The sequence below is a fragment of the Mammaliicoccus sp. K-M42 genome, from assembly GCF_022386375.1.
Lineage (GTDB): Bacteria > Bacillota > Bacilli > Staphylococcales > Staphylococcaceae > Mammaliicoccus > Mammaliicoccus fleurettii.
On the sequence record NZ_JAJNIS010000002.1, the window covers coordinates 1 to 115343 of the forward strand.

Below are 115343 nucleotides of genomic sequence, written 5' to 3' on the forward strand. Positions count from 1 at the left end.
TTCGATAAAGATGGCAATAAGATTGGTGAAGGTATCGCAAATGATCAAGGCGTAGCTGAAATCACACCAACAAAACCATTACCTGAAGGTAATATCACTGCTAAAGCGACAGATAATGCTGAAACGCCGAATACATCTGATGCTTCTGAACCTGTCAAATCGAAAGATACAACACCGCCAACTAAACCTGTGATTCAAACAGACTTAACAGGTAAAGGTGGTACGAAAGATCCAATCGTTGTAAAAGCTGACCCTGGAACTAAAGTTGAAATCTTCGATAAAGATGGCAACAAGATTGGTGAAGGCGTCGCTAATAATCAAGGTATCGCTAAAATCACACCAACAAAACCATTACCTGAAGGTAATATCACGGCTAAAGCGACAGATAATGCTGAAACGCCAAATACGTCTGACGCTTCTGAACCAGTCAAATCGAAAGATACAACGCCGCCTACTAAACCTGTGATTCAAACAGATTTAACTGGTAAAGCTGGTACGAAAGATCCAATCGTTGTAAAAGCTGATCCAGGATCTAAAATAGGATTATTCGATAAAGATGGTAATAAGATTGGTGAAGGCATCGCTAATGATCAAGGCGTAGCTGAAATTACACCAACAAAACCATTACCTGAAGGTAATATCTCAGCCAAAGCAACGGATAACGCTGAAACACCGAATACGTCTGATGCTTCTGAACCAGTCAAATCGAAAGATACAACACAATCAACTAAACCTGATACTCAAACAGACTTAACGGGTAAAGCTAGTACAAAAGATCCAATTATAATAATATCTAAACCAGGATATAAAGTAGAAATTTTCGATAAAGATGGTAACAAGGTTGGAGAAGGGATCGCTAATGATCAAGGTATTGTTGAAATTATACCAATAGCACCATTACCTGAAAACAAATATACAGCCAAAGTAACGGGTAAAGCAGAATCACCGATTGCTTCAGATAATTCAAAACTTAAGTTACAATCAAATCCTACTGATATGATTAATAACAAAGTTAAAGATGTAGATAAAAACAAGCCTGGATATGGTGATAATCCGATAAATATTTCACCTGATAAAAGTATTACCGTTCCACAAATTGGTGATGGAAAACTGCCTAAAAACACAAAATTCGAAATACCTGGAGCAACAGTATCAAGTAAGTGGAATATAAAAATAAATTCTAAAACTGGTGCGTTATCAGTTACACCTCCAGCAAATGTAATTTCAGGTACTAAGCAAACTATTCCTGTTAAAGTTACTTATCCAGATGGTTCTACAGAAATAGTAAATGTTAAAATAATTGTTAATTCAAAAGAAAGTGGACATGACATGTCAAATTCTAGAAAGACAGAAAATAAAGATTCTGTTCAAACAATTAAATCTCATGAACTTATAGAACCTCATAATCAAAACAAATTGTCTAATAATAAACTAGAAAGTGCTTTAAAAGACACTTCAATAGGCAATGAACAAAATAAAATCACTAAAAATAAAGAAATGAATAATGAAAATGTTTCAAAAATAGAAGTTCTACCTAATACTGGTGAACAACCAATTGAAAACACAACTTTATTCGGTACTTTATTTGCAAGTGTGGGCGCATTATTATTATTTGGTCGTCGTAAAGATAAAAAAGAAGAGAATTAATAATATATAATGTGTTAAAAAAATCTCCCATTCCTAAAATAATTTTAAGGATTGGGAGATTTTTTCAGTATTAAAAGTTATAATACTTATCTGTTTTAATCATTAATTTTGCCTTTTCTATACATTGACTTTGCAATGTAACCGAATGGTACATTTGATATTGTTGTAAGTAGTTTTAAGAAATATGTTGTAATAAAGATTTCAAATACTACACTATTTGGTAGGTTGCCATAAAATGCAATTAACACAAATATTGCTGTATCAATTATAGAACTGACAATAGTACTACCATATGCTCTTATATAGAATGTTTTATCTGATGAGAACTTATTCTTAATTAAATTAAATAAAAGTACATCTAAATGTTGTCCAATAACATAAGCGATTATTGAACCTAATGCAATTCTAGGTACAATATTAAAAATAGTTTCCAGCGCTTTTTGTGAAACATCATCTTGAGCTGGTATGAATGTTAGCGAACATTGAAGTAAAATAACCATGACGATAACTGATGAAAATCCAAGCCAAACTGCTTTTTTAGCTTGTTTTCTACCATATATATCATTTAATATATCTGTTGCAAGATAAATTGATGCGAACATTACATTTCCAAGTGTTGCACTAACTGAAAATAGTTCTACTGTTTTAATAACCTGTATATTTGCTATAATAGTACCTATAGCAACCCAAACAAACAGGCCAGTTTTTCCAAAGAAACGGTATAGGACTAACATCAATATAAATGTGATGAAGAATGTACCGATTCCTATTAATTCATTATACATAACTTTGTTCCTCCTAAATTTTGATATTGCGGGTGTTTAGAAACCGCGATAATCGAACTTATTTATTATACGGCTCAAAGTTATAAAAATCAACAAGCTTTATCGTAAACAATTCGTATTATGAATGGTATAATAACGGTCTAGTAAGGGAGTGACACTTATTTTAGCTCAAGAAGAAAAAGTAGCAATCAAACAAATAGATCATTTAATGGAAACATACTGCAAAGGGTGTTTACTTAAAACGCATTATAGAGAAACTCAAGGAAAACACCAAGCACATCAATATTGTATATCTGAATGTTCTGTAGGTATACGAATTAAACAACTAGGCAACAAATTGCAATAAGGAGGATATTATGGAAATTGTTAGAGTTGAACCAACACCAAGTCCTAACACTATGAAAATCGTTTTATCATTTAAAAAGGAAGACAGATCTTCAAACACTTATACAGAAGTTAATGATCATAATCCTGAATTCATTAACCGTATATTAAATTTAGAAGGGATTAAATCTGTATTCCATGTAATGGATTTTATTGCCGTGGATAAACGTCCTAAAGAAAATTGGGATACTTTACTAAAAGATGTAACAACTGCTATATCTGGATCAGATCAGGATTTAGACTCAAATAACAATCAAGTAAATGAACATTTTGGTGAAGTAAAAGCAGAAGTCTTAAAGTTTAAAGGAATTCCTTACCAAATTAAATTAACAACTCAAGAACAAGAAAAGAGAAAACAATTACCAGAGATTTATATCGATAGTATGTTGAAAGCTACTAAAGACACTGATAATGTTGTATTTTTGAGAAAATGGGAAGATTTAGGCGTTCGTTATGGAGAAGTTGAAGAAGTTCTTGAAACAGTACAAGAAGAATTACTAGCATTATATCCTAAAGTAATTTTAGATGAGCTAGTTGAAGAAGCTTTAACAAGTGATATTACAATTCCTGAAAAACAATTTGTTCATGTCGATAAAGAAACTTTTGAACAAGAGCAAGATTGGAAAGTAAAATTAAGAATGTTAAACGATTTTCCAACTCCTACTGAAGAGGATTATCCATTATTGGAAGTAGCATTACATGATGAGAAACCTCAAGTACGAAGAATGGCGATCGTTTTATTAGGAATGATAGAGCAAAAAGAAACATTACCTTATCTATATGAAGGTATGAAAGATAAAGTTGTTTCTGTAAGAAGAACTGCTGGAGATTGTTTAAGTGACTTAGGTTATAAAGAAGCTTTACCCGTTATGATCGAAGCACTTGAAGATCCTCAAAAAATTGTAAGATGGCGTGCAGCTATGTTTATTTTTGATGAAGGCAATGAAACAGCTTTAGAAGCTTTAAAAAACAGACAAGATGATCCAGCATTTGACGTTAAACTACAAGTTCAAATGGCAATTGAAAGAATTGAAAATGGTGAAGCTGCTTTAGGATCTGTGTGGAAACAAATGGCGAATAGAAAGAGAGAGGAATAATATTATGAATGCATACGAACAATATATGAAAGAATTAGCTCAACCGATGAGAACAGAATTAACTGGACAAGGTTTCGAAAGTTTAGAAACACCTGATGCAGTTAAAGATTTTATGGATAATGTAGATCAAAATGAAACAACGTTTATTGTAGTTAACTCAGTATGTGGTTGTGCGGCAGGTTTAGCTCGTCCGGCAGCTGTCACAGTAGCTCAGCAAAATGATAAGAAACCTGCTAGAACAGCTACTGTATTTGCTGGTCAAGATAAAGAAGCAACAGAAACGATGAGAGCATATATTGCTCAAGTACCATCAAGTCCATCTATGGCTTTATTTAAAGGTAAAGAGCTTAAATACTTTATGCCACGTGAACATATTGAAGGAAGAGATATCCAAGAGATTTGCATGGATATTAAAGACGCTTTTGATGAATACTGTGACTAACGTTAGATTAACAACTGCAGTTAAAGTTAATGCATCTCTCTACAATCAAGTAGAAGATGCATTTGCTATATTATCTAAATTAGAATTTGTGAATGAAGTTAAAACTATCAAACGAAATAAACTAACAATTAAGCAATTATTTCAAAATGATACTACACCGGTCATAGTTTTAGAAAGTAATGGGCCAAAATTATATTTTTCACCGGATACTCCTATTTATTTTCATTTAGATACTGTAAAAGTTAAATTACACATGTTGAAACAAAAGAAACAACCTATACTTATAGAAATGCTGAATGATATAACAAGTAATTTATCAACTTTTAATTTCATAGATGGAACAATGGGTTTTGGAAGAGATAGTTACATGACATTGAAGATTTTTAAGCAAGCAAATATATATGCAATAGAGCAAAATCCTCTTATATATTTCGTTATTTCAGAAGGCATGAAAAATTATCTAGAACCAGAAGAATATGAACGCATTCATTTTATAAATGATGATTACAACAATTGGGTTAAGCAAAACACTAAATTAGTAGATGTACTTTATTTAGATCACATGTTTGAACAAACGTTAGTCGAAAACGATAGAATGGGTGAATTGTCTCGAATGACAGATGTAATTCAAAATATAAAACCTATTGAAGATTATAAATATTTAATAGTAAAGGCACATTATAAAAGTCATATCTTTAAAAAATTAAAAGTCACACAATGTTTACGAAAAAGTTCTAAAACACATTATGGACTAAGTACAAAATCAAAATAAAAAATAAAAATTCACCCAATCCGAAAATAAGTCTAACGGATTGGGTGATTTTAGTTAAGAAAGGGATTTAAGTCCCAAGTTCTTTTGCCCCTTTTAAGTACTATTCAGTAATGCACATACTAATCATATAGCTTAATAATAAGAATAACCCTATAACAGCGAATATTTCATTCATTGAAATAGCCTCCTTTGAATTGTGATCTCTTCGTTAATTTAATTCTATTATACATAATTTCAGTGAAAGATTCTATCTTTTATCGATATCATTTTCTATTATATCAGTAGTAAAATATAACGTTTTTCGTTAATATAGATAAGGAAGAATAAAGAAAAAGAGGTGCTCAAATGAATAACTTTGATAAAGCGTATCATGATTTATGTAACAAAGTATTAAACGAAGGTAAAAGTAAAGACGATAGAACTGGTACGGGTACTATTTCTATATTTGGCCACCAAATGAGATTTGACTTGTCTGAAGGATTCCCTCTATTAACAACAAAGAAGGTATCTTTTAAATTAATCGCTACCGAACTTTTATGGTTTATTAAAGGTGATACTAATATAAGATACTTATTGCAATATAAAAATAACATTTGGAATGAATGGGCTTTCAAAAAATGGATTGAAAGTGAAGAATATAATGGCCCTGATATGAATGATTTTGGTCGTCGTGCTTTAGTTGATGACAAGTTTAACGATCAATATAAAGAACAATTAGCTATTTTTAAAAATAAAATACTTAACGACGATAATTTTATGCAAAAATATGGTGACTTAGGTAACGTTTACGGTAAACAATGGAGAGATTGGAAAGATCAAGATGGTCAACGCTTTGATCAACTTAAGACATTAATTGAAAATATTAAGCAAAATCCAAATTCTCGTAGACATATTATTTCTGCATGGAATCCAACTGAAATTGATACAATGGCTTTACCACCGTGTCACACGTTATTCCAATTTTATGTTAAAGATGGAAAATTAAGCTGTCAGTTATATCAAAGAAGTGCGGATATCTTTTTAGGAGTACCATTCAATATTGCTAGTTATAGTTTATTAACACATTTAATTGCTAAAGAATGTAAACTAGAAGTAGGTGAGTTTGTTCATACTTTTGGAGATGCTCACATCTATAAAAATCATATCGAAGCAATTGAAGAGCAACTTTCTAGAGATTCATATTCTGCACCTAAACTTAAAATTAATACTGATAAGTCATTATTCGATATTGAATATGAAGATTTAGAAATAGTAGATTATCAATCACATCCAAGTATTAAAGCACCAATTGCAGTTTAAGAAGGAGTAAATACAATGAAATCAATTATAGTATGTCATGATCAAAACAGAGTAATAGGTTTAGATAATAAAATGCCATGGCATTTACCAAATGATTTAAAAAGAGTAAAGGCATTAACAACGGGTAATACTATTGTGATGGGAAGAAAAACATTTGAATCATTAGCTAGACCACTACCAAATAGAAGAAATGTCGTATTAACTTCAAATCGATCTTTTGAACATGAAGGCGTAGATGTCATTCATTCCTTAGATGAAATTGATCATTTAGATGGACATATATTTATATTTGGAGGACAAGGTCTATACGAGCAAATGATGGATCGCGTCGACGATATGTATATAACTGTTATTGAAGATAAATTCCAAGGTGATGCCTTTTTCCCACCATACGAATTTAAAGATTGGACAGTTATTTCATCTGAAGCAGGTACATTAGATGAAAAAAACACATTACCTCACACATATATGCATTTGGAAAGGAAATAATAGTATGTTAAGAACAGCTAAAACATTTGGCTATATCATTGGATATGCAGCGCTAGTTACGTCACAGTTAAATAAAGTTAAGAAGAAAAAAGTGCTAGTTGATGATATACAAACTCAAGATGAAATGGTTTATTTATATGCTAGAAAATGGGCAACAAGAATTTTGAAATCAGCAGGCGTTCAAACTCATATTACTGGTAACACAAATTCACTAGACGAACCCGTGTTATATATTTCAAATCACGAAGGAAACTTTGATATTCCAGTATTAATTAATCATTTACCACAACCATTTGGTTTTATTTCAAAAAAAGAAGTAGAAAATATTCCATTTTTAAAACCATGGATGGAAGAGATGAATTGTATTTATTTAGATCGCTCAAATAGAAGAGCAAGTTTACAAATGATTAAAGATGGTATAAATAAATTAAAAGAACAACATTCACTGCTAATTTTTCCAGAAGGAAGTCGAAGTAAAGGTGGAGAAATGCAAGAATTTAAAGCAGGATCATTTAAATTGGCGAAATCTGCAAAAGTTAAAATTGTGCCAATCGCAATATATGGAACATCTAATATAATGGAAGCACAAGACTCAAAGAAAATCGTTCCCGGAGATGTTTACGTGCATATTTTAGACCCGATTGATCCTTCAATCTTTGAAGACAAAACAATGCAAGAAGTCAGCCAATATGTTCAAGGGGAAATTAGTAATACTGTTCAATCATTAAAGGAGAATCATTATGTCAAAAATTAAAATCGTCGTTGATTCAACAACTGACTTATCAGCAGATTATCTTAAGGAAAACAATATAACAGTTGTGCCATTAAATATACTTATCGATGGCGTTACTTATGAAGATCAAACTGAAATGAGTTCAACAGAATTCCTTGAAAAAATGAGAGAAGCTAAAAAACTACCGAAAACGAGTCAACCTGCAATTGGTAAAATAGTAGAGACATATGACGAATTAGGTAAAGATGGTTCGGACATTATTAGTATTCATATGACTTCAGAGTTATCTGGAACATTCAGTGCAGCACAGCAAGCAGCACAAATGACTGATAGCAAAGTTACAGTTATTGATAGTAAATTCATTTCTTTAGCTTATGGCTTCCAAATTGAAGAAGTAGTTAAAATGATTAATGAAGGAAAAAATATTGAAGAAATTGTTGAACAACTTGAAGTTATTAAAAATAATTTAAGGTTATTTGTTGTTATAGGTAATATTGACAACCTAATTAAAGGTGGCAGAATTGGGAAAGCTAAAGGGCTTATTGGTTCACTTATGAATATTAAACCAATTGGTGAAGTAATTAACGGAAAAATAGAAATGATGCATAATGCTAGAACTCAAAATGCTGTCATTAAATACCTTATGAAAGAACTTGATGTATTTTTAGAAAAGAAAGAAATCATTAAAATAGGTATAGCAGATGCAAATGCAGAACAACTAGTGAATAAACTTATGAAATCAATTAAAGAAAAGAAAAATATTCAAAAGTTTGATACTGCAGTAACAACACCTGTCGTTTCAACACATACAGGTGAAGGCGCTATAGGCGTGTTCTTTTATGGAAAATAAAAATTGGATGAATCATCGGGCATGGTTTTTTGCTTTTGTTATTCTTATTATTTTAATACTTACAGCCACGGTATATATATTCGTATCTATATCAGATGATAGTAACCATCCAAATAATAATTCTGAAAAAATCGACAAAGATTTCACGATTTCTTTTAGTAATTCTGAACTTGAATCATTAATGAATGCTTCAATTAAAAAGTATAATATTCAATCGAAAATCACAAAAAAATCTTTGTCATTTGATACAAGTACTAAAATATTGGGAAAAGACATTGATATCACCCTTAAAACAAAACCAGTAAAGTTAAATAATGAAACTATAAAATTTGAAATAAAAGCTATTGATATAGGTAAACTGAACATTTCAAACCCATTTGTACTATCACAAATAAAAAAACATAGCGACCTTCCACCATATATTCAAGTAAATCCTAAAGATGAGTCTGTCTATCTCTCTTTAGATCAATTAGATATTGATAACGTTGAATCTATACAAATTCAAACATTAGATATTTCAGCTAAAAAATGGTATTTTGATATTAAGCTAAAGTAATTAATCATCAAAGGAGGTACAACTATGGCATATGCAACATTAGCTGGGGGATGTTTTTGGTGTTTAGTGAAACCATTCAATGAATTTCCTGGCATTATAGAAGTTACTTCTGGTTATAGTGGGGGACATACCGAGAATCCTACTTATGAAGAAGTTTGTACAAATCAAACTGGACATGTAGAAGCAGTTCAAATTGAATATGATGAAGAAGATACAGATTTTGAATCTATTCTTAATATATACTTTAAAACATTTGATCCAACTGATAATAGAGGTCAGTTTTTCGATAGAGGAGAAAGCTACGAACCAGTTATTTTCTATCATGATGAAGATCAAAAAGAAACTGCAATAAATAAAATCAATCAATTAAATGAACAACAAATTTTTGATAAACCCGTCATTACACCAGTTAAACCTTATAAGAATTTTTATCCGGCGGAAGAGCATCATCAAGATTATTATTTAAAAAACCCTGCACATTACCAAGGATATCAACAAGGTTCTGGACGTAAAGCATTTATAGAAAAATATTGGGGGCGTTAAAATGCTAAAAAAAAATAAAGATGAATTAAATGAAATGGAATTTTTAGTTACACAACAAAATGGAACTGAACCACCTTTTCAAAATGAATATTGGAACCACTTTGATAAAGGTATTTATATTGATAAATTATCAGGTAAACCTTTATTTACTTCAGAAGAGAAATTTGAATCTGATTGCGGTTGGCCAAGTTTCTCAAAAGCATTAGATGATCAAGAAGTTATAGAACTTGTAGATAAAACTCATGGTATGATAAGAACTGAAGTACGCTCTGAAGATTCTGATAGCCATTTAGGGCATGTCTTTAATGATGGTCCAAAAGAAACAGGTGGTTTAAGATATTGTATTAATTCAGCTGCTGTACAATTTATACCATACGATAAGTTAGAAGAATTAGGGTATGGAGAATTAGTAAATCATTTTAATAACTAGAGGAGAAGATACTTATGTTTAAAAAATTATTTGGCGGTAACAAATCTAAAGATACAAATGTTGAAGTATATGCACCAATCACAGGAGAATATGTAGCTATAGAAGACATTCCAGATCCTGTTTTTGCTCAAAAAATGATGGGTGAAGGTTTTGGTATTAAACCTTCAGAAGGTGTTGTAGTAGCACCTTTCGACGGCGAAATTGTTAATGTATTTAAACCTTCAAATCATGCAGTAGGTATTAAAGCTTCTAATGGTTTAGAAGTTCTCATACACGTTGGTCTAGAAACTGTACAATTAGGTGGAGAAGGCTTCGAAGCACTTGTAAACACTGGCGACGTAGTAAGTAAAGGTGATGAATTGTTGAAATTTGACATCGAAACGATTGAAGCTAAAGTTAAATCTGTTATTAGTCCTGTTATCATTACAAATACTGATGATGCAGAAAATATTAACATTGAATCATTAGAAAGTTTAGTTAAAGGTGAAACTAAAGCTATTGATGTGAAAATGAAATAAATGAAACAATATTCATTCTATCAATATGCTCTAACGAAACGTAATGAAAATAGTGAAATCGGAAAATTAGCTGATTTAATTTTCCAAGATTTATCATTCCCAAAGTTTACAAATGATTATCATACACTTTCTGACTATTTAGAAACAGAAGCTATGTTTACTCAGCCAATGAGTGTTTTCGATGATTTATTTGATTCATATGAAGAATGGTTGAAATTTTAAATGTTTAACACTTTGGTGTCGAGTGCACCAAAGTGTTTTTCTTTGTATGAATTAACTGTTAAAATAAATTATATTTGACAAGAAAGTTGTGAGTAAATGAAACCATTTAAAAATAAGCAAAAGCAAGAAATTACAATGCCACTATATAAATTACTAATTATATTATTTGTTACTGTACTATTAACATCTGTAGTGACATTCGCCTCTTATAAATTCGGATTAAATTTTGGTAATGACAAACAAAAAAGTCTTAATAAAATTGAAGAAGCATATGAACAAATCGATGAAGACTATTATAAAGACATTGATGATGATAAATTAACACAAGGTGCCATCGATGGTATGATTAAATCGCTTGATGATCCTTATAGTGAATACATATCTGCTAAAGAAACGACATCTTACAACGAAGAAATCTCAGGTGATTTTGTTGGTATAGGAGCAGAAATGGAAGTACATAAAGGTTTTGTAAGAATTACAAGTCCAATGAAAGGTTCACCTGCAGAAAAAGCAGGTATACAACCACTAGATATCGTAACAAAAGTTGACCATAAATCTATCAAAAATAAGTCATTAAATGAAATTGTTGAAAAAGTACGTGGTAAAAAAGGCACAACTGTCACATTAACAATTAAAAGAGAAGGAAAAGAACCTTTTGATGTAGATATTAAACGAGATAAAATTCATGTTACTAGTGTTGACTATACTAAAAAGAAAGATACTGGCGTAATTGCCATTTCTAAGTTCCAAAATAAAACAACTAAAGAATTAAAATCAGCCCTAAAACAAGCTAAAAAAGATAACGTAAAACACATTGTACTAGATTTAAGAAATAATCCAGGCGGGTTATTAGATGAAGTTGTTACAAGTGTTAATTTATTTGTAGATAAAGGTAAACCAGTTATTTATTTAGAAACTAAAGGTGACAAACCTCAAGCAGTGGAAACTGAAAATAAAAAAATGTCAGGAATTGACGATATGGATTACTCTGTATTAGTGAATAAAGGATCCGCAAGCGCTGCAGAAATATTCGCAGGAGCTTTACAAGATTACAAAATTGCAGACGTCCTAGGCACTACAACTTTTGGTAAAGGGATTGGACAAGTCCATAAGGAATTTAACGATTCAAGTATACTTAAATATACGAACATGAGATGGTTAACACCTAATAAATCATATATCCATAAAAAAGGGATTAAACCTGATAAAAAAATCTCTGCACCAAAATATGAAGAGATAGAAATCATCGATCCAAGTAAAACTTATCAAAAAGGTGATAATTCAAAAGAGATTAAATCAATTAAGATTGGTTTGAAAGCATTAGGGTATAATATTAGCAATGAAAATGGAAAATTCGATAATGAACTAGAAAGTAACGTAAAAGCATTCCAAAATGATCATAAATTAGAATCAAATGGTATCTTTACAGACGACACTACTAAGAAATTCATAGAATTATTACGTAAAAAAATACGTAGTGAAGATAAACAATTAGATGAAGCTATTCAATACATTCATAAGTAGATGGAGGTAAGTAAAAATGAGAACAGCAACACGAGCAGATATACTTCACATAAATAAACTTACAGAGATGGCTAAATCTATTATGTTAGCTGATCAAAATCCACAATGGGATCATCGATATCCTATAGAAAAAGATTTCTATGACGATATTGATAAAGGGCATCTTTATTTACATGAAGTGAATGATGAAATAGTAGGTTACATTTGCATTAATCAAGTACAAGCAGAATGGTATCAACAATTTGATTGGCCAGTAAGTACTGAAAATGCACTTGTTATACACAGAATGGCAACGAATCCTGAGTATAATGGAATTGCACAAATAATGATGCAATTCGCTCTTGATTATGCTTCACAAAATGAGCTATCAATCGTGTTAACAGACACTTTTTCACTAAATAAAAGAGCACAAAAATTGTTTCATAAATTTGATTTTATAAAAATGGGTGAATATGAAACAGATGAATTTCCATTTGATAAAAATGCACCATTTTATGCTTATTATAAATTGATAGAAAATGAGGAGAAATAAATAATGAAGAAAATAGCTTTTACCGGTGGCGGTACGATTGGACATGTAGCTGTAAACTTAGCACTTATACCTGAAGCAAAAAAACGTAACATTGAAACGATCTATATAGGTTCCAAAAATGGTATAGAAAGAGAAATGATTGCGAATTCTGCAAAAGACACTAAATATATTGCTATATCAAGCGGTAAACTTCGAAGATATTTATCTTTTGAAAATTTAAAAGATGTTTTTAAAGTTATAAAAGGTGTATTAGATGCTCGAAAGGTTTTAAAAAAAGAAAAACCTGATCTCGTTTTTTCAAAAGGTGGTTTCGTAAGTGTACCAGTCATTATGGCTGCAAAATCATTGAAAATACCAACAATTATTCATGAATCTGATGTTACACCAGGCTTAGCTAATAAAATTGCTATGAAATTTGCAACAAGAATGTATACAACATTTGAAGAAACATTAAAATATGTCCCTTCTGATAAATCTGATTATATCGGTGCCATTATTAGAGAAGATTTAAGAGATGGCTCTACAGAAGAAGGCTATAAATTAACAGGATTTGATTCGAAACTTCCCGTTCTCTTAATTATGGGTGGTAGTTTAGGTTCAAAAGCACTTAATAAAGCAATTAGAGAAAATCTTGAATATTTAACTAAAAAATATCAAATTATACATTTAACAGGTAAAGGTCATCTTGATGAAACAATCAATAATGAAAATTATGTTCAATATGAATTTGTTTCCAATGAACTGATGCACTTTTATGCTATTACAGATACTGTTATTAGTAGAGCAGGAGCAAATGCAATTTATGAATTCGCAACTTTAAAATTACCAATGTTATTAATACCCCTTGGATTAGATCAATCTCGAGGTGACCAAATTGATAACGCTAAGATTTTCGAGAAAAAAGGCTATGCTAAAGTATTACAAGAAAAAGATGTTAATCAATCAAATTTAGTAAGGCAATTAGACAAATTAGAAAACGAAAGAGATGACATTATTGACAAAATGTCTCATTTCAAAGAAAGTTATACTAAAGAAACATTATTTAATAAAATAGAAGAAGACTTAAAGTAAGGGGGATATCGAATGAGCCAAGCTAATCGTACATTATTAATACTTATTTTCAGTTTGATTTTTGGTGTTATAGCTTTCTTTCATGAATCAAGACTAGGTAAGTGGATTGATAATGAAGTTTATAATTTTATATATTCAACAGAAAGTTTTATCACAACTTCTATTATGCTTGGTTTTACAAAATTAGGGGAAGTTTGGGCAATGATAGCTCTATCCTTGATAGTAATTTGCTACTTGAAATTAAAAAAATATAACATAGAGACATTATTTTTTGCAATTACAATGATATTATCAGGTACTTTAAACCCACTTCTTAAAAATATATTCGATAGAGAAAGACCAACTTTATTGAGACTTATAGATATTTCTGGATTTAGCTTTCCAAGCGGACATGCCATGGGATCTACCGCCTTTTTTGGATCATTGATTTATGTTCTATATAGAATATCCAACAAAACAATGAAACCCTATTTAATAGGATTGTGCCTCGTATGTATAGCAATGATCTCTTCATCTCGTGTATATTTAGGCGTACATTATCCAACTGACATCATTGCAGGTATAATTGGTGGCGTTATTTGTATTCTATTAACTCAAAGCATGTTAAGAACTAAGTTATAAAATAGTCTTGAAGATTGAACCACATAAGAAAAAAACACCCAAGTGATTTGGACAGAATCACTTGGGTGTTTTACTTTTATGGGCATAAAAGGGGGTTATAGAAAATGTTCAATCCATACTTAGAGGGGGAACTCTTTTAGTTGATTGATAATCATTTTCAATTACTATTATAACTAAATGAGAATGAATGTCAATTAGTTATTTGAAATTTATACTATTTTAAATGATAAAATAGTTCTGCTCATATATAATGAACTTATTAAACATGAAAATGTTACCTTCTAAATAGAGGGGGAACTCTTTTAGATGATTGATAATCATTTTCAATTACTATTATAATCAATTGAGAATGATTGTCAATTAAATAGAAAGATTTTTATAAATTATTACGAGGTGCAGTTATGAAAAAAATACTCATCATAGAAGATGAACAAAATTTAGCTAGATTTATCGAATTAGAACTTAAGCATGAAGATTATGAAGTAGAAATATGTAATGATGGAGAAAGTGGTCTTAAGCAAGCTTTATCTGAAGATTATAATTGTATTCTTCTTGATCTCATGTTGCCAAAAATGAATGGATTAGAAGTATGCAGACGTGTTCGTCGTGAAAAAGAAACACCTATTATTATGATTACGGCAAAAGGTGACACTTACGATAAAGTTATCGGGCTTGATTATGGAGCGGATGACTATATTGTTAAACCTTTTGATATAGAAGAATTATTAGCAAGAATTCGTGTGATTATTAGAAGAAATGTAACTACAGAAAATGTGAGTCACACAATAACAGTAAATGATTTAACTATTGATAAAAATGCATTTTCAGTTTCAATTCAAGGTGAAAATGTGGATTTAACAAAAACTGAATACGAATTATTATTATTACTTGCTCAAAATCAAAATTTCGTTCTACAGAGAGAACAAATATTAAATCACGTTTGGGGTTATGAATCTGAAGTTGAAACGAATGTCGTGGATGTGTATATTCGTTATTTACGAAATAAACTTAAACCGTACAAAAAAGAAAACATCATCGAAACGGTTAGAGGAGTGGGATATGTGATTAGATCATGAAACAGCAATCATTAAAAACAAAATGGATGATGCTCACCACGACAATAACCTTTATAATATTCGCTTTATTTAGTATGTTCATTATTTATTTCATAAGCTTATATTTAAAAGATCAAGAAACTAGTGTAGCTACAAGAAGTGCATATGACACAGTTAATTTATTGAAGACTAAAACATTAGGTCAAATAACTTCAAATGATATAAACGCTACAATTACTGATAATCAAAAAATAGTACTTTATGATAAATTTGGCAAACCTATTTTCGAAGAAACACATAATAACAATTTAGACTATACACCGAAATTCGAAAAAGTAAGCCACCATAAACTTTATGAAACGAGCAAAGATAATAGATCTTATATTGTCATTTATACGCCAGTAAACACAAGCTATTTCAGTGGCTATGAAGCTATAATTCATCCACTCGATAATTACAATGCTATTATTAAATTCATGATTATTTTGGCTACAATATTTGGATTTATTGCTTTATTGTTAATTGCGATTATTAGTTATATATTCTCGACACAAATCACTAAACCAATCACGATTTTATCCGATAAAATGAAGCAAATACGTCGTGATGGCTTCCAAGAAAAACTAGAAGTTCCAACTAACTACGAAGAAACTGATGATATGATTCATACTTTTAACAATATGATGGAACAACTTGAAGTTTCTTTTAATCAGCAAAAGCAATTTGTTGAAGATGCATCTCATGAATTGAGAACACCACTTCAAATTATTCAAGGACATTTAAATCTTATTCAAAGATGGGGTAAGAATAATCCTGAAGTATTAGAAGAGTCTTTAGATATTTCGATTGAAGAAATGACGCGTATTACAAAACTAGTAGAAGAATTACTTTTATTATCAAAAGATGCCCGTTCTAGTACGGGTGATGAAATAGATATTGTAGATATAAATTATGAAATTCGCTCAAGAATTAAATCATTAAAAACATTACATCCAGACTATACATTTAACTTTGAGTCAAATTTCAAAGCAATTAGGATGAATATTAATCGATTTCATTTTGAACAGATGTTATTGATATTTATAGATAACGCTATGAAATATGACACAAAAAATAAAAACATCGAGATTAACACAAATCTTAAAAATAGAAATATCACAATTGATATAATTGACCACGGAATGGGTATACCTAAAAAGGACCTAGATTTTATATTTGATCGGTTTTATCGAGTTGATAAATCACGTTCACGAAAAGAAGGTGGGAATGGCTTAGGACTATCAATTGCTAAGAAATTAGTCAATTTTTATGATGGTACTGTGAAAGTAGATAGTGTCGTAAATGAATACACTAAAATCTCAGTTGTATTTAAAGAATCTTTTATAAATAAATAAGTGTGTTTAATGTCAAATTAGCCTTTAACTCAATACTGTTAAGTGCTAAAATGGAAATGTAAACGGTTTATAATTTTCTTGGAGGGTGGAACATGAAGAATGATAATCATGTCGAAGCACCTGTAAGATTTGGAACTAACTTAGGGTTAATGTTAGAAATGTATGATAATTACGTTAATGATCCAGAGTCAGTACCAGAAGACTTGCAAGTGTTATTCGATGAATTAACTAGTAACAACACAGGCGCTGGCCTACAATCAAGTACTGGGGTGGACAACTCAAGTGTGAAACGTGTAATGCGTTTAATTGATAATATCAGACAGTATGGACATTTAACTGCCGATATTTATCCAGTATACCGTCCAGAAAGAAAAAACGTACCTAAATTAACACATCAAGACTTTGGACTATCAAAAGAAACGCTTGAAAAACTTCCATCTGTAATCGTATCAGATCATTTTGATGGTGAATTTAATAATGCATATGAAGCAATTGAATATATGACTTCATGTTACCAAGGTCCTATAGCTTTTGAATATACACATATCAATAATAATGAAGAACGTGTATGGCTAAAAAGATATATAGAATCAACTAAAACTATTGAAATTACTAAAGAAGAAAAACTTGAATTATTAAAAAGCTTAGCCGAAGTAGAAGGCTTTGAAAAATATATCCATAAAAATTTCGTAGGTGCAAAACGCTTTTCTATTGAAGGCGTGGACACATTAGTACCTATGTTACAACGTGTTTTAAAACGTACAAATGCTGCAAACATACCAAATATCCAAATTGGTATGGCTCATAGAGGTAGATTAAATGTATTAACACATGTGTTAGAGAAACCATATGAAATGATGATTTCTGAATTTATGCATAAAAATCCTTTAATCTTCTTACCTAAAGATGGTTCATTAGAAATTACTGCTGGTTGGACTGGGGATGTTAAGTATCACCTTGGTGGTACTAAAACAACAAGCAAGTATGGAATAGAACAATCTATTACGTTAGCAAACAACCCAAGTCATCTTGAAATCGTTTCTCCAGTTGTACTTGGTAAAGCTAGAGCAAACCAAGATACTACAATCGATGCTGGTAGACCTAGTCAAGATGTAAATAAATCACTAGCTGTATTAATACATGGTGATGCTGCTTTCCCTGGTCAAGGTATTAATTTCGAATCAATGAACTTAAGTAATTTAGATGGATATACAACAGGTGGTTCATTACACATTATCACTAATAATAGAATTGGTTTTACGACTGAAGCAACTGATGGTCGTTCAACTACTTATTCTACTGATGTGGCTAAAGGTTATGATTTACCGATTATCCATGTAAATGCTGATGATGTTGAAGCAACTGTTAAAGCTATTGAAATGGCTATGGACTTCAGAGAAAAATTCAACAAAGATTTTGTAATCGACTTAGTTGGATACAGAAGATATGGCCATAATGAAATGGATGAACCATCCATCACGAATCCAATGATGTATAAAGCAATTAAAGAACATCCTTCTATTGAGTTGTTATATGGAAGAAAACTTGTCGAAGATGGTATCATTTCTGAAGATGAAATGAATCAAATATTTGATGATGTTTCTAAGAGACTAAGAACTGCACACGATAAAATAGATAAAGATGCACAAATGGATAATCCGGAAATGACTTTACCTGACAAAATTAGTGAAGGTCAAGACTATAAGCTTCAAAATGCTACTTTTGAAGAATTAAAAGCTATCAATGAAGCTATGTTTGATTATCCAGAAGATTTCACAGTGTTCAAAAAATTAAATAAAGTATTAGATAGACGCCGTGAACCTTTCGAAAAAGATGGCTTAGTAGATTGGGCACATGCTGAACAATTAGCGTTTGCAACAATTTTACAAAATGGAACACCAATTCGTTTAACGGGTCAAGACTCTGAACGTGGTACATTTGCTCAAAGACATGCAGTGTTACATGATGAAAATGACGGAAAATTATTTATACCACTTCATCACGTGCCAAACGGTCAAGCATCATTTGATATCCATAACTCTCCATTATCAGAAGCAGCAGTCGTAGGTTTCGAATATGGTTATAACGTAGATCATCCACAATCATTTAATATTTGGGAAGCTCAATACGGAGACTTTGCAAATATGGCACAAATGATTTTCGATAACTTTATGGCTAATAGTAATGCTAAGTGGGGTGAGAAGAGTGGTTTAGCGCTATTCTTGCCACATAGTAATGAAGGACAAGGACCTGAGCACTCATCAGCAAGATTAGAAAGATTCTTACAACTAGCTGGTGAGAACAACATGACAATTGCTAACTTAACGAGTGCTTCAAACTATTATCATTTATTAAGAAGACACGCTAAATATTTAAATACTGACAAAATGAGACCATTAGTTTTAATGTCACCTAAGAGCTTGTTACGTAATAAAATTGTTTCAAGACCAATTGAAGAATTTACTAAAGGACAATTTGAGCCTATTTTAGTAGAACCTTTCAAAAAAACTAAAGTTAAAAAAGTTATAATCTCATCAGGTAAAATGTTTATTGACTTAAAAACAGAATTGCAAAAAAATCCTAACGATGAACTTTGTTTAATTGCTTTAGAACAACTTTATCCTTTTCCGAAAGAAGAGATAACAAATGTTCTATCAGAATTTAGAAATCTAGAAACTGTTAGATGGGTTCAAGAAGAAGCGAAGAACCAAGGCGCTTGGTCATTTGTAAGCTTAAAACTACAAAGTATTCTAGAAAATCGTAAAGTAGAACTTGAATATCATGGACGTAAAGTTCGTTCTTCAACTGCAGAAGGCGATGGCGAAATTTATAAAATTCTACAAAGCAAAGTAATCGAAGAAGCTTTAAAACATAATTAGGGGGAAAAGAATAATGTCAGAGGTAAAAGTACCAGAATTAGCAGAATCAATTACAGAAGGAACAATTGCAGAGTGGCTTAAATCAGTTGGTGACCAAGTTGAAAAAGGTGAAAACATTGTTGAACTTGAAACTGACAAAGTAAACGTAGAAGTCATTTCAGAAGTTGCAGGAGTACTTTCTGAAATAAAAGCTGAAGAAGGCGAAACTGTTGAAGTTGGATCTGTAATTGCAGTCGTTTCAGATGGAGAAGCACAACCTGCATCTAATGATTCTAAAGAAACTGAAAAACAGGAAGAATCACCTAAAGAAGATGCTGCTAAAACAGTAGCACCATCTAACAAACAAGAAGTTAAAGAAGAAGAAACTGCTTCATCAAATGATAGAGTTCAAGCAACTCCTTCAGCACGTAAATTAGCACGTGAAAAAGGTATTGATTTAAGTAAAGTTAAAACACAAGCTGGAGATGTAATTAGACCAGAAGATGTTGAAAACGCATCAAAACCTGCTCAACCTAAACAAGCTGAGAAAAGTCAACCTGCACAAGCTAAATCAAATGACAATCCTTCTAAACCAGTTGTCCGTGAAAAATTATCACGTAGACGTCAAACAATTGCTAAAAAGTTATTAGAAGTATCTAATAATACAGCTATGTTAACAACATTTAATGAAGTAGATATGACTAACGTTATGGAATTACGTAAACGTAAAAAAGAAAAATTCCAAGAAGATCATAATGGTACTCGTTTAGGCTTTATGTCATTCTTCACTAAAGCATCAGTAGCTGCATTGAAAAAATATCCAGATGTAAATGCTGAAATTGATGGTACTGATTTAATCTTAAAACAATTCTATGATATTGGTGTTGCTGTTTCTACTGAAGAAGGATTAGTTGTTCCAATCGTAAAAAATTGTGACAAGAAAAACTTCGCAGAAATCGAGCAAGACATTGTAGACTTAGCAGTTAAAGCTAAAGACAAAAAATTAGGATTAGATGATATGATGGGGGGATCATTTACTATTACAAATGGTGGAGTATTTGGTTCATTAATGTCTACACCAATCATCAATGGTACTCAAGCTGCAATTCTTGGCATGCATTCAATCGTAACAAGACCAGTTGCTATCGATAAAGAACGCATGGAAAATAGACCAATGATGTATATCGCTTTAAGTTATGACCATAGAATTATCGATGGTAAACAAGCAGTTGGTTTCCTAAAAACAATCAAAGACTTAATCGAAAATCCAGAAGATTTATTATTAGAAAGTTAATTATAGATAAGGTTGGGGCATAAACCCTAACTCAAAACAAATAAGCATATCACTTAACTGATTTTTAAAGTTTACAGTGATATGCTTATTTTTTATAAAATATTATGATTTTGTACGTGCATTTGCCAGAGGGTATGGTTCGAGCCTGTAGTCTCTCACGCATACTATTCCCTCAGGCGTCCGCACTTACAAAATCGTTATAATTATCAAATAAAAAGTATAAGTACAATTCTAAAGTGTCGTCCGATGTATAAGATTGGTAAGTCATTAATTACTCGGCTCAATCAGAATTTACAAATTGTATCGTAATTATAATTTGATTGATTTGTCATTGTTTCAATATATTTGGTATAATTTACTAGACTTCATAAATGGGAGAGAGATATTCATGAATGGACTTAGAAGTGTGACTTTATCGACTTATAATTTAAACGAAACAGAATCATTCTATAAAAATATTTTAGGGCTTAATACTTTAATCAACAATGAAACAAATATTTTACATGTTGGAGATGCAAATCTTGCACCAGGGACAAGACTTATTTTTAAGCAATACCAAGGTGACCAAGAAAAAATAGATACTCATTTTCATAGTATCGCTTTACGAGTGCCGACTGATTTAGCTTTGTACGAATATAAGCAACAGTTTGATAAACATGAAGTTAATTATGAATCTGTTCAACAACTCAATGGTAAACACTTATTTAAGTTTTATGATAATAATGGACATGCTTTTCATATTATCTCAGACGAACTAAATGCGGGTGTACCACTTGGTACTGCATACGATGATGGTCCTATAAGTCCAATTCATCAAATTCAAGGGATTGGTCCAGTTATGATTAAATCACCTGAAACACAAGCTACTGGCTCACTTTTAAAAAATATTTTTGAGTTGCAATTATTTGCAGAATACAAGACAATAGATGATGAGTCAGCTTTAGTCTTTAAAGTAGGTGCAGGTGGAAATGGTGGGGAACTACATTTAATAGATTATCCAAATGCTATTGAATCTTTAAATCCACCTATTGAAAGAGTTGCAGTCTCTATAGATGATATAGATCATTTTGAAAAAATAGTGAATCACGTTAAAGAAATCGAAATTGAACATCACATCATTCAACATGAAGCAGGTTTAATTTCATTATTTGTACGAGATTTAACAGGTATTATTATTACAATTACATTTGATACAGTGAATTAAAGGAGCGTTTAAAATATGTTACATGAAACTTGGAAAGATAATCACGTTATAAAGAGAGTAGAAGTTACACATACTGATGCAGAAAAGTTCAAAGTTTCTGATATGTTAACTACAGGAAAAACATACGACGTAGTAAATGAAACAGAAGAGTATTATCAAATTATTGATAATTCTGGTCATGTTGGTGGTTATTATAAAACATACTTTAAAGAAGTATAATTTTTAAAATATTAAACTAGAGAAAAGCTCTATAGTAATTATAGAACTTTTCTCTTTTTAGGTTTACTTATAGTAGATTAAAGGAGAACATTATGACAAATTTTAATAAATATTTAAATAACGATGAAACAATATACAATGATGCATTATCAATGATTCAACTTAATAAAAATATCCTTCTAAAAGGACCAACTGGATCAGGAAAGACAAAATTAGTCGAAACACTTGCAAGAGATTTAAATAAACCTATGCATTCTGTAAACTGTTCAGTAGATTTAGACGCTGAAAGTTTGTTAGGTTTTAAAACTATCGAAACAAATGAACACGGTCATCAAGAAATTGTCTTTATAGATGGCCCAGTTATTAAAGCTATGAAAAATGGTGACATATTATATATAGATGAAATAAACATGGCAAAACCTGAAACATTACCAATTTTGAATGGTGTATTAGACTTTAGAAGAGCTTTAACAAACCCATTTACTGGTGAAGTTGTCCAAGCTAAAGAAGGATTTTCTGTAGTCGCAGCAATCAATGTTGGCTATATTGGTACGCTCCCGATGAACGAAGCATTAAAAAATAGATTCGTTGTCTTAGATATAGATTATATTGATGGTGAAACTTTAAAAATGATTATAAAAGAACAGAGTAAATTAAAAGATGATGAAATTATTGATTCCATTATTCAATTTAATAAAGATTTACGCATTATGTCTAGTCAAGGTCAAATTTCTGAAGAATCAGCAAGTATAAGAGCACTAATCGACCTTGCAGATTTAACTACTGTTATACCAGTTAGACGTGCAATAAAACGCGCAATTATCGATAAAATAGACGATGAAAGAGAACAACAAGCTATACAAAATGCCATTGAATTAATTTTCGAGTAAGGAGAATATCATGAGTGATCGTTTTATATTATTTAATGATGAACAAATCGATACACAGCAAATTATGATGTTAACAGATCTAGCAAAATTATTACTTGAAGATCCTAATGTTAAAGTATCGTTTCAAAAGTTCCAGCATTACGATCCAATACAAAATACATGTAATGTCAGTTTCACTTGGTTACATCGTCCTGAACATGTAACAAGAGCAGGACTAAAATCTGATATCATGCTAGATACGATTGGCTTTAAACACATAGATCCTTCAATTTATAAGGAAGTATTAGATGAATCATTCGATCATATGAACTTTTTTAAGCAGTTGTTTATGCTCATTGAAGAATATAGATTGTCTAATATTATCATGCAAAAAAGACCTGTAACAAAAAATATATTTAAACATAGATTAGCAGTAAAAGTTAAACAAAATAATAGTCAAATCCATGTATATCAAACAAAAACAACTTATACTGATTTACTATTTTTAGCTATAGAACATGCTATTTTGAACGAAAATTTTATAAATAATATTGCTATACACGAAAATTTTGATGATGCTCTTGTGCAAGTTTTTAATAGATTAACTCAAATTTTTAATTTATATACGTCTGAAGATAGTTATGATTTAGCTGTTAGCATTATGATACTTGTTGATTATTTATTAAAAGAAGATATGTTAAATCAGTACTATCATATCCCAGAACGAATATACAAAAGTTATGAAGAAGAGTGGTCACTTGAAGATTTAAGTAGACAAGATGCTGCTCAAACTGATCAAAGTAATGAAAAAGAGCACGACCAAGACGAAATTACGACAGAAGAAGCTAAAACAAAAACGGCAGATAGTAAAGCTGATAGTGATTCATATTTAGAAATGGAATTACATGAAGGTGAAAATAGCGATGTACTTTCTGATAACGAACGTGAAGGTGATGCATCTGATGATATGACAGATATGATGGAGAAAAAGGGCAAAGGATCAAATGATACGATTGACGATGAAGAAGGCGGAGCACAGGGACTAAACAATCATTATAATTTAAAAGGTGTAAACCAAAATGTTTCATTATCCTTTAATAAACCTGAAATCACACCATCTGATGTTGTTGCTTATAAAGAAGCAGTTGATAGTGTACAGTTTGAAATTAAAGACTTAACGAGCATAATTCAAAAATCTATGAATCATCAATATAGTGATTTAAGAGAAAACTTGACTAAAGGTAGACTACAAAAGAACTTATTAAACTGGTTTATTGATGATCAGTATAAATTATTCTTTAAAAAAGATGCTTTTAGTAGAAAACTAGATGCTACATTTACGTTATTAGTCGATGCTTCAGCAAGTATGCATGACAAAATGGAAGAAACTAAAAAGGGTGTTGTGTTATTTCATGAAACGCTTAAAAATCTTGATATAAAACATGAAATACTTGGTTTCAGTGAAGATGCGTTTGATTCTGATAAGCAAAATCAACCTAATACGATAGAAGAATTAATTTTATATAACGAATCTACACTAAAACAAAATGACGCTAGAATTATGACACTCGAACCTCAAGATGATAATCGTGATGGCGTAGCGTTAAGAGTTGCTACACAACATTTACTACAAAGATCTGAGGCACAAAAATTCTTGATCGTGTTCTCTGATGGAGAACCGTCAGCCTTTGATTATGCAGAAGATGGTATTATTGATACACATGAAGCAGTCATTGAAGCTGACAAACAAGGGATTTACGTGTTCAATGTTTTTCTTAATCAAGATGTAATTGATGAAAGTATCAAACGGACTGTTCATAATATTTATGGTAGGCAAAGCCTATTTGTAGAAGGTGTTGAGAATTTACCATATCAACTGGCTCCGTTACTGAAAAAATTATTGTTACAATCTATATAAATGAATTTGAAAATATTTACATTCTTTTTTTAATTTTCAGAAATTTCATATGGACGAAAACTTTCTCCAATGATAAAATATAGATTATTGTAAGACGTAAAAGGAGTAAACTATATGAATAAGAATATTTTTGTAGTAGGATTTATGTTATTTGCGATTTTCTTTGGGGCAGGGAATTTAATTTTTCCACCTGCACTAGGATTATCGAGCGGCAATTTCTTTTGGCCAGCAATATTTGGGTTTGTTATAACGGGAATAGGTTTGCCTTTAATTGGTGTAATCACAGGATCAATTGAAGAGAAAGGGTACAGAGTAGCGTTAGGGAAGATACATCCTGTATTTGCAGTTGTGTTATTAGTTGCTATTTCTTTAACAATTGGACCGCTATTTGCTATACCACGTACGGCAGCAACATCATTTGAGATGGGAATAACTCCGATATTTGAAACAACGAGTTCAATGTCTTTACTTATTTTCACACTCATTTACTTTATTATTGTATTTTACTTAAGTTTTAACTCAAGTAAAATGGTAGATAAAGTTGGGTCAATTTTAACTCCTTTACTGCTAATATCAATCACAGCTTTGATTGTTAAAGCATTCATTACTTTAAGTGGTGAATCTACTGTATCAGGAGATCCTGCTGTATATAGTAGTAGTGGAACTAGCTTTGGTAAAGGTTTTGTAGAAGGTTACTTAACAATGGATGCAATTGCTGCCATTGCTTTCTCTATGATTGTTATTACTGCAATTAAGAGTAAAGGTGTAACAAAAGAAACTGGATTATTTAAACAAACTATTTTTGCAGGAATTATTGCTGCAATAGCTTTAGGTTTCATTTATATTTCATTAGGCTGGATCGGAAATCATATGAATGTTTCAGCTGAAACGATTAAAGAACTGAATGCTAACGGTCAAAATATCGGAACATACTTACTAACATCTGCAGCAAATTTAGCATTTGGTGAATTTGGTAAATATTTAATCGGTATAATCGTAGCATTAGCTTGTTTAACAACAGCTACAGGCTTGATTGTTTCTGTAAGTGAATTCTTTAATGAATTATTACCTAAAATTTCTTACAAATGGTTTGTAGCAATCTTTACTTTAATTAGTTTTATCCTTTCAAATCAAGGTTTAACAACTGTAATTAAAGGTTCTTTACCAGTATTACTTGTGCTATACCCAATTGCAATTACTGCAGTGTTATTAATTTTATTAGCTAAATATGTTAAAACACCACCAATTGCACAACAATTGGCTGTAGCATTCGTTACAATCATTTCATTTATATCAGTATTTAATCAAATGGAGTGGGCAACAATTGGATTTATTAGTAAATTACCTTTAGCTCAATATCAAATGGAATGGATACCATTTGCAATTGTAGGATTTATTATTGGATTCATCATAGGTAAAGTGAAAAACCAAGCACCAATAGAATATAGCTAAATTATACGAGGCTGAGACAAATTAATTGTCTCAGCCTCTATTCATAATATTTTAAGTAAAAATAAAGGGGCTGATTTAATGTATTTAAATGCAATCATCAATAAGGATGAAACATGGCTTTTATGGGCTATATTAGTTAGTATTGCTGCACTCAGTATTTTCTTAGAACAAAGATATGCCTTTGCATCTAAAATTACTGGTGCCATTATAGCGTTAATTGGTGCTATGTTATTATCTAATCTTAATATCATCCCAATAGCATCTCCAGTTTACGATCAAGTTTGGAACTATGTTATACCTTTAGCAATACCATTACTGTTATTTAGATCTAACATCTTTAAAATATGGAAAGAAAGTAGACGTTTGTTATTTATTTTCTTAATTAGTTCAGTAGGAACAGTAGTAGGTGTTACAATCGCATTTTTATTATTGCATCAATTTATACCTGAATTAGATAAAATAGGTGCTATGATGACAGGTAGCTACATAGGAGGCGGCGTGAATTTCGCAGCACTTAGCACTAAATTTGAAACGCCTGGTGAGCTCGTTTCCGCCACAGTCGTAGCAGATAATAGTGTAATGGCATTTTATTTTATAGTACTCATTACTTTACCTAATCTAAAATTTGTTAAAAAATATTTTAATAGATTGAGCACTGATAATAAAGATACAGAGGGAAATAATGCAGAAACATATTGGAAAAGAAATGAAATTAGTTTAAAAGATATTGCTAATTCTTTAGCAATTGCATTCGTTTTAGTTGCTATAAGTTTTAAAATCTCAGAAATTATCAATGCAATTGTACCTAAAAGTAATCCTTTTTTAGAGATTTTAGTAAGTATTATAGGAGATCAATTTTTACTATTAACAACATTGACACTTATTGCAGTAGCAGTCTTTAGTAAATTCTTTGAAAATTTAAATGCTTCAGATGAGCTTGGTACATTTTTAATATATATTTTCTTTGTGGTAATAGGGGTGCCAGCTTCAATTCCAATTATCATAAAAACTGCACCATTATTATTTATATTCGTAGCAATTATTTTAATATTCAACTTAGCAATTACACTTTCATTCGGAAAATTGTTTAAGTTCAATATTGAAGAAATGATTCTAGCTAGTAATGCTAATGCAGGAGGACCTACTACAGCAGCTGCCTTAGCAATTTCAAAAGGTTGGCATAGTCTCGTTGGTCCAATATTAATTATAGGTACACTAGGTTATGTCATTGGAAATTATATAGGCACAATGATGGGGTATTTCTTAAGTCAATTTATGTAATCTATAGAAAAAAAGGAACTTCGTTAACGAAGTTCCTTTTTATGATTTAAACGAATTTCTCAATTGATGTTGTTCATCTTTGAGTTGTAAAAGTTTTGTCTTTAAATCTTCTTCAAGTGTTTGTAATTCTTGCTCTGCTTGTTGACGTTTTCTTGTACCATCTTCTTGTATACGAAGTGTTTCTTGAATTGTATCTACTATATTCGTTTGCGTTGTCTTCAAAGTTTCAATATCTACAATACCACGTTCATTTTCTTCAGCCGTTCTGATTGCATTTTGTTTTAGCATTTCAGAATTTTTTAAGAGTAATTCGTTTGTTGTATCTGTAACTTTCTTTTGTGCTTCAGAAGCACCTTGTTGTCTTAACAATGTTAAAGCGATAGCCATTTGATTTTTCCACAATGGAATACTTGTCAAAATAGAACTTTGAATTTTTTCTGCCAATGTCTGGTTAATATTTTGTATCATTCGAATTTGTGGGGCTGATTGCAACGTAATTTGTCGTGATAGTTGTAAATCATAGATTCTTTTTTCAAGACGATTTATATATTGCTGTAAATCTGCTAATTCTTGTACATCCATTTGATTATTAGATGATTTAACTTTATTCTCTAGCGCTACTAGTTCGTTTCGTTTTAATTCATCTCGTTTTTTCTCAGCTGCTGCAATATAAATGTTTAATGCATCGAAATAGGCTTTGTTTTCTTCGTATAGTTGATCCAGCAATCCAACATCTTTCATTAGCATATTTTGAGATTTTTGTAATTCAACTGATATACGGTCAACTTGAGCACCAACTGATTGATATTTACTGAACATTTCATTTACAGAACGTTCAGCTCTTCTAAATATTCTTTTTAGTCTAGATTTATTTTGTTTCTGTAATTCATCAGGATTTACTTCTTTTAATTTGTTCATTAAATTTCTTAATGAAGAACCAATTGGACCGACATCTTTAGATTGCACTTGAGTCAACATTTGATGAGAGAACTGTGATAATTTATTTTGAGCTTGCTGTCCATACAATAGTAAGCCATCATTATCTAATGGTTTAATTTGTTTAGCAATTTCGTCAATTTTACGCTGATCTTCATCAGAAAACGATTTTTCATATGTTGATGTCACATCAGTTTGTCCTTGTTGTTCTGAAACTTCTGCTTTTTGTGGTGTTAATTCATTTGATGAATCTTTAAATGGATCATCAATAAGGTCGTCAAATAGGTTTTTATTTGTTTCAGTCATCGTTACGCTCCATTTCATATTCGTATTTTTTTGCCTTTTTTCTTAAATTCACTTTTTCTTTTGTCGATTCAGGAATAGCTTGCGTATAATTATTTCTATCTTTAGCTATATCAGCAAGTTCCATTTCAATATCTAATTGATGATAGCTAGATTCGTTTAGCTGTTTCAAATCTGCTACTAAAGTTCTTTTGTTTTCATCAATAGTTAGTTTCGTTTGTTTCAATTTAGCTTTTTCTTCTTTAGACTTATTAGGCATGCGTTGTAGCATTGTATAATTTTCAATTAAATTCACCGTATTGTCTAAATGAGAATAGAAGAAACTCTCAACTGTGTAAAATTTTTCAGGCGATTGTTTGACTGCATTATAAATTGTACGCGCCAATTTAGCGACTTCATTTAAATTCTTAAATTCGCTATATGATCTTACACGCATATAGTTCTTATAAAGACGCTTCAGTTTTGGTTGAGCATCGTTTAATTGTTTTCTTATAAAATGAAATTCACGTCGCGTTAAGCCCATCTCTTTTAAATATTTTCTTGAGCTATACCATTGAATAGGTAAAAAGCTTAATACATATGAACCAGCAAATACTGTCATATCAATAATAAAATTTAAATCCAATTGAAAAATACTAAATAAAAATGCGATAAATGATATAGGTACAGCTAGTAGTGCACCTAATACATATGATAAATTATATTTCATTGTCATCTTCCTAATTTATAACGTTTTGAAGTGCTTTGTTTTCTCATCTAATGTCGTATCATCAATTGTATAATTTTCAACAACTGAAGCTGGTGCTGCTCCCTGAATAACACCATTTATAAATTGTTCTAAGTTATCATCATTGCCACTAGCATATATCTCTACATAGTCGCTAACATTTTCAACGCTACCAACAATTTTATACTTTTTAGCAAGTTGTGCTGTAAAAAATCTAAAACCAACACCTTGTACTCGTCCAAATACTTTAATATGTTTTCCGTTCATTTTTATCACCTCATATATCTATTATAAAGGGTTATGTATAAAAAAACTAATAATTAGAAACATGCACACAAGCTATTTTCTTGATTTAATTGGTAATAAGATTTAAATTTATTTTAGGGCAATTTTCTAAATAGGGGAGTTTTTTAGATGTATAAAATCGTAACAATCCGAGCAGATTATGAGGGATGGTGGCTGTTTGACGATTGGAAAGATAATATTATTAAAGAAATAGAATGTGTTGATTATGATGAAATGATTACGCAATATAAAAACTTACTTGAAAAATACCAAATTAAATTTACTAATGAACTCGTAGGCAAGCATAATATACATGCATTTTATAATAATTGTGATTTGTCATATTGTGAAGACTGTGAAGAAGACTTACAAATTTTTTATAGTATACTTGTATTAAATGACAATTCTATTTATACACCTTTACCAAATTAATAAAATCTGAAAATATCTCAAATGGTATTGCATTTGAATATTTAGTGACGTATAATAAGTAATAGCAATATCGTTATTCCATATTGCAAATGACATATTTATATTAATTGTGTTTTTTGTAATATGCGAATATCGCATATTGAATTTTAGTCTTGGAGGTTTCACATTATGAAACAAGGTACAGTAAAATGGTTTAACGCAGAAAAAGGATTTGGCTTCATCGAAATTGAAGGAGAAAATGACGTATTCGTACATTTCTCAGCAATTAACCAAGAAGGTTACAAATCTTTAGAAGAAGGTCAAGCAGTAGAATTCGAAGTAGTTGAAGGCGACCGTGGCCCACAAGCTGCAAACGTTGTAAAACTATAATATATATGAATTTGAAAGACTAGAAAGAAACCCTAACAATGTTAGGGTTTCTTTCTGCTTTAAGATAATATTTAATGGCAGTATTATTTGAGACATGTTATAACTTTTATATATAAAGCAGCTCGTTAATTTTATTTTTATTGTAATTAATTAAATTATACGAAAGTGCTTTATTTTTTTGTATACAACTTGATATTGTTAACGATTTTGTAAAGTGCTGACGCCTGTGGGAATAGTATGCGTGAGAGACTACAGGCTCGAGCCATACCCTAGGCAAGCATGCACTTTACAAAATCGTAAGATAAAAAACAAGCATATCACTGTAAAACTGAAACGATCAGTTGAGTAATATGCTTATTTATTTTGAGTTAAGATATATGATCCAAGCTATTTTAGTTTATTTCACGTCATTCAAAATTAATTGTTTCAACGTTTGTCTTTTTATTACTTCTCTTGCTTTACCATCTTTAACAAAAAGCACAGATGGTTTTAACATTTGGTTATAATTAGAACTCATAGAGTAGTGATATGCTCCAGTAGAAAGTACTGCTATATAATCACCAATTTTCGTCGATTTAGGTAATTTCATGTCTCTTCCGATTAAATCTCCAGATTCACACAATTTACCAGCAATTGTTACTTCGTGCGTATCCTCATCATTTCTGTTTACAAGCAATGCTTCATACTGTGCATCATACAAAGCTGTTCTTATATGATCACTCATGCCACCATCAATTGAAACATAAGTATTCACATTCGGTATTTCTTTAATTGTACCAACTTGATATAGCGTAATTCCCGCTTCACCAACTATTGAACGACCTGGTTCTATAGATATTTCTGGTATAGCCATTTCATATTTCTTACTATTTTCTTTGATAGCATCAGTTATAAGTTTAATACCTTCTTCTATAGGATAACTTTTATCCGCTTCTGTATATTGAATACTAAAGCCACCACCTAAATTCAAGATATCAATTTGTATATCATTCGCCTTTAACCATTCAAACACGATTTGTATAGTATTAATCGTTCCATCTGCTTCAAATATTTGTGATCCAATATGAAAATGTATACCTTTAAAATCTATTTTTTCAGATGTTTGTAAAGCACGCACACCTTCTATTGCAGTACCATGTTTAATTGACAAGCCAAATTTACTATCTTCTTGGCCAGTTTGAATAAATTCGTGTGTATGTGCTTCAACACCTGGATTAACTCTTAAAACAGCTTTAATTGGCTTAGAGGCAACACGATTAATACGGTCGATTTCATCTAAAGAATCTATTACAAAGTATTCAACACCACTTTCAATAGCATACTCGATTTCTTCATTTGTTTTATTGTTACCATGGAAGTGTATTTTACTCGGATTGAAGCCACTCGCTAATGCTGTATATAATTCGCCTTCAGAAACAACATCTAAGCCCATTTGTTCTTCATCCATTAATTTAAATAACTGTATACTGCTAAAAGCTTTAGATGCATAAGAAATATTATAAGACAATTCACTTTCTTTAAAAGCTTCATGAAATCTTCTACATTGATTTCTAATTTGTTCTTCATCGTATACGATAGTAGGGGTACCAAAGCTTGCAGCTATTGTTTTTAATGAAACATTACCCATTGTTAGAACACCTTGTTCATTATATTTTACTGTCATGATATAATCTCCTTTATTAATGAATGATGATTCAAAGCACTAATTTGTTCGGAATTAGCACCGACACCTTTAAACGTAAATTCATCTATTCTTATTTTATCACTATACATCGTTACTGTATCGCCGCTTTGTACAGATTCATCTACTTCAATAAACATATGACTCATCATTAAACCACGTATTGGATAGCGCTTTTGATTTATAAGTGCATCATGATTAGCTCTTGTCTTCAGTATTCCGTCCCCATATCCAATATCCACTACAGCAATGTTACAATCCTTTTCAGCAGTAAATTGAAAGCTATATCCGCATGTTTCTCCTTTTTTAATAGGGCGAACTTGTATTACATTTGCTGTTACAGAAAAATTTTGTTTAGTTACTGTAGTAGGTAAGGTACTATACGGTCTTGATCCATATAAAATAATCCCTAATCGGGCATGTGTATGTTGATCTAGTAAACGATCTTCACGAACATAGCTTGCACTATTTTGTGAATGGATAAATTCAAATGTATAACCTTCGTTAAGAATATGCATTAAACATTTTTTCCAAGCGTCTCTTTCAGTTTCGTATTCATTACCATCAAATTCATCAGCATAACCAAAATGCGTCCAAATGCCTTCGATAAGTGATTGATTATCTTTAGAGAGACTTGCATTGTGTTCTAATACTTGTATCATTTCATATTGATCTTTTAATCCAGAACGATGTAATAAATTTTCAAATTCTAAATGTAATTTAATGCCTGATAAAGATTCTAAATGTTCATGATAGAATTTTAAAGAGGGCAATGTCATCGCTATATCATATTGTTTCAATTTTTCAAATTCTATGGACGGATTCATCAAAAAGATATTTACATGTGGATCTATTTTACGTATTCTTACTGCTTCATATAAAGAAGTAGTACTAAAAGTACGAATACCTGCTTTCATAAATGACTCTACAGCAAATTCTAGACCGAAATGATAAGCATCGTTCTTAACGACTGCCATAACGTCATTATCTTGAATGACGTGTTTCACATTGTTTATAAAATTTTGTTCTTCAAATGTTATACGCGCTACCATTAATCGATCTCTCCTTGAGTTAATAATGCCGTATAATAATCAGCGACACTTATTAATACTTCTTCATCAAAATTTAATTTATTTGTATGAAGTCCATATATATAATCTTTTTGTATGTTTCGTGTACCAAAAAATACAAAATAACTTGGTGCTATATTGCGATAAAAGCTAAAGTCTTCACCAAACAAATATGGTTTTTCTAATTCATGTTGTGTTAGGTTTAGTTTAGTTAGAGCTTCTTTTACGTTTTTATAAAGCGTAACATCATTTGTAGTAGGTGGATAACCTTCAGCAAATTTAACAGAACAAGTTACACTAAATAATAATTCTACGCTTTCTGCTATTTTATGCATTTGATCTTTAACAATTTGAAGATCATTTGTATCATATGTTCTAATCGTACCTTCTAAATAACCATTTTGTGGAACAGTATTTATTGCTTCTCCCACATTAAATTGTCCAATATGTACGATATTACGGTTTAAACCATTTAAATGAAATTGCTGTATTTGTGAAACTTGCGACAATATATGCATCATTGCTTCTGAAGCTGCTTTGCCTTCTTCTTTACTTGCCACATGACTAGATAGACCATTTAAATAAAATCTATATTCAGTAGCACTAGCTGTGATTTCGTCATTTTTAAACGCTACAGTTCCAACATCTTCAAAAGGCATGATATGTATGCCGTATATTTTATCTATATTGTATTTATCGAATACTTTAGATTGAATCAATTGATTCGCACCAGCTTCTGTTTCTTCAGAAGGTTGATAAATAAATACAACATTATGAGGTAATTGTCCTTTGTCATATAGTGCTTTACAACGTTTTGTAAAAAGCATTAATGCTGTTGTATGACCATCATGTCCACAAGCATGCATTACATTATCTACTATACTTTTATAAGAAATTTCATTCACTTCTTGAATTGGTAATGCATCTATATCTGCTCTATAAGCAATCGTTTGATTTGAATTGCCCTTTAAATATCCTATAACACCTGTTGAAATAGGGCGTTCATATGGAATATCTAGTTCATTTAAAAATGATTCAATATATGCCGTTGTTTCATATTCTTGCATACTTAATTCAGGATGTTGATGCAAGTATCTTCTTGTATTTTTAACAAATTCTAATTCAGACATTAAACTCAGTCCCTTTATAGTATGTATAGAAAACGCCAATCAGTTTGATTGGCGCATTCATTTTATATTGTGTATATATTTATTGATTTAAATTACGTAATGCCGATACAATTTCTTTTTTGCCATCTTGAACATCTGCTGATTGTTTAATTACTTTAGCAGGTGTACCAGCAACGACTGCACCTTCAGGAACATCTTTCGTTACAATAGCACCAGCTGCTACAATTGCACCTTTACCAACTCTAACACCTTCAAGAATGACAGCATTTGCACCAATTAGTACATCATCTTCAATGATAACAGGAGATGCACTTGGTGGTTCTATTACACCAGCTAATACTGATCCTGCACCAACATGAACATTTTTACCTGTTGTAGCACGTCCACCTAAAGTAGCATTCATATCTATCATTGTTCCCTCTCCAACAACTGCACCAATATTTATTGTTGCTCCCATCATAACCACTGCGCCGTCTTCAATAACAGCATGTTCTCTTATGAAAGCACCTGGCTCTATACGTGCATTTGTATTTGTTAAATCTTTTAATGGAATTGCAGAGTTACGACGATCATGTTCAATTTCTAAATCAGTAAATGCTGATTTGTTTTCTTCATAGAAACGAGTCCAATCTTTAGCATCACAAAAAATTGTTTTTGATGACTCTGAACCGAATACTTTAAATGACTCTGGAAATTCAACATTATCAAATTGCCCGTTTACATAAACTTTTAATGGCGTAACTTTCTCCGCCTCACTAATATATTGAATAATTTCTTCTGCTGTAAAATCTTTAACCATGTTAATTTCTCTCCTCATTTAAGTTATTGTATGTGTAATATCCATTTTCTTTATTTACTAGTACTTCAGCTACATTAATAGCACCATTTGCAAAGATATCTTTTGATTGAGCACGGTGTGTAATTTCTATTGTCTCATCATGCCCTGCAAACAATACTTGATGCTCTCCAACAATTGTACCACCACGTTGAGAGCTAATACCAATTTCTGCTGCATCTCGTTTAGACGATGACTCATGTCTATCATAAATTGGCACTGATTGCGCTCTTTTTTCTTTAATTGCATCATATAATTGTACAAGTGTTCCACTTGGTGCATCCACTTTCTTGTTATGATGCTTTTCGATCATTTCAATATCGAAGTCTTCTAAAAGTGGTACTGCATATTGAATAATTTCTTTAAGTATATGAACACCATAACTCATATTAGCACTAAAGAATACTGGCATATTTGCCGATTTTACTTTTAGTTGTTCAATTATTTTTTCCTTGTCACCAGTTGTTGCAATAACTAAAGGTAATTTGAAATCTTCTTCTAATAAAGGTAATAATAATTCTGGATTCGAAAAATCAATCGCAACATCCGCTTCTGGAGCTTTAGATATAGAATTGAAAGCAGGGTAGGGGTATTGTTTGGATGGATCCTTGACAACAACGCCTACAATCTCATTATCTCTTTCTGTTGCTAATCTTGCGACGCGCTCATTCATTGCGCCATAACCAATTAATAATATTTTCATTGTTTTACACCATCTTTGAAAGTATTAAATGCTTCGCTTAAAACTTTTCTTTCTTCTTCATCTAACGTCACAAGTGGCAATCTTACTTCATAATTTCCAAAGCCTAATTCCGAAGTTAATAACTTAATTGGAATTGGATTGACATCAACACTTAAATGATTTAATAAAGTTACAATATCCTCATTTAAAGTAGTAGCTTTATCAAGTTGATCATTTGAAACATAATCATATAATTGTTGAGTTTCATTTGGAATGACATTGGCAACTACTGAAATCAAACCTTCGCCATCTAAGCGGTAATAATCAAACATATTGTCATCATTACCACTATATAAAGCAAAGTCACTAGGTAACTGTTCTTTTAACGATTTAGCATATTCCAAATCTCCTGTCGCATCTTTAAGTGCAACTATATATGGATTTTCACTTAATTTAAGAACAGTATCAATTTCTATTGTCATGTTCGTTCTTGAAGGCACATTATATAATACAACTGGAAGCTCAACTTCATTAGCAATTTTAGTGAAATGTGCAATTAAACCACGTTGACTCGTTTTATTATAATAAGGTGTGATTAACATAATTGCATCTGCACCTAATTCTTTCGCTCTAATTGACTCATCAATAGAAGCCTGAGTGTTATTCGTTCCAGTGCCAGCAATGACAGGAACGCGTCCATTCACTTTTTTAATTCCCCATTCTAATAGCGTTTTTCTTTCTTCGGCAGTTAATGTTGGATTCTCAGCTGTTGTACCGTTGATAATAATACTTTTAACGCCATTATCTATTAAAAATTCTATATGGTTTTCAAATGCTTCGTAGTCTACATCCTCATTTGTAAATGGTGTTGTAAGGGCAACGCCTACACCTGTAAAAATATGTGACATACTTAACACTCCTTGTTTTATTTATTTAATTGCATAACTTGTTCTAGTACTTGAACGGCATTTAAACTTGCACCTTTTAGTAAATTATCTGAAGTACACCAAATATGGAAAGTATTATCTAAAGAATCATCTTTACGAATTCTTCCAACAAATACTTCATCTTTACCAGTAGAGTGTATAGCTAATGGATATTCATTTTTTTCAACATTATCTACCAAAACTACACGGTCATCTTCATTAAATAAATTTTTAATATCTTCAACTGTTGCTTCTTTATCTAAAGTAACGTTGATGTGCACACTGTGGCTATCTTGAACAGGTACACGTACACATGTTGCTGTAACATTAAGTGTCGGTTGATCTAATATTTTTCTTGTTTCTTCGATCATTTTTTGTTCTTCTTTTGTATAACCATCTTCTAAAAATACATCTATATGTGGTAATACATTATTATAGATTGGGTGAGGGTAGTTCTTAGGTGCTTCACCTTTCTCACCATTAGACAAATCTTCGCGTCCGGCAAGTCCTGAACCTGATACTGCTTGATATGTTGTATAAGCAACTCTTTTCAAACCAAAAGTATCTAATAAAGGTTTTAATGAAACGACTGATTGTATTGTTGAACAGTTAGGATTTGCAATGATTTTTCGATTTAACTTAGGTGTATTAACTTCTGGAACTATTAAATCTATCCCTTCATGCATTCTCCATTGACTAGAATTATCTATTACAATAGCACCATGCTCTTCAAATAGTGGGGCAAAAGTTTTACTTGTACCTCCGCCAGCGCTCATAATAACGTAATCGAATTGTCCATTTGTTTTCTCTTCAGTTAATGCTTCAACAACATAAGTTCTACCTTGAAATGCCACTTCTTTACCTGCTGATCTAGGTGATGAAAATAATACAAGCTCATCAAATGGTATATTTTTTCTATCTAATACTTCTAATACTTTTTCTCCTACTAAACCTGTTGCACCAACAACTGCTAATTTTGTCATTTTTTTCACTCCATCATCAATTATATATTAAATGCTTCACTTAAAATTCGAACGGCATTTTCGCCTAAATCACGATCAACTACATAAGAAATACTTATTTCTGACGTGGTTGTTTGATAAAAATGTATATCATTAGTAATCAAAGTACGGAAAGCTTTAGATGCTATTCCTGACATATCTCTCATGCCCGTTCCAATTACAGAAAGTTTAGCGTAATTATCTTTCATTTTATAACGTAGGTGAGGGTAATCCTCTGTTATGCTAACTATAATTTCCTCTATTTGATTGACATCGGAATCTTTAATCGTAAATGAAAGTTGTAAGCCTTGTTGATTTTCGATTTGCGAAATCATATCAACATTCATAGATTGTTCTTCTAATGAATCAAATAATTTTTGTAGTAAAGCAAAATTCTGCATAGGATATGTTAAAGTAACATGAATCATATGTGTATCTAATGCTACTCCTGTGACTGCTTTCTTCTCTAAAATTTCTGCTTGTGGCATAATCCATGTTCCTTTCACATTTGATAATGTTCTTCCAAGATATAAAGGTATGTTATAATTTTTAGCAATTTCAACACTTCTTGATTCTAAAACTCCTGCACCTAATGCACTCATTTCCATCATTTCTTCATAAGAAACTTCATTGAGAAGGTGTGCTCCTTTATATATTCTAGGATCTGTTCCATATACACCATCTACATCAGTATATATTTCACAAGACGTATCTATACTTGCAGCTATTGCTACTGCGGTAGTATCTGAACCTCCACGTCCTAGAGTCGTAATCTCAAGATGATCATTTACACCTTGAAAGCCTGCAACTACAAGTATGTCATTTGTTTCAAAAGCTGTTTCAAATCGATTAGCATCAATTTCAGCAATTTTACTCTTTAAATGATGACCGACTGTCTTAATTCCAGCTTGATAACCTGTCATTGCTTTCGTTTGAACACCTATATCATTTAATACCATTGAAAGATATGAAATGGTCTGTTGTTCACCGGTTGTTAGAAGCATTGCTAAATGCTCATCTTTAGGTTGAGAGGTAAGTGTGCCAATATTTTCGAGCAAAGAATCTGTCGTTTTGCCCATAGCACTTACTACCACTACTAATTGTTCTCCATTATCAATGCGAGACTTCAACATATACGCGATATTTTTAATCTTGTTAAAATCACCGACGGATGTACCGCCAAACTTTAATACACTTTGAGCCAAAATAATTCCTCCTGTAAATCAGAGGTCAACGCCTTAATATAAACAAAAAAACAAGTTCGGCATCCGAACTTGTTTTATTATATATATACAAGTGATGCACTCCATTATTCCTAAGATAATGACAGACACTTAGCTCTTAACCTAAATGTCCAACGTAATATCTCTGCAAAAACATTACGTTTCGGCATCGCACCCTTTCACTCCTTAAAGATTGCAGTCTAACAGGGGAGTTACTAATGATTGATGCGCCTCATCAAAAACATATTCAATTGGTATGCATTCATTATACATAGAAAGAATATTGATGTAAAGAGAGAAAACAGATAAATTCAAAAGTTCTAACTATTTAAACAATTAATGGAAAAACATGGTTTTTAATAGATATACAACTTAATTCGTTTTTATATTAAAAGAAGCTTCAATTCGGAAAAAGTCGAATTGAAGCTTCTCAATATAAATATTAGTTATAAACGCCTTGATCTCTCAAGTATTCATCATAAGTGATTTCTTTAGAAATTGCGCCGTCTTCTTTAAGTTCTATAACTCTATTTGCAATTGTGTTAATAAATTCGAAGTCGTAAGATGTGAAAATTAGAGAACCTTTGAAGTTCTTTAATCCGTCATTTACAGCTGTAATACTTTCTAAATCTAAGTGGTTAGTAGGCTCATCAAGTAATAATACATTAGAGCTTGATAACATCATTTTACTTAACATACATCTAACTTTTTCTCCACCTGAAAGTACACTTGCTTTTTTCTTAACTTCTTCACCACTAAATAACATACGTCCTAAGAAACCTCTTAAGAATGTTTCTGTTTGTTCTTCAGGTGGTGCATATTGTCTTAACCAGTCAACTAAGTTCATATTAATTCCTTCAAAGAATTCTGAATTATCTTTAGGTAAATATGATTGACTTGTTGTAACGCCCCATTTAACTGTGCCTTCATCTGGCTCAATTTCACCAGCTAATATACGTAGTAGGGTAGTTTTAGCGATTTCGCTTTCTCCTATTAATACTGCTTTATCATTAGGATTCATAGTGAAAGATACGTTGTTTAATACTTTATTACCTTCGATTGTTTTAGAAACACCTTGAACTTGTAATAACTCATTACCAATTTCTCTTTCAATATTGAAATTAACAAATGGATAACGTCTAGATGACGGTTGAATATCATCAAGTTCAATTTTATCAAGCATTTTCTTACGACTTGTAGCTTGTTTAGATTTAGATGCGTTAGCACTAAATCTAGCAATAAAGTCTTGTAACTCTTTAATACGTTCTTCTTTTTTCTTGTTTTGGTCTTGAGCCATTTGAGAAGCTAGTTGACTTGATTGATACCAGAAGTCATAGTTCCCAACAAACAATTTAATTTTACCGAAATCTAAATCGGCAATATGAGTACATACATTGTTTAAAAAGTGTCTGTCATGTGAAACAACAATTACAGTATTTTCAAAGTTAATTAAGAAATCTTCTAACCAAGCGATTGCTTTAATATCTAAACCGTTTGTAGGTTCATCTAGTAAAAGAACATCTGGATCACCGAATAAACTTTGTGCAAGAAGCACTTTAACTTTTTGGTTGTTTTCTAACTCAGACATTTGTTTGTCATGTAATTCATCTTTAATTCCTAAACCTGAAAGTAAAACAGATGCATCTGCTTCAGCATTCCATCCATTCATTTCAGCAAATTCACCTTCAAGCTCTGCTGCACGCATACCGTCTTCATCAGAGAAATCTGGTTTCATATAAATTTCGTTCTTTTCATTCATAACTTGCCATAATTTTTCATGGCCTTTTAAAACAACTTCGATTACTTTTTCATCTTCGTGAGCAAAGTGATCTTGTTTTAAAACTGCTAAACGTTCATCTTTACCAAGAGAAACATGACCAGATTGAGAATCTAATTCCCCTGATAAGACTTTTAAGAACGTTGATTTCCCTGCTCCATTGGCACCTATAAGTCCGTAACAGTTACCTGGTATAAACTTAATATTTACATCTTCAAATAGTTTACGATCACCAAATCGTAAACTTACATCAGTGACTTGTAACATTAAATGACTCCTTTTCATTAATACTTCTACCGATGAATTATATCATAAATAACACAAAAAAGGGCAAGAGATTGAACAGTCGTTACACGAAGAAAAATACATGTTATAATGAATAAACGAAAAACATAAGAATGGAGAATGACATGGCACAAGATAAAGATACACTTGTAGGTCGTATTGACTTTTTAAAAGTGGATAGATTGGAAGGTTCAACATACCATCTACTTGGACCAAGTAGTGAACGAATTAAAATGAATGCTTCAGAAGTTGACGAGGATGATCAATTAGAAGTTGGAGAAGATTATAGTTTCTTCGTATATCCAAGTCGATCTGGAGAACTATTTGCTACTCAAAATATGCCTACAATAACGAAAGATCGTTATGATTGGGTAAAAGTATTAAGAGTAGATAGAGAAGGTGCAGCAGTGGATGTAGGATTGCCTAGGGAAGTATTAATACCTTGGGAAGATCTACCAAAAGTAAAAGAATTATGGCCACAAAATGGTGACATGATTTTCTGTACACTTAGAATAGATAGTAATAGTCAGATGTTCGCAAGATTAGCGACTGAAACAATCGTTGATACAATGTTTAAAACTGCTGAAGAATCAACATTACATCAGCATGTTAAAGCTAGACCTTATAGATTATTAAGAGTAGGAACATTCTTATTATCTGAAGAGGGCTATAAAATATTCGTACACGAATCAGAACGTCGACACGAGCCAAGACTTGGTGAAGAAATGGACGTTAGAATTATTGGAGTAAAAGAAAATGGAGAACTTAATGGTTCATTTTTACCATTAGCTCACGAACGATTAGATGAAGACGGTCAAGTTATATTCGATTTACTAGTAGAATATGATGGAGAATTACCATTCTGGGACAAGTCAGATCCAGAAGCTATAAAAGAAGTATTTAATATGAGTAAAGCTAGCTTCAAACGTGCAATCGGTAGATTATATAAACAAAAACTTATCACAATAGAGACAGGTAAAATCACAATCACTCAAAAAGGTTGGTCTCAAGTAAAAAAAGAAGATTAATATAAAATTTAACCCGCCTTCACAAGTGAAGGCGGGTTTTTAGTTTGAAAATATATTATAATTTATTCTATTTCATCAGTTAACTGTTCTAGCTGGTCAATCAAATTACCAATATATGAGATAGTTTCTTTTAATGGTTTATCAGTTGTGACATCTATACCAGCTAATTCAGCGAGTTCAACTGGTGATTTTGAACCTCCTGATTTTAAAACGTTTAACCAATCTTCAACTGCGGTTTGTCCTTCTTTTTCAATGCGCTGACTCATTGCTGTACCAATTGTAAGTCCTGCAGAATATGTGTAAGGATATAATCCCATATAATAGTGGGGTTGACGCATCCAAGTTAATTCTGCGCCTTCAGTTATTTCTACTTCATCTCCCCAAAAGTCTGAAATAACTTGTTTTTTAATTTCATTTAAAAGTGGGGCAGTTAAAGCTTCACCTTTATCCACATGTCTATATACTTCTCTTTGGTATTTAGCTTCTAAAAGATGCGTAACCATATTATGATAATACGTTCTTGAAATGATAGAACTAATTACCCAACGTTTAAATTTTGGATCGTCTGATTTTTTCAATAAGCTATTTGCCATAAGCATTTCATTCATTGTAGATGGTGCTTCTACAAAATACATAGAACAATCAGCTTGATATACATTTTGATGAGCATTTGCTAAATTAAAGTGTCCTGCATGTCCTAATTCATGAGCTAATACAAATACTTCAGTCATTTTACTTGTCCATGAAATAAAAATAAATGGGTTAACGCCATATGGACTTGCACAATAAGCTCCTGTTTGTTTTCCTTTATTTTGAGGAAAATCAATCCAACGTTTATCATAACTATCATTTACCATTTTCATATAGTCTTCGCCTAGAACACTCAACGCTTCTTTAATATATTCTTTAGAACCTTCTATAGAAATATCTGGTTCATAAGTTGGATCTAACGGTATACGTAAATCTTCAAATTTTAGTTTATCTAAATTATTTGTGCGTTTTAGTAATTTGGCATATTTTCTCATATGAGGTGCCAATTCTTCAGAAATAATATCAATTTGTCTATCATACATATCTCTCGTAACATCTTGAGGTTCTAATAAGAAATCTATCACTGAATCATATCCGCGTAATTCAGATTCTATTTTCTCTTTCTGAACATGTGCATTGTAAGTTGCAGCTGTCGTATTTTCATAACGACGTAAAGCTTCACTGAATTTTTTAAAGGCATTTCGTCTTACTTCAGTATTTGAAGCTACTTCGTAATCACCTTCAAATGAAACGTAATCCAATGGAATACTTTCTCCATTCGCTTCGAAAGTACCAAATTCAATATCTAGCATTTTAGTAATTCCATACATTTCATATGGCGCACCAAAAGTAGGCGAGAATGAAGCGAGTGTTTTTTCTACTTCAGGATGTAATGTATGTGCTTTTTGACGTTTCAATAAAGATAAATATTTAGGATATTCAGATTGCTTAATTAAAGCATTAAAAGCTTCTTCATCTAACTGTAAAATTTCTGATTCAACGAAAGATAAAAGACCAGCAATTTTACCATATGTAGTTGAGAATTGAGCAGCTACTTTTTGACTTTTCTCATTTGATGTATCAGTAGAATACAATAATTCTGCATATGTACTTAAATGTATAATACTGATGATAATGTCAGCTTGTTCATTTAAAGCTGATTCTATAGTTGAAATTTCATTTAATTGATTAACATACTTTTCATTAAATGTAGTGACTGTCTTTACTAACTCTTCTAATGAACTATAAAAAGCATCATTATTTTTAAATAAACTTGTAAGATCCCATGTTTCTTGAACAGGAACTTCATTTCTAAGCATTTGTCCCATTTAATTAATCATCCCTTTATATAAAATTTGCAATGTTCTAAAAGTTACTTATTCTTATTATAGTATTAATCATTTTATAGTACAATTTTCAAACATACATACCATTTTTTTAACTTATTTAACAAAAAGATTATTATTATATTAAAAAATATAATTAATATAATAATAATCGGGTATAATTATAATCAGCGAGATAAAGGAGGCGTTTACCTTGAACATATTCGATTTTCCAAATTATTTATGGATTTCTTTTGTAGTAGTTATAGTTTTTTCATTATTATCTTCATTAATTCTTAAAAAGCACTTTATTAGTGCAATATTAACATTTATTGTATTAGGTATTATTGCTTTCGTATTACCTAATTTTTATGACATTACATATGAACCATTACTAGGGTATGCTGCTTTTATGGCTATAATTAGTTTAATTGTATGCTTATTTACATGGTATTTAATGAGAAAAAATAGAAAAAGAAAAGCTGAGAAACTTAGTCAAAAAGAAGACTTTGAGGATGGACGCAAATTTAACAAATTAAAAAGAAGTGATAAATAAATTCGGGTCATAAATGTCCTAGAATTTTATAAAAATCATTTTGGAAGCTCATGAAGCTACCATAAGAGTGTCAGCAAAGTATTAGACTTTGTTGGCATTTTTTATGCGCATGCATTACCCGGGTGCTTTTAAGAGTTACAGTATAAGCAAGTTTCAGCGAAATTGCTGATAAAAGTACCAGTATAAGCAAGTTTTAGCGAAATTGCTGATAAGAGTATCAGTATAAGCAGGTTTCAGTGAAATTGCTGATAAGAGTACCAGTATAAGCAGGTTTCAGCGAAATTGCTGTTAAGAGTACCAGTATAAGCAGATTTCAGCAAAATTGCTGATAAGAGGTGTGTTATAAGCAGGTTCTACCAAAATTGCTGTTAAGGAGTCCGTTATAAGCACTTTTGAATACAAAAAAGCAGCCTAATGAGAAATCTCATAAGACTGCCATGGTAGGCTTGTATGAACAGTTTATTAAAATTGATTCTTACTCATACTTTTTATAAAAAAACTGATATTTATAACGATTTTGTAGTGCTGACGCCTGAGGGAATAGTATGCGTGAGAGACTACAGGCTCGAGCCATACCCTCTGGCAAATGCACGTACAAAATCGTAAGTTACTATAACAAACAAGCTCCATTATTTAAAATAAACAGGTGTTGTAATTGCATATAATGCTTCGTTAATTAATTTTGATTGATCGGCACTTAAATCTGAATTCTTCAATGTACCTTCACGTTCGAAACTACATCTTTCTATTGTGTCGATACTTTTAACATTTTTAACATCAATATATGCTTCAATTCTAGCAAATTGGTGTGTATCAATTAGATATCGTGTAATATATTGGATTGCTTCAGTCATGTAGCCTTTGCCTTGTCCAGAAACTACAGTCCAATATCCAATTTCACAAGATGGTAATCTCAAATCAATATCTTGTAATACTAATGAGCCAACAAAAGTATTCGTTTCTTTATCAAACATAAAATATCTTAAAAACTGTTTGTTAAAACTCATATCAGTTGTTTTATCGATAAATTCTGTTGCTTTAGCTTTATCAAAGTTATAATTAAAAAATGATACCCATTTTTTTAAAGAATCAGCTGAATTGAGCAATTCATCAGTGATCGTTTTTTTATACGCTAATACTTGTTCTCCTGCCATTAGTATTAAACGTGGTGTTTCTAAAGTTAAATCATATTGAGGTTCTTTGTTCATTTTAAATCTCCTGTCTACCATAATTATCGTATATATACTATAACATGTATTAATCGAACATATTTTCAAAATTTTAAATAATATTAGTTGTTGACTCTTACGTTACGTAAGACTTTATAGTCAATATATGAGGAGGTTAAGTAAATGGAAATGTCAGTTAAAGAATTAGCAAACCTTGTAGGAATAAGTGTGCGCACACTTCACCATTACGATGAAATAAACTTATTAAATCCATCAAAAATTTCAGAAGCAGGTTATAGATTATATTCTGAAGCTAATTTAGATAGACTACAGCAAATTTTATTTTTCAAAGAGCTTGATTTCCCTCTAAAAAAGATCAAACAAATTCTAGATAATCCATCATTCAATAAACAAGAAGCATTGCAATTGCATAAGAAAATGTTAATGGATAAAAGGAATCACATTGATCAAATGATACAAACTATTAATCAAACAACAAAACATTTTAAAGGAGAAATAAATATGACAAATGAAGAGAAATTTAAAGGGTTCGACTTCAATAAAAATGAATATGAACAAGAGGCACGTGAAAAGTGGGGCAGAAAGACAGTTGATAAAGCAAACGAAAAATTATCAAATATGCCTAAACAAGAAAGATTCGAAAAAGAAAACGAAATGAACAACATATTTAGATCATTAGCTTCCGTTAATAATGAAGAGAAATCACCAGCATCAGAAGAAACACAACAACTTATTCAAGATTGGTATGATTTCTTAAACGATAATATCAATTATGAGTATTCATTAGAAGTATTTAAAGGTTTAGGTGAATTATATATAGCTGACGAACGTTTCACTAAAAATATAAACCATTTTGGTGAAGGATTAGCTCAATATATGCATGAAGCAATTAATATATACGTAGAAAATCATCTATAAGAGAAACACAGCAACTTAAAACGTTATTATGACGATTTGAGTTGCTGTGTTTTATATTGTCTAATCATAATTAAAATAGTATATTTCAAGCTGAACAATTAATACCTGTATTAGCAAACCTTAATATTGATCAAATATATTTAAGTAATATCAAATAGATGTTATTACAGATTCAAGACTCAATGAACGTCAATTAAGCGACATATCGTTAAATAATTGGTTAAATGAGCTTAAATACACATATGAAGACTTTGATTATCGTATACATAATGGCGAATCAAGTTCAGAAGCTCAAAAAAGAATTTTAAGCGTATATGATTCCATTAATCATTCACATAACAGTTTAATCGTTACACACGGGTATATAATGATATTGCTATTAAATCATTTTAATCGTGAGATTGGATTTGAAGAATGGATATCATTAAAAGATCCAGATTTAAATAGTATAGATGAACATAACAACGATAAACATATCAATATACTAGTAAACGAATAGAAAAGGGTCCCCTAATGACAATATACTTAACTTCCTATAATATATATTATGTAAACTAAATATGAGTTTTTTTATGAATTCTTACAAAACCGTCATTTTCTATGCTTATTACTATATTTACAGCTTTTAATGATTTATATAATTAATACATGTTTATTCCATTGCTAATACTACATATTAAAACTCCTTACTAAATGTAATTAGTAAGGAGTTCAATCTATCTATCTTTTAATTTTTGATCTAACTTTTTGTATTGTGTTGTATAAGAAATATTTCTTTTTATTAATTGGTTTATAGAAGTCTCCAATTAATTCTTCTATTTGCACATTAAATCCACGTTTAAATCGGTATACACCATAGTCTTCACTATTTTCAGTAAAGTCTCCTGATAGTCCATAGAAGTTATATCTATCAAAACCATTTTCGAAACAATAATTAATCATATGCCAATGCATCATATATGGTCCCATAAAGTGGTTGTATTTTTCACTTGATCCACCTGAGAAGTAATTTATTTCATATGCATTCTCAAAGAATACACCTGCAGCTAAATTCAACACTTCTCCATCAGTTTTGATAAGTTCACTTGTTTCTAGTAATTCTTTTTGTGCGTGATCGATTTGTCTGTCAGTTTCAGCAATTTTCTTAATTTGCTTTTCTGATTTGTTTTCTTTTGCCATCATTTGATCGCGTTTTGTTTCTAGTTCGTTTAAGTTTTCTTGTGTTGTTTTGATATATTCATTTAAATCCACATATGCTAAAGGTACAAGTGCTTTAGATCCATATGTATCGATAAAGTTTAAGAAATATTCATCTGTTTTTGAAATAAATCCTGCTCTTTCTTCAGTTTCTCTATATAGTTTAAAGAATATATCAAGTTCATCTCTTTCAAGGAAACGTACTTTAACACCATAATTATGTGCTTTATTAACATTACGTTTACGTTGACTATCGAACCCTTTTTTTATTTCTGCTAAAGTTTTGTCTTTTAAATTTAATACACCCATCCATCTAACTTGACTTGATGGGTCATATTTAGTTGTAAAACCATGATGATCATAACCTAAAGATTTAATGAGGTTAATGATTTCATCGTTTGCACCATCTTCTTTAATTTGTTTAATATCTTTATCATAAATATTATAAATCCAATAAGGGTCTACTTTTACGTATAGACATTGGTGTTGTTTTAAATATTTTTCAAGTGCTTTAAAATAATATTCTACTAAATCTAGATTGCTATAATCCATTACTGGTCCACGATTTGAATAATATACATAGCTACCCATTGTAGGTATTTTAGAGAATAAACTTGCAGCAACTACTTGATTATTTTCATCTTTAACCCCTAATAATACAACTTGAAAACCATCATTTTCCCTAGTCTTGATGTTTTCTTTTACTTGGAAGTAGTGACTTTCATATTGACTGTCTGATACGAAATCATCATATTCAGTAACCGTTAATTCTGTAAATTTCATATTATCTAAATTCCTCTCTTACTGAAAATCATTATTTTTTTAAAACTTTTTTTATTGTTGTATATGCTTTGTACGCTGGTTTATTAATTGGTTTAACAAAATCTCCAATGTATTCATAAACATCTGCATTATAACCTTTTTTAAATTTAATAACTCCCACATCTGGTGCATCTTCAGAAAAGTCACCACTAATACCATAGAAATTGTAACGATTAATATTATTGTCTAATGCGTATTTAATCATTTCCCATTGTATAGCATAACTTCCCGCAAAATGACGGTATTCATTAGATGAACCGCCTGCATAATATACTACTTCAAATGGATTTATAATGAAGAAACCTGCAGCTATCGGTAATGTATCACCATGTTCTTTTCTTAGTTGTAGTGCTTCTTCAAGTTTAGTTTCATTTGCTTCCCTTTGTTGTTTAAGGTTGTCGATTTTATTAATTGTTTTTTGATTATCTGGCTTTTTCTCTAATTCTTTTTCTGCTTTAGAGATATCTTTATTATATTGTTCATGATCTTTTTCTAGTTGTGGAATATAAGTTTCGAAATCAATATATGCTAAAGGTATTTTAACGTTTTCAAAGTATTTTAACCTATTGTAATAAAAGTCGTCCCCACGGTCGTTAAAATCTTTTTTCTCAGTTGTATCTTCCATAAACTGACGGAAAATAGGCATTTCCTCTTTTGATAAGAAGCGTACTTTAACACCATTTTTTTGAACTTTCTTAGTATTACGCTTTCTTAAACTGTCCATATTCTTAATAAGTGTTTTTTCATCCATGTCTTCTAAATCAAGTACTGAATGCCATCTAATTTGGTGGATTGGGTGGAAACCGGTTGTGAATCCTTGATGTTCATAGCCCAATGATTCAAATTGTTCTATTAAACCATCACGATTAAATGATTTTTTGATATTACCATCATGGTCTCTTAATTGATACGGTAAATAAGGATCGATTCTAAAGAATAAACCTTTATTATTTTTTAAATAAGGAACAATTTCTTTGAAGAAAAAGTCTACAAGTTCTTTATTATCGTAATCCATTACTGGACCTCTGTTTGAGTAGAAGTAATTAAATTTTTTCATGACTGGAACACTTGTTAATAGACAAGCTGCTTGTACTTCGCCCTCGTCATCTTTAACACCCACTAAATGTGTTGAAGTGCCTTCTGATGTTTTTAATTCATAGTTACCTACCGTTTGTGTGAAATGCGCATATGACATTTTATTTGTAAAAGCTTCAAATTCACCAGTTGTTAAATTTGTAAATTTCATGTATACAATACTCCCAATCTCTTATTTATGTATTTGTTACAATTATACAATATTTTTTCTTTATTCTAAAACAATACTCATTACTATATCATTATTTCATAAAGAAAAACCTACCAAATGGCAGGTTTTTCCCTTTTAATTCTCATTATTTTAATACATTTACAAATTTTTCTGCTACTTCTTGACTTGAATTTGGATTTTGACCAGTAACAAATTTACCATCTGCAACTGTATGAGAATCAAAGTCAGAGCCTTTAACAAATCTTGCACCTTGCTTCTCTAATTGTGTTTGAAGTAAGAATGGTACATCTTGATCAAGATTCATTGCTTTTTCTTCGCTATCTGTAAATGCTGTTAATTTAACGTCATTAACTAAAAAGTTTCCATCAGGAAGTTTTGCACCCACAAAGGCGCTAGGACCATGGCAAACAGCACCAATTACTTTATCGTTATTTTTGTAATAAGCTAACATATTTTCTAAATCTTTATTATTAGGAAAATCGAACACAGTACCATGTCCACCAGGTAAGAATATACCTTCATAATTTTCGAAAACGATATCTTTTATGCTATTTGTTTGTTGTAATTTTTCTAATACATCATGATATTCTTTTGTTTCATTATTTTGTGTTGAATTAGGATCAATTGGTACAGTACCACCTTTTACAGATGCAATGTCAACTTCTAATCCATTTTTAATGAATACTTTGTAAGGAATTGCTGCTTCTTCTAGCCATAACCCAGTAGGTTTACCATCTTTAAATTGAGATTCATTTGTAACAACTATGAGTACTTTTTTGCTCATTAGAAACACTCCTTTTCATTTGTTACTGTCGATTATACATGATGTAAGTTTCTTTTTCTTCCAAGAAGGGTTTTGTTTATTTAATCTTTATCTAATGCAGTTCTAATAGATTTTAAATAATCTATTGTTTGTTGTTTAGAATCATTTTCTAAACGTTTAACTATTTCACTGCCAATAACTACACCATCACTAAATGATTTTATTTCTTTTACATGATTTACTGTTTTGATACCAAAGCCGCAAACCACTGGAACATTGGCATGTTGTTGAATAAATTGAATTTTGTCTTTTAATCCTACATGGAATCCTCTACCATCGCCAGTTGTTGCATTCATTGTTACTGTATAAATAAATCCTTCTGCATGTTCTGCAATTTTTTTAATTCTTTCATCACTAGATGTCATCGCAATTAAAGAAATTAATTTAATATTTTTATGTTGTAACTTTTCTTTAAAACGTTCACCTAATTCAAATGGTAAATCCGGAATAATTAATCCAAATACATTTGCTTCAGCTATTCTTTCAATAAATTGTTCAACACCATATGAATCAATCAAATTGTAGTATGTCATAAATAAATAAGGTGTTTGTATATTATTTTTATGTTGAATTAATTGATCAATAATTTTATTTACCGTCATGCCTTGTTTAATAGCTTCTTGACCTGCTTTCATAATTGTAGGTCCATCAGCAACTGGATCAGAGAAAGGTAAGCCGATTTCAATATAGTCTGCACCATTTTCATCCATTAATTTAACTGAATCTATAAAATTTTCATTACCCATTATGTAAGGGATAAATAATTTATTCATTTTGATTCCCCTCCTCACCTTGCATATATTTTCTAATTGTTTCCATATCTTTATCACCTCGACCAGAAACAGTTACAACGATAATTTCATCTTCATTCATAGTTGGTGCTAATTTTTCAACATAACTTAAAGCATGTGCGCTCTCTATTGCAGGTATAATACCTTCTAATTGTGTAAATTTAATTAATGCGTCCATCGCTTCTTTATCACTTGCATTCGGATATTGTACGCGACCAATATTATTATAATAACTATGTTCCGGTCCTACTCCAGGATAATCTAGCCCTGCTGAAATAGAATGAGCAAGTTCAATTTGTCCATTATCATCTTGAATTAAGTACATTCTAGAACCGTGTAATACCCCTGGTTTACCTTTATTAATAGCAAGGGCGTGCTTAGTAGTGTCTACACCTTCACCAGCAGCTTCTACACCATACAATTTAACTGTTTCATCATTAATAAATGGATAAAATGTACCAATAGCATTTGAACCGCCACCAATACATGCAACAACTGCATCCGGTAGTCGATTTTCTTTTTCTAAAATTTGGGTTTTAATTTCTTTCCCTATTACACTTTGTAAATCTCTTACAATTGTTGGAAATGGATGTGGACCAAGTGCAGAACCTAATAAGTAATGTGTATCATCAACATTTGACACCCAATATTGCAGTGCTTTATTTACAGCATCAGAAAGTGTACCTTGACCATCTGTTACAGGAACAACTTTAGCCCCTAATAACTCCATTCTAAATACGTTTAATGCTTGTCTTTCAATATCTTCTTCACCCATAAATACAATGAGTTCCATATCAAATAATGCCGCAATTGTTGCACTTGCTACACCATGTTGACCTGCACCTGTTTCAGCAACAAGTTTACGTTTCCCCATCTTTTGAGCAATTAAAGCTTGCCCTAATGCATTATTTATTTTATGAGCACCAGTATGGTTTAAATCTTCACGTTTTAAATATATTTTAGCGCCACCGAGTTCTTCAGTATAACGTTTAGCATATGTTAAAGGTGTTTCTCTACCAACATAGTCTTTTAAATAAGCATTCAATGTTTTATGAAATTCTGGGTCATTTTTTAACTTTTGATACGTATCATTTAATTCTTGAACAGCAGGCATTAATGTTTCAGGAACATATTGTCCTCCAAATTCACCAAAGAAACCTAATTCATCTGCTTCTAATTGTATATTGCTATCCATAACTATCATCCCTTTACATAAGTTAGTAATGCTTTTATTTTGTCTGAATCTTTTTTACCATTTGTTTCAATACCACTTGATATATCATAACCAGCGTTATTTAAATTCAATAATTCTATTTGTTTAATTTTTTCTTTGTTGATACCACCTGCTATTAAAAATGGTGTATCTTTTATTTCATTTAATAAAGACCAGTCATAAGAAATACCCGTTCCTCCATAATTTTGAGATGGCGTATCAATCAACAACAAATCGACATCATTTTGAAATGTTTTAATTTTATTTTCTAATTCCTCATTGGCTGGTAAAGCTTTATAAATTTTAATTTGAGGATATTTTGCTTTTACAGTTTTAATAAAATCAAGTGACTCATCACCATGAAATTGGATCGTATTAATAGAAGTATTTACCACTAACTTTTCAATTTCTTGTAATGATAAATTCACTACCACTGCAACTATGTCTATAAAATCAGGTATATCTTTGCTTAGCATTTCAATTTCTTCTACAGTTACGTAACGTTTACTTTTTGGATAAGTAATAAATCCAATAGCATTTACATTATTTTTTACTGCTGTTGCAATAGAACCCTTATCTTGGAATCCACAACATTTAATAAACATGTTGATCACCTTGCTTTTGTAATCGTAAACTTGGTAGAAATTCATCTAAGTTTGGGTGTTTCATTAAGGATTCTCCAATAAGTGCACCATCAATACCACTATCAATAATACTTTCAACATCTTCTATAGTACGTATACCACTTTCTGAAATGTATTTGACATTAGGTTTAATTGTTGTCAATATTTCATTCGTATGTTTAACATCTGTAACAAATCTTTTTAAGTCTCTATTATTCACACCGATTAATTCAGCATTAATTTCATGTGCTATTTCAAGTTCTGCTTTGTCATGGACTTCGACGAGAACTTCTAAACCTTTACTTGTTGCATAATCATATAAATTTTTCAGCTCTGCTTTCGATAATATATTAACAATCAATAATACGATAGAAGCACCAGCGTGTTTTGCTAAATCAATTTGAATTTTATCAATTATAAAATCTTTACATAATATTGGTAGTGTTGTTTTTGTAGTCAAACTTTGTAGTCTTTCATAACTACCATCAAAATATTTTTCATCAGTTAAAATAGATATTGCAGATGCACCATATTGTTCATATAGTTTAATTTGAGTTGCCATATCTCGTTTAGGAATGTCTGATACAGTTGGACTTTTTGCTTTTAATTCAGCTATGATATTTAACCGATCATCATTATTTATACGACTTATAAATGAAGTTTTATGCTGAACATCTACTTTTTCTAATATTTCTAATTTTTGTTTATAATAGTTGTCATTAAGTAAACCTTTTTTATATTCTACGATTTCATCCAATATTGTCATATACTTTTCCTCCTACAGATTCTAAAATATTCAATGCTAACTTTTCATCAATTATTTCTTCTGCTAACTTTACACCATTCTGTATAGAATTAACTTTGTCGCCAACATATAATGCAAGTGCTGCATTTAATACAACAACATCTCTTTTCGGACCTTGATCATTACCAGTCAGAATGTTTAATGTAATTTCTTTATTGTCTTCAGGTGTACCACCTTTTAATTCTTGATTGTTTGCTGTTTGAAGACCATAATCTTTCGCATTGACTTTATAATGTATAATGCCTTTTTCTTGTGAAATTTCATAAATAGTATTGTCACCAGAAAGCGTTGCTTCATCCATTCTGCCTGCTCCATGTACGACTATCGCACGTTTACGACCTAACTTATATAATGCTTCAGCTATGATAACAAGCTTAGTATCATCATAAACACCCATTACTTGATAATCTAATTTATAAGGATGTATCATCGGTCCTAGTAAATTAAATGTAGTTGGAGTTGGTATTGACTTTCTAACTGGTTGAACAATTTTCATAATAGGGTATGTTTCTGTAGCACTTAAAAATGCTAAGTTTGTTTCGTTCACTCTACTAGTTGCTTCACTAATTGGTGTTGTATGAATATTTAAAGCGGATAAAATATCAATACTTCCTGTTTTAGACGTAATACTTTTATTTCCGTGTTTCAAAACTTTCAACCCAGCTGCTGCAACTACAAATGAAGCGGTAGTTGAAATATTAAAGCTTCCTGAATGATCTCCTCCAGTACCACATACACAAATACTATCTTCTATATATGGTCTTTGTTGATATGTTGTTTCTATTAAACTTTGAGTTAAATTAGAAAGTTCATCAGATGTTTCGCCTTTCATACTTAAAGCGACTAAATGTGCAACTTTTAATGAAACGTCTGCCTGTTCATTCATCATAAGTTCTACGAAAGCCTTCATTTCATTTTGTGATAAATTACGATATTGAATAAGTTGTTTGAGCGTATCCATTGTTTGCACCTTCCTTTGTAGTATTTACAAATGCTTTTATAATTTCATTACCATATTCCGAAGCAAAAGACTCTGGGTGATATTGTATACCGAAATGTGGTCTTGTTATATGTTCAAATGATTGAATTGCGTCAATTGTTCGTCCTGTGACTTTTAAACATTTTGGAAATGTCGATTCATCACTTATTAAAGAGTGATATCTCATAATATTAAAATTTTGGTTACATTCTTTATACAGTACTGATTGCTCTAATAAGTTAATTTGATCAACTTTCCCGTGTTTAACTTCTTTACCTGCTATTACTTTGCCACCGTAGTATGTAGTAAGTGCTTGTGCACCTAAACATATGCCTAAAATAGGTTTATCACTATAAGTATCGATTATTTTTCTTAATTCATCCGTATCATCAGGATGTCCTGGACCTGGAGATATTACTAAACCATCAATTTTCAAATCTAATGGTGTTTCATCAGGGTGGTGAATAACAACTTCATCAAATTGTTCAATCAAGTCTACTAAGTTATAAGTGAATGAATCATAATTATCGATTACTAGTATCATGGTGTTACCTCCAATAAGCTTTTAGCTTTAATCATTGTTTCTTTTAATTCTTTTTTTGGATCTGAATCATAAACAACACCGCATCCAGCTTCAACATTTACATATTCTTTATCAACAACCATCGTTCTTATCGTCAATGCGAAGTCTATATCATGATTGCAATTAATGTATCCAACTCCTCCAGCATAAATACCACGTTTTTGTTTTCTACTCTCATATATTCTAGTGATTGCTCTTGTTTTTGGTGCACCGGATACAGTTCCAGCAGGTAATAAAGCTGTTATCATTTGAAGCGGTGTTACTTCTGGTTTGATTTTTCCTTCAACAATCGTAACGATGTGCATCACATGTTCAAATCTTTCAATAGTCATCAGCTTCGGCATGAATACTGAACCTGTTTGAGCAATGATATTTAAATCGTTCCTTCCTAAATCAACTAGCATACGATGTTCAGCCAATTCCTTTTCATCTGTTAATAATGCAATTTCATTTTGTTTGTCATCTTCTTCCGTTTGACCTCGCTTATTCGTACCTGCTATTGGATTTGTTGTAATCACTTCGCCTTGTTTTTTTATAAAGCTTTCAGGAGAAGAACCAATAATTGTTCTATCTTCATCATCTACGTAGTACATATAAGGACTTGGGTTTTGTCTTTTTAAATTTTTATAGATTTGAAGTTTTAAATTTTCTCTATTGTTATCATCAAAATAATGTTTGTACTTATATATTCTTGAAGGCACTACTTGAAACATGTCGCCTTTACTAATTAATGATTTGTAATATTCTACTTCTTTAATAAAATCTTCTTCCGTAATATTTGTTTCTAACTCACCTCTTAATGGATGTTTCATTTTATTTTGGAAAAGTGAAACATTTTTTAATTCATCTGTCATACGCTCAAGTTCTTTATCAATATCTTCTTCATTTTTATTGCTGAATAAATTAGAAGTAATAATGAACAGTTCTTCTTTAAAATGATCAAAAATGTAAACAGATTCAACTAAATTAAATGATACATCTGGAATATCTGACTTCACTTCTAATTGTTGTAATAATTTATTTTGATATCTCACTAAATCGAAACTACAATATCCAATCATTCCTGAAATAAAAGGTAAATGTTTAAGTTCTTCTGGTATTTCTTCATGTTTCATATCGTTTATAAAAGTTTCTAACGAGTCATATGGCGTATCTTTGTAAATTTGTACTTCATTATTTAATAGCACTTGGAAGTGTGTATCGTATAAATTAACTTTACCAATTGCATCAAAGGCTACAATTGAAAATCGACCTTTCATTTGATCTGTACTAGCACTTTCAAGAATCATTTTCTTGTTTTTTATTTGCCCTAACGTTTCTGGGGTAATATCAGCATTTAATTTTTTAAATTTTATATTCATGATTATCCTCCTTAATTAAAAAAACCGCGCATAAACATCCTAAATTAACAGGACGCTTATGCGCGGTACCACCTTGATTAATAAGTTTGTAACTTATTCACTCATTAGTTATTTAATTTTCTCTACATGATCCCCATTTCAAATTTAAAGTGTGTTAGTTCTCATCAACCACTAACTTTCTATTTGCTACATACTTTAAATTTTACTCATGATCACTGAAATTTTTATACAAAAAGACACCACAGTATACGCAATCTGTAAGGACGCGTTACCGTGGTGCCACCTTAGTTAACATTTAAAAATTATGTTCACTTTAAAAATCATTCAATTTAAAATTTGAAAGCCCAATTCTCTCATTGTGGATAGTGCTAATTTACATCAAACATTAGCTTTCTTTTTGCTACTATCATCACGAGATACTTATCTATCAAATCCCGAATAACTTCTTCGGATTAATTAAATATCACTATACGAGATTATATTTTAAAAGTCAACCTATAAAATTTAATTAACTGTTAATATTGGATAAACAATAAGCTCTTAAAAGCTTTTCACTTTCTAAAATTGAATCTTCATGTGTACGTTCTAATGCATGTGATGATTCGATACCTGCACCAAATAAACCGTGTCTAATATCTGCGCCAGCGCTTAATGCTGCAGAAGCATCTGAAGCATAATAAGGATAAATATCTAATTTATAGTTAATATCATTTTCTTTACATAATTCAACAAAATGATTTCTTAGACCAACATGATATGGTCCAGAACCATCTTTTACACAAATTGAAACAGTATATTCATCGGATGCCTGTCCGTCACCAAGTGCTCCCATATCAAAAGCAATGAACTCAACGACCTTTTCAGAAATATTAGAATTTGCACCATATCCAATTTCCTCGTTATTAGAAATATAGAATTTAGTAGTATGAGGCAATTCAACATTTTCTTCTTTAAGATATTTTAAAAATTGTAAAATCATAGCAACACTGGCTTTATCATCTAAGTGACGAGATTTTACAAACCCTGATTCAGTATGTATAAATCTCGGATCAAAACTTACTGCATCTCCAATTTCAATTCCTAACGCTCTAGTATCTTCAGGATTAAATGTTTTCTCGTCTATTCTCACTTCCATATGCTCAGCATCTCTAGGAATTTTTGAAGTATTTTTATAAACATGGACACTTGTTTCATGCAAACAAATTGTCCCAGTAATTTCTTTACCACTTTGAGTAGTTATTGTACAATATTCCCCTTCAATCGCATTCCAACTAAATCCCCCAATTAGATCTAGTTGTAATCTACCATCTTCTTTAATATCTTTAACGATTGCACCAAGTGTATCTACATGTGCAGTAATAAGTCGTTGTTGATCGTCATTTTTACCGGGAACTTCAATAAATAGTCCACCTTTATGTGTTACACTCGTATCATAATTTAATGATTCGGCAATTTTTTTACAATATTCAATTGCAGGACCAGCAAATCCAGATGGACTATTAATTTGAACAAGCTCTTTTATAGTTTCCACTGTTTCATTTACATTAATTGTCATTTTACCACTCCTTTTGCATTTATTTTCATTCTATACTTTTTAAAAAATAAAGCAATAACACTTGATTTCATATACTAACTTACTTTAAACTATTAAAGTATTGGAGGGATTTTATGCAACGCATATTTATAGTAGGACTAGGCTTAATCGGGGGAAGTTTAATTCAAAATATTAAATTTCATCACCCTAATATACATATAACCGGTTACGATTATTTTGAAAAATATTCGGATATCGCATTATCAATGAAAATAATCGATGAAATAGCAACCGATTTTGATTCAAGTGCAAGTGAAGCAGATTTAATCATTCTGGCTACTCCGGTACAACAATCAATTGAATACGGTAAAAGATTATTAGAAATTAATACGAAACCTGGTTTAATTGTTACGGATACAGGCAGCACTAAATTAGGATTAAGTTCATTAGAATCAAAATTACTAAAGAAAGATATCCATTTAATTGGCGGTCATCCAATGGCTGGTAGTCATAAATCTGGGGTAATTAATTCTAAAAAACATTTATTCGAAAATGCCTATTATGTGTTAATTTATGATGAAGACGAAAACGAAGCTGCTTATAGTGAAGTGAAAAATTTATTTGAACCCACTAAAGCAAAATTTATCAAAATGTCGGCAAAAGAACACGATTATGTAACTGGTGTAGTCAGTCATTTCCCTCATGTAATAGCTTCAAGTTTAATTCATATGAACGAAGAAAATACACAAGTTTCTGAATATGTAAAAACATTAGCAGCAGGTGGTTTTCGTGATATCACACGTATAGCAAGTAGTAATGCTGATATGTGGCGAGACATCACTTTAGAAAATAAAAAGCATCTCGTAACTTTAATGGAAAATTGGATAGAACAAATGGAACAAACAAAAGAATTGATTCAAGAAGGTAATCCAGCATTAATTCACGACTTTTATCAATCAGCGAAAACATATAGAGACCAATTACCAATAAAAGAACAAGGTGCACTAACATCCACATTTGATTTGTATTTAGATATCCCCGATAAACCAGGTATGATCAGCGAAGTCACAAGAATATTAGGACAAAGTCATATCTCAATAACAAATATTAGAATACTAGAAGTACGCGAAGATATAATGGGTGCTTTAAGATTAAGTTTTAAATCAAGTAATGATAGAGACCGAGCAATTGAAGCATTGAATACCTTTGACACTTACACATTGTAAAAGTTGCTAAATAAAAATGAAAAGTGAATTTAGGTGTTCTTAGATACACTTCTCCCGACTTGTGTGAATATGGATAGCCTTAGTTACACTTCTCTCGACTTGTGTGAATATGGATAGCCTTGCTTACACTTCTTCCGACTCGTGTGAACATGGATAGCCTTGCTTACACTTCTTCCGACTTGTGTGAATATAGCTGCCCTTGCTCACACTTCTTCCGACTTGTGTGAATATGGATAGCCTTGCTTACACTTCTACCAACTTGTGTGAATATAGCTGCCCTTGTTTACACTTCTGCCGACTTGTGTGAATATAGGTGTCCTTAGACACAATTCTTATAAAAAAAGACCTGATCCTATATAGGACCGGGTCTTTTTTTATAAAGTTTCTGATACTTTTTTAGTGAAGTACATTGTATTAACTAGATATAAAATAATTAATAATGATACGCTGAAAAATTGATTATTATTAGAACTTATTGAAAATATTGATGCTAGTGCAATAAATCCTATGATCAATTGTTGATTTAAAGTGTATGTTTTTTGTAAAGCTAGTAAAGTGATATATTGCTCACCACTATCCATCATATCTACTATTTTTTCATTTAATTTTTTATCTCCTGCTTTTGGATAATGACGTTCTGGATATAATTTTCTTAAATTCGATAAATGCATATAAGATAATGGTGCAGTTAAAATTAACGATAATACTGCTATAATTAACGATAAAATGCTTGGATCTTCTGATAAATTTAAAACAAGATTTAGTATTATTAATCCAAGTGTAGTTATTAATCCTAGTAGTACAGGTGGAAAAATTAATGTTTTTTCTAATTGTACTTCTATATCATCCTCATTGTCTGAATCTGTTTCTAACTTTCTATAGTTTTTCGCTTTTTTATAAACATTCATTAATATAACAACTAATATAATGATAAATATTGCTAAAATAATAGTTATAATATCTGTTTGTGTTTTTGTTAACTGAATTTCTAATAGCTGATGATTAGCCCCAAACAAGGTTGTTAATAAACCTCCAACTAATCCACCTATAAGCATATATAAAATAAGGTTACCTATTAACATAATTTTATTCTTTTTCATAATTCATCCTCCTCGAATATGAAAACATCTTCAACATTTTCTTTGAGTATTCTAGCTATTCTTACCGCAGTCAATACTGATGGCATGAAGTTATTACGTTCTATTAATGAAACTGTTTGTCTCGATATACCTGCTCTTTTTGCCAACTCAGTTTGATTAAATCCTTCTCTAGCTCTCAATTCTTTCACCCTGTTCTTCATTTGACCACCACCTACGATTACTAATATACACTATTATTGTCATTATGACAAATATAGTTGTCATTTTTATAAATATATTTGTCATCAAACAACGTATAGTTATACATTTTTATAATTATTTATTAATAATATATTTACTAATTACAAATTATATGTAATGATTTAAATTATTACATCATTCAGAAAACTTTTAAGCGAGGTTGTCTATTATGGATAGTTTTGGCTTTTGGTCAATTATTCCACCCATTATCGCCATCATAATGGTCTTATTAACACGAAGCGTAATTGTCTCTCTGTTCTTAGGACTTTTTTCCGGGATATTATTATTAACAAGTTTCAACCCTATTTCTTCTTTAAAAAAGTTGTTAGGTGACTATTTATTCGTTACGGTTGCTGATGAATATAATGCAGGCATACTTATATTATTAGTATTTATAGGTGGGTTTGTTGCATTGCTTGAAAATTCAGGTGGTGCTAAAGCTTTTGCGAATCACTTTATTTCTGGTACAAAGAGTAGAATTAAAATTCAATTAGCAGCGTGGTTTAGTGGTATTATCATTTTCTTCTCTGAAATGGGAACGCCACTTATAGTTGGCCCAATATATGAAAGTTTATTTGATAAGGCTAAAATATCTCGTGAAAAATTAGCATGGATTATTGATTCAACAGCTTCTCCTGTATCTGTGATGATTCCTTTTATAGGCTGGGGTGTTTATATAATGGGATTAATCGATACAGAATTTAAACGTTTAAGTATAGATATGACTTCATGGGATGCTTTTATCACTTCTATACCTTATTTCATTTATCCTGTACTAGCTGTATTAATTGTCCCTTTAATCATTTTATTAAAATTAGATTTTGGTCTAATGAAAAAAGCCGAAGATCGAATTATGAATACAGGTGAAATTTATTGGGAAAATGCCAAACCTTTAAGAGAAAGTGTTGATACAGATAAAGATGTTGAAAACAAAAGCAAACCAATACTTATTTGGTTACCCATTCTTATATTAATCATCTCTTTATTTTCTTTATTAGCGCCAAAAGGTTTTCCATTCCAAAGTGTTGAAGGTAAAGATTTTAGAATAGCGTTAAGTTTATCTTATTTCTTTGCTGCTATTTCAATCATTATTATGATGTTAATATATAAAGTGAAAACAATTAGTCAATCATTAAATATATATACATCAGGTATGAAAAACATGACTGATATTTTAATCATACTAGTATTGGCATGGTCGCTTGGAAGTGTCCTAGATAAATTAGGAACAGCTAACTATATCGTGCAAATTATAGATGGCACAATCCCTCCTGCAATTGTACCTGCGCTCATCTTCCTTGTCGGTGCATGTATGTCATTTGCAAATGGTACTTCATGGGGAACATTTGCAATAATGCTACCATTAGCTATACCACTTGGCTATCACTTAGATTTGCCGTTAACAGTATGTATTGGAGCAGTAATTTCTGGTGGCATATTTGGTGACCATAGTTCTCCTATATCAGATACAACTATTCTTTCTTCTACTGGTGCCGGAGCTGATCATAAAGATCACAACAAAACACAAGTTCCAATTGCACTATTTAATGGTGTAGTTACAGCTATCGCATTACTTATTACAAGTATAGTTGGCTTCAAGTTCACACTTATAGTAGCAATAGTGTTTATGATAATTGGTGTTCTTATAATAAATAGAATTCAAAAATATAAATACAGAACTTAAAAAAAGCAGTATGGTTACGAAATCAACCATACTGCTTTTTCTTATTTATTAATCATTTTTATCGTTCTAAATATTTGTTCAGTTTGTTGTTCTATTAAACAACTACTATTCTGCATAGCTTCTTCTAAATTCATTGGACCATTAGTAATACTATATGCAGCTGTTAGACCTTGGTTATATAGCTCAGATAAATTCCCTTCAACACTTCCGCCAAGAGCTATAATTGGTATTCCATATTCATGTGCCTTTTGACACATACCAGATATCACTTTTCCACCAGCTGTTTGTCCATCTATTTTGCCTTCACCCGTTATAATCAAATCAAAGTTCTCTTGTTTTAACATTTCATTTAATTCTACAAAGTCTATAACAAGTTCAATTCCTCTTTTTAAATTTGCATTTAAAAACGCAAGCATACTGCCAGCTGTACCACCTGCTGCACCAGCCCCTTCAATCTGATGAATAGAAAGATTTTTTTGTTGCTCAATTATATTCGCAAATTGCTCTATAGCATTATCAAGAATTTTAACAACCTCAACTGAAGCACCTTTTTGAGGTCCGAATATGTAACTAGCGCCATTTGTTCCTATAAGTGGATTTGTAACATCACATGCAATTTCAAAATTCGCTTCTTTCATTAATGACATAACATTAGAATCATCAATCGTGACAATATCTTTGATATATTGTCCACCAAGATTTATATCAAGTCCATTTTTATCCAAAAATCTGAATCCCAATGCTTGTAACAAACCAACACCAGCATCATTTGTAGCACTACCACCTAAACATATAATGAAATGTTTAATATTTCGTTCTAGAGCATCTTTAATAAGCATTCCAGTACCATACGTTGTTGTTTTTAACGGATTAAGCTCTTCAGCATTAAGAAGATCTATGCCAGAACTAGTTGCGAGTTCAATAATTGCGGTCTTACCATCACCAGAAATGCCGTATTTAGATTCCATTTGTCTACCTAAAGGATCAACACTATTTGCTGTCACCACAGTACCATTAGTAGCCTGAACCAAATTTATCATCGTACCCTCGCCACCATCAGCCATTGGTAGAATAACAGTTTCAGATTTAGAATCTACTTTTAATATTCCATTTTGCATAGCATGAGCAACAGTTAAAGCATCCGAACTCCCTTTAAAAGAATCTGGTGCAATCAACACTTTCATATATTACGCCACCTTTATAATAGGTTATCTCAGTTTATTTTACCATTTTTTTATTCTCTAAAATATATAAGGATAGAGGCTGAGACAAATAATTGTCCCAGCCTCTATCCTTATATATTATTCTTGATGTGTATAACTTAAATCCCAACCTATACCAAATTTATCTATAACTTTAGCATATGTTTGTCCCCAAAAAGTTTTACCTAGTTCCATTTGAACCTGGCCACCTTCTTTAAATATATTATACACTTCATTTATCTTATCTTCTGTTTCAAATTCTATAACAATGTATACGTTATGGTTTTGACTCAATGAGTCATCATCATTCGGTATATCTGAAAACATAAATAAATGACCATTCACTTCTAATTGTGCATGAATAATTCTATTAGAATCTTGTGCCGCATCCACACCTGCGTCACCATACGTTTGTGATTCTCTTACACTTCCATCTAGCGCTTCACTATAAAATGCCAATGCTTCTTCGCAAGTTCCGTTAAAGTAAAGATAAGGTGTAACTTGTTTAATCACCATGCACCACTCCCCATATTTGAATGTCAGTCAAAATAAGTATATAAATGTGATTAAAGTTTGTCAAATGTTAATAATATTTACATTATATACACAAAGGAGAAATATAACTACTTTCGTTTATAAGTTGATTTAGATTATTTGATCGTTAATTAAGTTTCTGTCCCAATTTATTTCATTAATTAATAATTCAAGTCCTTCATTTCTTAATCTTTCAAATTTTTCTATAAACATATTAAGTTCACGAGCTCTTTCAGGTACAAAATTATTAAGTGAGATATTTAATTCATTATATTTTTCTGCTTTATCACATAGTTGTTCAGAAAAACTCCATATAACTCTAAATATATCCATAGCTATATTTGTGCCATCTTTTAAAGTATATTCTTTTGAGATTCCATCACTTTGATCATTTTTCAAAGAAAATGAAATAGTCTTTACTAATAAATTTCTTGATCTTAATTGTTTGGTTAAACTTTCCACTGTTTCAAGTATGATACTTTTCATTTCAAAATATTGATAGTTCTGCGAAAGTTTTAAATTATATTTTATTTTTGGTTTAATTATATTGTGAATGTCTTGAACCTTATTTAAGTCTATACCATTACTGTTAAGATGCAAATCCTGGCTTATTTCTCCATATGATTTCTCTAATTTTTTTAAAGGATAGTGCGCTAAATCTCCAACTGTGTATATTCCTATTTCATTTAAGTCTTTCTCAACCCGTTGATTAATTCCCCACATTTTATTTAATGGATGTATTGGCCACAACTTTGAAGGTATGTCTTCATATTTCCATTCAGCAATTAACTGTTTATTATTTTTCGCTTCTATATCTAATGCAGATTTACTCAGAAACATATTTGGACCTATTCCAATTGAATATTTCATATGCATTTGTTCTTCTATTTCTCTCTTCAACATACTTGCAAAGTCAAATGGTGTTGAACAATAATATTTAAATACTTTAGTTATGTCAATAAATATTTCTTCAACATTGTACTGTTGAATATCTTCAAATTCTACATATTTAAGTAAAATTTTATATATAGCAATTGATTGATTGATATAGTGATTCATATTGGGATTAATAATGTAAATATCATTTCTTTGAGGAATTTCAAATAACCTAGCACCCGTATCTATACCTAACTTTTTCAATGGTTCAGTAGCAGATAAAATAATCGCACCTTTCCTTTTAGTATCTGAAATAACTGCCAATTTATTCTCATCAGGATTTATACCTTTACTCATACATGACACGTTCGCAAAAAAGCTATTCTGATCTATGCATAAAATATGTCTCTTCTCATATAAACGGTAATCATACATAAAATCACCTTCCATCGTCGTATTAAATATATTTTCATTATATACGAACATACGTTCTGTTTCAAGGTATATTTTTTAAAGAGTAACAATAAAAGCAGTTCTCAGTTAAAGTGCTTATAAGGATAGCCATAAAAGTTCATTTGATTACAAAATAGAGGTTGAGACAATTAATTTGTCTCAACCTCCTAATTAAGTACTAAACCTATTTCACGTTCTATCTAACTATTTCTAGTCTTTCTTCATCATCAGCGCCAACTGATTGTTCTATATGGACGTGTGTCTTTAAAAAGATTTCTTCAGGCTCACCTTTAAATTCAATTTGCTCTAATTTGAACTCAAATTCATATTCTTGATGATCTTTCTTTTTAATTAAAAAGGATTTATTTACTTTGTGCTTATGCAATTCATAATCAAATTCTGAAAAATCACTGTCCTCATTCTGATTATTAACACGTTCAATTAACGACAACATAATGTATTCAACTTTTAAATCACATGTTCCACCTTTAAATATTACTTTTCCTTTAATAGGTTCTTCTTCATTAAAAGTTGTTTTTTCTAGTCGTGTATCGATTGTTAGATTACCGATACCTATAGAGGTAAGTAATTTTTCAAACATAATTCAAATCCCCCTTAAACTTCATTAAGGCTAGTTTAACCCGATTAAACTAAAATTTAAAGAGAATTTATGAATATTTTTTTATTTCCTAATAAAAAATAAAACATAAGTAACATACCTATGTTTTATTTCTTAATTATTTATATAAACCTAATGCTTTTGATGTGGATGTATTTATCTCATTAAATAAATCTGGATGTTCAGATAAATTTAAACCAAATGAAGGTATCATCTGTTTAATTTTATCTTCCCATTTTGTAAAGTTATCAGGGAAACATTTTTCTAGCAACTGAATCATAACATGTACAGCTGTTGATGCACCTGGTGACGCTCCAAGTAAAGCTGAAATTGAACCATCTTCACTTGTTACGAGTTCTGTACCAAATTGCAATGTTCCTTTACCGCCTTCATTCGTGTCTTTTATTACTTGAACACGTTGACCTGCGATAACGATATCCCAATCTTCTAACTTAGCAGTTGGTATAAATTCTTTAAGATCTTCTAATCTCTTTTCATCAGATAAAAGTACTTGTTCAACTAAATACTTTGTAAGTCCCATTTCCTTTAAACCTGCAGATAACATTGTAAAAACGTTATTAGGTTTAACTGAACCAAATAAATCTAAATTTGATCCTGTTTTTAAGAATTTAGGTGAAAACCCTGCGAACGGTCCAAATAACAACGTTCTCTTACCTTCTATATATCTTGTATCTAAATGTGGTACAGACATAGGTGGCGCACCTACTTTGGCTTTACCATAAACTTTTGCTTCGTGTTTCGCAATAACTTCATCGTTATTACAAACCATAAATAAGCCACTTACAGGGAAACCACCAATGTTTGAAGCTTCTTTAATACCTGTTTTTTGAAGAAGAGGTAAACTTCCTCCACCAGCGCCTATAAATAAGAATTTAGTATTATGGTATTCTACTTTTTTAGTTTCACCATTGTAAATCTTTAATTGCCATGTATTATCTTCGTTTCGACGAATATTTTGTACAGAGTGATTGTAGTTTAGTTCAACACCCTTCTCATTTAAATCATCTAGTAAAGAACGTGTTAAATTACCAAAGTTAACGTCAGTACCTGATTCAATCTTAGTTGCAGCAATTCTGTCATCAGCTGGACGTCCTTCCATCATAAGAGGCATCCAATGTTTCAATGTTTCAAAATCATCCGTGAAAGTCATACCTGGGAATAGCGGATTACTTGATAACGCATCACAACGTTTTTTAAGAAACTGAACGTTCTTTTCCCCGTATACAAAACTCATATGTGGCACAGGACGAATAAAAGTTTCAGGATTAGGTAAGCTTCCTTTATTAACTAAATAAGTCCAAAATTGTTTTGATAATTGAAACTGCTCATTTATTTGAATTGCTTTATCAATATTTACAGAACCATCCGCCTCTTCTTTTGTATAGTTCAATTCGCATAATGCCGAATGACCTGTCCCAGCGTTGTTCCATTCATTAGAACTTTCTTCGGCTGGTTTTGATAATTTTTCAAATAATTTAACTTCTAAGTTTGGTGATAGTTCTTTAAGCATCATACCTAAAGTAGCACTCATGATACCCCCACCAATTAATATTACATCTGTTTTCTTATGTAATGAATTCATAATTAACTACAGAGCCCCTTTCAATATTAACCTATTTGACTATATATTAATGTCCATAAAAAATATACAAATTAATAATTTTATTTGAAATAATCTATGTATTATCTCTATTATAAACCTATTAGATTCATTTAAAAAGTGACAACAAGTACACATAGTGTAATATGTATTTTTTAATAGGATGTTACAATAAAATAGTCCGAAATTAGTATAACCTAATTACTATATCAATATAAATAGTATAACATATTCCCTTAATTAATGGTTTTAAAAATTCCAATAATACAAATAGTTTACATAATATAATTATGATTATTATAAAATAAATGCTTATTTATAATTAAAATGTGGTATTTAAATGATATAATCATAACAATCTAATTTTAAAGGAGTAATATATGAAAGATTTTCTGAATATACTTAAAAAAGGAAGCAAGTCTTCTCTATCTGCTGCAGTAGTTAATTTTATTCTTGGTTGTTTAAAGCTACTTGCCTTTATTTTTACAGGAAACATCGCTATGTTTGCAGAAATGATGCATTCATTTGGTGACTCAGCAAATCAACTATTTGTATTTATAGGTTCTGCTTTTTCTAAAAGAAGCCCAAATCAAAAGTTCCCATTAGGCTATGGCAGACTAATAAACCTTGTTTGTTTAATTGCTGTAATCATTGTTGGTATTCTTTCTTACGAAACGATAAAAGAAGGTTTTCACCACATTATTCATCCAAACAGTACAGAAGGCCCGTTACTATACTTTTGGATAAACATCGGCGTTTTAGCAATTGGTATTGTACTTGAAGCCGTTGTTTTAAGAAAAGCTGGTAAAGAAATATTAGAAGAAGCCGGCGAAAGCAGTAAAGGTCTGCTATCTCCATTTACAAAAAGTTATTTATTTATAGGTAAAGCAAAGCCTGCAACAAAGTTAGTATTTATGGAAGATACTGTTGCAACTGGTGGTGGTGTTATTGCCGTTATATCAATAATCATTGCACGCTTAACAGGATTAGGCATGTTAGAAGGTATCGCATCAGTAATCATAGGTGTAATGATGTTTATTATTGTAGGTATTATTTTTATAGAAAATGCTCAAGGCGTATTAGGTATTGCTGATCACGAATCAGAAATCCATGCTTCTAGAGTGATTTTAGATGATAAGTCTATTGCTGACATTAAACGTTTAGCAGTCATAAAAGAAGGAGAGGCACTTCATATAGAATGTTTATTAGAGGTAAATCAAAACTTTACACTGAAAGAGTTGTCAGAAATAAGAAAACGGATTATATTAAAACTGTTAGACTTATCACATGTTGAAGACGTGAATATAGAATTCATTGAAGATGATGGTCAAACAGACTGGAATGGAGATTCAGGTCCTTCAGCAAATATTCAATATGACAAGGAGCGTTAATTATGCCAATCGTAAACATTAAGTTAATTGAAGGTAGATCAGACGAACAATTAAAGGGTCTTGTAAAAGATGTAACTGAAGCAGTTCATCAAAATGCTAAAGCACCGAAAGAAAATATTCATGTAATCATTGAAGAAATGAAACCTGAGCATTATGGAGTTGCAGGCGTACGTAAATCTGATTCATAATCTTCGAATAAATAAAATATAAAAAAGCATTAAATGATCAGATTGATCATTTAATGCTTTTTTTATTTCCTTAAAATAGTTACTCGTTAAGAAATTTTTTGATAGCTTCTTTATTTTTCTCTTTATCGATCTTAAGAACAGCGCCATTTTCAACATCATTTGCATTTGTATATGAACCTTTTACTGGTACTGTTAATGTTTTTATATCTTTATCGCCTCTAGCTATAAAACTAGCTCCCGTTTTGTATATTGTTGGATCATCTAAATTAGTATTCACATATCCTCTAGCAATTCCAGCTAATTTAGGTGCTTTCATTACAGAATCTACACTTAATAATTCAGATTTAAGCCCTGTCATTACTTGTTGTTGCCTTCTAACTCGTCCAAAATCGCCTTCTTCGTCATTTCTATACCTTGCATAACCTAGTAATTCTTTCCCGTTTAAGTTATGTTGACCTTTTTTCAAAGAAACGCCGATTTTTTCAGACATATCTTTTTCAACATTGATTGGAACACCTTTTGGCGATATTTCATCAACCATTTGTTCAAATCCATCAAAATCAATGATTGCATAATATTCAGGATCAATATCAAGATTCTTTTTCAATGTCTTACGCAGTAATTCAGGTCCCCCTAGTGAATACGCTGTATTAATTTTATAATTGCGATAACCACCTGGAATTTCTGAATAAATATCTCTCATGACTGATACAATTTTAAGATCTTTCTTTAAATAATCATATTGAACAATCATAATTGAATCTGTTCTTGGTTGTGAATTATCTACTTTACGATCTTCCCCTAACACGAGAACATTAACTTTACCATCATTTCTTGTTGTACTATGGAATTTATGCAATTCATTCTTTTTCCCATGATCAGAAGAAACCTTTAAGCCTGATTTATAAGAAGCATTAATATAAAATCCAAGAGCAACTAATAGTAAGATGATACCTAAGATAATAAAAGGTCTTTTTTTAATTCTACGCTTTTTATTTCTTTTTGGTACATTCGTTTGACGATTGTCATCTGTTTCTGATTGATTTTGCGAAGTCATTGTTACCAACCTTTTATCTTCAAAATTGAGACTAATTATATTATAATGAGACTCATACATTAAGTTAAACAATTTCTCAATTAAAAATCAAGAAAAATTGCGAACCTAATTAAAAAATAAGACTTGAGACTGAATAAAGGATGGTAAAAATATAATGAATATGAATAAAGCGTATTTTGCAGGTGGATGCTTTTGGTGTATGGTTAAACCATTCGACGAATATGAAGGAATTGATAAAGTAACTTCTGGCTATATGGGTGGAACAACTAAAAATCCTACGTACGAAGAAGTTAAGCAAGGACATACTGGTCATTTAGAAGTAGTAGAGATCCAATATGATGTTGCTTTATTCTCATATAACAGATTATTAGAAATTTATTTCGCAATAATAGACCCTACTGACGCAAATGGACAATATCAAGACCGTGGTACACAATATCAAACAGCTATTTTCTATACAAATGATGATCAGAAGAAATTAGCTGAACAATATATTGAAGAATTGAATAAAAAGTTACCTGAAGATAAGTCAGTTGTGACTAAATTATTGCCTTATCAACCTTTTTACGAAGCTGAAGATTATCATCAAGATTTCTATAAGAAAAATCCAGCTCGTTATCAAGAAGAACAGGAAATCAGAAGAAGTTTAAAATAATAATGTGCTAAAATAACAACATATAATGATGTTATACTGCTATTTTTATGTAGCAATATTGTCAATTCATATATAATAGAGGAGCATGTCATGGAACATTGGATTACTGAATTTATGACACAATATGGCTATATTGGTGTCTTTATCCTAGTATTTTTAGAGTATGTTATACACCCTTTCCCATCAGAAATCATCTTAACTTTTGCAGGTTTTATGACTTCTCAATCAAATTTAAATATTTTCATCGTATGTTTAATTACAGTAATTGCAGCAGTACTTGGCGCACTTGTATTATACAGTATCGGAGCCTTTATAGGTGAAGAACGATTATATAAATTTGTAGATAAACGTGGAAAATATATAGGTATCAAAACTCAAGATTTAGATAAAACTATTAAATGGTTAGAAAAATATGGACATTGGGCAATCTTCATTGGCAGATTTATACCAATCGTCAGAACATTAATATCTTTACCAGCTGGAATTACTAAAATGAACTTACCAGCCTTTATATTATTAACAGCAATCGGAACTGGTATGTGGAACATTTTTCTTATAATGTTAGGTAAAACTTTAGGAAGCCATTGGCATGAAATTTTACTTTATGTAGGCATGTACTCTAAAGTGTTTATTATTGTTATAGCAATAGCTGCACTTTATGTGATTTATTTATGGTATAAGAGAATTAAAACAACACGTGCTAATTAAATAATAAAAAAAGAGCAGAATTTCATTTTTACAATGAATTTCTGCTCTTTTTAATTTTTTAAGACATTCATGTCCAGACTCTTTTTTTACTTGTGGTTTATCGTTAATGACACTCTAACTAAATTCCATAATAACGAACTATATTTTCTATAAACTAAATATCTTGGTTCCCAATCTGGAGCGTATTTTTGTTTATAGTTTCGTAATCCTTGAAAGCTATATAAACTGTTCATATTCTCGAATACTTTTGCAGCAAATTTCTCTCTTAAATAAGCATGTTTATTGAGTCCAACATTCGACAGTGTAGCCATTCCCATATTAAACTGTTTGTATCCTTCTTCTTTTGCCCACAGCAACATATGAATATATAAAGCATCCATCATAGAAATATCTATATCTTTATTCCATCTTATTAAATCTATAGAAACAGATTGATTATAATTCGTATACATTAATGTACAAAATCCTACAATTTCATTACTTACGTTTCTAATTACCGCAATCGGTGCTTTATTTAAATAGTCTAAATTAAATGCACCGACTGAGAAATTCATTTCTTTCTTTTCTCCTAACCAACTATCACTAATTGTTTGTAACATTTTAATCTCTTCTTCGGAATATGGCGTGTTTATTATTTCAAATTGATAACCTTCTGATTCCAGCTTATTATAAGTTGCGCGCATTCCACGTTTTTTCTTTCCAGATAAACTGAAACCATTTAAATCTATCAAGGCTTCTTCTCCTAATTTGAAAAAGACATTCCCATAATCATGATATAAAGATAATAATTTACTTTGTACTTGATAGAAAATGATGTCATACCCTAAGAAATACATTTGATCATAAAAGTCATTTAATGTTTCATTGAATTTATCTTTATTACCTATTGGGTCGCCAAGTACAATCACTGCATTCATAGTATAGCGATACATAATAAATACATCTTCATCTTTATTTACAAAAAATGATTTATCTCCCGTAAATGCTAAATGGCTTACGTATGATCCTTCATGATTATTGATTATATTGTTTATTGTTTCATAACTTGAATTTGTTGATACAGATTTCTGATATTTTTTGGAAAGCATAAATGTGATGCATACACCAAGTAAACATAAAATTGCAAGCACAATCCAAAACATCGTAAACACTGCATATTTATCAAATTTAGTAACTTCATGTGGATATAAATTTAAATAATTCACCGAAACGATTCGATTAAATATAAACATAGTAAAAATAAGGATACCACTTAAAACAATTTTGATAGGTGTCATATTTTTCTTTACGACAATAGCTTTTTTATACCCAATAAATAGCAATACAAGCAAAATGGCTAACCATAAAAATACAATAATTGTACTATTTGATAATATACATACAATCAACATGACAATAACAGAAATAATGCTCATTAACGTAGATCTCATAGTTCCTGACATCACACCTTTTGCACATATAAGCAACATTAGTGTTGATGCTGTATGCAACGCTAATATAATTGAATAAAACATGAAATGATGAGAATAAATCGCATCATACAATATTAGTATATGATTAAAATATAATACAAAACCTGTAATGCCTGAAAGTAATCCTAATGATAATGAAGGGATTTTCGCCATAAAATCACTTTGAACAGATTTAATAAACGATGTTGTATCCATAGCAGGTGTATAAAATTTACTTTCTTCGATATATTTTTTAGCTATGCCTCCAAACTCAATTGTTGATAGCCCTAGTGCAATTATAAATGGGAAGAAATAGTAAGCTACTCTATACAACAGCAATGCTAGTAATACTTGTTCTTCTGGCACGCCTAGTGATTTAATACCGAGTAAAATAACTAAGTCAAAAGCACCAAATCCACCTGGTATCATACTAATTAATCCAGATAATGCTGCAATTACAAATATTCCAACTAAATGAGCATAATCAATATTTATATGAAGTGCTTTTAAAATAATAAATAATAGAAAACTTGCAGCTAACCACTCTAAAGCTGATACTATTGTAAACTTTACCCCAAGAAATCTATCTCTTCTAATCGATGGTTTTAAAAAAGAAAATATAATAAACAATGGTAAAAATAAACTGCCTATATATAATACAATTTTTGCCCAATATATATTTGCCAATAAAGTATCAGCATTAAAAATACCTAATACAATTAACACACATAGCAAGCTTAACCCACTAAGCATTGATAATAGTAATAATGAAACGCTTTTAATTAATTCTTTTTTATCATTTACATCATTTCGATAAGAATAGATCCTTAAACCAGCTCCAATTAACCCACCAAATCCTAATATGCTATTAAATGTGTTAATAATGTAGCTTATAGATAAAATTTTGTGTATAGGCAAACTAATTTTTAATGATTGCTTTAGCATGATGTCATATAAGGATAATACTGAGACTGAAAGTACGCCTAACAATATAATGCCTACAAAATATGCTGTATTCATTTCTCTAAATAATACTATTGTTTTTTTAAAGTCTATTTTTCCAATTTCATTATGTAAAACATAGATAACGACACATAATATCGTACAAATAAACAAAAGCTTTACTAAAGAAAAAATTTTTTTACGTTTTAATATATTCATATATCAACCTTCTCTTACTTTATTCTCCCAAATAATACCATATAATGACATAAAATAGAATTCATTCATCGTTAAGCATTAATTAAAATAAAAATTAATAAATAAAAAAACTGCCTCAAAGCTGTACTTTGTAGGCAGTTTTAAAATTAATTTGAATTTTATTGTTCTCTATCAGGTAAAACTTCATCATCATTAAATTCGTATGGACCTGAATCGTTTTGATAATATTTATTATATCTACGTTTAAATAATGTAAATACATGTGATACAGCTACTTTAATAATTGCATATGCTGGAATACCAAGGATTACACCTAATACTCCTGCTAAATTACCTGCACATAATAATACAAAAATAATGGTTAATGGATGAATTTGCATTGTTTTACCCATAATATTTGGTGAAATAAAGTGACCTTCTAAAAATTGTACAGCTGCCCATACTATAGCAAGCTTTAACAGCATAAATGGTGAATCAATAGCTGCTAATACAATTGCAGGACTTATGGCAATCATTGGTCCTAAATAAGGTACTACGCTCGTAACAGCAGCAATACTTGCAAGTGTTAAAGCATATTCCAGACCAATGATTGAATAACCAATAAATAATAATACACCAATACAGAATGCAACTATCATTTGACCTTGAATATATGAACCTACTTGTACATTCATTTTATCAATTAAATCATGTGTATCTTTTCTAAATTTTGGTGGCATAATACTAATAAAATAGTTTCTAAATTTTCCACCATCTTTAAGTAAGAAGAACAAGACAAATGGGAATGTAATAATGATCACAACTACATGTGTAATCGTAGATACAAATGATTGAAACTTATTACCAAAATCTCCTAATGAGTTAGATATTTTTTTAGGAATATCACTAAAGTTTTGTTGTACCCAAATTTGAGCTTGAGCATAATAATCAGCTACAAAAGAATTTTGAGAAAGTTTTTGAATCCTATTACTAAATTCTTGTACATATGATGGTAAATTTTTCGAAAAACTTTCAACTTGATTTTGAACTACAGGAATCAATAAAGTCACAACAAGTGTTAACGCTCCTATAATAGCAAGTAATAAAATGATAATACCCCATAATCTTGAGATATTAAATTTTTCCATAAAATTAATAATTGGGTTAAATAAATAAAACGCAACAAATGCAACAATAATTGGGCCAACTAAAGTTGTTGTAATTGTTACTAAAGGTTCAAAAATGAACGATACGTTTTGAAAAATAAATATCGTTAAACCTATCAAGATCAATAATCCTAAAATAAAATATATATCTCTACCGCCAAAAAACTTCATAAATCTAGAGATTTTATTATGAGAATTATTGGATTTTGTTTCTCTTTCCAAAAAAAGCCCTCCTTCTAAAAGTTTATAATCCATTATACCCTAATCGTATTACTTTAAAAACTAAAAACTTACAAATATAGTTTACATAATATAATTATAATTATATTATCTAAAAATAGATATTGTTAATGATTTTGTAAGTGCTGACGCCCGAGGGAATAGTATGCGTGAGAGACTACAGGCTCGAGCCATACCCCTAGGCAAGCATGCACATACAAAATCGTGGAATTTTATAAAAAAAATAAGCATATCACTGTAAACTTTAAAAATCAGTTACGTGATATGCTTATTTATTTTGAGTTAGGACTTATATCCCAATCACATTTTAAAAATTTATTTAAACTTATTTAACGACTAAAATTTTATCGCCTTGTTCAACTTTACCAGTAACTAATGTTTCTAAAGTTGAGTCATTTAAGTTTGTAATAACAATAGGAGTAACTGTACTATCTGCATTTTCTTTAATGAAGTCTAAATCCACTTTCATTAAAGCTTGTCCCTTAACAATGTCAGTATCAGCTTCTGCTAAAATTTCAAAACCTTTACCTTCAAGCTTAACTGTTTCTAATCCGAAGTGAATTAATAATTCAACACCTTCATTAGATTCTAAGCCGATTGCATGTTTTGTAGGGAATGTCATTTTCAATTTACCATCAAATGGAGCAACTACTTCTCCAGTTTCTGGCATAATTGCAATACCATCACCCATCATTTTTTCAGAGAACACTTTATCTGGTACTTCAGAAATATTAATCACTTCACCTTTAATTGGAGAATAGATTGTAGCGCCACCTTCAGCAAGAATTGCAGCACTTTCTGCATCACCATCTTCAGTAACAGTTGTTTCAGTTGGTTTAGAAATTTCTCCAGAAATAATACGTGCCATATCATGTTTAATTTGATCTGACTTAGGACCAAAGATTGCTTGAATATTATTTCCTACTTCAAGTACGCCAGAAGCACCTAAACTTTTTAATTCATTTTTGTTAACTTCTGATTTATTTAATACTTCTACACGAAGTCTCGTAATACAAGCATCTAAATGCTTGATGTTTTCTTTACCACCCATTGCGTCTAAAACATCGAATGGTAATTCTGCTACTGAACTATTACGTGTTTCAGTTTCTTTATCTTCTCTACCAGGTGTTTTTAAATTAAATTTCTTGATAGCGAATGTAAATAAGAAGTAATAAACAAGAGCATATATAATACCTACTGGAATAACTAATAGCGCGTTTGTTCTATCCCAGTTTAATAATCCGTATAATACATAGTCTATAAACCCACCTGAGAATGTCATACCTATTTGAATATGTAACAAGTGCATTACTAAGAATGATGTACCTGCTAAAATTACGTGAATTCCATAAAGTACTGGTGCCACGAATAAGAATGAGAATTCTAAAGGTTCTGTAATACCAGTCAAGAATGATGTTAAACCTGCAGATAGCATTAAGCCACCAACAACTTTTTTACGTTCTGGACGAGCTTGACGATAAATCGCATAAGCTGCTGCTGGTAAACCGAACATCATAAATGGATATTTACCAGTTGTAAATGCACCAGCTGTAAATGGTACACCATCTTTAACTTGTGCCATAAAGATTCTTTGGTCACCACGTACTAACTCGCCAGCAGAGTTAACATAGTTACCGAACTCAAACCAGAATGGTGAATAGAATATATGATGCAATCCGAAAGGTATTAAAGCACGTTCAATAATACCAAAGATAAATGTAGTTAACGCTAAGTTTTTATCCAATAAGAATGTAGATAAATTATTTAATCCATCTTGTATTGGTGGCCAAGCAAATGAAAGAATAATACCTGCCACAATTGCAACAACTGATGTAATAATTGGTACAAATCGTTTACCTGCAAAGAATCCTAAGAAAGGTGGTAAATTAATATTATAATATTTGTTATAGCACCATGCAGCAAGTGCCCCCATTATAATACCACCGAACACACCAGTTTGTAGTGTCGGAATACCTAATACTAATGCATGTGCAGGATCTTTAGCTGTTTGCCCTAAAGTTTTAGCACCTTCAGCATAACTATAGATTTCATCAATTGAGATACCTTTTACAACACCCATGGTAGTATTCATAATCAAATAACCAACAAGAGCTGCTAATGCTGCTACGCCATCTCCTCCTGCTAAACCTAATGCGGTACCGAGTGCGAATAGTAATGGTAAATTATCAAAAATAATTTGACCGGATGACTCCATTACTGAAGCTACCATAACTATAGCATCAGTTTTTAACCAAGGTGCAATTTCAACGAACTGATCATTCTGCATTGCATTCCCGAATGCAAGTAAAATACCCGCTGCTGGTAGAATCGCAACTGGTAACATTAATGCTTTACCAATACGTTGCAATTGACCAAAGAATTTCTTAAACATATTTAATACCCTCCTATTTGTTTAACTTTATAAATTACGGCATGAAAAAAGGCATGAGCAAAAAAACTTACCATATTGGTAAAGTCTATTTGCTCATGCCTGATCGTATCAGTAACACGCAATTTATAAGTTATTATTAAAGTGTTGGATGTGCATTGTTAAATATGCCAATTCAGATTGATAAACTGGTTTCTTTAAGTGTGTTTGCATCATCTTCACTATCTTTACGGATATATTATAGCACATTGGATATTGCGCTTTCAATAGCATTTCGATATTAGTTGCATCTGGTATTCTTTCATCGGCTAAAACTCTTTGTATCGCAAAGTGAAGATGCCTTACAAACCGGCTATAATTAATACTATTTTTATTAACATTAACTTCAAGGCCTTCTTCTATTATAATTATAGCTTTCTGAATAATTTCTTTTATATTGTGAATATCATGTATTGAATGATTAACTTCTGCTGAATGAATATGTAAAGCTATGAAGCCAGCTTCTGATTCAATAAATTGCAAATTTAATTTTTCATTCAACGTTTTAACAGCTTTTTCTGCTATTTGATATTCCCTTGGATAAAGAAGTTCTGTTTCTTTTAAAAATGGATTATGAACATGTATACCTTCTTTAATACGTTTGATTGCAAATATGATATGATCTGTTAATGAAATTAAAGTTTTTTCACTTACACTTCCACCTAATTGTTTATCAATAACATTTACTACTTCTAATACAATATTAAAGATTTGTTCATTTGTGCCATCTAATAATTGCTTGTATTTATTTTTATCATTTTCAGATTCAAGCAAATAAACTTTCTCTATTAAATCTGTATTAATTTCTTCACCTTGTTTTTTACCAAAACTAATCCCCTTACCTACTAATATGACTTCATTATCATAATAGTTAGCAACTAACACATTATTATTTAACGTTTTTTCTATAATGTATTTTCCCATATCTCAAACCTCATTCTGAAGACCTATTACATATTATACAATTGATGATAATATAATGATAGATATTTTTAATATCAATAACATTGAGGATGTGCAAACATATGAAGAACATGAAACTATATATATTAAGTATTTTATCTGTTTTACTACTTTCAACAATTTTATATCCGAAACACCAAGCTCAAGCTGTAACTGAGGAAGCATGGGATAATGCGGTTACTGTTTATGGAGCAGCTTTAGAAAATAATCCATCTGCTAAAGATACAACATCAAACTTATTAGGTTCTAAAAACAGTGATAAAACAACTTACGTTAATGCTGATGATTTAAATAAGTATTTAAATATGCAATCATCGAATGATGTTTTAAAATCAAGTATCCGAATTACTAAAACATCAAAAGGTAGTGGACTAAACTTAAACATAAATCAAGATCAAGGAAAAATCACAAAAGTCACAGAAGATACTTATAAAAATGCTTTAATGACTGCTGGTATCAAGGATGCTGACGTTACAATCGCTTCAAGTGAAGATGTAACAGGTGAGAGTGCTCTAGCAGGTGTTTACAAAGCCTTTGAAGCACAAGGAGAATCAGTCGATTCAAGCAGAACTCAAGTTGCTCAAGAAGAATTATCTACTATTAATCAAATATCTGATGAAAATAGCAATCAAGAAGGTTTTTCACAATCACAATTAAATAAGACGATTGCAGAATCTAAACAAGCTGTAGCAGAAAAATCAGGGAATGTTACAGTGAATGAAATTACAAATATCGTAAATCAAAAAATTGAAGACAATGGTTTAACTAATATTATTAGTGACAATCAAATAAACATGATAGTAAACGTCATTGATAAAGCGCAACAAGATGGTGTCTTTAGTGGTGAAAATGCAAAAGACTTTATCAATAACTCAAAAGATTATGTTAATGATCTAGTTAAATCAGATGATTTTAAAAATGCAAAAAAAAATGCAGAAGATCTAGGTAATAATATCAAAGATAAATTACAAGATGAAGGCTTCTGGGATAAAATAGTAAATGCAATTAAAGATATCTTTAATTCTTTAACTAACCTTTTCAAATAATAAAAAGAACAATTCAAAATGAATTGTTCTTTCAGACTGTGGACAAACTGAACTTAAATTTATAAGTTCAGTTTGTTTTTTTGTTTTTATAAGTATGTTTTATTAAATTTAAGCTTAAACTGCGTTTAAACTAGGCTGTTTGTGGCTCTTTTACAAGCCACATTGCCAATTTTTTGAGATTCATGGCAGCACAAATAAGCGTGGTGTCCATGGAAACTTTTTTAATACCTCTATATCTAGTCCATCTCATACCATGTTGTTCTTTTGCATCGCCAAATCTTCTTTCTACAGTTTGACTTCTTAGTTTATATGCTTTTTTAATTGTATCTACAAACCTTAAATCTTCGATTATATCTAAATCATCTTGCCAAACATGTCTACGAATTTTTCTAGTATAGTTTTTGTTCTCTGTACATTTATTTAATAGCGGACATGATTTACATTTAATCGGATTTGATTTGTATAATCTATGACCTGTTGGCATAGTTCTTTTAAAAGTAAGTAATTCATCATTCGGGCAAATATAATTATCGTAATATTCATCATAAATAAATTCTTTAGACTTAAATATTCCTGGTTTTCCTTTTGGTCTTGTATATGGCATTGCAGGTACAATTGATTTTTCAAGTAAATAATGAGCGTTGAATGGTGTTTTGTATCCGGAATCTACCGCTAAAGTGATAGGTAACATATTTTTTTCTTCTAATCTTTCAACCATAGGTTTCAACTGTGTACTATCATGAGCATTTCCTGGTGTCACATGGTGATCAATTATAAAACCATTTCTATCTACACAACTATGTAAGCTATACGCAAATTGTTTCTCTCTTTCACCTTTAACATAATAGCCAGCATCTGGATCTGTAGTACTGACTTTCTTGTTTTTAAATTCCTCCTTTTTCTTATTTTTCAAAGGCTTTTTTCCTTGTGATAACCTTTGTTGATTGATTTCATTATTAAGTTCTTCTTGGAAATGTAATGTATCCTTCTTTACAACATGATTAATATATTTATTTTTATTTGCATTAGCTTTTATATGCGTTGAATCAATGAATAATGTTGAGTGGTCAATTAAATTGTTCTTAATCGCAATTTCTAATATTCTCTCGAATATTTGTTCGAACAAGTCAGTATCATGGAATCGTCTTGTATAATTTTTACTGAAAGTACCATAGTGTGGTACTTTATCAAGAAAGCTGAACCCTAAATACCAACGGTAAGCTACATTTGTCTCAATTTCTTTGATAGTCTGTCTCATTGATTTTATGCCAAATAATCTTTGAATAAGTAATATCTTGACTAATATTACGGGATCAATAGAAGGACGCCCGTTATCTAAACAGTATTTATCTTCTACAAGGTCATAAACGAAGTTTAAATCTAATACTTTATCAACTTTTCTTAATAAATGATTTTTAGGTACCAATTCAGAAACAGCAATCATTTCATATTGGTCGTGCTTATCAGTAGATTTATTTAACATAGAATCAACTCCTAAATAAAATTTCATCTATATTATAAAATATTTTGTTAATATTTGGTATTTTTTGCGCTGACTCCTGCGGGAAAAGCATGATTCGAAGACTACAGGCTGAGAACATGCCCGCGGAAAGCATGCGCATAAAAAAATGCCGGCAAAGTCTAAGACTTTGTCGACACTCTGAAAGCACAATTCATTTTGAATTGTGCTTTTTATTATTGTTATTTATCTTTATTATCATAGTCATCATCAATATTTTCAAAAGTATTTTCTTTAGGTTCTTCATACTTTGTATCAATATCTGATGTTTCTTGCTTTCTTACTTTTTTATCTTTTTTTGTTTCTTTTTTGTAAGGATTATCTCCCCATGCTTCAATATTACTAAAGTTTGCACTTAAATTTTCAATTTTAAATACAGGATTTAATTTGCGTTTTCTTTGTGCTCTATAGTCTTTTGCAACTTCAAACACAACTGTAGCAAGTCCGAATAATGCAACTATATTAATAATTGCCATTAATCCCATAAATAAATCAGCTGTATCCCAAACTGTTTGAACTTGAATAACTGATCCTACAAACACCATTCCTACAACTAATATTCTAAAAATAAACATGATGATTTTATTTTTAGTTAAATATTCAATGTTTGATTGACCGTAATAGTAGTTACCTATTATTGAAGAAAATGCAAACATAAATACTGCTATTGTAAGGAATATACCACCAAATTCACCTACATGAGTTGTAAGTGCTTGTTGAGTTACTGCTACACCTTGTTCTGCATCTGGACCAAATTGTAAGTCTGTGTATAGTAACAACATTATAGCTGTTGCTGTACAAATAACCATAGTATCGAAAAATACACCTAATGATTGGATTAAACCTTGTTTAACAGGATGACTTACTGCTGCTGTTGCTGCTGCGTTTGCCGCAGAACCCATACCTGCTTCATTTGAGAATAAACCACGTTTAATACCTTGCATAATAGCAAAGCCCATAGCTCCACCGAATGCTGGATGAAGACCGAATGCACTTTTAACGATATTTTGTATCATTGGCCAAACTTGATCTATATTTATTACTAAAATATAACCAACTAATATGATGTATCCAATTGCCATAATTGGAACAATAAATGAAGATACAGTAGCGATACTTCTAACACCGCCAAATATTACTAATGCTGTAATGACAGCCAAAATAATACCAGTAATGACGTTAGAAAATTCATATTGTTCGTTTAAAGATGCTGCTATAGTATTAGATTGAACTGTATTGAATACAAATGCAAAAGTGACTGTGATTAGTACTGCGAATAAAACACCTAACCATTTTTGTCCTAATCCATGTTCTATGTAATAGGCTGGTCCACCTCTATATCCGCCTTCTTTATCTTTAACTTTATATACTTGAGCTAATGTTGCTTCAAAGAATGCACTTGCTGCACCAATAAAAGCAATGACCCACATCCAAAATACTGCTCCAGGGCCACCTAAAACTATTGCTGTAGCAACACCAGCAATGTTACCAGTACCAACTCGTGAGGCTGCACTAATCGCGAAAGCTTGGAAAGAAGAAATACCTTTTCTTCCATCTTCTAGTGTTTCGGGTTTTTCAAAAATCACTCTAAACATTTCTGGTAACCATCTTAGTTGTACAACTTTAGAACTTATTGTAAAGAAGACACCAGCTAGTAAGAGTAAGAAAATCAAGTTTTGAGTCCAAATTAAATCATTACCCCATTGCACAAAGTCATGAAACCAACTTGGGATATAACTATCAAAATTCTTCAAAGAAATCCCTCAATTCTAATTAATATAATCATAATAAATCGCTATCATGATTTTACCATGTGCGATTAATTATGACTATATATTTTTATTCGATTGCTTTTTCTTCAAAATAAGCACCAATGACTTGTCCAAAATCATTTTCATCAACAATAAATCTACCGTTTGTATATCTTTCACTATAGTTAAAATCTTTCATATTAACTTTCACACGATCTTTTTCTGATAAAATGACACATGATTCATCTTCTGAACTTGTCAGTGCATTGATAATTGAATGTGATTTAGATTTTAATTCTTTTAATATCATTAAACCACGTTGGGCTCTTTTGGCTGGTACAAATTGATCAGCTTTCATTCTTTTCACTGAACCACGATTCGTAATGATTAATACCGATTGATTATCTGGTAATGTATCTGTCATAACAACATTATCATTTTCTTTTAAATTTATAGATTTAACGCCAGCTGCTTTTAATCCAATATCAGACAATTCGTCAGTATCATAAGTTAAACTCATTCCTTTTTCTGTTATAACTGTAATAAGTTCATCTTCAGTAATTTTCAATACAGATACGACCTCATCGTCCCCTTTAAGCTTAATTGCAACTAAAGGTCTCGTAATTCTTGAAGCTTTAAATTTATCATTTGTTGATTTCTTAATCATACCGTTTTTAGTAGCAATAATATAATTAGAATCCTGTTTGAAATCTGTTTCTTTATAAACAGAAATTACTCTCTCATCATCACTTATAGGAATCATTTGTGATATATGTTTACCTAAATCTTTCCATTTTAAGTCAACAATTTCATGTACAGGTATAAATAAATAATTACCTTGAGATGTGAATACAATTAAGGTATCTTGAGTATTCATCTTTTCGTGCATTAATAAGTAGTCTCCATCTTTAAGACCCACTTCTTCAACTCCACTAGCAATATAACTTCTGTTAGATGTACGTTTAATATAACCATCATGTGTTACTGAAACAATTGTTTCTTCGCTAGGAACGAGTATTTCTTTTTCGATTTTAATTTCTGAAATTTTTTCTTCGATTACAGTTAAACGATCATTAGCAAATTCTTTGCGAACAGCTCTTAATTCATTTTTAATAACTTTTAATAGTGTTTTTTCATTTTGAAGAATATCATTAAGTCTCTCTATAGTCTTCTGTAATTCATCAAATTCGTTTTCAAGTGAAACTATATCTGTGTTTGTAAGTCTATATAATTGTAGCATTACGATTGCTTCAGCTTGTTCTTCAGTAAAATCATATTTTTCTATTAAATTTTCTTTAGCGTCACGTTTATTTTTTGATGCCCTAATTGTTTCTATTACTTCGTCTAGAATAGATAATGCTTTAATCAAACCTTCTACAATATGCATTCTCTTTTCAGCTTGTGATAATTCATATTGTGAACGTTTAGTCACAACTTCTTTTTGGTGTTCTACATAACTTTCTAGTATTTGTTTTAATCCTAGTAATTCTGGACGTCTCTTATTAATAGCTACCATATTGAAATGATATAGAACTTGTAAATCAGTATTTTTATATAAGTAATTTAATACACCTTCACTGTTTACATCTTTCTTAAGTTCAATTGCTATCCTTAAACCGTTTCTGTCTGTTTCATCTCGAACTTCAACTATACCTTCAATTTTCTTATCTGCTCGTAGCTCATCTATTTTCTTAACAAGTGTTCCTTTGTTTACTTCAAAAGGTACTTCAGTGACAATAATTTGTTCACGTCCACCTCTAATCGTTTCAATTTCAACTTTACTACGAACTACTATTTTACCTTTACCTGTTTTATAGGCTTTTTTTATACCGTCTAATCCTTGTATAATACCACCTGTTGGGAAATCTGGACCTTTAATATGTTCTATTAATTCATCTATTGTTGTACTAGGTTTATCAATTAATTTCAATGTTGCATCTATTACTTCACCTAAATTATGTGGTGGAATATCCGTTGCATACCCGGCTGAGATACCAGTTGAACCATTTACTAATAAGTTAGGGTATCTAGCTGGTAACACCATTGGCTCCATTGCAGTATCATCAAAGTTTTGTATATGATCTACTGTTTCTTTATCTATATCTTGTAAAAGAACTTCAGCCAACTTACTTAATTTTGCTTCTGTATAACGCATTGCTGCTGGAGGATCATTATCAATACTACCGTTGTTACCGTGCATTTCTATTAGAACATGTCTTAATTTCCAATCTTGGCTCATACGAACCATTGCTTCATAAACAGAAGTATCACCATGTGGATGATAATTACCAATAACATTACCAACAGTTTTAGCACTTTTTCTAAAGTTTCTTTCAAATGTATTGCCGTCTTTATACATTGCAAATAAAATTCTACGTTGTACAGGTTTTAAACCGTCACGTACATCTGGAAGTGCACGGTCTTGGATAATATATTTACTGTATCTACCAAATCTATCACCTATAACATCTTCTAAAGGAAGGTTTTGAATTTGTTCAACCATTAATTAACTTCCCCCTCAATTGATTCTACCTCGTCATCTAATACTTGAATATCATCACTTTCAAGTATACTTTGGTCTTCTTGCATACCAAATTGAACATGTCTTTCAATCCATTCTCTACGTGGTTCTACTTTATCACCCATTAATGTTGTAACTCTACGTTGTGAGCGAACTTCATCATCAATACTCACTCTTATTAATGTTCTCGTTTCTGGGTCCATTGTAGTCTCCCATAATTGATCGGCATTCATTTCACCTAAACCTTTATAACGTTGTAAAGTGAATCCTTTACCAATTTTTTTCATTAATACTTCTAAATCCTCGTCTGTCCAAGCGTACTCAATCTGCTTACTTTTCCCTTTACCTTTTTCTAATTTATATAAAGGAGGTAATGCGATATAGACTTTTCCAGCTTCTAATAACGGTCTCATATATTTAAAGAAGAATGTAAGTAATAACACTTGAATATGGGCTCCATCAGTATCTGCATCGGTCATTATAATTACTTTATTATAATTACTGTCTTCAATACTGAAATCAGCGCCGACTCCTGCTCCGATAGTATGAATAATCGTGTTAATTTCTTCATTTTTAAAAATGTCATCTAATTTAGCTTTTTCAGTATTAATTACTTTACCTCTTAAAGGTAAAATTGCTTGGAATTTACGATCTCTACCTAATTTAGCTGAACCACCTGCTGAATCACCCTCAACAAGATAAAGTTCATTTTTCTCAGTGTTTTTACTTTGAGCTGGTGTTAATTTACCAGACAACAATGTTTCTTTACGTTTATTTTTCTTTCCGTTTCTTGCCTCTTCACGTGCTTTTCGAGCTGCTTCACGTGCTTGAGAAGCTTTAACAGCTTTTTTAAGCAATGATTTTGATAGTTGCCCTTTTTCTTCTAAATAGAAAGGAAGTTGATCAGACATTACTGAGTCCACAGCAGCACGGGCTTCAGTAGTACCTAACTTAGATTTAGTTTGTCCTTCAAATTGTAATAAATCTTCAGGAATTCTAACTGATATGATAGCGGTTAAACCTTCACGAATATCACTACCGTCTAAGTTTTTATCTTTTTGTTTAAGTTCGCCAATTTTACGAGCATATTCATTAAATACTCTTGTAAAAGCTGTTTTTAATGCTGTTTCATGTGTACCACCATCTTTAGTACGTACATTATTAACAAAGCTCAAAATCGTTTCAGAATATTGATCATTGAATTGAAAGCTAATATCTACTTCTATTTGATTAGATTCACCACTAAACATTGCTACATCATGAAGTACATCTTTACCTTCATTCAAATATTTAACAAATTCTTTAATACCATCTTCATAATGGTAAGAAATTTCTCTTGGCTCATCGCCTCTTAAATCGCTTATTTTAATTTTCAATGCTTTCAACAAGAATGCAGACTCTTGTAATCTCTCGCACAGCGTATCAAAATTATAATGTGTAGAAGTCTTAAAGATTTTAGAATCCGGTTTAAAATGAACAGTTGTACCAGTTTTACGTGTTTTCCCCTTTTTCTCTAATGTTGTAACTGGTATCCCACCGTCTTTAAATGTTTGCTTATAAATATAACCTTCTCTATATATCGTTACTTCCAACCATTCACTTAAAGCATTAACTACTGATGCACCTACACCGTGTAAACCACCAGATGTTTTATATCCACCTTGGCCAAATTTACCCCCAGCATGGAGTACTGTAAAAATAACTTCTGGAGTTGGTTTACCAGTCTTATGTAATCCTGTTGGCATACCTCTACCGTTATCCGACACAGATATACTATTATCTTTATGAATTGTCACTTCTATTTCAGTTCCAAATCCATTTAAAATTTCATCAACAGAGTTATCTACTATTTCATATACTAAATGGTGAAGTCCTCGAACATCTGTTGAACCAATATACATTCCGGGTCTTTTTCTAACTGCTTCTAACCCTTCAAGTACTTGTATTGAATCTTCACCATATTGAACTTTTGCTTGTTTATTCAATATTTCTCCTCCTACAAACGTACGTTCGTTTCTTTTACTATACATTAGTTATTTTGTTATAAATCCCTAGAAAATGCAAGCCCTATCCCAAATAGTGGTACAATTTCACTTTACATTATGACCACATTAGCATATTTTTAAATAGTAACCGATAATCAGTTATGGTAAACTATTAGTACCTGCTATCAAAGGAGTGTTTCAATAATGACATTTGTTGTTATTATACTTAGCTACTTAGTTGGATGTTTCCCAAGTGGCCTCGTGTTAGGTAAATTATTTTTTAAAAAAGATATTCGACAATTTGGAAGTGGCAATTTAGGTGCCACAAATACATTTAGAGTATTAGGGAAAAAAGCTGGATTTCTTGTTATGTTTTTAGACATATTCAAAGGTTTCATTGTAGTTTTCTTTCCATTATGGTTTAATGTAGATATTCCTAGTATATTCATAGGTATTTGTGCAGTTATCGGTCATGTATTTCCTATCTTCTTGAAATTCAAAGGAGGTAAGGCTGTTGCCACAAGTGCTGGCGTCATTCTTGCTGTGCACCCATTATTACTCATAACACTAGCATTTATATTCTTTATAATTTTATATTTAACAAAATATGTATCATTATCTAGTATCTTAGCAAGTGTATGTTGTGTAATTGGCGCAATATTCATAGGTGACTTAACTTTCTTCATCGTATCAGTTGTCATCATGATTATTCTACTCGTTAGACATCAATCCAATATCGTAAGAATATTCAAAGGAAATGAACCAAAAATCAAATGGATGTAAAGGAGAATGCACTATGAATTTAGAAATTACTGATAAAGCAATCGAATGGTTTAAAGATGAATTAGAATTCGGTGACAATCAAGCATTAAGATTTTTCGTTCGCTATGGCGGTGAATTTCAATTAAAACAAGGCTTCTCACCAGCTTTTACTGTAGAACCTTTAAGTTCTTCAGAAATAGGCTTTAAAGATGTTAAAAATGACATTCCGTTTTTTATTGATGAAAAAGATTTATGGTACTTTGAAGGTAACGATTTAGTAATTGATATAAACGATAATGGAGAAATTAAATATGAAGTTAAAACTTCAAGATAAACTATAAAAAGCAGATGTATTTCGTTAATCAAGCGAAACACATCTGCTTATTTTTATAACTTACGATCAATACCTTTTTCAGTTTCTTCATGAATTTTCATATACGCTTCATGCCACTCAGGAAAACTTTTATCTAATCTAATCGGTCTATTTGATCCTTTTTTCAAGCAAACATGTGTTGTTGACCCAGTAGAAACAACTTCTCTATTCTCATTTAAAATCTCATAAGAATATATGGATCTGATTGGTGAATAATGTGAAATCCAAGTTTTAATAATAACTTTTTCAGGATAAGTTATTGATTGTTTATACTTAATATTCAAGTCTACTACAGGTGAAATAATACCTGCCTTTTCCATATCTGCATAACTAAAACCAGCTTTATAAATATAGTCTGTTCTTGCAACTTCAAACCATATTGCATAATTGGCATGGTATACAACACCCATTTTATCTGTTTCTGCATATCTTACATCTATTGGTGTTTCACTATAAATCATACTTCTATCCCTCTTTCTAAATTCCTTAACCTAATCATAACACAAATAGAAAAACAACTACCTAAATAAATAGGCAGTTGTTTGAAATTATTAAGCTAATTTGTTTCTTAATACCATTTGTAAAATGCCACCGTGTCTATAGTAATCAATTTCAACTTCTGAATCGAATCTTGCTAAAGCTTCGAATTCAGTTACTTTACCATCTTCACTAGTTGCAGTAACTTTCAGAATATCACGAGGTTTAACACCTTCATGAATATCTACTGATACTGATTCTCTACCTGTTAAACCTAAGCTATCTGCTGATTCACCTTTTTTAAATTGTAAAGGTAATACACCCATCATAACTAGATTTGAACGGTGAATACGTTCGTAACTTTGTGCGATTACTGTTTTAACACCTAAAAGATTAGTACCTTTAGCTGCCCAGTCACGAGAAGATCCCATACCATAGTCATTACCAGCAAATACACATAAGCCAACGCCATTTTCTTGATATTTCATTGAAGCATCAAAGATAGGCATAACTTCTTCTGTTGGCCAATAAGTTGTATATCCACCTTCAGTACCTGGAGCTAATTGGTTTTTGATACGAATATTAGCAAACGTACCTCTCATCATTACTTCATGGTTACCACGACGAGAACCATATGAGTTAAAGTCTCTTATCGCAACGTCATGATCTTGTAAGTACTTACCAGCTGGTGTATCTTTACCAATCGCACCGGCAGGAGAAATATGGTCTGTTGTTACTGAATCTCCAAATTTACCCATTACTCGTAAATCACTTAAAGGTTGAATATCTTCTGGTACTTTAGATAAACCTTCAAAGAATGTTGGGTTTTGGATATAAGTTGAAGTTGGATCAAAGTCATATAATGGTTGATCTGTTGTTTCAATTTGATTCCAAACTTCATTTGATTCAAATACTGATTTGTATTCTTCTCTAAATAATTCAGGTGTAACTACAGAAAGAACTGTATCTTTAACTTCTTCAATTGATGGCCAAATATCTTTTAAGTAGACATCTTCGCCATTTTTATCTTTACCTAATGGATCTTTTTGTAAGTCAATATTTACTGTTCCAGCTAATGCATATGCTACTACTAATTGTGGTGAAGCTAAGTAGTTTGCTTTAACTAAAGGATGAATACGACCTTCAAAGTTACGGTTACCAGATAATACAGAAGTAACAAGTAAATCTTCATCAGCAATTGCTTTTTCAATTTCTGGCAATAAAGGACCTGAGTTACCAATACAAGTCGTACAGCCATAACCTACAAGGTTAAAACCAAGTTCATCTAAATATTGTTGTAAACCAGCATCTCTTAAATAACCAGTTACAACTTTTGAACCAGGTGCTAATGATGTTTTAACGTAATCAGGCACTTTTAATCCTTTATCAATTGCTTTTTTAGCTACTAAACCTGCACCTAACATAACATATGGGTTTGAAGTATTCGTACATGATGTAATAGCTGCAATAGCAATATCACCAGTAGTCATAGAAGTCTTCTTACCATCTGCTAATTCGATGTCTACAGTTTTGTCGAATTCTGATTTATCAAATCCGTGACCTTGGTTACCTGCTGGAGCAGTAACTGAATCTACGAAGGATTCTTTCATATTGCTTAATTTGATTAAATCTTGTGGACGTTTAGGTCCTGATAATGAAGCTTCTACAGTAGATAAGTCTAAATTCACAACATCAGTATATGTTGGTTCTACTTTTTCAGCTTTGAAGAACATATTATTTTCTTTTAAATATTTTTCTACAACTTGTACTTGTTCTTCAGTACGACCAGTTAAACGTAAATAACTTAATGATTCTTCGTCTACTGGGAAGAAACCACATGTTGCACCATATTCAGGCGCCATGTTAGCAATTGTTGCTCTGTCTGCTAAAGGTAATTTTTCAACACCAGGACCAAAGAATTCTACAAATTTACCTACTACGCCTTTTTTACGTAATTCTTCAGTAACACGTAAAGCTAAGTCAGTAGCTGTTGTACCTTGAGGCAATTCGTTAGTTAATTTAACACCAATTACTTCTGGAACTGGGAAGTATGAAGGTTGTCCTAACATACCAGCTTCGGCCTCAATACCACCAACACCCCAGCCAAGTACGCCAATACCATTAATCATAGTAGTATGAGAGTCAGTACCTACTAAAGTATCAGGATATGTTACAAGTTCATTATTTTCTTCTCTTACATGTACAACATTTGCTAAATACTCTAAGTTAACTTGATGAACAATACCTGTAGCTGGTGGAACAGCACGGTAGTTGTCAAATGACTTCGTTGCCCAGTTTAAAAACTGATAACGTTCAATATTACGTTCAAACTCTAATTTCATATTCATTTCTAATGAATTAGGTAAAGCGTAACTATCAACTTGTACAGAGTGGTCAATTACTAAATCAACAGGAACTTCAGGGTTAATTTTAGAAACGTCTCCGCCAACATCATCCATCGCTTTACGTAATGAAGCTAAATCTACTACTGCAGGTACACCTGTGAAATCTTGTAAAATAACACGTGATGGTTTAAATGGTACTTCTGCATTTTCATCGTTAGATTTACCCCATTTAGCTAAATTCATGATGTGTTCTTCTTTTATTACACGTCCGTCAAATTGTCTTAATACTGATTCTAATAATACGCGGATAGAATATGGTAATTTATCAACATTAGATAATCCTAATTCGTCTAACGTATTCAAGCTATAAAACGTGTAAGTTTTACCGTTCAATTCAAAAGACTTTTTAGATTGTTCTTTTAAACTTGAGCTCATTTTTGTTCCCCCTTTAAAATTGTGCAAGTTAATGCTTCATATACAATTGTATAATCAATACTTTAGTAAAACAATACATTACACTTAAAAATAAGTATATTTATCATTCAAGTTTATGATATGGAACTATAAGTTTTACTTATGTATATTTAATTATACATAATAATTAGTTATTAAATGATAATGATTATCAACTATAGTTGAATATAAGTAATCGATTTCATTAAACATATAAAAAAGCTTCAAAGTCATAATACTGACTTTGAAGCTTTTCTTTTACGTTATATGAGAAGTGTATAACTTAATCTTCCATTTCTCTTTCTAAACGTCTTTGTTCTTTTAATTCTTGTTCATACTCACGTTTAGATTTTTCTACATATTCTTTCATACGATGTTTGTTAGGCGTGATAGATAATCCAAGATATTTTCTTTCTTGGTTAGCATCTTTATAAAACGCAACGATCATCATTATTATTATGAAACTGAATGGGAATGCCGATATAATCGCGGCGGATTGTAAAGCACCTAATCCTGTATCTCCACCAGAAAGTAATAAGATAAATGCGATTAATGATTGAGCAATACCCCATACGATTTTCACTGTTCCAGATGGTTCTAGTGATCCGTATGTTGTTTGCATACCTAATACGAATGTAGCTGAATCGGCAGAAGTTATAAAGAACGTACAGATTAAAGCTAATGCTATAACTGATAAGATTGCACCCATTGGTAATTCATTGAATACACCAAAGAGTTGCGTCTCTGTCGTCATTTCGAATACTTTTGGTGTTGACTTACCTACTTCAATACCTGTAACGCCAAATACACTAAACCAGATAAAGCTAATAATCGTTGGAACAAGCATAACACCTGAGATAAATTCACGAATAGAACGTCCTTTAGAAACGCGCGCTATGAATATACCTACGAATGGACTCCAACTCATCCACCAACCCCAATAATATAAAGTCCATGTATTTAACCATTCACCTTTTTGAGGATTAAGTGGTGCTACATCGAAACTGTTGAATAAGAATGTATCTAATAATGCACCTGTTGAAGAAGTAAACATATTTAATATAAGTATTGTAGGTCCAATTATTAATGTAACAATTAATAATAATGACGCTAATACAATATTTAAGTTACTTAAATATTGAATACCTTTACTCAAACCACTCCATGCACTCATTAAGAATAAAATTGTAACGATGACAATAATAATACCTTGAATGACAATATTATTTGGAACTCCAAATAAATATTCTAAGCCACCATTGATCTGTAAAGCACCCATACCTAGTGAAACTGCAACCCCAACTACTGTTGCAAATACTGATAACACATCAATGATTACTCCTATAGGTCCATCAACTTTATTACCTAAAATAGGTCTTAATGTTTTTGATAATAAACCTGGTTCACCTTTTCTAAATTGAGAGTATGCTAATGCTAAAGCTACTACTCCATAAATTGCCCATGCATGAAAACCCCAATGTAAGAACGTAGATCTCATTGATTCAGTCATTGCAGCTTTTGTTTCTGGATCTGCATTTGGTGGTGAAACAAAGTGAGACATAGGTTCTGCTGCACCATAGAACACTAGTCCTATACCCATACCAGCACTAAATAACATTGCAAACCATGAAATTGTGTTAAATTCTGGTTTGTCATGAGGTTTCCCTAGTTTTAGTTTACCGATAGGGCTAAAGATAATAAATACACAGAAAAATACCATTCCGATAGTAATAATCATGTAATACCAACCGAAATATTTAGATATCCATGCACTTATGTCCGCTGTAATACTTCCAAATTGAGTTGGAAATATAGCACCGAGTGCAACAATAATTGCTACAACAATTGCACTAATAGTAAATACATTAGAAACTTTTTTACCATTTGGGTGTGTTGGAACATTTGACATTAAAATTCTCCTTTCGAATTTACAAACTCGTAATTATGTATTCCCGTTTTAACTGTTTGTAATCCATTTAATTTAAATAAATTAATATTTAGAAAACAGCAACATTCATCACTTTAACAAATATTACACTTAAAATCAAATTGACTATTTCAATTTTTTACAGTTTAATGTATGATAATGTCGATGAGGAGGTGTTTAATATGTCATTATTAAAGGAATTTAAAGACTTTGCTTTGCAAGGTAACGTTCTAGATTTAGCAATCGCCGTTGTTATTGGTGCTGCCTTTAACAAAATTGTTACGTCATTAGTAGAAAACGTCATTATGCCACTTATTGGTTTAATTTTCGGAGAAGTAGACTTTGCTGAAAAATGGTCTCTTATGGGAATTAAGTATGGTTTATTCATACAATCAATTATAGACTTCATAATAGTTGCTTTCGCTTTATTCATCTTTATCAAAATTGCAAATACTGTAATGAAAAAAGGTGAAGAGGAAGAAGAAATTGACGAGCAAACTGTATTACTTACAGAAATTCGCGATGCATTACGTGAAAAATAAGTTCTACATATTACCAATTAAAAACCACACATTTATCGAAATGTCTCGATAAATGTGTGGTTTTCTTAATTATAGTTAATCTTCAATTGGACCTTCTTCAACTAAAGTCTTCACATCTGCTACTATTTCTGATTTAGGAAACTTTTTATCCCCTGCATCTTGACCACTATATGATTTAATTATCTTACCATTTTGATCAATTAAATAGAAACTCGTACCATGTGTTACTTGTGTACTCCCTTTTGGAGGTGGTGCTACTATCGATTTAAAGTTATCTTCTGCATATTGCTTAATAAACTTGAAATCGTAATTTGTAAGTAATGTCCATTTATTTGCAGGTACATTATATTGTTTAATATATTCTTTCAGCTTCTTAGGTGTATCATTCTCAGGATCTACACTAAAACTAATTACACCATAATCCTTTACCCCATCTTTTTCTAATTCATCTATAACTGTGCTCATATTATATGACATAGGTGGACAAACTGTTTCACAATTTGTAAAAATAAAATCAGCTATATAAACTTTACCCTTAATGTCTTTCTGTGAAAATTTATCCCCATTTTGGTCAGTAACATTAAAAGACTGCATTTTATTGCCAAATTGACTGTCTGGCTCAATTGCATTATTACTACATGCACTCGTAATTAGCATAATACTTGCAATTAAGCACAAAAATATTCCCTTTTTCATCGTAACACTCCCATAACTCTGTTAGTTAAAATATATCAAATAAAATTCTTAACTTAAATACGTATTTTGAACTATTTATGTCTTTGATGTGTCAATTAGTTTTCATTAAAGGATGTAGTACTTAAAAATCCATTCTTATTAACATTTAAAATTGTTGGTATTCTCGTCTTTAATTCTGAAACATGTGAAATGATTCCTACTAATCTTCCAGACATTTGTATATTCACTAAAGTATCTAAAGCAGTTTCTAAAGTTTCAGAATCTAATGTGCCGAATCCCTCATCAATAAACATAGATTCCAAATGTATTGCACCCGCTTCTTGTTGTACAACATTAGACAACCCTATTGCTAATGATAACGAAGCTTGAAAAGTCTCACCACCTGATAAGGACGTAATATGCCTAGTTCTATTTGAAAACCTATCAAACACTTCTATCTCCAAACCACTTAGTCCTTGTGACTTTTCTTTTTTACGTACAAGTTGATATCTATTGTTAGTCATTTTAAGAAAATGTCTATTAGCATTATCTAAGATATGATTAAAATAATAAATTAATACATAGTTTTCTAAAGACAGTTTCTGACTATTTTTACCGTTCATTATTCTTGAAAGTTCAATTAATTCTTCTTGATCTTGTAAATCATTTTCAATTTTCTCAACAACTTGTCGAATAGCAATTATTTTTTGCTTGTTTTGATCAATTTTCAGTTGAAGCTGATTCATCTGTTTAACAATAACTGTTAATGCTTCTTTAGCTTCAGTTAATTTACTTTCTGTTTCTGAAGTATCTGCTCTTTCTTTATCTTGAACTTTTTTACTTAATTCCTTCACTATCGCTTTTACTTCTATATATCTTTTGTCATATTGATTAATTTTTTCTTCATACTCGTCAATATGCTTAACTTGTTGAAGTAATTCATCTAATTGTTCATACGATGCAATATTATGTTTGGTCATCTCAGTATTTAAATAATCCGTTGCTAATTTAATTTGTTCTTCAATCATAGATTTACGTTCACTAACAGTTGCTATTTTCATTTGAAGATTTTGCTTTTTTTCATTAAATTTTTCAAGTTGAACAGTTAATTGATTCAACTCATTATCATAAGCCTTAATTTCTATTGCATAAAAGTCTGATTGCTTCTCAAATTTATTTACAGTATCAAATCCAGTTTCTTGTTTAAAGTAAGATAAATCATTCTCATATTTAGATATTAGATGCTTTATGTTGTTTAATTGTAATTCATTATTTGTTATTTTCTTTTCAACATCATATTTGTCATTTTTAAATCTTTGTATTTGTTGCTTTGTCTCTCTATAAATTTGTAACTCATTTACTAATTTATCAATATGTTCAGTTGTATGATTTATTTCTGTTTGAGTATCTGTAATATTTTCTAATTTATTCAATTGTTCGTTGGTTATATTTAATCTTTCGTTATATGATGTTATCTTATTGTTGATTGCATGTAGATTACGTTCAACTTCTAATTGTTGTTCTCTTTCTTTTTTCAAACTATTAAAATCAACATTTCCATTAATAGACTCTATGATTGATCCACATACAGGACAATCATCACCTTGATGGACATGTTTTTGTATTTTTAAAATTTCATCTTCAACATTTAAAATATCAAACTGTGACTTTTCATTCAACTTTACTTCAAATTGTGTTTTTTCTTTTTCTAGATGAGTTAATTGACTAGTATATTCTTTTTGTTTATCCAACAACTCCAACTTTTCACTATATTGCTTTTGTTTAGTTTGTAGTTCTTGTAAGTTAAGCTTCAATGTTTCTTGTTCTTTAATTTTATCTTGTTCTTCCGACTCATCGTAATGAGTACTTTCTAGTTTACTTTTTAATGTTTCGATTTCGTGCTTATCTTTATCTATTAACTTATTCAAATTCTTTTGTTCTTCTATTATGTTTGGAAATTTAGTTTCCGCTTCTATATATTTATTTAAACTTAATTTAATATGATTTGTATTTTGAACAAATTGACGAAACTCGTTTATTCTCTCACTATTTCTGTTTAGTTGTTCAATTCTTTCAGTTATCTCATTTAAGTTAGTTGTGTTCGATTCTATGCTTTGTTGAATTTCTTCTTCTTGTTTTACTTCATTATTTAAAGAATGTTCTTTATCTCTCAATTGATTATACTGGTACGTCATATTTTGAACAGTCTTTAAATACTTTAATTGTTTTCTAAGATCATTTATTTTTGACTCATCTTTTTTTAATTCATCTAATATCTCTTGTTTTTCAAGTAAAGTATCAAAGGTTTCATTTAATGCTTTATCTTGTTTTAATATTTTTTCTATTTCATTAACTTGTTGTTCCTGTTTAGCTTTCTCTACCATTGATACTTCTAAATTTTCATGTCCGACTTTTTCATATAAATCTAATGAGTTTAATATCACCTCATAGCGATGTCCTTCAATTGTCTTTATATCTATAAGTTGTTCATTTTCAAAGTCATGCATGTCATTCATATATTGTGATATTTTTTGATAATGGCTTTCTATTAATGCTAATTCTTTTTTCATTTCTAATTCTAATTGATCTTGTAATTCTTCAAATCTATCACTATCAAATAACGTTCTAAGTATACTCCGTTTATCTGTACTATTTGATACTAAAAACTGTTTGAATTCTCCTTGTGGAAGTATGAGTATTTGTCTAAATTGCTTCACATTCATATGTAATAACTGTTTCAAGTAATCATTACTTGTATTTATAGACTTCGTTTCTAAATTCCATTTATCATCTATTTTTTTGTACACTTCTACAGTTGCATTCGAAGGATTTTTATTGCCTTCTTTTATATATTTTACTGTTCTAGTAATAAGATACTCGTCACCTTTAATTTCAAATTCAAATTGTACCTTAGTTGGTAACTTCGGATCTGCAAAGTGACTTCGTAAATCTACTTCTTCTCTAGATTCTGTTGATGTTTTGCCAAACAGTGCATAAACCATTGCATCGAAAATCATCGTTTTACCTGATCCTGTCTTTCCACATATCAAGAAAAGCTGAGATTTAGATAAATGTCTAAAGTCTACTTTCTCATCTATAAATGGCCCAAAATATTGCATATTTAATGATAAAGGTCTCATATTATTCATTCGCTCCTTTATTCAGATGACTTTCTAACAGCTGAATGACTTTATCTTTCTTAATTCCTTCTAACGTTTCTTCAGTCACATGTTTATAAAATGATTCAATAATTTCAATATCGCTTAATGTATGTACATCCACATCTATCTCATCTTGCGCAACTTCATAATCTATTCTTGAAATTTGTAATGTATTTGGATAAATATTTCTAATCTTCATAAGAGGATCAGTAACATGGTCCATATCCGTTAATTTAAAATGAAAATAATCCTCATTATTTTTAACTTCAATTTTCTCATGAATCACATCTTCGTATCTTGCCTTAATGACATGAAATGAGCGTCTTGGTTCAATCGGAATAAATTTCTGTTTAAATGCTTTGTTATCAATCTCAAACAAACGATAACCTTTTGCTTGATTTGCCTCTGAAAATGAATATTGCATTGGTGTGCCTGAATAAAATATGAAATCTGATTTGATAGCAAATGGATGGTGCAAATGACCGAGTAGAACTGCGTCAAAAGCATTAAATGTATTTGCAGTAACTGTTTCAATCGTACCTATTGAGAGCGGTCTTTCAGAGTCTGATGATTCACCACCTGCTACGAATAAATGTCCAACTAATATATTGGTCTCATCTTTGTTCATAACTTGTTCCATTTCACTCATAATATATTCAGTCGCTTCTTGATGCGTATGGATAGTCTTAACATCAAATACATGCTTTACATCTGCTGGTGTAAAATAAGGCATAACATATATATTGATACCCTCCATAGAAATAGGTGTCATTAAGTCGTCATATCCCGTAATGATTTTTAATCCTGTTTTTTCAAACCATCTCTCACCATAGTTAAGACGTTCTTTGCCATCATGATTCCCACTTATCGCAATAATTGGTATTTTAAGTTCTAAATTAATCATCGATAAAGCATCTTCAAGAACAACCATTGCTTCTTTATTAGGATAGTGTAGGTCGTATAAATCACCACTAATCACAACTACATCTGGATCGTGTTCTTTAATTGCATCAAATAATTTATTGAGGATAAACTTTTGGTCTTCTATTAATGATTGGCCATTGATTATTTTGCCTATATGCCAATCAGCAGTATGTAATATTTTCATTATATTGCTCCTTTGCAAATATTTGTTAGACAGGTTGAAAAGCTTCATTTATACTTAGTTTAAGGAGTGATTTCATTGAGTAGCGCATTTATATTTTTTATAGTATTATGGTGCATTGTATTTATATCGTTACTTGCAATCGGTGGATTCTTTATGTTTCGTAAATTCTTAAAGCGCATGCCTAAAGATAACGGTATGAGCGAATTAGATTGGCAAGATTATTATATTCATAAAGCCCTTCCTTTATGGAATGACGAAGCTCGTAGTTTATTAAATGAATTAGTTTCACCAGTACCAGATTTATTTAGAGATGTTGCTAAAGAAAAAATAGGTGGACGCATATCTAAAATAGCTTTAGAAGAACATGCTACAACAATTGAACTCGATCATATTATGCGAGGTTATATCATAGCAACTCCGAAAAGAGATCACAAATTTATGAAGAAAAAACTAACAGAACTTAATATTGATTATACACCATATTTAAATTTGTTCGAATTAGCAGATGATGAAAAAAACAAATTTTCAATCTTTGATCATAAAGAAGAAATCTCTAAAGCAAAAACAAAAACGCACACTCAGTAATTGAGTTGTGCGTTTTTTTAATTAACTAAAGTCTTTTGATCTCTTAGTTTTTTATATTTTACAAACATTGCTATTCTCCATGGCACAATCATGCTAAATGCCAACAAGAAAAACATGCCCGCTAATTGACCTGGGTCAATAGAATCACTCAAAAAGAATTTCCCTACACTTCTGATTATCAGTAAAGTAATTAAAATAACAGGGAACAGTTTAGAGCGTTTCATATATATTTCTGATCCTTTAATCTCAAAATTGGATGTAAAAATAAGAAACAATGAAAAGAATAAACCAACTAAAATGGCTTCTATAATTTCTTGACCATTCAATCTAAAATATGGAACAACATACATTAGAGCACCTGTAGCCATAAAAAATGGCGGTAGTACAATTTTTTTAGTGTTAGTCGGATAATTTTGAGCTTTCATTCTAACAACTATAACTGCTAAACCCATTAAAGCTGCTATTATAAATGAAAAAAGCAAATACATATCTAAAACCCCTTATTAGTACGAAATATCATTTATGGTTATTCCAAACCTAAAGATTGGAAGAATATCGTTATCTCTGTTAATAAATCAAAGAATAACAGAATCCCCATAATTATCATAATTATACCACCAAACTTCATGATAGCAACATTGTACTTTTTAATAATTTGTAATTTTGTTATAAAGAAAGTTAGTATAAAGAATGGAATACTAAATCCTAGTACATATAGTAGCATATATAATAATGCTTGTGATGAATTAGTAGCTGCCAATGTTCCAATCGCTGCGATAATTGGTCCGTTACATGGTGTCCAACCTGCCGCAAATGCCATACCAATTAAAAACGTACCAACAAAACCTGAAGGCTTCGCTTTAAAATTAATTTTACGATCTTTCATTAAAAATTGCGGTTGGAATACGCCTAATATAATAAGTCCAAATACAATTATTACAATTGCACCAATTTGTCTTATTAAAGTTTGATAATTTATTAACATACCTGATATGTAACCTATGCCCATTCCTAATATCATATAAATACAACTAAATCCTAATAAAAAGATGATTGTATGTAATATTGCATTTCGGCTAAGTCCTTTATTCTTCAAATCATCATAACTCATTCCAGTTATATATGAAACAAATGCAGGATAGATTGGCAATACACAAGGAGAAACAAAACTTAATATGCCTGCACCAAATGCTACAAATACTGTTAATTCCACAATAGCTCTCCCCCTTACTCTTAATTCTATTTTATCAAATAACAAATAAGTTAAAACACTTTTATTTGAACAATCAGTGAAAACTCAAGATAAAAAGCCAATTACACAATCAAAGTGTAACTGGCTTTTAAAAATATCACGATTATACGTTTTATTTTTACTTATGATTAATATAAGACTATTTAATTTTTTGATCCATATTCTTATTCATCATTGTCATCATTTGGTTGATTTTCTTTTGAGATGGTTTTTGACCCATTTGCATCATCATCATACGTAGCATTTCTTCGTTAATTGGTGGGTTCTTTTTCAAGTAATCCATCATATATTTACGTGCAAGGAAGAATCCAATTGCAAGCCCACCGATTAATGCCACGATGATTAATAATATAGCTAACCATGTTGCCATTATTTCACCCACTTTCTGTATCCTATAAAAGTTTACTAAATTCATTACATTTTATCAAGACGAAACTTAATGTTTCAAAATAAAAAGCCTCAGCCAAATTTCTTGGATGAGGCTTTTGTTGAATAATTAGAAGCTTAATACTTGGTTTAATACATTTTCTTTAGTAAATCCGTATTTTTCTACTACTAAGTCACCAGGAGCACTAGCACCGAATGTATCGATACCAATTACTTTACCTTCAAGACCTACATATTTATGCCAACCTAGAGAAGATGCCATTTCAATAGCGACACGTTTAGTGATTGAAGGAGGTAATACAGAAGATTTATATTCTGCATCTTGTTGATCGAATGCATTCCAGTTCGGTAATGATACTACTTGTACACCTTTACCTTGTGCTTCAATATCTTTTGCTGCATCTACAGCAAGAGAAACTTCTGAACCAGATGCTATTAATAAGTACTCAGGCTCAATTTCAGAGCGATATACTACATATCCGCCTTTACGAACGCCTTCTTCTACTACTGATTCTTCAACATCTAAAGCTGTTAAGTTTTGTCTAGTTAAAACTAATGCTGTAGGAGTTGAATCTGATTCTAGTGCAACTTTCCATGCTACTCTTGTTTCGTTACCATCTGCTGGACGAATTAAATTCAAGTTAGGAATTGCTCTTAAACCTGCTAATTGTTCAACTGGTTCATGCGTTGGTCCGTCTTCACCTACTGCGATTGAATCATGTGTGAATACGAATGTTGAAGGTACTCCCATGATTGCTGAAAGACGAACTGCTGGTTTCAAGTAATCACTGAATACGAAGAATGTTGCACCATATGGTTTAACACCACCATGTACTGCCATACCATTGACTGCTGCAGCCATTCCAAATTCACGAACACCGAACCAGATGTTACGACCTTCTGGAGTTTCGCTATCAAAATCAGCCTCATCTTTAACGTTTGATTTATTTGATGAAGCTAAATCAGCTGATCCACCGAAAAATGCAGGAACTGATTTACTTAATGCTTGAATTACTTCTCCAGAATCAGCACGTGTAGCACTACTATTACCAGGTTCATAAACAGGTAAATCTTTAGCGTAGTCTGCAGGTAATTCATTAGAGATAGCTTGTTTAAATGCTTCACCTAATTCAGGATGTGCATTTGTATACGCTTCAACTAATTTATCCCATGCTGTTTCAGCTTCGTTAGCACGAGTTAACATTGTTTCACTAAATACATCGTAAACTTCTTGTGGCACATTAAATCGTTTTGAAGGGTCTAAACCATATGATTTAAATGCAAGTTCGCGTTCTTCTGCACCTAATGGGTTACCGTGAACACCATTAGTACCAGCTTTATTTGGAGAACCATAACCAATAATTGTTTTTACTTCAATCATTGTAGGACCATCTAATTTTTTAGCTTTAGTTATAGCTTTATCAATTGCTTCTAAGTCATTACCATCTTCGACTAAAATATAACTCCAGCCGTATGAAGTAAATCTTTCTTTAACATTTTCAGAAAATGCTTTATTTAAATCACCATCTAATGAAATATCATTAGAGTCATATAATGTAATTAATTTATCAAGTTTTAAATGACCAGCTAATGAAGCAGCTTCATGAGAAACACCTTCCATTAAATCGCCATCACTTGCTAATACATATGTGTAATGATCTACTACATCATATTTTTCTTTATTGAATTTACCAGCTAAATGTTTTTCAGCCATTGCCATACCAACACTCATAGCAAAACCTTGTCCTAATGGTCCAGTTGTTACTTCAACGCCATCAGTATGGTTAAATTCTGGATGTCCAGGTGTTTTTGAATCCCATTGTCTAAAGTTTTTCACTTCTTCAAGTTCTAAGCTACCTGAAACATGTAATAAACTATATAATAATGCTGATCCGTGTCCTGCAGATAATACAAAACGATCTCTATTAAAGTAATTCTTAGACTGAGGATTAAAATTTAAATGCTTAGTCCATAATGTATATGCCATTGGTGCAGCACCCATAGGTAAACCAGGGTGTCCTGAGTTAGCTGCTTCAATAGCATCTATACTTAAAGCACGAATTGAATCTACTGCAAGTTGATCTTTTTCATTAAACATAAATGTAGTCTCCTTTATTCTTGTAATCCCTTTTCATTATACATGAAAAAAATTCGAAAATTAATTATTATCTCTTAATTTATATTTATTTCCTAATATTATTATTTTTTTGAATTTCTTTCACTTTATCTGGCGTAACATCATTACCTTCTGGATCGATAATTTTTGTACTTTCTATCGTACTTTTAAAGTTACCTCGAAATGCTTGTAAATATTCAGCTCGCAATTTAGTCTGTTCTTTCGCTTCTGATTCCGACAAACCTTCTGTCTTCTTTTTATTAGCGAGTTCATTGATTCTATCTATTTTTGCTTTATCTAACATATTATCCCCACTTTCTACATACATAAAAGATACCAAAAAATACGAGTAAATCCAAATGGATTTACTCGTATTTTTCAATTATTCTATAGACCCTATTAATGTATTTGAATTAGTTAAATGATTAGGTTGTTTATCTTCATGTTGTTTAATTTGATGATCTGTCATCTCGTACGTCTGTTCTGTTGTATAGATATCACTCGACTGTGCTAAATATAAATATCCTATTAATAGAGTCATTAAGAATACTGCCAAATATACTAATACCGTCTTCTTTATTGTAATTGTCATACTCAATTCCTCCTAGAACGTTTGTTTGTATTTTTATAATAACAGAACAACTGTTCGTAGTCAATAAAAATACGAACAAATGTTTGTTCGAAGGAAACGTATGTGCTATAATATGATTAAATAATTAATTGGGAGCGTGCGACTATGAAAGAATTAACTAAACGTCAATCTGAAATATATCAATTCATCAAACATATAGTACAAACGAAAGGGTATCCACCTAGTGTTCGTGAAATTGGTTTAGCAGTTGGCCTTGCATCAAGTTCTACAGTACATGGTCATTTATCTAGATTAGAAGAAAAGGGATATATCAAACGTGACCCAACTAAACCTCGTGCAATTGAAATAACTGAAACTGTTGGAGAGAACATCAATCAAGAGAATACAATTCACGTACCAGTTATAGGTAAGGTTACAGCAGGTATTCCAATTACAGCTGTTGAAAATGTCGAAGAATACTTCCCATTACCTGCACATTTTACTTCTACACATAATAGCAACATCTTTATTTTAGATGTAATTGGCGATAGTATGATAGAAGCTGGCATATTAGATGGAGATAAAGTTATTGTTCGTAGCCAATCCATTGCTGAGAATGGCGATATCATTGTCGCTATGACAGAAGATGATGAAGCAACTGTTAAACGCTTCTATAAAGAAGAAAAGAGATATAGACTTCAACCTGAGAATAATACAATGGAACCAATTTACTTAGATAATGTAACAGTATTAGGTAAAGTAGTAGGATTATTTAGAGAGATGTAATAATACAAAAAAGGAGATGCAAATGCATCTCCTTTTTTTCATATTCCCGTTATCGAGTTCTTTTTGCTAATGTCATATTAATTATGAAACATCTTTTTTATTTAATAATTCTTTAATACGTTCTAATACATCTAAATCTTTACGTTTTATTTCTTTACTTTCCATGTAAAACTTCCCCTTTAATTGTTATTCCACCAATCAAATTATTAGAAACAACATGTGTTAAACATTTAAGGAAATATGAAATAATGACTTATCTCGATATAATTATATCAAAGTTGCTAAGATAAAATCTGCTTTTATCTTTGTTCTATTGCTGTGTGATGTAGTTTTCCGTCCAATAAGGCTGTAAATCTTCGCCTATATCAACACCTACACCTAACTCTTTATAATCTTTATTTAAAATGTTCTTTCTGTGTCCCAGTGAATTCATAAGACCATGATGTGCATAAACACTACTTATTTGACCATATGCTAAGTTTTCACCTGCTGTTATATAATCAAAGCCATCATTGTCTAATCTGTCAAATGGAGATAAACCTTGTTTATTTGTATGATCAAAATAATCATTATCAACCATATCTTGACTATGCTTTCTTGCAGTCTGACTCACATTTTCATTATAAGATAATGTAGGTAAGTCAAATTGAACACGTTCAGCATTAACAAGATCAAAGTTTTGTAATTCTAATGCGATTTTATAATCATCAGATGCTGCATGATATTGGTTCGTACGTTTATCTTCAGTTGATGATGCAATTTGCATTATACCTTTAATTTGATTATTCTCATGTTTATCATAAAAAACGGTTGTATAGATATTATCAAATTTGAAAACATCGTAATCTTCATCATTTTGAATGAGCTTCACTTTATCTTTATTTATTTCTTTTTCTGGTTCACCAAGAATCGAACGAACCTTTTCCTTGTTCATTTTACTTGTGATACCTTTTTGGGATGTTATTAAGTCTTGGTTCGTATATAAACCTGTTACTTTGTCATTATCATAACTTACCATTACAAATTCATGATAATCATTATGATATACATGCCATTTCTCGTTATACTCATTAGCGGTTATCCGCTTAGGTTTGCCAAGTTTCTTTTCAACTTCACTTTTTGTTTGATTGATTTGAATATTATTAATCGCAAACTCTTGGTCATTTGGTGTCTTAAGTTCAACTTTGCTTGTTGACTGTTCATGTTGCAGTCCTTGTTGAACATTCAATACTTTTTGTTGAATTTGTCTAGATAAATCTGATTCAGGGACAGGCTTGATAAGTGTTATAAATAACAATAATAAAAATAAATAAAATACTTTTTTCAAGTCGTCACCTCACCTATATTTAGTCGCGGTCACCATTAAATATTGAATTTCGAACAATTACGTAATCCACTTTAGTGATAGAATGCAAGTCTTTTCCACCTGCATATGAGATTGAACTTTGTAAATCTTGTTCTATCTCTACTAAAGTATCTTTTAAAGAGCCTTTATGTTCTACAAACATTTTTTTACCCTCAACGTTTTTACGTTCACCTTTTTGAAATTCTGATGCACTACCAAAATATTCTTTATATAATTTGCCTTCTAATTCAACTGTTTCACCTGGTGATTCTTCATGTGCAGCAAACAATGAACCAACCATTACCATGCTTGCACCAAATCTAATTGATTTTGCTATGTCACCATTTGTTCTAATTCCACCATCAGCAATCATAGGTTTTCTAGCAGCTTTACTACATGAATTAATAGCAGCTAATTGCCATCCACCAGTGCCGAATCCAGTTTTAATTTTAGTGATACATACTCTTCCTGGTCCGATTCCTACTTTAGTAGCATCAGCGCCAGCATTTTCTAACTCACGAACACCTTCAGGAGTACCTACATTACCAGCAATTACAAATGTTTCTGGTATATGTTGTTTGATGTGTTTAATCATTCTAATAACTTGTTCAGAATGACCGTGTGCTATATCTATTGTTATATATTCAGGAACAAGCCCCTCATTAGATAGTTGTTCAACAAAAGTATATTCAGTGTCTTTTACACCTACAGATATAGATGCAAATAAGTTTTGACTTTGCATTTTTTTGATAAATGGAATACGTGCTTCCTCATCAAAACGATGCATGATATAAAAATAATCATTACTAGCAAACCACTCAGCTAGTTCTTCATTCATAACTGTTTGCATGTTAGCGGGTACTACCGGTAATTTAAATGTTTTTGGACCGAATTTAACAGTAGTATCGCATTCTGAGCGACTTTCTACTATACATTTATTTGGTATTAATTGTACATCTTCATAATCAAAAATTTTCATATCAATGACCTCTTTCAAATCTATTAATAATAATCCAATAGTTACTATACATGGTTAGTTGGTAAAAGTAAACGAAAACTGACTATATTTATTATTTATTTAATGCTTTATCAAGCGTTTTTATATTTTTCTCCATTAAAGTTTGGTACGAAATATTTTTCTGCTTATTTTCTTTTTTAGTTAACACTTCTAAATTGTGGAATTTCAGCGGTTTACTATTAGTATCTTTCTTTATTATATCTGTAATTTTAGAACTTACATTTTGCTCATACAATATATATGGTGTTTTTGCTTGATTAATATTTTTTATAATTTCCAAAATTTCTTTTTGACTTGGTTCTTCATTATTCATACCTGTTACACCCGTTTGTTTAAAATGGTATCTATTTGCTAGGTAACCTAAAGAATCATGAGAGATAAATATTGTATCTCTTTTCGGACTTTCCGTAACGGTCTTTAATTTATGATCTATTTCTTCAATATCCTTAATTAACTTCTTATAATTATTCTCATAATCATTTTTATGGTCTGGATCTTTTTGGACAAGCTTATTCTTAATCGATTTAGCTGCTTCTTTATTTGCAATTGGATCTAGCCAAATATGTGGGTCCTGCTTATTTTCTGGTTCTTCTTTATGGTTATGTTCTTCCCCATGCTCGTGATGATGTTCTAAAATATCATTACCTTTTAAATTTGGAATAGCTTCTAATTTATATTCTTTATTTTTAATGGTAGAACTTATCTTTTTTGCCACAGGATCAAGTTCTTTAGAAGAAAATATAAAAAGGTCACTTTTAGCAACATTGATCATTTCTTTTTGAGTTGGTTCATAATTATGTAAATCTGTACCACTTGGATATATTGAATCTACTTCAACATGTTCTCCTCCAATTTGTTTAGCAAAACTTTCATATGGATAATTTGTAGCATAAATTTTTAATTTATCATTTTTAGAGTTTTGATTCCCACAACCTGATACGACTACCAAAATTGCAAGCATCATAAAAATCATTTGATATATTTTTTTCATCTAATAACTCCTAAATAAGTATTTTCATTAATTATAACAATATACGCTTTTAAACATAATATCGCAATCTTACTGAAACAAAATTTTACATATTGATAACAAATTTAAAATATGATAAAGTTATAAAGCGTAATGATTACTAAATAGAAAGGCTGATGAACATGCGTGTTAATATCACGTTAGCATGTACTGAATGTGGCGATAGAAATTATATTTCTACTAAAAACAAACGTACTAACCCTGAACGTATTGAAATGAAAAAATATTGTCCAAGATTAGGCCGCCACACTTTACATCGTGAAACAAAGTAATTTCTTATTTTAATAAGAAGATATACGACACAAAAAGTCATTTCTTTGAAATGACTTTTTTATTTATAAATATATTTTATCACTTTAAAGCATTTATGCGTTAAAATTTATGTTGCTTATTTCATGAATTACTAATAAAATATAATGTATATTTTAATTTCAGAATAATCGTAAATGTAGAAAGTATGGTGAACTATATGGAAGAAATGAAACGTGGATTAAAGACAAGACATATATCAATGATTGCCATCGGTGGATCAATTGGTACAGGATTGTTTATGGCAAGTGGTGCTGTCATTACTCAAGCTGGACCTGGTGGTGCACTAATAGCATATTCTATTATTGGTGTTATGCTTTACTTTTTAATGACCGCAATTGGAGAATTAGCAACTTTTTATCCAGTGTCGGGATCATTTAGTGCTTATTCTAGTCGATTTATTGATCGCTCTGCTGGTTTTACAGTTGGTTGGCTATATTGGATTATATGGGCACTCGTTACAAGTGTAGACATTTTAACTGCTGCAAAAATCATTACTTATTGGGAAGTCTTCCAAAATGTAAACCCATTTATATGGAGCATTATTTTTCTAGTTATTTTATTTTTACTCAATGCCTTTACTGTTAAAGCTTTCGGGGAAGCTGAATATTGGTTAAGTTTTATTAAAGTTGCAACTATTATTATCTTTTTAATTGTAGGTGTACTTGTAATCTTCGGTATTTTAGGTGGTAATGAACCACTTGGATTATCAAACTTCACTTATAAAGAAGCACCATTTGTAAATGGTATTTCAGGATTTTTAGGTGTACTTCTTGTTGCAGGATTTAGCTTTGGTGGTACAGAAGTTGTTGCAGTAACTGCCGGAGAATCTGAAAATCCAAAAGAATCAATGCCTAAAGCAATTAGACAAGTATTTTGGAGAATCTTATTGTTTTATATTTTAGCAATTGCAGTAATTGCAGCAATTATTCCGTATACTGACCCATTATTATTAAATAAATCAAATACAGTAACACAAAGTCCTTTTACTATTGTTTTTGATAGAGTTGGTATTGCGTTTGCAGCTTCAATTATCAATGCTGTAATCTTAACAGCGCTTATTTCTGCGGGTAATTCAGGATTATATGCTACTAGTAGATTACTTTATTCATTAGCACAACATAAACAAGCACCAAAATTCATTAATAATTTAAACAAAAATAACATGCCTTTTATATCATTATGTGTAACTATCGCTTTAATCTTCATATCAATCATTTATGCAACTATTAACACTGATGGTTATTACAGATTATTAAATATGTTAGGTGCACTTGTAACACTCGTTTGGTTAATGAGTATCATTAGTCATATTAGACTAAGAATGGCTATTAAAAAACAAGGACAATCAGCAACTGATACTTTAGAGTATAAAGCACCATTATATCCGTTAGGACCGATTATTGTTATTGCTGTCATTGCTTTCTTATTAATCGGACAATCCTTTGACAGTATAATGACTTTAAATTATCCTGTATTAATTGAATCGTTCTTACCAATTATTTTAGGAATTATTGTTTACTTCATTCATAAATTTGTAACGAAATCTAAAATTATCAAACTTGAAGATATAGATTTAACTAAACATAATTATGATAATAAATAGTAATCGTTTAAACACCCACTCATTTATATTTTGAGTGGGTGTTTTTTTATATTTCAAATACCAACTTCTTAAATTTTATTGAACTTTTTCATATCACAACATATATAGTATAATGAATATAAATAATTAATAATGATAAAAAGAAGGTGTAATAATGGCTGGCCAAACTAATTTATTTGATGACGTTATGAAACAAGATGAGCGCTTTGTAATTGTGGTTCAAAGTATTTATGACAAACAACCTCAACTCGTTAAAAAAACATTAAGAGAATATACAAGTTTAACAAGAGAACAGATGCAATCCTTATTTGATCATCTGAAAGATTTATATTTGAATGAACCATTTGAGGACAACCAAGCATTCTTTGACATTACTGTTTATACAAATCAAGACTATGCAGCAGACCAAATATATGCGCATATAAAAAGAAAAAAACATAGTCATGAATGGACACATACAAGCAAATAAAGGAGTAATGATATGTCCCACGTAAGCAAAGTTTTTCCTTTAGATAATGAGCAACAAGTTGAAGTAAAGGTCGTAAAAAATAGATTCGATTTTGAAATTGACGAAATGTTAGCAATAACTCAAGAAGAACAATCAGATTTCCCTTTTATCCCTGTATCACCTTGTTTAGGTTATTCTAGAGGGCTATATCCTGAACACCCCTTACTTATTGGTTTATTACTAGGCTTTTTATATCATGAATCTTTAACTGGTGAAACAGATGAACGTATTCATAATATAGCTAAAGCAATCAATAGTAAAAATCGTGGCAAAATGATTCAAGCTTTAAACACAGTAGAAGCGAACAAACTCGGTCACTATCCGCCGACACGCTTCCTTGGATTAAGTGAACGTGCAGTGAATTTAGGGCAATCCATTTTCAGTTTATTCGAAGACGATGTCATGTTTTTAGCATCAACAAGAGATAAGATCATATCACATCCACCTTTATTAGATCATGATGATATAGTCGATCCACTTGAACGTTTATTTTTCTATACAAAAGATAAAGACTTTTTTGATAATGATGAACGAATTGCAATTATTGATAACCATTTATTAAATGGTTTATCCGTATTAAACCTAATTAAAAAGATTTATGATAAATACCCTGAAAGAGAAACATTCACTGTTTTAACCCCTATAGATTTAAGATCAGCAAGTGTAAAAGAAGCTTTCTCTAGTCTCGAAAAGTCTTTAAATATAAAAATCAATATTATATCGCTTATGACTTTCAATGTAGAAATACAAGAAAAAGATAATTCAACAGAAAATTTAATTCAAAACCAACTTCTTAAAAATGAACAACATGAAACTAAAGTACAATATCATTCTTTAAGAAATGTTATTAACGATCATTTTATCGTAAAAGCACAAAACATGTTACGTGATGGTACGATACATGACAATCCATACTTTATTTCAACAGGTAGATTTACATTAACCGGTAAAGAACAACAAATCTCTGAAGAGCTATTTCAACGAATGGGAGAATTATTAAACGATTTATTAGATGATTCACCGAAACTTGTTATCGGTGTTGGTGAATTCTTGTATATCCCATTACAGATTGCTCGTTATTTACCTGGTAAAAATATAAATGTTCAAGGAACAACAAGGTTTAATTTTGATTTAAGTACATTGAAACATTCAAATAAAAAAATAAGCTTTATGTCTCCTTTAGAAAGAACAATTACACATTACCTTTATAATTTAAATATTGATCAATATGAAGAAATAATTGTTTTTGTAGAAAGACTTAGACATAAAACTGAAATTGATGATTTAGTACAACAACTAAAAATACTTGGTGCTAAATCTATCCTCGTTATAGAAATGACTTCAATTTCATTTAATGAAGATCGATATTAATAGACAAAAATAAAAATACAGATAAAACCATTGTTAATTTATGGTTTTATCTGTATTTTTTTATTGATTCAATAATTTTTCTAATGCTGTTACAATACCATCATGGTCATGATCATCTGTTACTACATCAGCTATATCTTTTATCGTATCGTTAGCATTACCCATTGCTACACCTACAGCTGCTTTTTCTAACATATCTGAATCATTTAAACTGTCACCAAAAGCGATTACTTCTGAGAAATCTGCATTGATTTGGTCAAATAGTTTCTGTAATGATTTACCTTTTGATACTTGTCCATCCATAAATTCTAAAAAGTACGGTTTACTTATTGTAGAAGAAACTTGATTATTGAATTTACCATTAAGTTCACTGTTCGCTTTTGCAATATTTTCTACATAATCTACGCCCATTACTTTAGGTACATCTCCATCAATAACCTCTTTAATATCTTCAACTTTTTTCATTGGTAGTCCTGTTAACTCACTTTCAATATTCATATAGTCATGCGTTCTATCATGTATAATTTGATCATTTAAATATGTTAAGTAAAAGAAATTATGCGTTCTACAATAGTCGATAATTTGGTATGCATCATCCCGACTAATTGTTTGTTTAAACACAACTTCGTTATCTTGTGCATCGATTACGTAAGCTCCATTATAGCTCACAATATATCCACCATTATTTTTTAAATCAAGTGCATCAGCATGCTTCATCATACCGGCTGTAGGTCTACCAGAAGCAAGTATCAATTTCATACCTTGTTTTTGTTTTTCTTTTAAATATGTACTTGTTTTTTCACTTATTTCATTTTTTGAAGTTAAGAGTGTATCATCCATATCCATTATTATGTATTTATAAGCCATGTTTATCTCCTTAAAATATAATGATGCTTACATTCTATCATATATAGAATATAAGCATCTCAATTATCGTCTATAAGTTAATTATTTTTTGACTAACTCCATATCGATTGATAGTTACTAATTCTGATTCACAATCTTGGAATCTATTTTGTAATTCTCTTACGAGTTTACCACTCAATTCTTTTTTAATTAAAGTTAACACAGTAGGTCCTGCACCACTAATGACAGTTGCATAAGCTCCATATTGTAGAGCAAGTTCTTTAATGTTTTCAAAGTCAGGAATTAAATGTTGTCTATATGGCTCATGAAATCCATCTTTCATCATCATTTTGCCTGCTAACTCATAATTATGCTGAATTAAAGCACTAATCATCGTATTGCTAATTGCACTATATTTAACAGAGTCTTTTAAAGTTAAAGTTTCAGGTAAGACTTTACGCGCTTTTTCCGTTGATAATTCATATTCTGGAATAGTTGCAATAACATCGACTTTAGGAATATCAATATATGATACATCTGTTTGTTTCACGTCAGGATCATATACACCAAGGACTAGTCCACCATAAATCGTTGGCGCAACATTATCTGGGTGACCTTCAATTTCAGTAGCAAGTTGTAATAATTCATATTTAGATAGCTTCAAATTCGCAAAATAATTTGCTAGAAATAAACCTGTCACAAGCGCTGAAGCTGAACTTCCTAATCCTCTTGCTAAAGGAATATCGCTATACATTTTTA

General features: G+C 30.8%; 109 protein-coding genes and 1 riboswitch (1 of these 110 running past the window's edge). Of the genes, 50 read left to right on the forward strand and 59 right to left on the reverse strand.

The genetic code is table 11. From position 1 onward, the window contains the following. Window positions 1–1647: Rib/alpha-like domain-containing protein (locus LQ668_RS01425; protein WP_239775858.1), on the forward strand; the 1647-nt coding region annotated here is incomplete at its 5' end. Window positions 1648–1742: 95 nt separating this feature from the next. On the opposite strand, the gene LQ668_RS01430 is transcribed toward LQ668_RS01425, so the two are convergent. Next, entirely contained in the window at window positions 1743–2432 is a 690-nt protein-coding gene (locus LQ668_RS01430) for a queuosine precursor transporter (protein WP_115337446.1), read from the reverse strand. A 151-nt stretch (window positions 2433–2583) separates the two neighbouring features. Between LQ668_RS01430 and LQ668_RS01435 the strand changes: the two genes are divergently transcribed. The 27 genes from LQ668_RS01435 (at window position 2584) to LQ668_RS01565 (ending at window position 28059) form a co-directional block, all read left to right on the forward strand. After that, window positions 2584–2778: a zinc-finger domain-containing protein gene (locus tag LQ668_RS01435; RefSeq protein WP_078358180.1), complete on the forward strand. Its 195-nt coding sequence runs from the start codon at window positions 2584–2586 to the stop codon at window positions 2776–2778. A gap of 10 nt (window positions 2779–2788) precedes the next feature. Next, window positions 2789–3913 carry a virulence factor gene (locus tag LQ668_RS01440; RefSeq protein ID WP_203153275.1) on the forward strand — a complete coding sequence of 375 codons (1125 nt, stop codon included), beginning with the start codon at window positions 2789–2791 and terminating at the stop codon, window positions 3911–3913. A 4-nt stretch (window positions 3914–3917) separates the two neighbouring features. After that, entirely contained in the window at window positions 3918–4355 is a 438-nt protein-coding gene (locus LQ668_RS01445; RefSeq protein ID WP_078358178.1) for a BrxA/BrxB family bacilliredoxin, read from the forward strand. Next, the gene (locus LQ668_RS01450) at window positions 4339–5127 is read left to right on the forward strand and encodes a class I SAM-dependent methyltransferase (protein WP_078358176.1); all 789 of its coding nucleotides are present in this window, start codon (window positions 4339–4341) and stop codon (window positions 5125–5127) included. Before LQ668_RS01445 ends, LQ668_RS01450 begins: the two co-directional genes overlap by 17 nt. Before the next feature lie 345 nt (window positions 5128–5472). Further along, window positions 5473–6426 carry a thymidylate synthase gene (locus tag LQ668_RS01455; protein WP_119634466.1) on the forward strand — a complete coding sequence of 318 codons (954 nt, stop codon included), beginning with the start codon at window positions 5473–5475 and terminating at the stop codon, window positions 6424–6426. A 15-nt stretch (window positions 6427–6441) separates the two neighbouring features. Next, on the forward strand, window positions 6442–6915 hold the full coding sequence (locus LQ668_RS01460; protein WP_203153274.1) for a dihydrofolate reductase: 474 nt from the start codon (window positions 6442–6444) through the stop codon (window positions 6913–6915). Window positions 6916–6919: 4 nt separating this feature from the next. Beyond that, window positions 6920–7669 carry a lysophospholipid acyltransferase family protein gene (locus LQ668_RS01465; protein WP_119634464.1) on the forward strand — a complete coding sequence of 250 codons (750 nt, stop codon included), beginning with the start codon at window positions 6920–6922 and terminating at the stop codon, window positions 7667–7669. Next, the gene (locus tag LQ668_RS01470) at window positions 7656–8498 is read left to right on the forward strand and encodes a DegV family protein (protein WP_078358169.1); all 843 of its coding nucleotides are present in this window, start codon (window positions 7656–7658) and stop codon (window positions 8496–8498) included. The genes LQ668_RS01465 and LQ668_RS01470 overlap by 14 nt, the downstream gene beginning before the upstream one ends. Next, window positions 8488–9054 carry a DUF2140 family protein gene (locus tag LQ668_RS01475; RefSeq protein ID WP_078358168.1) on the forward strand — a complete coding sequence of 189 codons (567 nt, stop codon included), beginning with the start codon at window positions 8488–8490 and terminating at the stop codon, window positions 9052–9054. Before LQ668_RS01470 ends, LQ668_RS01475 begins: the two co-directional genes overlap by 11 nt. 24 nt (window positions 9055–9078) lie before the next feature. Then, a complete protein-coding gene (msrA, locus tag LQ668_RS01480; protein ID WP_078358167.1) occupies window positions 9079–9597 on the forward strand; it encodes a peptide-methionine (S)-S-oxide reductase MsrA in 519 nt (172 codons plus the stop codon). A gap of 1 nt (window position 9598) precedes the next feature. After that, window positions 9599–10027, forward strand: coding sequence for a peptide-methionine (R)-S-oxide reductase MsrB (gene msrB / locus LQ668_RS01485; protein WP_107509851.1), 429 nt, complete (start codon window positions 9599–9601; stop codon window positions 10025–10027). Between the two features lie 14 nt (window positions 10028–10041). Beyond that, a complete protein-coding gene (locus tag LQ668_RS01490) occupies window positions 10042–10545 on the forward strand; it encodes a PTS sugar transporter subunit IIA (protein WP_078358165.1) in 504 nt (167 codons plus the stop codon). After that, window positions 10546–10767 (forward strand): YozE family protein, encoded by a 222-nt coding sequence (locus tag LQ668_RS01495; protein WP_078358163.1) that lies wholly within the window; start codon window positions 10546–10548, stop codon window positions 10765–10767. A gap of 96 nt (window positions 10768–10863) precedes the next feature. Further along, entirely contained in the window at window positions 10864–12291 is a 1428-nt protein-coding gene (locus tag LQ668_RS01500) for a S41 family peptidase (protein WP_119634463.1), read from the forward strand. Window positions 12292–12307: 16 nt separating this feature from the next. Continuing rightward, window positions 12308–12823, forward strand: coding sequence for a GNAT family N-acetyltransferase (locus LQ668_RS01505; RefSeq protein ID WP_119634462.1), 516 nt, complete (start codon window positions 12308–12310; stop codon window positions 12821–12823). Window positions 12824–12826: 3 nt separating this feature from the next. Further along, window positions 12827–13894, forward strand: coding sequence for an undecaprenyldiphospho-muramoylpentapeptide beta-N-acetylglucosaminyltransferase (locus LQ668_RS01510; protein ID WP_239775859.1), 1068 nt, complete (start codon window positions 12827–12829; stop codon window positions 13892–13894). 12 nt (window positions 13895–13906) lie between these two features. After that, window positions 13907–14515 carry a phosphatase PAP2 family protein gene (locus LQ668_RS01515; RefSeq protein ID WP_078358158.1) on the forward strand — a complete coding sequence of 203 codons (609 nt, stop codon included), beginning with the start codon at window positions 13907–13909 and terminating at the stop codon, window positions 14513–14515. 401 nt (window positions 14516–14916) lie between these two features. Further along, on the forward strand, window positions 14917–15591 hold the full coding sequence (locus tag LQ668_RS01520; RefSeq protein ID WP_078358156.1) for a response regulator transcription factor: 675 nt from the start codon (window positions 14917–14919) through the stop codon (window positions 15589–15591). Continuing rightward, window positions 15588–16964: a HAMP domain-containing sensor histidine kinase gene (locus LQ668_RS01525; RefSeq protein WP_078358153.1), complete on the forward strand. Its 1377-nt coding sequence runs from the start codon at window positions 15588–15590 to the stop codon at window positions 16962–16964. The genes LQ668_RS01520 and LQ668_RS01525 overlap by 4 nt, the downstream gene beginning before the upstream one ends. A 92-nt stretch (window positions 16965–17056) precedes the next feature. Then, window positions 17057–19843 (forward strand): 2-oxoglutarate dehydrogenase E1 component, encoded by a 2787-nt coding sequence (locus tag LQ668_RS01530; protein ID WP_078358152.1) that lies wholly within the window; start codon window positions 17057–17059, stop codon window positions 19841–19843. A 13-nt stretch (window positions 19844–19856) separates the two neighbouring features. Continuing rightward, window positions 19857–21116, forward strand: coding sequence for a 2-oxoglutarate dehydrogenase complex dihydrolipoyllysine-residue succinyltransferase (gene odhB / locus LQ668_RS01535; RefSeq protein WP_078358151.1), 1260 nt, complete (start codon window positions 19857–19859; stop codon window positions 21114–21116). Between the two features lie 388 nt (window positions 21117–21504). Beyond that, window positions 21505–22320 (forward strand): VOC family protein, encoded by an 816-nt coding sequence (locus LQ668_RS01540; RefSeq protein WP_078358150.1) that lies wholly within the window; start codon window positions 21505–21507, stop codon window positions 22318–22320. A gap of 15 nt (window positions 22321–22335) precedes the next feature. Beyond that, window positions 22336–22539: a DUF6501 family protein gene (locus LQ668_RS01545; RefSeq protein ID WP_078358149.1), complete on the forward strand. Its 204-nt coding sequence runs from the start codon at window positions 22336–22338 to the stop codon at window positions 22537–22539. 92 nt (window positions 22540–22631) lie between these two features. Continuing rightward, window positions 22632–23429 (forward strand): ATP-binding protein, encoded by a 798-nt coding sequence (locus LQ668_RS01550; protein WP_119634460.1) that lies wholly within the window; start codon window positions 22632–22634, stop codon window positions 23427–23429. Between the two features lie 10 nt (window positions 23430–23439). Beyond that, window positions 23440–25326, forward strand: a complete 1887-nt coding sequence (locus LQ668_RS01555) for a vWA domain-containing protein (protein ID WP_239775860.1) — start codon at window positions 23440–23442, stop codon at window positions 25324–25326. Window positions 25327–25440: 114 nt separating this feature from the next. Then, on the forward strand, window positions 25441–26778 hold the full coding sequence (gene brnQ / locus LQ668_RS01560; RefSeq protein ID WP_239775861.1) for a branched-chain amino acid transport system II carrier protein: 1338 nt from the start codon (window positions 25441–25443) through the stop codon (window positions 26776–26778). Between the two features lie 78 nt (window positions 26779–26856). Continuing rightward, window positions 26857–28059 carry a DUF819 family protein gene (locus tag LQ668_RS01565; RefSeq protein ID WP_119634546.1) on the forward strand — a complete coding sequence of 401 codons (1203 nt, stop codon included), beginning with the start codon at window positions 26857–26859 and terminating at the stop codon, window positions 28057–28059. Window positions 28060–28098: 39 nt separating this feature from the next. On the opposite strand, the gene LQ668_RS01570 is transcribed toward LQ668_RS01565, so the two are convergent. Genes LQ668_RS01570 through LQ668_RS01580 form a run of 3 tightly spaced genes read right to left on the reverse strand, consistent with a single transcriptional unit; the run spans window position 28099 to window position 30292 of the window. Beyond that, entirely contained in the window at window positions 28099–29301 is a 1203-nt protein-coding gene (locus tag LQ668_RS01570) for a toxic anion resistance protein (RefSeq protein ID WP_119634547.1), read from the reverse strand. Then, window positions 29294–30007: a 5-bromo-4-chloroindolyl phosphate hydrolysis family protein gene (locus tag LQ668_RS01575; protein WP_078358142.1), complete on the reverse strand. Its 714-nt coding sequence runs from the start codon at window positions 30005–30007 to the stop codon at window positions 29294–29296. Before LQ668_RS01575 ends, LQ668_RS01570 begins: the two co-directional genes overlap by 8 nt. 15 nt (window positions 30008–30022) lie before the next feature. Continuing rightward, window positions 30023–30292, reverse strand: coding sequence for an acylphosphatase (locus LQ668_RS01580; RefSeq protein WP_078358140.1), 270 nt, complete (start codon window positions 30290–30292; stop codon window positions 30023–30025). Window positions 30293–30439: 147 nt separating this feature from the next. On the opposite strand from LQ668_RS01580, the gene LQ668_RS01585 reads away from it, so the two are divergent. Together LQ668_RS01585 and cspA are read left to right on the forward strand one after the other, a co-directional pair. Further along, the gene (locus LQ668_RS01585; protein ID WP_078358139.1) at window positions 30440–30742 is read left to right on the forward strand and encodes a DUF1033 family protein; all 303 of its coding nucleotides are present in this window, start codon (window positions 30440–30442) and stop codon (window positions 30740–30742) included. 168 nt (window positions 30743–30910) lie between these two features. Next, on the forward strand, window positions 30911–31111 hold the full coding sequence (gene cspA, locus LQ668_RS01590) for a cold shock protein CspA (RefSeq protein ID WP_016912585.1): 201 nt from the start codon (window positions 30911–30913) through the stop codon (window positions 31109–31111). A 397-nt stretch (window positions 31112–31508) separates the two neighbouring features. On the opposite strand, the gene lysA is transcribed toward cspA, so the two are convergent. From lysA to LQ668_RS01635, 9 genes are all read right to left on the reverse strand, one after another. Next, a complete protein-coding gene (lysA, locus tag LQ668_RS01595; protein WP_239775862.1) occupies window positions 31509–32774 on the reverse strand; it encodes a diaminopimelate decarboxylase in 1266 nt (421 codons plus the stop codon). Then, on the reverse strand, window positions 32771–33844 hold the full coding sequence (locus LQ668_RS01600; protein WP_119634548.1) for an alanine racemase: 1074 nt from the start codon (window positions 33842–33844) through the stop codon (window positions 32771–32773). The genes lysA and LQ668_RS01600 overlap by 4 nt, the downstream gene beginning before the upstream one ends. Next, on the reverse strand, window positions 33844–34992 hold the full coding sequence (locus LQ668_RS01605) for a M20 metallopeptidase family protein (RefSeq protein ID WP_078358132.1): 1149 nt from the start codon (window positions 34990–34992) through the stop codon (window positions 33844–33846). The genes LQ668_RS01600 and LQ668_RS01605 overlap by 1 nt, the downstream gene beginning before the upstream one ends. A gap of 79 nt (window positions 34993–35071) precedes the next feature. Beyond that, complete coding sequence (gene dapD / locus LQ668_RS01610) at window positions 35072–35791, reverse strand: 2,3,4,5-tetrahydropyridine-2,6-dicarboxylate N-acetyltransferase (RefSeq protein WP_107509952.1); 720 nt, start codon at window positions 35789–35791, stop codon at window positions 35072–35074. A gap of 1 nt (window position 35792) precedes the next feature. Then, window positions 35793–36530 carry a 4-hydroxy-tetrahydrodipicolinate reductase gene (dapB, locus tag LQ668_RS01615; protein ID WP_115337471.1) on the reverse strand — a complete coding sequence of 246 codons (738 nt, stop codon included), beginning with the start codon at window positions 36528–36530 and terminating at the stop codon, window positions 35793–35795. Beyond that, window positions 36527–37417 carry a 4-hydroxy-tetrahydrodipicolinate synthase gene (gene dapA / locus LQ668_RS01620; RefSeq protein WP_203153266.1) on the reverse strand — a complete coding sequence of 297 codons (891 nt, stop codon included), beginning with the start codon at window positions 37415–37417 and terminating at the stop codon, window positions 36527–36529. Before dapA ends, dapB begins: the two co-directional genes overlap by 4 nt. A 17-nt stretch (window positions 37418–37434) precedes the next feature. Next, window positions 37435–38418: an aspartate-semialdehyde dehydrogenase gene (locus LQ668_RS01625; RefSeq protein WP_203153265.1), complete on the reverse strand. Its 984-nt coding sequence runs from the start codon at window positions 38416–38418 to the stop codon at window positions 37435–37437. 20 nt (window positions 38419–38438) lie between these two features. After that, window positions 38439–39641 carry an aspartate kinase gene (locus LQ668_RS01630; protein ID WP_078358127.1) on the reverse strand — a complete coding sequence of 401 codons (1203 nt, stop codon included), beginning with the start codon at window positions 39639–39641 and terminating at the stop codon, window positions 38439–38441. An 86-nt stretch (window positions 39642–39727) separates the two neighbouring features. Continuing rightward, window positions 39728–39903: riboswitch (Lysine riboswitch) on the reverse strand. A 198-nt stretch (window positions 39904–40101) separates the two neighbouring features. Next, window positions 40102–41703: an ABC-F family ATP-binding cassette domain-containing protein gene (locus tag LQ668_RS01635; protein WP_107509949.1), complete on the reverse strand. Its 1602-nt coding sequence runs from the start codon at window positions 41701–41703 to the stop codon at window positions 40102–40104. A gap of 143 nt (window positions 41704–41846) precedes the next feature. Between LQ668_RS01635 and LQ668_RS01640 the strand changes: the two genes are divergently transcribed. Then, window positions 41847–42749, forward strand: a complete 903-nt coding sequence (locus LQ668_RS01640; RefSeq protein WP_078358125.1) for a CvfB family protein — start codon at window positions 41847–41849, stop codon at window positions 42747–42749. 62 nt (window positions 42750–42811) lie between these two features. Here LQ668_RS01640 and pepF read toward each other — a convergent pair whose 3' ends face one another. Further along, a complete protein-coding gene (pepF, locus tag LQ668_RS01645) occupies window positions 42812–44608 on the reverse strand; it encodes an oligoendopeptidase F (RefSeq protein WP_239775863.1) in 1797 nt (598 codons plus the stop codon). A 211-nt stretch (window positions 44609–44819) separates the two neighbouring features. On the opposite strand from pepF, the gene LQ668_RS01650 reads away from it, so the two are divergent. Then, complete coding sequence (locus tag LQ668_RS01650; protein ID WP_078358123.1) at window positions 44820–45161, forward strand: hypothetical protein; 342 nt, start codon at window positions 44820–44822, stop codon at window positions 45159–45161. 629 nt (window positions 45162–45790) lie between these two features. On the opposite strand, the gene LQ668_RS01655 is transcribed toward LQ668_RS01650, so the two are convergent. Then, a complete protein-coding gene (locus LQ668_RS01655; RefSeq protein ID WP_119634594.1) occupies window positions 45791–46369 on the reverse strand; it encodes a GNAT family N-acetyltransferase in 579 nt (192 codons plus the stop codon). 144 nt (window positions 46370–46513) lie between these two features. On the opposite strand from LQ668_RS01655, the gene LQ668_RS01660 reads away from it, so the two are divergent. Next, window positions 46514–47269, forward strand: a complete 756-nt coding sequence (locus tag LQ668_RS01660; RefSeq protein ID WP_119634595.1) for a MerR family transcriptional regulator — start codon at window positions 46514–46516, stop codon at window positions 47267–47269. A 163-nt stretch (window positions 47270–47432) separates the two neighbouring features. Further along, window positions 47433–47768: a histidine phosphatase family protein gene (locus LQ668_RS12360; protein WP_325883269.1), complete on the forward strand. Its 336-nt coding sequence runs from the start codon at window positions 47433–47435 to the stop codon at window positions 47766–47768. A gap of 221 nt (window positions 47769–47989) precedes the next feature. Here the strand turns inward: LQ668_RS12360 and LQ668_RS01665 are convergent, their stop codons facing one another. From LQ668_RS01665 to LQ668_RS01715, 11 genes are all read right to left on the reverse strand, one after another. Continuing rightward, window positions 47990–49249, reverse strand: a complete 1260-nt coding sequence (locus tag LQ668_RS01665; RefSeq protein ID WP_078356367.1) for an aminoacyltransferase — start codon at window positions 49247–49249, stop codon at window positions 47990–47992. A gap of 31 nt (window positions 49250–49280) precedes the next feature. Continuing rightward, window positions 49281–50534: an aminoacyltransferase gene (locus tag LQ668_RS01670; protein ID WP_119634596.1), complete on the reverse strand. Its 1254-nt coding sequence runs from the start codon at window positions 50532–50534 to the stop codon at window positions 49281–49283. 145 nt (window positions 50535–50679) lie between these two features. Next, entirely contained in the window at window positions 50680–51339 is a 660-nt protein-coding gene (locus tag LQ668_RS01675) for a type 1 glutamine amidotransferase domain-containing protein (RefSeq protein ID WP_107510108.1), read from the reverse strand. A gap of 80 nt (window positions 51340–51419) precedes the next feature. Further along, window positions 51420–52151 (reverse strand): tryptophan synthase subunit alpha, encoded by a 732-nt coding sequence (gene trpA, locus LQ668_RS01680; RefSeq protein WP_078356364.1) that lies wholly within the window; start codon window positions 52149–52151, stop codon window positions 51420–51422. Further along, on the reverse strand, window positions 52144–53364 hold the full coding sequence (trpB, locus tag LQ668_RS01685; protein WP_078356363.1) for a tryptophan synthase subunit beta: 1221 nt from the start codon (window positions 53362–53364) through the stop codon (window positions 52144–52146). The genes trpA and trpB overlap by 8 nt, the downstream gene beginning before the upstream one ends. Window positions 53365–53369: 5 nt before the next feature. Further along, window positions 53370–53987 carry a phosphoribosylanthranilate isomerase gene (locus LQ668_RS01690; RefSeq protein ID WP_078356362.1) on the reverse strand — a complete coding sequence of 206 codons (618 nt, stop codon included), beginning with the start codon at window positions 53985–53987 and terminating at the stop codon, window positions 53370–53372. After that, window positions 53977–54771 (reverse strand): indole-3-glycerol phosphate synthase TrpC, encoded by a 795-nt coding sequence (gene trpC / locus LQ668_RS01695; RefSeq protein WP_115337479.1) that lies wholly within the window; start codon window positions 54769–54771, stop codon window positions 53977–53979. The genes LQ668_RS01690 and trpC overlap by 11 nt, the downstream gene beginning before the upstream one ends. Next, entirely contained in the window at window positions 54755–55771 is a 1017-nt protein-coding gene (gene trpD, locus LQ668_RS01700; protein ID WP_107510011.1) for an anthranilate phosphoribosyltransferase, read from the reverse strand. Before trpD ends, trpC begins: the two co-directional genes overlap by 17 nt. Further along, the gene (locus tag LQ668_RS01705; protein ID WP_119634597.1) at window positions 55737–56333 is read right to left on the reverse strand and encodes an anthranilate synthase component II; all 597 of its coding nucleotides are present in this window, start codon (window positions 56331–56333) and stop codon (window positions 55737–55739) included. The genes trpD and LQ668_RS01705 overlap by 35 nt, the downstream gene beginning before the upstream one ends. Beyond that, window positions 56330–57733, reverse strand: coding sequence for an anthranilate synthase component I (locus tag LQ668_RS01710; protein ID WP_107510012.1), 1404 nt, complete (start codon window positions 57731–57733; stop codon window positions 56330–56332). The genes LQ668_RS01705 and LQ668_RS01710 overlap by 4 nt, the downstream gene beginning before the upstream one ends. Before the next feature lie 508 nt (window positions 57734–58241). Beyond that, window positions 58242–59288, reverse strand: coding sequence for a M42 family metallopeptidase (locus tag LQ668_RS01715; RefSeq protein WP_218702786.1), 1047 nt, complete (start codon window positions 59286–59288; stop codon window positions 58242–58244). 113 nt (window positions 59289–59401) lie between these two features. On the opposite strand from LQ668_RS01715, the gene LQ668_RS01720 reads away from it, so the two are divergent. Continuing rightward, complete coding sequence (locus LQ668_RS01720) at window positions 59402–60493, forward strand: prephenate dehydrogenase (protein WP_239720417.1); 1092 nt, start codon at window positions 59402–59404, stop codon at window positions 60491–60493. Between the two features lie 374 nt (window positions 60494–60867). On the opposite strand, the gene LQ668_RS01725 is transcribed toward LQ668_RS01720, so the two are convergent. Together LQ668_RS01725 and LQ668_RS01730 are read right to left on the reverse strand one after the other, a co-directional pair. Beyond that, the gene (locus LQ668_RS01725) at window positions 60868–61593 is read right to left on the reverse strand and encodes a DUF443 family protein (protein WP_218702784.1); all 726 of its coding nucleotides are present in this window, start codon (window positions 61591–61593) and stop codon (window positions 60868–60870) included. After that, window positions 61590–61793, reverse strand: a complete 204-nt coding sequence (locus LQ668_RS01730; protein WP_078356354.1) for a helix-turn-helix transcriptional regulator — start codon at window positions 61791–61793, stop codon at window positions 61590–61592. The genes LQ668_RS01725 and LQ668_RS01730 overlap by 4 nt, the downstream gene beginning before the upstream one ends. 209 nt (window positions 61794–62002) lie before the next feature. On the opposite strand from LQ668_RS01730, the gene LQ668_RS01735 reads away from it, so the two are divergent. Continuing rightward, the gene (locus LQ668_RS01735) at window positions 62003–63517 is read left to right on the forward strand and encodes a Na+/H+ antiporter NhaC family protein (protein WP_239775864.1); all 1515 of its coding nucleotides are present in this window, start codon (window positions 62003–62005) and stop codon (window positions 63515–63517) included. A gap of 41 nt (window positions 63518–63558) precedes the next feature. Here the strand turns inward: LQ668_RS01735 and LQ668_RS01740 are convergent, their stop codons facing one another. The 5 genes from LQ668_RS01740 to mqo all read right to left on the reverse strand — a co-directional run bounded on the left by LQ668_RS01740 (window position 63559) and on the right by mqo (window position 68804). Beyond that, complete coding sequence (locus LQ668_RS01740) at window positions 63559–64701, reverse strand: glycerate kinase (RefSeq protein ID WP_107510016.1); 1143 nt, start codon at window positions 64699–64701, stop codon at window positions 63559–63561. A gap of 117 nt (window positions 64702–64818) precedes the next feature. Next, the gene (locus tag LQ668_RS01745) at window positions 64819–65235 is read right to left on the reverse strand and encodes a VOC family protein (protein WP_174221864.1); all 417 of its coding nucleotides are present in this window, start codon (window positions 65233–65235) and stop codon (window positions 64819–64821) included. 129 nt (window positions 65236–65364) lie between these two features. Next, a complete protein-coding gene (locus LQ668_RS01750; RefSeq protein ID WP_218702783.1) occupies window positions 65365–66564 on the reverse strand; it encodes a Y-family DNA polymerase in 1200 nt (399 codons plus the stop codon). Window positions 66565–66778: 214 nt separating this feature from the next. Then, window positions 66779–67183 carry a sporulation protein gene (locus LQ668_RS01755; protein ID WP_078356350.1) on the reverse strand — a complete coding sequence of 135 codons (405 nt, stop codon included), beginning with the start codon at window positions 67181–67183 and terminating at the stop codon, window positions 66779–66781. A gap of 136 nt (window positions 67184–67319) precedes the next feature. Next, entirely contained in the window at window positions 67320–68804 is a 1485-nt protein-coding gene (gene mqo / locus LQ668_RS01760; RefSeq protein ID WP_078356349.1) for a malate dehydrogenase (quinone), read from the reverse strand. Window positions 68805–69202: 398 nt separating this feature from the next. Here mqo and LQ668_RS01765 point away from each other — a divergent pair, with 398 nt between their 5' ends. After that, window positions 69203–70213, forward strand: a complete 1011-nt coding sequence (locus LQ668_RS01765; protein WP_218702782.1) for a cation diffusion facilitator family transporter — start codon at window positions 69203–69205, stop codon at window positions 70211–70213. 2 nt (window positions 70214–70215) lie between these two features. Then, window positions 70216–70401: a 2-hydroxymuconate tautomerase gene (locus LQ668_RS01770; RefSeq protein WP_078356347.1), complete on the forward strand. Its 186-nt coding sequence runs from the start codon at window positions 70216–70218 to the stop codon at window positions 70399–70401. Window positions 70402–70480: 79 nt separating this feature from the next. Here the strand turns inward: LQ668_RS01770 and LQ668_RS01775 are convergent, their stop codons facing one another. Continuing rightward, entirely contained in the window at window positions 70481–71458 is a 978-nt protein-coding gene (locus LQ668_RS01775) for an LCP family protein (RefSeq protein WP_078356346.1), read from the reverse strand. 154 nt (window positions 71459–71612) lie between these two features. Between LQ668_RS01775 and msrA (LQ668_RS01780) the strand changes: the two genes are divergently transcribed. Beyond that, window positions 71613–72113: a peptide-methionine (S)-S-oxide reductase MsrA gene (msrA, locus tag LQ668_RS01780; RefSeq protein WP_078356345.1), complete on the forward strand. Its 501-nt coding sequence runs from the start codon at window positions 71613–71615 to the stop codon at window positions 72111–72113. Window positions 72114–72203: 90 nt separating this feature from the next. Then, the gene (locus LQ668_RS01785) at window positions 72204–72821 is read left to right on the forward strand and encodes a DedA family protein (RefSeq protein WP_107510094.1); all 618 of its coding nucleotides are present in this window, start codon (window positions 72204–72206) and stop codon (window positions 72819–72821) included. Window positions 72822–72907: 86 nt separating this feature from the next. On the opposite strand, the gene mprF is transcribed toward LQ668_RS01785, so the two are convergent. The 4 genes from mprF to glcT all read right to left on the reverse strand — a co-directional run bounded on the left by mprF (window position 72908) and on the right by glcT (window position 80170). Continuing rightward, entirely contained in the window at window positions 72908–75433 is a 2526-nt protein-coding gene (gene mprF / locus LQ668_RS01790) for a bifunctional lysylphosphatidylglycerol flippase/synthetase MprF (protein WP_239775865.1), read from the reverse strand. 158 nt (window positions 75434–75591) lie between these two features. After that, a complete protein-coding gene (locus LQ668_RS01795) occupies window positions 75592–76833 on the reverse strand; it encodes an AI-2E family transporter (protein ID WP_218702779.1) in 1242 nt (413 codons plus the stop codon). Between the two features lie 310 nt (window positions 76834–77143). After that, window positions 77144–79210, reverse strand: a complete 2067-nt coding sequence (gene ptsG, locus LQ668_RS01800; protein WP_107510097.1) for a glucose-specific PTS transporter subunit IIBC — start codon at window positions 79208–79210, stop codon at window positions 77144–77146. A 123-nt stretch (window positions 79211–79333) separates the two neighbouring features. Beyond that, window positions 79334–80170, reverse strand: a complete 837-nt coding sequence (glcT, locus tag LQ668_RS01805) for a glucose PTS transporter transcription antiterminator GlcT (RefSeq protein ID WP_218702778.1) — start codon at window positions 80168–80170, stop codon at window positions 79334–79336. A 101-nt stretch (window positions 80171–80271) separates the two neighbouring features. On the opposite strand from glcT, the gene LQ668_RS01810 reads away from it, so the two are divergent. Continuing rightward, window positions 80272–81255: a DUF1002 domain-containing protein gene (locus tag LQ668_RS01810; protein ID WP_078356339.1), complete on the forward strand. Its 984-nt coding sequence runs from the start codon at window positions 80272–80274 to the stop codon at window positions 81253–81255. 130 nt (window positions 81256–81385) lie between these two features. Here LQ668_RS01810 and LQ668_RS01815 read toward each other — a convergent pair whose 3' ends face one another. From LQ668_RS01815 to parE, 4 genes are all read right to left on the reverse strand, one after another. Further along, on the reverse strand, window positions 81386–82738 hold the full coding sequence (locus tag LQ668_RS01815) for an IS1182 family transposase (protein WP_218702777.1): 1353 nt from the start codon (window positions 82736–82738) through the stop codon (window positions 81386–81388). A 218-nt stretch (window positions 82739–82956) separates the two neighbouring features. Then, window positions 82957–84528, reverse strand: a complete 1572-nt coding sequence (alsT, locus tag LQ668_RS01820) for a glutamine transporter AlsT (protein ID WP_078356338.1) — start codon at window positions 84526–84528, stop codon at window positions 82957–82959. Window positions 84529–84613: 85 nt separating this feature from the next. Continuing rightward, the gene (parC, locus tag LQ668_RS01825) at window positions 84614–87028 is read right to left on the reverse strand and encodes a DNA topoisomerase IV subunit A (RefSeq protein ID WP_119634341.1); all 2415 of its coding nucleotides are present in this window, start codon (window positions 87026–87028) and stop codon (window positions 84614–84616) included. Further along, window positions 87028–89031 carry a DNA topoisomerase IV subunit B gene (parE, locus tag LQ668_RS01830; protein WP_078356336.1) on the reverse strand — a complete coding sequence of 668 codons (2004 nt, stop codon included), beginning with the start codon at window positions 89029–89031 and terminating at the stop codon, window positions 87028–87030. Before parE ends, parC begins: the two co-directional genes overlap by 1 nt. Before the next feature lie 201 nt (window positions 89032–89232). On the opposite strand from parE, the gene plsY reads away from it, so the two are divergent. Together plsY and LQ668_RS01840 are read left to right on the forward strand one after the other, a co-directional pair. Continuing rightward, window positions 89233–89814 (forward strand): glycerol-3-phosphate 1-O-acyltransferase PlsY, encoded by a 582-nt coding sequence (plsY, locus tag LQ668_RS01835; protein ID WP_239719668.1) that lies wholly within the window; start codon window positions 89233–89235, stop codon window positions 89812–89814. A gap of 13 nt (window positions 89815–89827) precedes the next feature. Beyond that, a complete protein-coding gene (locus tag LQ668_RS01840) occupies window positions 89828–90127 on the forward strand; it encodes a HesB/YadR/YfhF family protein (protein ID WP_078356334.1) in 300 nt (99 codons plus the stop codon). Window positions 90128–90180: 53 nt separating this feature from the next. On the opposite strand, the gene menI is transcribed toward LQ668_RS01840, so the two are convergent. The 3 genes from menI to LQ668_RS01855 form a co-directional block, all read right to left on the reverse strand. Continuing rightward, on the reverse strand, window positions 90181–90627 hold the full coding sequence (menI, locus tag LQ668_RS01845) for a 1,4-dihydroxy-2-naphthoyl-CoA hydrolase MenI (RefSeq protein ID WP_078356333.1): 447 nt from the start codon (window positions 90625–90627) through the stop codon (window positions 90181–90183). 90 nt (window positions 90628–90717) lie between these two features. Continuing rightward, complete coding sequence (acnA, locus tag LQ668_RS01850; protein ID WP_078356332.1) at window positions 90718–93423, reverse strand: aconitate hydratase AcnA; 2706 nt, start codon at window positions 93421–93423, stop codon at window positions 90718–90720. A gap of 301 nt (window positions 93424–93724) precedes the next feature. Continuing rightward, window positions 93725–95350: a glycine betaine uptake BCCT transporter gene (locus tag LQ668_RS01855; protein ID WP_078356331.1), complete on the reverse strand. Its 1626-nt coding sequence runs from the start codon at window positions 95348–95350 to the stop codon at window positions 93725–93727. Window positions 95351–95550: 200 nt separating this feature from the next. On the opposite strand from LQ668_RS01855, the gene mscL reads away from it, so the two are divergent. Further along, complete coding sequence (gene mscL / locus LQ668_RS01860; RefSeq protein ID WP_078356330.1) at window positions 95551–95910, forward strand: large conductance mechanosensitive channel protein MscL; 360 nt, start codon at window positions 95551–95553, stop codon at window positions 95908–95910. 75 nt (window positions 95911–95985) lie between these two features. Here mscL and LQ668_RS01865 read toward each other — a convergent pair whose 3' ends face one another. The 3 genes from LQ668_RS01865 to sbcD all read right to left on the reverse strand — a co-directional run bounded on the left by LQ668_RS01865 (window position 95986) and on the right by sbcD (window position 100854). Then, window positions 95986–96606 carry an SCO family protein gene (locus LQ668_RS01865; protein ID WP_218702775.1) on the reverse strand — a complete coding sequence of 207 codons (621 nt, stop codon included), beginning with the start codon at window positions 96604–96606 and terminating at the stop codon, window positions 95986–95988. Between the two features lie 95 nt (window positions 96607–96701). Further along, a complete protein-coding gene (sbcC, locus tag LQ668_RS01870) occupies window positions 96702–99725 on the reverse strand; it encodes an exonuclease subunit SbcC (RefSeq protein WP_239775866.1) in 3024 nt (1007 codons plus the stop codon). Between the two features lies 1 nt (window position 99726). Beyond that, window positions 99727–100854: an exonuclease subunit SbcD gene (gene sbcD / locus LQ668_RS01875; protein WP_078356328.1), complete on the reverse strand. Its 1128-nt coding sequence runs from the start codon at window positions 100852–100854 to the stop codon at window positions 99727–99729. A 75-nt stretch (window positions 100855–100929) separates the two neighbouring features. Here sbcD and LQ668_RS01880 point away from each other — a divergent pair, with 75 nt between their 5' ends. Further along, the gene (locus tag LQ668_RS01880) at window positions 100930–101439 is read left to right on the forward strand and encodes a DUF2621 family protein (RefSeq protein ID WP_078356327.1); all 510 of its coding nucleotides are present in this window, start codon (window positions 100930–100932) and stop codon (window positions 101437–101439) included. Between the two features lie 17 nt (window positions 101440–101456). Here the strand turns inward: LQ668_RS01880 and LQ668_RS01885 are convergent, their stop codons facing one another. From LQ668_RS01885 to sosA, 6 genes are all read right to left on the reverse strand, one after another. After that, complete coding sequence (locus LQ668_RS01885; protein WP_107509813.1) at window positions 101457–101927, reverse strand: CcdC family protein; 471 nt, start codon at window positions 101925–101927, stop codon at window positions 101457–101459. Window positions 101928–101965: 38 nt separating this feature from the next. Next, the gene (locus LQ668_RS01890) at window positions 101966–102655 is read right to left on the reverse strand and encodes a cytochrome c biogenesis CcdA family protein (protein ID WP_133165629.1); all 690 of its coding nucleotides are present in this window, start codon (window positions 102653–102655) and stop codon (window positions 101966–101968) included. A 175-nt stretch (window positions 102656–102830) separates the two neighbouring features. Beyond that, the gene (locus LQ668_RS01895; protein WP_174221866.1) at window positions 102831–103061 is read right to left on the reverse strand and encodes a YneF family protein; all 231 of its coding nucleotides are present in this window, start codon (window positions 103059–103061) and stop codon (window positions 102831–102833) included. Between the two features lie 126 nt (window positions 103062–103187). Further along, a complete protein-coding gene (gene tkt / locus LQ668_RS01900; protein ID WP_107509814.1) occupies window positions 103188–105176 on the reverse strand; it encodes a transketolase in 1989 nt (662 codons plus the stop codon). Between the two features lie 85 nt (window positions 105177–105261). Next, window positions 105262–105498, reverse strand: coding sequence for a DUF896 domain-containing protein (locus LQ668_RS01905; RefSeq protein WP_078356322.1), 237 nt, complete (start codon window positions 105496–105498; stop codon window positions 105262–105264). Between the two features lie 78 nt (window positions 105499–105576). After that, window positions 105577–105786: a DNA damage-induced cell division inhibitor SosA gene (sosA, locus tag LQ668_RS01910; RefSeq protein WP_078356321.1), complete on the reverse strand. Its 210-nt coding sequence runs from the start codon at window positions 105784–105786 to the stop codon at window positions 105577–105579. A 144-nt stretch (window positions 105787–105930) separates the two neighbouring features. Here sosA and lexA point away from each other — a divergent pair, with 144 nt between their 5' ends. Then, the gene (gene lexA, locus LQ668_RS01915) at window positions 105931–106551 is read left to right on the forward strand and encodes a transcriptional repressor LexA (RefSeq protein WP_078356320.1); all 621 of its coding nucleotides are present in this window, start codon (window positions 105931–105933) and stop codon (window positions 106549–106551) included. 310 nt (window positions 106552–106861) lie between these two features. Here lexA and LQ668_RS01920 read toward each other — a convergent pair whose 3' ends face one another. The 3 genes from LQ668_RS01920 to LQ668_RS01930 all read right to left on the reverse strand — a co-directional run bounded on the left by LQ668_RS01920 (window position 106862) and on the right by LQ668_RS01930 (window position 109905). After that, the gene (locus LQ668_RS01920) at window positions 106862–107878 is read right to left on the reverse strand and encodes a CAP domain-containing protein (protein WP_078356319.1); all 1017 of its coding nucleotides are present in this window, start codon (window positions 107876–107878) and stop codon (window positions 106862–106864) included. Window positions 107879–107897: 19 nt separating this feature from the next. Next, window positions 107898–108875: a GMP reductase gene (gene guaC / locus LQ668_RS01925; protein ID WP_078356318.1), complete on the reverse strand. Its 978-nt coding sequence runs from the start codon at window positions 108873–108875 to the stop codon at window positions 107898–107900. 91 nt (window positions 108876–108966) lie between these two features. Then, window positions 108967–109905, reverse strand: a complete 939-nt coding sequence (locus tag LQ668_RS01930; RefSeq protein ID WP_107509815.1) for a metal ABC transporter solute-binding protein, Zn/Mn family — start codon at window positions 109903–109905, stop codon at window positions 108967–108969. A gap of 161 nt (window positions 109906–110066) precedes the next feature. On the opposite strand from LQ668_RS01930, the gene rpmG reads away from it, so the two are divergent. The 4 genes from rpmG to LQ668_RS01950 all read left to right on the forward strand — a co-directional run bounded on the left by rpmG (window position 110067) and on the right by LQ668_RS01950 (window position 113738). Beyond that, the gene (gene rpmG / locus LQ668_RS01935; RefSeq protein ID WP_078356316.1) at window positions 110067–110216 is read left to right on the forward strand and encodes a 50S ribosomal protein L33; all 150 of its coding nucleotides are present in this window, start codon (window positions 110067–110069) and stop codon (window positions 110214–110216) included. 197 nt (window positions 110217–110413) lie between these two features. Next, window positions 110414–111859, forward strand: a complete 1446-nt coding sequence (locus tag LQ668_RS01940; RefSeq protein WP_078356315.1) for an amino acid permease — start codon at window positions 110414–110416, stop codon at window positions 111857–111859. Between the two features lie 154 nt (window positions 111860–112013). Next, window positions 112014–112328: a hypothetical protein gene (locus tag LQ668_RS01945; protein WP_078356314.1), complete on the forward strand. Its 315-nt coding sequence runs from the start codon at window positions 112014–112016 to the stop codon at window positions 112326–112328. Between the two features lie 12 nt (window positions 112329–112340). Beyond that, window positions 112341–113738, forward strand: a complete 1398-nt coding sequence (locus LQ668_RS01950; RefSeq protein WP_078356313.1) for a phosphoribosyltransferase domain-containing protein — start codon at window positions 112341–112343, stop codon at window positions 113736–113738. 60 nt (window positions 113739–113798) lie between these two features. On the opposite strand, the gene LQ668_RS01955 is transcribed toward LQ668_RS01950, so the two are convergent. Both LQ668_RS01955 and thrB read right to left on the reverse strand, forming a co-directional pair. After that, a complete protein-coding gene (locus tag LQ668_RS01955) occupies window positions 113799–114605 on the reverse strand; it encodes a Cof-type HAD-IIB family hydrolase (RefSeq protein ID WP_078356312.1) in 807 nt (268 codons plus the stop codon). 70 nt (window positions 114606–114675) lie between these two features. Continuing rightward, window positions 114676–115343: the 3' portion of a homoserine kinase gene (gene thrB / locus LQ668_RS01960; protein WP_078356311.1), read on the reverse strand. 244 nt of this gene lie beyond the right edge of the window; only the last 668 of its 912 coding nucleotides appear in the window; its start codon lies off the right edge, out of view; its stop codon occupies window positions 114676–114678.

What these genes read in the sequence shown, in the direction of transcription:
- LQ668_RS01430 (WP_115337446.1), bottom strand. Translation starts at nt 2,432, where the DNA reads ATGTATAATGAATTAATAGGAATCGGTACATTCTTCATCACATTTATA.
- LQ668_RS01440 (WP_203153275.1), top strand. Translation starts at nt 2,789, where the DNA reads ATGGAAATTGTTAGAGTTGAACCAACACCAAGTCCTAACACTATGAAA.
- LQ668_RS01445 (WP_078358178.1), top strand. Translation starts at nt 3,918, where the DNA reads ATGAATGCATACGAACAATATATGAAAGAATTAGCTCAACCGATGAGA.
- LQ668_RS01450 (WP_078358176.1), top strand. Translation starts at nt 4,339, where the DNA reads ATGAATACTGTGACTAACGTTAGATTAACAACTGCAGTTAAAGTTAAT.
- LQ668_RS01455 (WP_119634466.1), top strand. Translation starts at nt 5,473, where the DNA reads ATGAATAACTTTGATAAAGCGTATCATGATTTATGTAACAAAGTATTA.
- LQ668_RS01460 (WP_203153274.1), top strand. Translation starts at nt 6,442, where the DNA reads ATGAAATCAATTATAGTATGTCATGATCAAAACAGAGTAATAGGTTTA.
- LQ668_RS01465 (WP_119634464.1), top strand. Translation starts at nt 6,920, where the DNA reads ATGTTAAGAACAGCTAAAACATTTGGCTATATCATTGGATATGCAGCG.
- LQ668_RS01470 (WP_078358169.1), top strand. Translation starts at nt 7,656, where the DNA reads ATGTCAAAAATTAAAATCGTCGTTGATTCAACAACTGACTTATCAGCA.
- LQ668_RS01475 (WP_078358168.1), top strand. Translation starts at nt 8,488, where the DNA reads ATGGAAAATAAAAATTGGATGAATCATCGGGCATGGTTTTTTGCTTTT.
- msrA (WP_078358167.1), top strand. Translation starts at nt 9,079, where the DNA reads ATGGCATATGCAACATTAGCTGGGGGATGTTTTTGGTGTTTAGTGAAA.
- msrB (WP_107509851.1), top strand. Translation starts at nt 9,599, where the DNA reads ATGCTAAAAAAAAATAAAGATGAATTAAATGAAATGGAATTTTTAGTT.
- LQ668_RS01490 (WP_078358165.1), top strand. Translation starts at nt 10,042, where the DNA reads ATGTTTAAAAAATTATTTGGCGGTAACAAATCTAAAGATACAAATGTT.
- LQ668_RS01495 (WP_078358163.1), top strand. Translation starts at nt 10,546, where the DNA reads ATGAAACAATATTCATTCTATCAATATGCTCTAACGAAACGTAATGAA.
- LQ668_RS01500 (WP_119634463.1), top strand. Translation starts at nt 10,864, where the DNA reads ATGAAACCATTTAAAAATAAGCAAAAGCAAGAAATTACAATGCCACTA.
- LQ668_RS01505 (WP_119634462.1), top strand. Translation starts at nt 12,308, where the DNA reads ATGAGAACAGCAACACGAGCAGATATACTTCACATAAATAAACTTACA.
- LQ668_RS01510 (WP_239775859.1), top strand. Translation starts at nt 12,827, where the DNA reads ATGAAGAAAATAGCTTTTACCGGTGGCGGTACGATTGGACATGTAGCT.
- LQ668_RS01515 (WP_078358158.1), top strand. Translation starts at nt 13,907, where the DNA reads ATGAGCCAAGCTAATCGTACATTATTAATACTTATTTTCAGTTTGATT.
- LQ668_RS01520 (WP_078358156.1), top strand. Translation starts at nt 14,917, where the DNA reads ATGAAAAAAATACTCATCATAGAAGATGAACAAAATTTAGCTAGATTT.
- LQ668_RS01525 (WP_078358153.1), top strand. Translation starts at nt 15,588, where the DNA reads ATGAAACAGCAATCATTAAAAACAAAATGGATGATGCTCACCACGACA.
- LQ668_RS01530 (WP_078358152.1), top strand. Translation starts at nt 17,057, where the DNA reads ATGAAGAATGATAATCATGTCGAAGCACCTGTAAGATTTGGAACTAAC.
- odhB (WP_078358151.1), top strand. Translation starts at nt 19,857, where the DNA reads ATGTCAGAGGTAAAAGTACCAGAATTAGCAGAATCAATTACAGAAGGA.
- LQ668_RS01540 (WP_078358150.1), top strand. Translation starts at nt 21,505, where the DNA reads ATGAATGGACTTAGAAGTGTGACTTTATCGACTTATAATTTAAACGAA.
- LQ668_RS01545 (WP_078358149.1), top strand. Translation starts at nt 22,336, where the DNA reads ATGTTACATGAAACTTGGAAAGATAATCACGTTATAAAGAGAGTAGAA.
- LQ668_RS01550 (WP_119634460.1), top strand. Translation starts at nt 22,632, where the DNA reads ATGACAAATTTTAATAAATATTTAAATAACGATGAAACAATATACAAT.
- LQ668_RS01555 (WP_239775860.1), top strand. Translation starts at nt 23,440, where the DNA reads ATGAGTGATCGTTTTATATTATTTAATGATGAACAAATCGATACACAG.
- brnQ (WP_239775861.1), top strand. Translation starts at nt 25,441, where the DNA reads ATGAATAAGAATATTTTTGTAGTAGGATTTATGTTATTTGCGATTTTC.
- LQ668_RS01565 (WP_119634546.1), top strand. Translation starts at nt 26,857, where the DNA reads ATGTATTTAAATGCAATCATCAATAAGGATGAAACATGGCTTTTATGG.
- LQ668_RS01570 (WP_119634547.1), bottom strand. Translation starts at nt 29,301, where the DNA reads ATGACTGAAACAAATAAAAACCTATTTGACGACCTTATTGATGATCCA.
- LQ668_RS01575 (WP_078358142.1), bottom strand. Translation starts at nt 30,007, where the DNA reads ATGAAATATAATTTATCATATGTATTAGGTGCACTACTAGCTGTACCT.
- LQ668_RS01580 (WP_078358140.1), bottom strand. Translation starts at nt 30,292, where the DNA reads ATGAACGGAAAACATATTAAAGTATTTGGACGAGTACAAGGTGTTGGT.
- LQ668_RS01585 (WP_078358139.1), top strand. Translation starts at nt 30,440, where the DNA reads ATGTATAAAATCGTAACAATCCGAGCAGATTATGAGGGATGGTGGCTG.
- cspA (WP_016912585.1), top strand. Translation starts at nt 30,911, where the DNA reads ATGAAACAAGGTACAGTAAAATGGTTTAACGCAGAAAAAGGATTTGGC.
- lysA (WP_239775862.1), bottom strand. Translation starts at nt 32,774, where the DNA reads ATGACAGTAAAATATAATGAACAAGGTGTTCTAACAATGGGTAATGTT.
- LQ668_RS01600 (WP_119634548.1), bottom strand. Translation starts at nt 33,844, where the DNA reads ATGGTAGCGCGTATAACATTTGAAGAACAAAATTTTATAAACAATGTG.
- LQ668_RS01605 (WP_078358132.1), bottom strand. Translation starts at nt 34,992, where the DNA reads ATGTCTGAATTAGAATTTGTTAAAAATACAAGAAGATACTTGCATCAA.
- dapD (WP_107509952.1), bottom strand. Translation starts at nt 35,791, where the DNA reads ATGGTTAAAGATTTTACAGCAGAAGAAATTATTCAATATATTAGTGAG.
- dapB (WP_115337471.1), bottom strand. Translation starts at nt 36,530, where the DNA reads ATGAAAATATTATTAATTGGTTATGGCGCAATGAATGAGCGCGTCGCA.
- dapA (WP_203153266.1), bottom strand. Translation starts at nt 37,417, where the DNA reads ATGTCACATATTTTTACAGGTGTAGGCGTTGCCCTTACAACACCATTT.
- LQ668_RS01625 (WP_203153265.1), bottom strand. Translation starts at nt 38,418, where the DNA reads ATGACAAAATTAGCAGTTGTTGGTGCAACAGGTTTAGTAGGAGAAAAA.
- LQ668_RS01635 (WP_107509949.1), bottom strand. Translation starts at nt 41,703, where the DNA reads ATGTTACAAGTCACTGATGTAAGTTTACGATTTGGTGATCGTAAACTA.
- LQ668_RS01640 (WP_078358125.1), top strand. Translation starts at nt 41,847, where the DNA reads ATGGCACAAGATAAAGATACACTTGTAGGTCGTATTGACTTTTTAAAA.
- pepF (WP_239775863.1), bottom strand. Translation starts at nt 44,608, where the DNA reads ATGGGACAAATGCTTAGAAATGAAGTTCCTGTTCAAGAAACATGGGAT.
- LQ668_RS01655 (WP_119634594.1), bottom strand. Translation starts at nt 46,369, where the DNA reads ATGAACAAAGAACCTCAATATGATTTAACTTTAGAAACACCACGTTTA.
- LQ668_RS01660 (WP_119634595.1), top strand. Translation starts at nt 46,514, where the DNA reads ATGGAAATGTCAGTTAAAGAATTAGCAAACCTTGTAGGAATAAGTGTG.
- LQ668_RS01665 (WP_078356367.1), bottom strand. Translation starts at nt 49,249, where the DNA reads ATGAAATTTACAGAATTAACGGTTACTGAATATGATGATTTCGTATCA.
- LQ668_RS01670 (WP_119634596.1), bottom strand. Translation starts at nt 50,534, where the DNA reads ATGAAATTTACAAATTTAACAACTGGTGAATTTGAAGCTTTTACAAAT.
- LQ668_RS01675 (WP_107510108.1), bottom strand. Translation starts at nt 51,339, where the DNA reads ATGAGCAAAAAAGTACTCATAGTTGTTACAAATGAATCTCAATTTAAA.
- trpA (WP_078356364.1), bottom strand. Translation starts at nt 52,151, where the DNA reads ATGAATAAATTATTTATCCCTTACATAATGGGTAATGAAAATTTTATA.
- trpB (WP_078356363.1), bottom strand. Translation starts at nt 53,364, where the DNA reads ATGGATAGCAATATACAATTAGAAGCAGATGAATTAGGTTTCTTTGGT.
- LQ668_RS01690 (WP_078356362.1), bottom strand. Translation starts at nt 53,987, where the DNA reads ATGTTTATTAAATGTTGTGGATTCCAAGATAAGGGTTCTATTGCAACA.
- trpC (WP_115337479.1), bottom strand. Translation starts at nt 54,771, where the DNA reads ATGACAATATTGGATGAAATCGTAGAATATAAAAAAGGTTTACTTAAT.
- trpD (WP_107510011.1), bottom strand. Translation starts at nt 55,771, where the DNA reads ATGGATACGCTCAAACAACTTATTCAATATCGTAATTTATCACAAAAT.
- LQ668_RS01705 (WP_119634597.1), bottom strand. Translation starts at nt 56,333, where the DNA reads ATGATACTAGTAATCGATAATTATGATTCATTCACTTATAACTTAGTA.
- LQ668_RS01710 (WP_107510012.1), bottom strand. Translation starts at nt 57,733, where the DNA reads ATGAATATAAAATTTAAAAAATTAAATGCTGATATTACCCCAGAAACG.
- LQ668_RS01715 (WP_218702786.1), bottom strand. Translation starts at nt 59,288, where the DNA reads ATGACAATTAATGTAAATGAAACAGTGGAAACTATAAAAGAGCTTGTT.
- LQ668_RS01720 (WP_239720417.1), top strand. Translation starts at nt 59,402, where the DNA reads ATGCAACGCATATTTATAGTAGGACTAGGCTTAATCGGGGGAAGTTTA.
- LQ668_RS01725 (WP_218702784.1), bottom strand. Translation starts at nt 61,593, where the DNA reads ATGAAAAAGAATAAAATTATGTTAATAGGTAACCTTATTTTATATATG.
- LQ668_RS01730 (WP_078356354.1), bottom strand. Translation starts at nt 61,793, where the DNA reads ATGAAGAACAGGGTGAAAGAATTGAGAGCTAGAGAAGGATTTAATCAA.
- LQ668_RS01735 (WP_239775864.1), top strand. Translation starts at nt 62,003, where the DNA reads ATGGATAGTTTTGGCTTTTGGTCAATTATTCCACCCATTATCGCCATC.
- LQ668_RS01740 (WP_107510016.1), bottom strand. Translation starts at nt 64,701, where the DNA reads ATGAAAGTGTTGATTGCACCAGATTCTTTTAAAGGGAGTTCGGATGCT.
- LQ668_RS01745 (WP_174221864.1), bottom strand. Translation starts at nt 65,235, where the DNA reads ATGGTGATTAAACAAGTTACACCTTATCTTTACTTTAACGGAACTTGC.
- LQ668_RS01750 (WP_218702783.1), bottom strand. Translation starts at nt 66,564, where the DNA reads ATGTATGATTACCGTTTATATGAGAAGAGACATATTTTATGCATAGAT.
- LQ668_RS01755 (WP_078356350.1), bottom strand. Translation starts at nt 67,183, where the DNA reads ATGTTTGAAAAATTACTTACCTCTATAGGTATCGGTAATCTAACAATC.
- mqo (WP_078356349.1), bottom strand. Translation starts at nt 68,804, where the DNA reads ATGAATTCATTACATAAGAAAACAGATGTAATATTAATTGGTGGGGGT.
- LQ668_RS01765 (WP_218702782.1), top strand. Translation starts at nt 69,203, where the DNA reads ATGAAAGATTTTCTGAATATACTTAAAAAAGGAAGCAAGTCTTCTCTA.
- LQ668_RS01770 (WP_078356347.1), top strand. Translation starts at nt 70,216, where the DNA reads ATGCCAATCGTAAACATTAAGTTAATTGAAGGTAGATCAGACGAACAA.
- LQ668_RS01775 (WP_078356346.1), bottom strand. Translation starts at nt 71,458, where the DNA reads ATGACTTCGCAAAATCAATCAGAAACAGATGACAATCGTCAAACGAAT.
- msrA (WP_078356345.1), top strand. Translation starts at nt 71,613, where the DNA reads ATGAATATGAATAAAGCGTATTTTGCAGGTGGATGCTTTTGGTGTATG.
- LQ668_RS01785 (WP_107510094.1), top strand. Translation starts at nt 72,204, where the DNA reads ATGGAACATTGGATTACTGAATTTATGACACAATATGGCTATATTGGT.
- mprF (WP_239775865.1), bottom strand. Translation starts at nt 75,433, where the DNA reads ATGAATATATTAAAACGTAAAAAAATTTTTTCTTTAGTAAAGCTTTTG.
- LQ668_RS01795 (WP_218702779.1), bottom strand. Translation starts at nt 76,833, where the DNA reads ATGGATTATAAACTTTTAGAAGGAGGGCTTTTTTTGGAAAGAGAAACA.
- ptsG (WP_107510097.1), bottom strand. Translation starts at nt 79,210, where the DNA reads ATGTTTAAGAAATTCTTTGGTCAATTGCAACGTATTGGTAAAGCATTA.
- glcT (WP_218702778.1), bottom strand. Translation starts at nt 80,170, where the DNA reads ATGGGAAAATACATTATAGAAAAAACGTTAAATAATAATGTGTTAGTT.
- LQ668_RS01810 (WP_078356339.1), top strand. Translation starts at nt 80,272, where the DNA reads ATGAAGAACATGAAACTATATATATTAAGTATTTTATCTGTTTTACTA.
- LQ668_RS01815 (WP_218702777.1), bottom strand. Translation starts at nt 82,738, where the DNA reads ATGTTAAATAAATCTACTGATAAGCACGACCAATATGAAATGATTGCT.
- parC (WP_119634341.1), bottom strand. Translation starts at nt 87,028, where the DNA reads ATGGTTGAACAAATTCAAAACCTTCCTTTAGAAGATGTTATAGGTGAT.
- LQ668_RS01840 (WP_078356334.1), top strand. Translation starts at nt 89,828, where the DNA reads ATGAATTTAGAAATTACTGATAAAGCAATCGAATGGTTTAAAGATGAA.
- menI (WP_078356333.1), bottom strand. Translation starts at nt 90,627, where the DNA reads ATGATTTATAGTGAAACACCAATAGATGTAAGATATGCAGAAACAGAT.
- acnA (WP_078356332.1), bottom strand. Translation starts at nt 93,423, where the DNA reads ATGAGCTCAAGTTTAAAAGAACAATCTAAAAAGTCTTTTGAATTGAAC.
- LQ668_RS01855 (WP_078356331.1), bottom strand. Translation starts at nt 95,350, where the DNA reads ATGTCAAATGTTCCAACACACCCAAATGGTAAAAAAGTTTCTAATGTA.
- mscL (WP_078356330.1), top strand. Translation starts at nt 95,551, where the DNA reads ATGTCATTATTAAAGGAATTTAAAGACTTTGCTTTGCAAGGTAACGTT.
- LQ668_RS01865 (WP_218702775.1), bottom strand. Translation starts at nt 96,606, where the DNA reads ATGAAAAAGGGAATATTTTTGTGCTTAATTGCAAGTATTATGCTAATT.
- sbcC (WP_239775866.1), bottom strand. Translation starts at nt 99,725, where the DNA reads ATGAGACCTTTATCATTAAATATGCAATATTTTGGGCCATTTATAGAT.
- sbcD (WP_078356328.1), bottom strand. Translation starts at nt 100,854, where the DNA reads ATGAAAATATTACATACTGCTGATTGGCATATAGGCAAAATAATCAAT.
- LQ668_RS01885 (WP_107509813.1), bottom strand. Translation starts at nt 101,927, where the DNA reads ATGTATTTGCTTTTTTCATTTATAATAGCAGCTTTAATGGGTTTAGCA.
- LQ668_RS01895 (WP_174221866.1), bottom strand. Translation starts at nt 103,061, where the DNA reads ATGGCAACATGGTTAGCTATATTATTAATCATCGTGGCATTAATCGGT.
- tkt (WP_107509814.1), bottom strand. Translation starts at nt 105,176, where the DNA reads ATGTTTAATGAAAAAGATCAACTTGCAGTAGATTCAATTCGTGCTTTA.
- LQ668_RS01905 (WP_078356322.1), bottom strand. Translation starts at nt 105,498, where the DNA reads ATGTTAGATAAAGCAAAAATAGATAGAATCAATGAACTCGCTAATAAA.
- sosA (WP_078356321.1), bottom strand. Translation starts at nt 105,786, where the DNA reads ATGACAATTACAATAAAGAAGACGGTATTAGTATATTTGGCAGTATTC.
- lexA (WP_078356320.1), top strand. Translation starts at nt 105,931, where the DNA reads ATGAAAGAATTAACTAAACGTCAATCTGAAATATATCAATTCATCAAA.
- guaC (WP_078356318.1), bottom strand. Translation starts at nt 108,875, where the DNA reads ATGAAAATTTTTGATTATGAAGATGTACAATTAATACCAAATAAATGT.
- LQ668_RS01930 (WP_107509815.1), bottom strand. Translation starts at nt 109,905, where the DNA reads ATGAAAAAAATATATCAAATGATTTTTATGATGCTTGCAATTTTGGTA.
- rpmG (WP_078356316.1), top strand. Translation starts at nt 110,067, where the DNA reads ATGCGTGTTAATATCACGTTAGCATGTACTGAATGTGGCGATAGAAAT.
- LQ668_RS01940 (WP_078356315.1), top strand. Translation starts at nt 110,414, where the DNA reads ATGGAAGAAATGAAACGTGGATTAAAGACAAGACATATATCAATGATT.
- LQ668_RS01945 (WP_078356314.1), top strand. Translation starts at nt 112,014, where the DNA reads ATGGCTGGCCAAACTAATTTATTTGATGACGTTATGAAACAAGATGAG.
- LQ668_RS01950 (WP_078356313.1), top strand. Translation starts at nt 112,341, where the DNA reads ATGTCCCACGTAAGCAAAGTTTTTCCTTTAGATAATGAGCAACAAGTT.
- LQ668_RS01955 (WP_078356312.1), bottom strand. Translation starts at nt 114,605, where the DNA reads ATGGCTTATAAATACATAATAATGGATATGGATGATACACTCTTAACT.